Annotated in this window: 110 protein-coding genes, 1 rRNA gene and 3 pseudogenes (1 of these 114 cut by a window edge); 60 read left to right on the top strand and 54 right to left on the bottom strand. The window is 71.3% G+C overall.

Features of this window, described 5'->3' with window-relative positions; all coding sequences use genetic code 11:
* Positions 1 to 92, top strand: a 5S ribosomal RNA gene (rrf, locus tag ACZ44S_RS10275); the annotation flags it as partial.
* A 48-nt stretch (positions 93 to 140) separates the two neighbouring features.
* Here the strand turns inward: rrf and ACZ44S_RS10270 are convergent.
* The gene (locus ACZ44S_RS10270) at positions 141 to 812 is read right to left on the bottom strand and encodes a response regulator (protein WP_466926662.1); all 672 of its coding nucleotides are present in this window, start codon (positions 810 to 812) and stop codon (positions 141 to 143) included.
* Positions 809 to 2116: a sensor histidine kinase gene (locus ACZ44S_RS10265; RefSeq protein ID WP_466926660.1), complete on the bottom strand. Its 1308-nt coding sequence runs from the start codon at positions 2114 to 2116 to the stop codon at positions 809 to 811. Before ACZ44S_RS10265 ends, ACZ44S_RS10270 begins: the two co-directional genes overlap by 4 nt.
* A 94-nt stretch (positions 2117 to 2210) precedes the next feature.
* Here ACZ44S_RS10265 and ACZ44S_RS10260 point away from each other — a divergent pair, with 94 nt between their 5' ends.
* Positions 2211 to 2765 carry a GNAT family N-acetyltransferase gene (locus ACZ44S_RS10260; protein WP_466926658.1) on the top strand — a complete coding sequence of 185 codons (555 nt, stop codon included), beginning with the start codon at positions 2211 to 2213 and terminating at the stop codon, positions 2763 to 2765.
* A gap of 13 nt (positions 2766 to 2778) precedes the next feature.
* Here the strand turns inward: ACZ44S_RS10260 and ACZ44S_RS10255 are convergent, their stop codons facing one another.
* The 7 genes from ACZ44S_RS10255 to ACZ44S_RS10225 all read right to left on the bottom strand — a co-directional run bounded on the left by ACZ44S_RS10255 (position 2779) and on the right by ACZ44S_RS10225 (position 10829).
* A complete protein-coding gene (locus tag ACZ44S_RS10255) occupies positions 2779 to 4323 on the bottom strand; it encodes a type VI secretion protein (protein ID WP_466926655.1) in 1545 nt (514 codons plus the stop codon).
* 10 nt (positions 4324 to 4333) lie between these two features.
* Complete coding sequence (locus ACZ44S_RS10250; RefSeq protein WP_466926652.1) at positions 4334 to 5743, bottom strand: ATP-binding protein; 1410 nt, start codon at positions 5741 to 5743, stop codon at positions 4334 to 4336.
* 13 nt (positions 5744 to 5756) lie between these two features.
* Entirely contained in the window at positions 5757 to 7316 is a 1560-nt protein-coding gene (locus ACZ44S_RS10245; RefSeq protein WP_466926650.1) for an SCO6880 family protein, read from the bottom strand.
* The gene (locus ACZ44S_RS10240) at positions 7313 to 8644 is read right to left on the bottom strand and encodes a hypothetical protein (RefSeq protein WP_466926647.1); all 1332 of its coding nucleotides are present in this window, start codon (positions 8642 to 8644) and stop codon (positions 7313 to 7315) included. The genes ACZ44S_RS10245 and ACZ44S_RS10240 overlap by 4 nt, the downstream gene beginning before the upstream one ends.
* On the bottom strand, positions 8634 to 9437 hold the full coding sequence (locus ACZ44S_RS10235; RefSeq protein ID WP_466926645.1) for a DUF8175 domain-containg protein: 804 nt from the start codon (positions 9435 to 9437) through the stop codon (positions 8634 to 8636). Before ACZ44S_RS10235 ends, ACZ44S_RS10240 begins: the two co-directional genes overlap by 11 nt.
* 209 nt (positions 9438 to 9646) lie before the next feature.
* On the bottom strand, positions 9647 to 9955 hold the full coding sequence (locus tag ACZ44S_RS10230) for a hypothetical protein (protein WP_030829533.1): 309 nt from the start codon (positions 9953 to 9955) through the stop codon (positions 9647 to 9649).
* 271 nt (positions 9956 to 10226) lie between these two features.
* A complete protein-coding gene (locus ACZ44S_RS10225; RefSeq protein ID WP_466926642.1) occupies positions 10227 to 10829 on the bottom strand; it encodes a TetR/AcrR family transcriptional regulator in 603 nt (200 codons plus the stop codon).
* Between the two features lie 71 nt (positions 10830 to 10900).
* Here ACZ44S_RS10225 and ACZ44S_RS10220 point away from each other — a divergent pair, with 71 nt between their 5' ends.
* From ACZ44S_RS10220 to ACZ44S_RS10200, 5 genes are all read left to right on the top strand, one after another.
* Positions 10901 to 11812, top strand: coding sequence for an oxidoreductase (locus ACZ44S_RS10220; protein ID WP_466926639.1), 912 nt, complete (start codon positions 10901 to 10903; stop codon positions 11810 to 11812).
* An 84-nt stretch (positions 11813 to 11896) separates the two neighbouring features.
* On the top strand, positions 11897 to 12907 hold the full coding sequence (locus tag ACZ44S_RS10215) for an NlpC/P60 family protein (RefSeq protein WP_466926637.1): 1011 nt from the start codon (positions 11897 to 11899) through the stop codon (positions 12905 to 12907).
* 210 nt (positions 12908 to 13117) lie between these two features.
* Complete coding sequence (locus ACZ44S_RS10210; protein WP_466926634.1) at positions 13118 to 13837, top strand: phosphatase PAP2 family protein; 720 nt, start codon at positions 13118 to 13120, stop codon at positions 13835 to 13837.
* A 332-nt stretch (positions 13838 to 14169) separates the two neighbouring features.
* A complete protein-coding gene (locus ACZ44S_RS10205) occupies positions 14170 to 15012 on the top strand; it encodes an SCO4651 family lipoprotein (protein WP_466926631.1) in 843 nt (280 codons plus the stop codon).
* 114 nt (positions 15013 to 15126) lie between these two features.
* The gene (locus ACZ44S_RS10200) at positions 15127 to 15306 is read left to right on the top strand and encodes a hypothetical protein (RefSeq protein WP_190166568.1); all 180 of its coding nucleotides are present in this window, start codon (positions 15127 to 15129) and stop codon (positions 15304 to 15306) included.
* Between the two features lie 26 nt (positions 15307 to 15332).
* Here the strand turns inward: ACZ44S_RS10200 and ACZ44S_RS10195 are convergent, their stop codons facing one another.
* A complete protein-coding gene (locus ACZ44S_RS10195) occupies positions 15333 to 15683 on the bottom strand; it encodes a metal-sensitive transcriptional regulator (protein ID WP_190166567.1) in 351 nt (116 codons plus the stop codon).
* A 239-nt stretch (positions 15684 to 15922) separates the two neighbouring features.
* On the opposite strand from ACZ44S_RS10195, the gene ACZ44S_RS10190 reads away from it, so the two are divergent.
* Positions 15923 to 16543, top strand: coding sequence for a DUF47 domain-containing protein (locus tag ACZ44S_RS10190; RefSeq protein WP_190166566.1), 621 nt, complete (start codon positions 15923 to 15925; stop codon positions 16541 to 16543).
* Positions 16544 to 16550: 7 nt separating this feature from the next.
* Complete coding sequence (locus tag ACZ44S_RS10185) at positions 16551 to 17549, top strand: inorganic phosphate transporter (protein WP_190166565.1); 999 nt, start codon at positions 16551 to 16553, stop codon at positions 17547 to 17549.
* Between the two features lie 142 nt (positions 17550 to 17691).
* On the opposite strand, the gene pstB is transcribed toward ACZ44S_RS10185, so the two are convergent.
* The 11 genes and pseudogenes from pstB to ACZ44S_RS10130 all read right to left on the bottom strand — a co-directional run bounded on the left by pstB (position 17692) and on the right by ACZ44S_RS10130 (position 29057).
* A complete protein-coding gene (gene pstB, locus ACZ44S_RS10180; protein WP_190166564.1) occupies positions 17692 to 18468 on the bottom strand; it encodes a phosphate ABC transporter ATP-binding protein PstB in 777 nt (258 codons plus the stop codon).
* Between the two features lie 32 nt (positions 18469 to 18500).
* On the bottom strand, positions 18501 to 19562 hold the full coding sequence (pstA, locus tag ACZ44S_RS10175; RefSeq protein WP_466926627.1) for a phosphate ABC transporter permease PstA: 1062 nt from the start codon (positions 19560 to 19562) through the stop codon (positions 18501 to 18503).
* The gene (pstC, locus tag ACZ44S_RS10170; RefSeq protein WP_466926625.1) at positions 19559 to 20563 is read right to left on the bottom strand and encodes a phosphate ABC transporter permease subunit PstC; all 1005 of its coding nucleotides are present in this window, start codon (positions 20561 to 20563) and stop codon (positions 19559 to 19561) included. Before pstC ends, pstA begins: the two co-directional genes overlap by 4 nt.
* A gap of 132 nt (positions 20564 to 20695) precedes the next feature.
* The gene (gene pstS / locus ACZ44S_RS10165) at positions 20696 to 21823 is read right to left on the bottom strand and encodes a phosphate ABC transporter substrate-binding protein PstS (protein WP_466926623.1); all 1128 of its coding nucleotides are present in this window, start codon (positions 21821 to 21823) and stop codon (positions 20696 to 20698) included.
* Between the two features lie 234 nt (positions 21824 to 22057).
* On the bottom strand, positions 22058 to 22498 hold the full coding sequence (locus tag ACZ44S_RS10160) for an NUDIX hydrolase (protein ID WP_466926620.1): 441 nt from the start codon (positions 22496 to 22498) through the stop codon (positions 22058 to 22060).
* A gap of 11 nt (positions 22499 to 22509) precedes the next feature.
* Positions 22510 to 23550: a CHAD domain-containing protein gene (locus tag ACZ44S_RS10155; protein ID WP_466926698.1), complete on the bottom strand. Its 1041-nt coding sequence runs from the start codon at positions 23548 to 23550 to the stop codon at positions 22510 to 22512.
* 339 nt (positions 23551 to 23889) lie between these two features.
* A pseudogene (locus ACZ44S_RS10150) lies at positions 23890 to 24168 on the bottom strand (CHAD domain-containing protein); the annotation flags it as partial.
* Complete coding sequence (locus ACZ44S_RS10145; RefSeq protein ID WP_466926618.1) at positions 24149 to 26380, bottom strand: RNA degradosome polyphosphate kinase; 2232 nt, start codon at positions 26378 to 26380, stop codon at positions 24149 to 24151. The pseudogene ACZ44S_RS10150 and the gene ACZ44S_RS10145, both read right to left, overlap by 20 nt.
* Before the next feature lie 348 nt (positions 26381 to 26728).
* On the bottom strand, positions 26729 to 27748 hold the full coding sequence (locus ACZ44S_RS10140; protein WP_466926615.1) for an ABC transporter permease: 1020 nt from the start codon (positions 27746 to 27748) through the stop codon (positions 26729 to 26731).
* Entirely contained in the window at positions 27745 to 28635 is an 891-nt protein-coding gene (locus ACZ44S_RS10135) for an ABC transporter ATP-binding protein (RefSeq protein WP_466926613.1), read from the bottom strand. The genes ACZ44S_RS10140 and ACZ44S_RS10135 overlap by 4 nt, the downstream gene beginning before the upstream one ends.
* Positions 28632 to 29057, bottom strand: coding sequence for a GntR family transcriptional regulator (locus tag ACZ44S_RS10130; protein ID WP_466926612.1), 426 nt, complete (start codon positions 29055 to 29057; stop codon positions 28632 to 28634). The genes ACZ44S_RS10135 and ACZ44S_RS10130 overlap by 4 nt, the downstream gene beginning before the upstream one ends.
* 109 nt (positions 29058 to 29166) lie before the next feature.
* Here ACZ44S_RS10130 and ACZ44S_RS10125 point away from each other — a divergent pair, with 109 nt between their 5' ends.
* The 5 genes from ACZ44S_RS10125 (at position 29167) to ACZ44S_RS10105 (ending at position 33898) form a co-directional block, all read left to right on the top strand.
* The gene (locus ACZ44S_RS10125) at positions 29167 to 29718 is read left to right on the top strand and encodes an RNA polymerase sigma factor (RefSeq protein ID WP_466926609.1); all 552 of its coding nucleotides are present in this window, start codon (positions 29167 to 29169) and stop codon (positions 29716 to 29718) included.
* Positions 29715 to 30566, top strand: a complete 852-nt coding sequence (locus tag ACZ44S_RS10120; RefSeq protein ID WP_466926607.1) for a zf-HC2 domain-containing protein — start codon at positions 29715 to 29717, stop codon at positions 30564 to 30566. The genes ACZ44S_RS10125 and ACZ44S_RS10120 overlap by 4 nt, the downstream gene beginning before the upstream one ends.
* A gap of 268 nt (positions 30567 to 30834) precedes the next feature.
* The gene (locus ACZ44S_RS10115) at positions 30835 to 31695 is read left to right on the top strand and encodes an ABC transporter ATP-binding protein (protein ID WP_466926606.1); all 861 of its coding nucleotides are present in this window, start codon (positions 30835 to 30837) and stop codon (positions 31693 to 31695) included.
* Positions 31692 to 33218, top strand: coding sequence for an ABC transporter permease (locus ACZ44S_RS10110; protein WP_466926604.1), 1527 nt, complete (start codon positions 31692 to 31694; stop codon positions 33216 to 33218). Before ACZ44S_RS10115 ends, ACZ44S_RS10110 begins: the two co-directional genes overlap by 4 nt.
* The gene (locus tag ACZ44S_RS10105; RefSeq protein ID WP_466926601.1) at positions 33215 to 33898 is read left to right on the top strand and encodes an ABC transporter; all 684 of its coding nucleotides are present in this window, start codon (positions 33215 to 33217) and stop codon (positions 33896 to 33898) included. The genes ACZ44S_RS10110 and ACZ44S_RS10105 overlap by 4 nt, the downstream gene beginning before the upstream one ends.
* On the opposite strand, the gene mshD is transcribed toward ACZ44S_RS10105, so the two are convergent.
* A complete protein-coding gene (mshD, locus tag ACZ44S_RS10100) occupies positions 33858 to 34790 on the bottom strand; it encodes a mycothiol synthase (RefSeq protein WP_466926599.1) in 933 nt (310 codons plus the stop codon). The genes ACZ44S_RS10105 and mshD overlap by 41 nt on opposite strands.
* 158 nt (positions 34791 to 34948) lie before the next feature.
* Here mshD and ACZ44S_RS10095 point away from each other — a divergent pair, with 158 nt between their 5' ends.
* Positions 34949 to 36778 carry a bifunctional metallophosphatase/5'-nucleotidase gene (locus ACZ44S_RS10095; RefSeq protein ID WP_466926597.1) on the top strand — a complete coding sequence of 610 codons (1830 nt, stop codon included), beginning with the start codon at positions 34949 to 34951 and terminating at the stop codon, positions 36776 to 36778.
* A gap of 87 nt (positions 36779 to 36865) precedes the next feature.
* On the opposite strand, the gene ACZ44S_RS10090 is transcribed toward ACZ44S_RS10095, so the two are convergent.
* Together ACZ44S_RS10090 and ACZ44S_RS10085 are read right to left on the bottom strand one after the other, a co-directional pair.
* Positions 36866 to 37045, bottom strand: coding sequence for a DUF1737 domain-containing protein (locus ACZ44S_RS10090; RefSeq protein WP_466926595.1), 180 nt, complete (start codon positions 37043 to 37045; stop codon positions 36866 to 36868).
* Positions 37046 to 37128: 83 nt separating this feature from the next.
* Positions 37129 to 37752, bottom strand: a complete 624-nt coding sequence (locus ACZ44S_RS10085) for a DUF7691 family protein (RefSeq protein ID WP_466926593.1) — start codon at positions 37750 to 37752, stop codon at positions 37129 to 37131.
* Between the two features lie 148 nt (positions 37753 to 37900).
* Here ACZ44S_RS10085 and ACZ44S_RS10080 point away from each other — a divergent pair, with 148 nt between their 5' ends.
* Positions 37901 to 38179 (top strand): hypothetical protein, encoded by a 279-nt coding sequence (locus tag ACZ44S_RS10080; protein ID WP_466926591.1) that lies wholly within the window; start codon positions 37901 to 37903, stop codon positions 38177 to 38179.
* Here the strand turns inward: ACZ44S_RS10080 and ACZ44S_RS10075 are convergent.
* The 5 genes from ACZ44S_RS10075 to ACZ44S_RS10055 all read right to left on the bottom strand — a co-directional run bounded on the left by ACZ44S_RS10075 (position 38176) and on the right by ACZ44S_RS10055 (position 43538).
* The gene (locus tag ACZ44S_RS10075) at positions 38176 to 39633 is read right to left on the bottom strand and encodes a sensor histidine kinase (protein WP_466926589.1); all 1458 of its coding nucleotides are present in this window, start codon (positions 39631 to 39633) and stop codon (positions 38176 to 38178) included. The two genes, ACZ44S_RS10080 and ACZ44S_RS10075, sit on opposite strands and share 4 nt — an antisense overlap.
* Positions 39630 to 40364: a response regulator transcription factor gene (locus ACZ44S_RS10070; protein ID WP_466926587.1), complete on the bottom strand. Its 735-nt coding sequence runs from the start codon at positions 40362 to 40364 to the stop codon at positions 39630 to 39632. The genes ACZ44S_RS10075 and ACZ44S_RS10070 overlap by 4 nt, the downstream gene beginning before the upstream one ends.
* Before the next feature lie 88 nt (positions 40365 to 40452).
* Entirely contained in the window at positions 40453 to 41514 is a 1062-nt protein-coding gene (locus tag ACZ44S_RS10065) for a S1C family serine protease (protein ID WP_466926585.1), read from the bottom strand.
* Positions 41515 to 41628: 114 nt separating this feature from the next.
* The gene (locus ACZ44S_RS10060; RefSeq protein ID WP_466926583.1) at positions 41629 to 42651 is read right to left on the bottom strand and encodes a LacI family DNA-binding transcriptional regulator; all 1023 of its coding nucleotides are present in this window, start codon (positions 42649 to 42651) and stop codon (positions 41629 to 41631) included.
* A gap of 107 nt (positions 42652 to 42758) precedes the next feature.
* Positions 42759 to 43538 (bottom strand): response regulator transcription factor, encoded by a 780-nt coding sequence (locus ACZ44S_RS10055; RefSeq protein WP_190166530.1) that lies wholly within the window; start codon positions 43536 to 43538, stop codon positions 42759 to 42761.
* Positions 43539 to 43729: 191 nt separating this feature from the next.
* Between ACZ44S_RS10055 and ACZ44S_RS10050 the strand changes: the two genes are divergently transcribed.
* From ACZ44S_RS10050 to ACZ44S_RS10015, 8 genes are all read left to right on the top strand, one after another.
* Positions 43730 to 44602 (top strand): alpha/beta hydrolase, encoded by an 873-nt coding sequence (locus ACZ44S_RS10050; RefSeq protein WP_466926580.1) that lies wholly within the window; start codon positions 43730 to 43732, stop codon positions 44600 to 44602.
* Between the two features lie 37 nt (positions 44603 to 44639).
* Positions 44640 to 44909 (top strand): MoaD/ThiS family protein, encoded by a 270-nt coding sequence (locus tag ACZ44S_RS10045; RefSeq protein ID WP_466926696.1) that lies wholly within the window; start codon positions 44640 to 44642, stop codon positions 44907 to 44909.
* A gap of 3 nt (positions 44910 to 44912) precedes the next feature.
* A complete protein-coding gene (locus ACZ44S_RS10040) occupies positions 44913 to 45992 on the top strand; it encodes a hypothetical protein (protein WP_466926578.1) in 1080 nt (359 codons plus the stop codon).
* Between the two features lie 685 nt (positions 45993 to 46677).
* A complete protein-coding gene (locus tag ACZ44S_RS10035) occupies positions 46678 to 47418 on the top strand; it encodes an LmeA family phospholipid-binding protein (protein WP_466926576.1) in 741 nt (246 codons plus the stop codon).
* 196 nt (positions 47419 to 47614) lie between these two features.
* Positions 47615 to 47725, top strand: a complete 111-nt coding sequence (locus ACZ44S_RS10030; RefSeq protein WP_466926573.1) for a putative leader peptide — start codon at positions 47615 to 47617, stop codon at positions 47723 to 47725.
* 122 nt (positions 47726 to 47847) lie between these two features.
* The gene (locus ACZ44S_RS10025; RefSeq protein ID WP_466926570.1) at positions 47848 to 48693 is read left to right on the top strand and encodes a sulfurtransferase; all 846 of its coding nucleotides are present in this window, start codon (positions 47848 to 47850) and stop codon (positions 48691 to 48693) included.
* 31 nt (positions 48694 to 48724) lie between these two features.
* The gene (locus ACZ44S_RS10020; RefSeq protein WP_004986406.1) at positions 48725 to 49012 is read left to right on the top strand and encodes a DUF1416 domain-containing protein; all 288 of its coding nucleotides are present in this window, start codon (positions 48725 to 48727) and stop codon (positions 49010 to 49012) included.
* An 84-nt stretch (positions 49013 to 49096) separates the two neighbouring features.
* The gene (locus ACZ44S_RS10015) at positions 49097 to 49357 is read left to right on the top strand and encodes a DUF3099 domain-containing protein (protein WP_466926567.1); all 261 of its coding nucleotides are present in this window, start codon (positions 49097 to 49099) and stop codon (positions 49355 to 49357) included.
* 4 nt (positions 49358 to 49361) lie between these two features.
* On the opposite strand, the gene ACZ44S_RS10010 is transcribed toward ACZ44S_RS10015, so the two are convergent.
* Entirely contained in the window at positions 49362 to 49724 is a 363-nt protein-coding gene (locus tag ACZ44S_RS10010) for a DsrE family protein (RefSeq protein ID WP_190166523.1), read from the bottom strand.
* A 275-nt stretch (positions 49725 to 49999) separates the two neighbouring features.
* Here ACZ44S_RS10010 and ACZ44S_RS10005 point away from each other — a divergent pair, with 275 nt between their 5' ends.
* The 3 genes from ACZ44S_RS10005 to ygfZ are packed head-to-tail and all read left to right on the top strand — an operon-like array spanning position 50000 to position 52027.
* Positions 50000 to 50575, top strand: coding sequence for a heme-binding beta-barrel domain-containing protein (locus ACZ44S_RS10005; protein ID WP_466926563.1), 576 nt, complete (start codon positions 50000 to 50002; stop codon positions 50573 to 50575).
* A gap of 39 nt (positions 50576 to 50614) precedes the next feature.
* Entirely contained in the window at positions 50615 to 51052 is a 438-nt protein-coding gene (locus tag ACZ44S_RS10000) for a Fur family transcriptional regulator (protein ID WP_190166521.1), read from the top strand.
* A 9-nt stretch (positions 51053 to 51061) separates the two neighbouring features.
* Positions 51062 to 52027, top strand: a complete 966-nt coding sequence (gene ygfZ, locus ACZ44S_RS09995; RefSeq protein ID WP_466926560.1) for a CAF17-like 4Fe-4S cluster assembly/insertion protein YgfZ — start codon at positions 51062 to 51064, stop codon at positions 52025 to 52027.
* A 10-nt stretch (positions 52028 to 52037) separates the two neighbouring features.
* Here the strand turns inward: ygfZ and dtd are convergent, their stop codons facing one another.
* On the bottom strand, positions 52038 to 52463 hold the full coding sequence (dtd, locus tag ACZ44S_RS09990; protein ID WP_466926558.1) for a D-aminoacyl-tRNA deacylase: 426 nt from the start codon (positions 52461 to 52463) through the stop codon (positions 52038 to 52040).
* A 177-nt stretch (positions 52464 to 52640) separates the two neighbouring features.
* Here dtd and ACZ44S_RS09985 point away from each other — a divergent pair, with 177 nt between their 5' ends.
* Positions 52641 to 53273, top strand: a complete 633-nt coding sequence (locus tag ACZ44S_RS09985; RefSeq protein ID WP_466926555.1) for an RsiG family protein — start codon at positions 52641 to 52643, stop codon at positions 53271 to 53273.
* Positions 53274 to 53342: 69 nt separating this feature from the next.
* Complete coding sequence (locus tag ACZ44S_RS09980; protein WP_466926553.1) at positions 53343 to 54599, top strand: GNAT family N-acetyltransferase; 1257 nt, start codon at positions 53343 to 53345, stop codon at positions 54597 to 54599.
* A gap of 174 nt (positions 54600 to 54773) precedes the next feature.
* Here the strand turns inward: ACZ44S_RS09980 and ACZ44S_RS09975 are convergent, their stop codons facing one another.
* Positions 54774 to 54959, bottom strand: coding sequence for a hypothetical protein (locus tag ACZ44S_RS09975; RefSeq protein WP_466926551.1), 186 nt, complete (start codon positions 54957 to 54959; stop codon positions 54774 to 54776).
* 171 nt (positions 54960 to 55130) lie between these two features.
* Here ACZ44S_RS09975 and ACZ44S_RS09970 point away from each other — a divergent pair, with 171 nt between their 5' ends.
* Positions 55131 to 56045, top strand: a complete 915-nt coding sequence (locus ACZ44S_RS09970; RefSeq protein ID WP_466926549.1) for a winged helix-turn-helix domain-containing protein — start codon at positions 55131 to 55133, stop codon at positions 56043 to 56045.
* Between the two features lie 39 nt (positions 56046 to 56084).
* Here the strand turns inward: ACZ44S_RS09970 and ACZ44S_RS09965 are convergent, their stop codons facing one another.
* Complete coding sequence (locus tag ACZ44S_RS09965) at positions 56085 to 56273, bottom strand: hypothetical protein (RefSeq protein WP_466926547.1); 189 nt, start codon at positions 56271 to 56273, stop codon at positions 56085 to 56087.
* 131 nt (positions 56274 to 56404) lie between these two features.
* Between ACZ44S_RS09965 and ACZ44S_RS09960 the strand changes: the two genes are divergently transcribed.
* Both ACZ44S_RS09960 and ACZ44S_RS09955 read left to right on the top strand, forming a co-directional pair.
* Positions 56405 to 57286 carry a winged helix-turn-helix domain-containing protein gene (locus ACZ44S_RS09960; RefSeq protein WP_466926545.1) on the top strand — a complete coding sequence of 294 codons (882 nt, stop codon included), beginning with the start codon at positions 56405 to 56407 and terminating at the stop codon, positions 57284 to 57286.
* Between the two features lie 29 nt (positions 57287 to 57315).
* Positions 57316 to 58041 (top strand): HAD family hydrolase, encoded by a 726-nt coding sequence (locus ACZ44S_RS09955; RefSeq protein WP_466926542.1) that lies wholly within the window; start codon positions 57316 to 57318, stop codon positions 58039 to 58041.
* Here the strand turns inward: ACZ44S_RS09955 and ACZ44S_RS09950 are convergent.
* The gene (locus ACZ44S_RS09950) at positions 58032 to 58214 is read right to left on the bottom strand and encodes a hypothetical protein (RefSeq protein ID WP_466926539.1); all 183 of its coding nucleotides are present in this window, start codon (positions 58212 to 58214) and stop codon (positions 58032 to 58034) included. The two genes, ACZ44S_RS09955 and ACZ44S_RS09950, sit on opposite strands and share 10 nt — an antisense overlap.
* Positions 58215 to 58391: 177 nt before the next feature.
* On the opposite strand from ACZ44S_RS09950, the gene ACZ44S_RS09945 reads away from it, so the two are divergent.
* Positions 58392 to 59267 (top strand): GntR family transcriptional regulator, encoded by an 876-nt coding sequence (locus ACZ44S_RS09945; RefSeq protein ID WP_466926537.1) that lies wholly within the window; start codon positions 58392 to 58394, stop codon positions 59265 to 59267.
* 289 nt (positions 59268 to 59556) lie between these two features.
* Positions 59557 to 61713 (top strand): aminoglycoside phosphotransferase family protein, encoded by a 2157-nt coding sequence (locus tag ACZ44S_RS09940; protein WP_466926535.1) that lies wholly within the window; start codon positions 59557 to 59559, stop codon positions 61711 to 61713.
* Between the two features lie 65 nt (positions 61714 to 61778).
* On the opposite strand, the gene ACZ44S_RS09935 is transcribed toward ACZ44S_RS09940, so the two are convergent.
* Complete coding sequence (locus ACZ44S_RS09935; protein WP_466926532.1) at positions 61779 to 62678, bottom strand: NAD(P)-dependent oxidoreductase; 900 nt, start codon at positions 62676 to 62678, stop codon at positions 61779 to 61781.
* Positions 62679 to 62728: 50 nt separating this feature from the next.
* Here ACZ44S_RS09935 and ACZ44S_RS09930 point away from each other — a divergent pair, with 50 nt between their 5' ends.
* Positions 62729 to 63079, top strand: a complete 351-nt coding sequence (locus ACZ44S_RS09930) for a winged helix-turn-helix transcriptional regulator (protein WP_466926530.1) — start codon at positions 62729 to 62731, stop codon at positions 63077 to 63079.
* A gap of 150 nt (positions 63080 to 63229) precedes the next feature.
* On the opposite strand, the gene ACZ44S_RS09925 is transcribed toward ACZ44S_RS09930, so the two are convergent.
* Positions 63230 to 63934, bottom strand: coding sequence for a FadR/GntR family transcriptional regulator (locus tag ACZ44S_RS09925; protein ID WP_466926528.1), 705 nt, complete (start codon positions 63932 to 63934; stop codon positions 63230 to 63232).
* A gap of 229 nt (positions 63935 to 64163) precedes the next feature.
* Here ACZ44S_RS09925 and ACZ44S_RS09920 point away from each other — a divergent pair, with 229 nt between their 5' ends.
* The 4 genes from ACZ44S_RS09920 to ACZ44S_RS09905 are packed head-to-tail and all read left to right on the top strand — an operon-like array spanning position 64164 to position 68583.
* Positions 64164 to 65408, top strand: coding sequence for an aminotransferase class V-fold PLP-dependent enzyme (locus ACZ44S_RS09920; protein ID WP_466926526.1), 1245 nt, complete (start codon positions 64164 to 64166; stop codon positions 65406 to 65408).
* A gap of 45 nt (positions 65409 to 65453) precedes the next feature.
* Complete coding sequence (locus ACZ44S_RS09915; protein ID WP_466926524.1) at positions 65454 to 66749, top strand: ABC transporter substrate-binding protein; 1296 nt, start codon at positions 65454 to 65456, stop codon at positions 66747 to 66749.
* A gap of 2 nt (positions 66750 to 66751) precedes the next feature.
* Positions 66752 to 67750 carry a carbohydrate ABC transporter permease gene (locus ACZ44S_RS09910; RefSeq protein ID WP_466926521.1) on the top strand — a complete coding sequence of 333 codons (999 nt, stop codon included), beginning with the start codon at positions 66752 to 66754 and terminating at the stop codon, positions 67748 to 67750.
* Positions 67747 to 68583, top strand: coding sequence for a carbohydrate ABC transporter permease (locus ACZ44S_RS09905; protein ID WP_466926519.1), 837 nt, complete (start codon positions 67747 to 67749; stop codon positions 68581 to 68583). The genes ACZ44S_RS09910 and ACZ44S_RS09905 overlap by 4 nt, the downstream gene beginning before the upstream one ends.
* An 18-nt stretch (positions 68584 to 68601) precedes the next feature.
* Here ACZ44S_RS09905 and ACZ44S_RS09900 read toward each other — a convergent pair whose 3' ends face one another.
* From ACZ44S_RS09900 to ACZ44S_RS09885, 4 genes and pseudogenes are all read right to left on the bottom strand, one after another.
* Positions 68602 to 69198 (bottom strand): DinB family protein, encoded by a 597-nt coding sequence (locus ACZ44S_RS09900; RefSeq protein WP_466926518.1) that lies wholly within the window; start codon positions 69196 to 69198, stop codon positions 68602 to 68604.
* Positions 69199 to 69202: 4 nt separating this feature from the next.
* A pseudogene (locus ACZ44S_RS09895) lies at positions 69203 to 69673 on the bottom strand (pyridoxamine 5'-phosphate oxidase family protein).
* Positions 69670 to 70920: an ABC transporter substrate-binding protein gene (locus ACZ44S_RS09890; protein ID WP_466926515.1), complete on the bottom strand. Its 1251-nt coding sequence runs from the start codon at positions 70918 to 70920 to the stop codon at positions 69670 to 69672. The pseudogene ACZ44S_RS09895 and the gene ACZ44S_RS09890 overlap by 4 nt, the downstream one beginning before the upstream one ends.
* Positions 70917 to 71822 (bottom strand): LysR family transcriptional regulator, encoded by a 906-nt coding sequence (locus ACZ44S_RS09885; RefSeq protein WP_466926514.1) that lies wholly within the window; start codon positions 71820 to 71822, stop codon positions 70917 to 70919. Before ACZ44S_RS09885 ends, ACZ44S_RS09890 begins: the two co-directional genes overlap by 4 nt.
* A gap of 176 nt (positions 71823 to 71998) precedes the next feature.
* On the opposite strand from ACZ44S_RS09885, the gene ACZ44S_RS09880 reads away from it, so the two are divergent.
* Entirely contained in the window at positions 71999 to 72583 is a 585-nt protein-coding gene (locus tag ACZ44S_RS09880) for a DUF6817 domain-containing protein (protein WP_466926512.1), read from the top strand.
* Between the two features lie 22 nt (positions 72584 to 72605).
* On the opposite strand, the pseudogene ACZ44S_RS09875 reads toward ACZ44S_RS09880, so the two are convergent.
* Positions 72606 to 73030 (bottom strand): annotated as a pseudogene (locus ACZ44S_RS09875) (glutaredoxin domain-containing protein).
* Positions 73031 to 73102: 72 nt separating this feature from the next.
* A complete protein-coding gene (locus ACZ44S_RS09870; protein ID WP_466926510.1) occupies positions 73103 to 73726 on the bottom strand; it encodes a histidine phosphatase family protein in 624 nt (207 codons plus the stop codon).
* Positions 73727 to 73901: 175 nt separating this feature from the next.
* On the opposite strand from ACZ44S_RS09870, the gene ACZ44S_RS09865 reads away from it, so the two are divergent.
* From ACZ44S_RS09865 to ACZ44S_RS09855, 3 genes are all read left to right on the top strand, one after another.
* The gene (locus tag ACZ44S_RS09865) at positions 73902 to 74447 is read left to right on the top strand and encodes a helix-turn-helix domain-containing protein (protein ID WP_466926509.1); all 546 of its coding nucleotides are present in this window, start codon (positions 73902 to 73904) and stop codon (positions 74445 to 74447) included.
* Between the two features lie 78 nt (positions 74448 to 74525).
* Positions 74526 to 75128, top strand: a complete 603-nt coding sequence (locus ACZ44S_RS09860) for a hypothetical protein (RefSeq protein ID WP_466926506.1) — start codon at positions 74526 to 74528, stop codon at positions 75126 to 75128.
* 134 nt (positions 75129 to 75262) lie between these two features.
* On the top strand, positions 75263 to 75598 hold the full coding sequence (locus tag ACZ44S_RS09855; RefSeq protein ID WP_190166588.1) for a DUF2516 family protein: 336 nt from the start codon (positions 75263 to 75265) through the stop codon (positions 75596 to 75598).
* Positions 75599 to 75647: 49 nt separating this feature from the next.
* Here the strand turns inward: ACZ44S_RS09855 and ACZ44S_RS09850 are convergent, their stop codons facing one another.
* From ACZ44S_RS09850 to ACZ44S_RS09840, 3 genes are all read right to left on the bottom strand, one after another.
* Complete coding sequence (locus ACZ44S_RS09850; RefSeq protein WP_466926504.1) at positions 75648 to 77015, bottom strand: PP2C family protein-serine/threonine phosphatase; 1368 nt, start codon at positions 77013 to 77015, stop codon at positions 75648 to 75650.
* Between the two features lie 333 nt (positions 77016 to 77348).
* On the bottom strand, positions 77349 to 78443 hold the full coding sequence (locus tag ACZ44S_RS09845) for a C40 family peptidase (protein ID WP_466926501.1): 1095 nt from the start codon (positions 78441 to 78443) through the stop codon (positions 77349 to 77351).
* Positions 78444 to 78636: 193 nt separating this feature from the next.
* A complete protein-coding gene (locus ACZ44S_RS09840) occupies positions 78637 to 79455 on the bottom strand; it encodes a class I SAM-dependent methyltransferase (protein WP_466926499.1) in 819 nt (272 codons plus the stop codon).
* Positions 79456 to 79663: 208 nt separating this feature from the next.
* Between ACZ44S_RS09840 and mshA the strand changes: the two genes are divergently transcribed.
* Together mshA and ACZ44S_RS09830 are read left to right on the top strand one after the other, a co-directional pair.
* Positions 79664 to 81001: a D-inositol-3-phosphate glycosyltransferase gene (mshA, locus tag ACZ44S_RS09835; RefSeq protein ID WP_466926497.1), complete on the top strand. Its 1338-nt coding sequence runs from the start codon at positions 79664 to 79666 to the stop codon at positions 80999 to 81001.
* On the top strand, positions 80994 to 81512 hold the full coding sequence (locus tag ACZ44S_RS09830; protein ID WP_466926494.1) for a type III secretion system chaperone family protein: 519 nt from the start codon (positions 80994 to 80996) through the stop codon (positions 81510 to 81512). The genes mshA and ACZ44S_RS09830 overlap by 8 nt, the downstream gene beginning before the upstream one ends.
* On the opposite strand, the gene ACZ44S_RS09825 is transcribed toward ACZ44S_RS09830, so the two are convergent.
* Complete coding sequence (locus ACZ44S_RS09825; protein ID WP_466926491.1) at positions 81466 to 82287, bottom strand: AraC family transcriptional regulator; 822 nt, start codon at positions 82285 to 82287, stop codon at positions 81466 to 81468. The two genes, ACZ44S_RS09830 and ACZ44S_RS09825, sit on opposite strands and share 47 nt — an antisense overlap.
* Before the next feature lie 49 nt (positions 82288 to 82336).
* On the opposite strand from ACZ44S_RS09825, the gene ACZ44S_RS09820 reads away from it, so the two are divergent.
* The 3 genes from ACZ44S_RS09820 to ACZ44S_RS09810 all read left to right on the top strand — a co-directional run bounded on the left by ACZ44S_RS09820 (position 82337) and on the right by ACZ44S_RS09810 (position 83831).
* Positions 82337 to 82759 carry a DUF2000 family protein gene (locus tag ACZ44S_RS09820; protein ID WP_466926489.1) on the top strand — a complete coding sequence of 141 codons (423 nt, stop codon included), beginning with the start codon at positions 82337 to 82339 and terminating at the stop codon, positions 82757 to 82759.
* A 12-nt stretch (positions 82760 to 82771) separates the two neighbouring features.
* On the top strand, positions 82772 to 83269 hold the full coding sequence (locus ACZ44S_RS09815; protein WP_466926486.1) for an HAD domain-containing protein: 498 nt from the start codon (positions 82772 to 82774) through the stop codon (positions 83267 to 83269).
* 235 nt (positions 83270 to 83504) lie between these two features.
* Entirely contained in the window at positions 83505 to 83831 is a 327-nt protein-coding gene (locus ACZ44S_RS09810) for a carboxymuconolactone decarboxylase family protein (RefSeq protein WP_466926484.1), read from the top strand.
* 304 nt (positions 83832 to 84135) lie between these two features.
* On the opposite strand, the gene ACZ44S_RS09805 is transcribed toward ACZ44S_RS09810, so the two are convergent.
* Positions 84136 to 84270, bottom strand: coding sequence for a DUF397 domain-containing protein (locus ACZ44S_RS09805; protein WP_466926482.1), 135 nt, complete (start codon positions 84268 to 84270; stop codon positions 84136 to 84138).
* Positions 84233 to 85147 carry a helix-turn-helix domain-containing protein gene (locus ACZ44S_RS09800; RefSeq protein ID WP_466926479.1) on the bottom strand — a complete coding sequence of 305 codons (915 nt, stop codon included), beginning with the start codon at positions 85145 to 85147 and terminating at the stop codon, positions 84233 to 84235. Before ACZ44S_RS09800 ends, ACZ44S_RS09805 begins: the two co-directional genes overlap by 38 nt.
* A 170-nt stretch (positions 85148 to 85317) precedes the next feature.
* On the opposite strand from ACZ44S_RS09800, the gene ACZ44S_RS09795 reads away from it, so the two are divergent.
* The 4 genes from ACZ44S_RS09795 (at position 85318) to ACZ44S_RS09780 (ending at position 89097) form a co-directional block, all read left to right on the top strand.
* Positions 85318 to 85770 (top strand): ATP-binding protein, encoded by a 453-nt coding sequence (locus tag ACZ44S_RS09795; protein ID WP_466926476.1) that lies wholly within the window; start codon positions 85318 to 85320, stop codon positions 85768 to 85770.
* A gap of 59 nt (positions 85771 to 85829) precedes the next feature.
* Complete coding sequence (locus ACZ44S_RS09790) at positions 85830 to 87281, top strand: FG-GAP and VCBS repeat-containing protein (RefSeq protein ID WP_466926474.1); 1452 nt, start codon at positions 85830 to 85832, stop codon at positions 87279 to 87281.
* A 110-nt stretch (positions 87282 to 87391) separates the two neighbouring features.
* Positions 87392 to 87856: a hypothetical protein gene (locus tag ACZ44S_RS09785; protein WP_466926473.1), complete on the top strand. Its 465-nt coding sequence runs from the start codon at positions 87392 to 87394 to the stop codon at positions 87854 to 87856.
* Between the two features lie 26 nt (positions 87857 to 87882).
* On the top strand, positions 87883 to 89097 hold the full coding sequence (locus ACZ44S_RS09780) for a hypothetical protein (protein ID WP_466926471.1): 1215 nt from the start codon (positions 87883 to 87885) through the stop codon (positions 89095 to 89097).
* A 241-nt stretch (positions 89098 to 89338) separates the two neighbouring features.
* On the opposite strand, the gene ACZ44S_RS09775 is transcribed toward ACZ44S_RS09780, so the two are convergent.
* Positions 89339 to 89560, bottom strand: coding sequence for a hypothetical protein (locus tag ACZ44S_RS09775; protein WP_190166483.1), 222 nt, complete (start codon positions 89558 to 89560; stop codon positions 89339 to 89341).
* A gap of 190 nt (positions 89561 to 89750) precedes the next feature.
* Positions 89751 to 90467, bottom strand: coding sequence for an NAD(P)-dependent oxidoreductase (locus ACZ44S_RS09770; RefSeq protein WP_466926469.1), 717 nt, complete (start codon positions 90465 to 90467; stop codon positions 89751 to 89753).
* 94 nt (positions 90468 to 90561) lie between these two features.
* Here ACZ44S_RS09770 and ACZ44S_RS09765 point away from each other — a divergent pair, with 94 nt between their 5' ends.
* Positions 90562 to 91245 carry a TetR/AcrR family transcriptional regulator gene (locus tag ACZ44S_RS09765; protein WP_466926467.1) on the top strand — a complete coding sequence of 228 codons (684 nt, stop codon included), beginning with the start codon at positions 90562 to 90564 and terminating at the stop codon, positions 91243 to 91245.
* Positions 91246 to 91343: 98 nt separating this feature from the next.
* The gene (locus ACZ44S_RS09760) at positions 91344 to 91799 is read left to right on the top strand and encodes a VOC family protein (RefSeq protein WP_466926465.1); all 456 of its coding nucleotides are present in this window, start codon (positions 91344 to 91346) and stop codon (positions 91797 to 91799) included.
* Between the two features lie 76 nt (positions 91800 to 91875).
* Here ACZ44S_RS09760 and ACZ44S_RS09755 read toward each other — a convergent pair whose 3' ends face one another.
* Positions 91876 to 92637, bottom strand: a complete 762-nt coding sequence (locus ACZ44S_RS09755) for a phosphoglyceromutase (RefSeq protein ID WP_190166477.1) — start codon at positions 92635 to 92637, stop codon at positions 91876 to 91878.
* 157 nt (positions 92638 to 92794) lie between these two features.
* On the opposite strand from ACZ44S_RS09755, the gene ACZ44S_RS09750 reads away from it, so the two are divergent.
* Positions 92795 to 94078, top strand: coding sequence for an MDR family MFS transporter (locus tag ACZ44S_RS09750; RefSeq protein WP_466926463.1), 1284 nt, complete (start codon positions 92795 to 92797; stop codon positions 94076 to 94078).
* 68 nt (positions 94079 to 94146) lie between these two features.
* On the opposite strand, the gene ACZ44S_RS09745 is transcribed toward ACZ44S_RS09750, so the two are convergent.
* Together ACZ44S_RS09745 and phoU are read right to left on the bottom strand one after the other, a co-directional pair.
* Entirely contained in the window at positions 94147 to 94302 is a 156-nt protein-coding gene (locus tag ACZ44S_RS09745; RefSeq protein WP_190166475.1) for a hypothetical protein, read from the bottom strand.
* A 172-nt stretch (positions 94303 to 94474) separates the two neighbouring features.
* On the bottom strand, positions 94475 to 95176 hold the full coding sequence (phoU, locus tag ACZ44S_RS09740) for a phosphate signaling complex protein PhoU (RefSeq protein ID WP_466926460.1): 702 nt from the start codon (positions 95174 to 95176) through the stop codon (positions 94475 to 94477).
* Positions 95177 to 95375: 199 nt separating this feature from the next.
* On the opposite strand from phoU, the gene phoR reads away from it, so the two are divergent.
* Together phoR and phoP are read left to right on the top strand one after the other, a co-directional pair.
* A complete protein-coding gene (gene phoR, locus ACZ44S_RS09735) occupies positions 95376 to 96689 on the top strand; it encodes a two-component system sensor histidine kinase PhoR (RefSeq protein ID WP_466926458.1) in 1314 nt (437 codons plus the stop codon).
* The gene (phoP, locus tag ACZ44S_RS09730; protein ID WP_030829297.1) at positions 96686 to 97366 is read left to right on the top strand and encodes a two-component system response regulator PhoP; all 681 of its coding nucleotides are present in this window, start codon (positions 96686 to 96688) and stop codon (positions 97364 to 97366) included. Before phoR ends, phoP begins: the two co-directional genes overlap by 4 nt.
* Before the next feature lie 232 nt (positions 97367 to 97598).
* Here the strand turns inward: phoP and ACZ44S_RS09725 are convergent, their stop codons facing one another.
* A complete protein-coding gene (locus ACZ44S_RS09725; RefSeq protein ID WP_466926455.1) occupies positions 97599 to 98306 on the bottom strand; it encodes a copper chaperone PCu(A)C domain-containing protein in 708 nt (235 codons plus the stop codon).
* A gap of 595 nt (positions 98307 to 98901) precedes the next feature.
* Between ACZ44S_RS09725 and ACZ44S_RS09720 the strand changes: the two genes are divergently transcribed.
* The 3 genes from ACZ44S_RS09720 to ispF form a co-directional block, all read left to right on the top strand.
* Positions 98902 to 99384, top strand: coding sequence for a CarD family transcriptional regulator (locus tag ACZ44S_RS09720; RefSeq protein WP_003953493.1), 483 nt, complete (start codon positions 98902 to 98904; stop codon positions 99382 to 99384).
* Between the two features lie 356 nt (positions 99385 to 99740).
* A complete protein-coding gene (gene ispD, locus ACZ44S_RS09715) occupies positions 99741 to 100517 on the top strand; it encodes a 2-C-methyl-D-erythritol 4-phosphate cytidylyltransferase (RefSeq protein WP_466926453.1) in 777 nt (258 codons plus the stop codon).
* Positions 100507 to 100694 carry the beginning of a 2-C-methyl-D-erythritol 2,4-cyclodiphosphate synthase gene (gene ispF, locus ACZ44S_RS09710; protein WP_466926450.1) on the top strand. Its footprint extends 316 nt past the window's final position, so 188 of the gene's 504 nt are visible here — the first part of the coding sequence; it begins with the start codon at positions 100507 to 100509; its stop codon lies beyond the right edge, outside the window. The genes ispD and ispF overlap by 11 nt, the downstream gene beginning before the upstream one ends.

The raw sequence follows: 100694 nt of genomic DNA, 5'->3' as shown, positions 1-100694 counted from the left end.
CGCCCGGTTACATTCCGAACCCGGAAGCTAAGCCTTACAGCGCCGATGGTACTGCAGGGGGGACCCTGTGGGAGAGTAGGACGCCGCCGAACAATTGTTGGGAAAACCCCGCACCTTACCGGTGCGGGGTTTTCTGCGTTTCAGGACGGCTCCACCAGCTTTGTGTCGTAAGCCAGGATCACCGCCTGGATGCGGTCCCGCGAACCTGTCTTCGCGAGGATCCGGCCCACGTGAGTTTTCACCGTGGACTCGGCCAGGTGGAGGCGGGCGGCGATCTCGGTGTTCGTCCAGCCCTTGCCGATGACCGTGAGGATCTCGCGTTCCCGCTCCGTCAGGGCGGACAGACGTGCGTCGTCGCCGACCACGTCCCCCGTGCTGTCGCCGGCCGGCAGATGCTGGGCGTAGGCGTCGAGGAGGCGGCGGGTCAGGCTGGGGGCGACGACCGCGTCCCCGGATGCCACGGAGCGTATGCCGGAGAGGAGTTCCTCCGGCTGGGCGTCCTTGATGAGGAAGCCCGACGCACCCGCGCGGAGGCCCGCGTGGGCGTACTCGTCCAGGTCGAACGTGGTGAGGATGAGGACGCGGGTGCGGTCGCCGGCGGCGACGATGCGGCGGGTCGCCTCGATGCCGTCCAGGCCGGGCATGCGGATGTCCATCAGCACCACGTCGGGGTGGAGCTCCGCCGTCATGCGGATCGCTTCGCTGCCGTTCGACGCCTCGCCCAGGACCGCGATGTCGTCCTGGCTCTCCAGGAGCATGCGGAAGCCGAAACGCTGGAGGGGCTGGTCGTCTGCGACGAGGACGGTGGTCACTGCGGTGTTTCCTCCGGAAGATGCAGGTGGACACGCCAGCCCTGCTCGGGGTGCGGGCGTGGGCCGGCTTCAAGTGTGCCGCCGTACAGGGCCGTTCGCTCACGCATTCCGGGGATGCCGCGGCCGTCGGACGGTGTGGGGGACGGCCGGCCGTTTCCGGTGTCGGTGATGGTGACCGTGACGGCGCCCCTGTCGCCGTGAACGATGGTGATCTCCGCGCTCGTGCCGGGGCCGGCGTGCTTGAGGGTGTTGGTGAGGGCTTCCTGGACGACTCGGAAGACGGTGAGTTGTCGGCCCGGGGGGAGGGTGGGGCGCCCCTCGACCGTGCTGTGGACGGGCAGGCCCGCGGTGCGGACGCCGTCGATGAGCTGGCCCAGGTCGGTGAGGCCGGGCTGGGGGGTTCGTGCGGCGGGGAGGGCGCTGTCGTCGTCGCGGAGGACGTCGAGGAGACGGCGGAGTTCACCGAGGGCCTGGCGGCTGGTGGTGCCGATGGCGTCCAGGGCCTGGGCGGCGCGTTCCGGGGACTTGGTGGCCGCGTATTTGCCGCCGTCGGCCAGACCTGTGATGACGGACAGATGGTGACCGATGATGTCGTGCATCTCGCGGGCGATGCGGGCGCGTTCGGCGGCGGTGGCGATGCGGGCCTGCTGGTCGCGTTCGATCTCCAGGCGGCGGGCCCGGTCCTCGAGGGCCTCCGTGTAGTTCTGACGGGTGCGGACGGTGATGCCGATGAGGACGGCCACGCCGATGGATGTCACGTGCGAGCCGATCTGCTGGCTCCACTCGCCCTCGCCGAACCGGACCGCCGAGACCGCCACTGGGACGAGCATCAGGGCCGACGCCCACCACAGGTGGCGCAGGGGCAGCCGCAGGGTGATGTGGTAGAGGACGACGAGCTGGAGCAGGGCCGCCTGGAGGGTGGCGCCGGACCAGCCGTTGACCACGGCGAACGGGGCCATGGTGAGCAGGACCGCCGCCGGGTGTGTGCGGCGCAGGAGGAGCGGGGCGGACAGGCCGAGGCTCAGGACGAGGAGGAGCGCGTCGGGGGTGTCCGGGGCGTGGGTGACGGTGCGCCAGCCGCCGCCGGTGACGTCGATGAGGGCGGCGGTCACCCAGAATCCGGTGAAGGTCAGGTCCCACAGCAGCGGGTGGCGCCGGTCGAGGGCACGCACCCGCTGGTTGAGCCGTTGCATGTACTGGATGAGGGGTTCCGTCGTCCGTGCCCCCGTCGGAGACTCCCGCTCGTTCGTCACGCGGTCCATGGTGGCGGGTGCGTCCGTCGGGGAGAGCACGAGGGGTTGCATGGTTGCATGCTCGTCCGCGCGGGGGCGGCGGGCGTCGGACCGTGGGCGGTATTTCGGGTGAGGGCGGTGGTACCCCGGTACTACGGTGGCGGCCATGACTGCCATGCCCATCGATGACTATGTGATCAGGCCGGTGCGTGCCGAGGAGTGGGCCGCCTCGCGGGAGCTGCGGCTGACCGCGCTGCGGGACCCGGTCGCGCACATCGCCTACATGGACACCTACGAGGAGGCCGTGGCCCGGCCGGACTCCTATTGGCAGGAGCGCACGGCGAACGGGGCCCAGCAGTTCATCGCCGAGACGGCGGACGGGAGCTGGGTCGCCAATGCGGCCGTGCTGATCGAGGAGGCCGGTTCGACGGACTGGACCGGGTCCGTCGTCGCGCGGCGGCAGGGGCACCTGGTGGGTGTGTACGTGGATCCCCGGTACCGGGGGAGCGGGCTGGCGAAGGCGTTGTTCGAGACCGCGCTGGAGTGGGCGTGGGGGCGCGGGGCGGAGCGCGTGCGGCTCCTGGTGCACGCGGACAACGCGCGGGCGCTGGGTGCCTACCGCAAGGCGGGTTTCGTCGACACCGGGGTGACCATGTCGCTGGGGGACGAGCCGGACGATCTGGAACTGGAGCTGGCCGTGGAGCGGCCGGTGTCGGACTAGTCGGGCCGGTGGGTCAGACCGGGAGTTCGTCGTGCGGCCAGCGGGCCCTGCCCTGTTCGCGGGAGCGGAGCAGGGCCAGCGTGGGCAGGCCCCGGTCGGTGCCGGTGGCGAGGAGCTCCGGGAGCTGGGGGAGCGGGGCCACGGCGGCCACGTCGTCCAGGACCAGGGTGAGTGGTGGGTCGAGCCGACCGGAGGATGACCGTTCGGCCATGCGCCGGCCGTGCTCGACCACGTGTGAGGCGAGCGCCGTCAGCAGGGGCATCGCGCCCGGGCTGGTGCGGGGGTCCTCGATGGATTCACCCACGACATAAAGCGTGCCCCCTTCGTCGATGAAGGAATCCAAGGCGAGGGCATCATTTCGGTTGGGAGTGCAGGCCTCGCGGACGTTGACCGTGGAGAGGGCGGACAGGGCCCGGGTCGTGAGCTGCTGGGCCATGTCGCGGCGGTCGGGGTGCGCGGTGAGGGCCGCTTCGAGTTCGCCTGCGGAGCCGGGGGCGGCCTTGGGGTTGGTACGGAGGATGCGTACGGCGTCGTGCACCTGGATGCCCTGGGCCCAGCGGTGGACGTGGCGGATGGTGCGTCCGTCGACGGCCGCGGCGTGGACGTAGCTGCGGAGCAGCGTCTCGGCGGTGTCGGCGACAGCCTGGTCGAGGCGGGAGGAGGGGCGGACGGGAGCGAGGAGCGCGGCCGCGCGGGCGGTGGCCGTGTGCTTGTCCTCGCAGCCGGTGGTGGGGGACCAGTGGAGGCGCGCGGGGGTGTCGCAGAGGTGGGTGGGGTCGTAGAGGTGGGTGGGGCCGAGCTTGGCGCGGGCGTCCTTGGTGTCGTGCCAGAGGGTGGGGTTGGAGGTGAGGACCAGCGCCGGTCCTGCGGCGTCCCGTATGGCCTGGGTTGCGGTGGTGTGGCGGGTGGCCGGGGGGCCGTAGTGCAGTCCTGCGCCTTCGGTGCGGGGTGTGCGCCACGCGTCCGCCGGTGCGCCGTGGGGCAGGGCGGTGGGCGTTGCTTCCTGCGGAGCGGGTGACTGCCCGGGTGCCGGTAGCGGCTCCGAGGCCTTCTGTTCGGGTTCTCTTGGGGTCGGTACCTCGTGGAGCTGCTTGGGGGCCGGTTGCGGCTCCGGTTCGGGGTGGTGTGCCGGCTCACGGTGCCGTTCGGGTTCCGGCCGGGGGATGCCCGTCGCGCGTTCCGTGCGCCGTCTCGCCCGTACCGCTCTCCAGCGGGCCACCGTGCCCACGACGAACACCATGAGGACGGTCAGGATCATCAGCTGGCCGATGAACAGGCCCCAGAAGAGGCCGTATCCCGAGAGATCGGCCTCCGGCGCGTCCGGCCAGGCGGCGGGGAGGTCCTGCGGTTCGGCGACGAGGTGGCGCACGGCCACCGGGGTGCGGGTGAAGGTGACGCCGGACGGCCAGTGGCCGTGGGCGAAGAGGCCCGCGAGGCCCGTGGCCGTCCACACCATGGTGGTCAGGCCGATCAGAAAGGCGAGAATGCCGATCAGCAGCCCGTCGGGGATACCGCCCTGGCCGGTCCGGCCCTGCTCACGGTGATCGTCCGGTCTCACGCGTTTCCCCTTACGCCACCGTCGATTCGGAGTCGCCGACGTGCTGTTCCACGAAGGCCGCCGCCCGTTCCTCCGCCTCCCGTTCGGCGGCGCGCAGGGCGTCGTCGGTGAGGTCGACCGAGGATTCGGTCATGGCGCGGTCGGTGAAGACCAGCGGGCGTTCGGTCTCCGTGACCAGGTGTTTGACCACTTGGACGTTGCCGTTGACGTCCCAGACCGCGATGCCGGGGGTGAGGGTCGGGATGATCTCCACGGCCCACCTGGGCAGGCCAAGCACCCGGCCGGTCGCCCTCGCCTCGTCCGCCTTCTGGGCGTAGATGGTCCGGGTCGACGCCATTTTCAGGATGGCCGCCGCTTCCTTCGCCGCCGCCCCGTCCACCACGTCGGACAGGTGGTGGACGACCGCGACGAACGACAGACCGAGCCGCCGGCCGAACTTCAGCAGCCGCTGGAACAGCTGGGCGACGAACGGGCTGTTGATGATGTGCCAGGCCTCCTCGACCAGGAAGATGCGCTTCTTCCGGTCGGGGCGGATCCAGGTGTGTTCCAGCCAGACGCCGACGATCGCCATGAGGATGGGCATGGCGATGGAGTTGCGGTCGATGTGGGACAGGTCGAAGACGATGAGCGGTGCGTCGAGGTCGATGCCGACCGTCGTCGGGCCGTCGAACATGCCGCGCAGGTCACCGTCGACGAGCCGGTCGAGGACCAGGGCGACGTCCAGCCCCCACGCCCGTACGTCGTCTATGGCGACGTTCATCGCCTCCGCGGACTCGGGTTCGGGATGACGCAGGCGCTCGACGATGTCCGAGAGGACCGGCTGGCGTTCGACGATGGTCTCGTTGACGTAGGCGTGCGCGACCTTGAGGGCGAAGCCGGCGCGTTCGTCCAGGCCGTGGCCCATCGCGACCTCGATGATCGTCCGGAGCAGCGCGAGCTGGCCGGTGGTGGTGATCGACGGGTCGAGGGGGTTGAGCCGGATGCCGTGGTCGAGGGCGGCCATCGGGTCGAGGCGGATGGGAGTTATTCCCAGCTCCTGCGCGACGAGGTTCCATTCGCCGACGCCGTCCTCGCCCTGTGCGTCCAGGACGACGACCTGGCGGTCGCGGAAGCGCAGCTGGCGCAGGACGTAGGTCTTCTCCAGGGCCGACTTGCCGTTGCCCGACTCGCCGAGGACCAGCCAGTGCGGGGCGGGGAGCTGCTGGCCGTAGAGCTGGAAGGGGTCGTAGATGTAGCCCTTGCCGGAGTAGACCTCGCGGCCGATGATGACGCCGGAGTCGCCGAGGCCGGGCGCGGCGGTCGGCAGATAGACCGCCTGTGCCTGGCCCGTGGACGTGCGCACCGGCAGCCGTGTCGTCTCGACCTTCCCGAACAGGAAGGACGTGAAGGCGTCGGTGACGACGGACAGCGGATCCCGCATATCGGCTCAGCCCCTACCTTCGAATGCCGGTGGCGAACGGGAGTGTGTTCACGAACGCGCGGTGGTGCTCGCGGTCGCACCACTCCAGCTTCAGGTACGACTTTCCGGCCGACGCCCGTATGGTCCGCTTGTCGCGGGCCAGGGCCTCGGGTGTGCGGGAGGAGACGGTGATGTAGCCGACCAGGTTGACGCCCGCGGCGCCGCTGGCGAGGTCCTCGCCGCGTTGGTCGAGGCGGCTGTGCGCGGCGATGTCGCGCGGGTCGACGGTGCGGTTCATCTTGGCGGCGCGGGACGCCTCCGCCTCGTCGTTGGTCTTCTCGGTCAGCATGCGCTCGATGGCGACCTCGGTGGGTTCGAGGTCCATCGTGACGGCGACCGTGCGGATCACGTCCGGGGTGTGGACGAGGAGCGGCGCGAGGAAGTTGACGCCGACGGGGGTCATCGGCCACTCCTTGATCCAGGCCGTGGCGTGGCACCAGGGGGCGCGGGTGGCGGACTCGCGGGTCTTGGCCTGGAGGTAGGTGGGCTCCATGGCGTCCAGCTCGGCCGGCCAGGCGTTGCGCTGGGTCATCGCCTGGATGTGGTCGATCGGGTGGTCCGGGTCGTACATGGAGTGGATCAGCGAGGACAGTCTGCTCTGGCCGAGCGGCTGCCGTACGCGGATGTCGGCCTCCTGGAGCCGGGAGCAGATGTCGGTCAGCTCACGGGCCATCACGACGGCGAGCCCCGCGTCCCGGTCCACCTTGCCGCCGCCCTGGCTGCGCATCGCGCGGGCCATGGTGTTGGCCTCGGCGGCGAGCTCCCGGTTGAAGTGCATGCAGGCGACGAGGTAGGCGCGGTGCTGCTCGCTGCTGGTGGACACCATGGACTGGAGCTGGTCGTACGACTGCTGGAGCCACGGCGGGGCCTTGTCGTCCCCGCGTACGGAGACGTCCTTGGCGTGGGCGTCGGGGTCGGCGGGCAGGGTGCGGGCCAGCATCTGAAGGCGGGTCACGAAGCCGTCGCCGTTGGCGACGTGCTTGAGGAGTGTGCCGAAGCGGTCGACGAGGGCTTCCTGGTCCTCGGAGTCGCGCAGGCCGACGCCCGGCCCTTCGATCTCGATCGCGGCGGTGACGGTCTTGCGGTCCGCGTGCAGCAGTACGGCGATCTCGTCCGGGCCGAAGGGGGCGGCGAGCCAGGTGATCCTGCCGATGCCCGGTGGCGGCCCGATCTCCACCTCGCGGCCGTCCAGGCGGGTGCCGGCCTCGACGGCGCCGGACCGGTAGGTGGTGCCGCGGCGCACGGTGCGTTTGTAGCTGCGGTTGATCTCGAACCACTTGTAGAACGTGCGGCCCCGGTAGGGCACGTACACGGCGGCCAGCGCCAGCATGGGCAGGCCCGCGAGCAGCACGATCCGCACGGACAGGACGGGGACGAGAAGCCCGCACATCATGCCGAGGAACGCGCCCAGGACGATCAGCGCGATCTCTCCGGTCTCGCGATTGCGGCCGACGATCGCGTTCGGCCGGGCGCGGCCGATCAGATACGTACGGCGGGGCGTGACCGGATGGGACAGGTGGGACTCGGTCGTCAACGCCCTTCACCTCCCGTGCGGTTGCTACTGCTGTTGCGGGTGCTGCTGGCGTGGGGGGTGTTCACCGGGCTGCCCGAGCGGGGCGCGGGGGCGGCGGAGGGGACAGTTCCGCCGCCGTTCGACGGGCGCGAGCTGTGTGCGGCGACTCCGCCGGAGGCGGGGTTGGAGGGGCGCGGGCCGGAGGACTGGCCGCTACCGCCGTTGTTGTCGGTGCGGGAGCTGTGGGTCTTGATGCCCTGTGCGACGAGGGTCGCCGGGGAGCTGATGACGGCGGCGGCCTTGCCTTCGGCGCTCTGCATGATGCGGTTGTTGCGGGAGCCGGCGATCTCGTCGCCGAAGCCGGGGACGAAGCGGTAGATCATCGCGGAGGCGAAGATGGCGAGCAGGATGATCGCCAGTCCGGAGACCACGGCGGAGAAGGCGTCGGGTCCGTCGTCGGCGGACAGGGCCCCGGCGAGGCCGAGGACGATCACGATGACGGGCTTCACCAGAATCACCGCGATCATGATGCCCGCCCAGCGGCGGACGTGGCCCCACAGGTTCTTGTCGACGAGGCCCGCGTAGACGACGGTGCCGAGGAGGGCGCCGACGTAGAGCAGGGCGGCGCGGATGACGAGCTCGAGCCAGAGGACACCGGCGGCGACGATGGAGACGAGCGACACGACGATCAGCATGATCGGTCCGCCGCCGATGTCGTCGCCCTTCGCCAGCGCGCCGGAGAACGTGCCGAAGAACGTGTCCGTCTGGTCACCGGTCGCCTTAGCGAGGACCTCGGTGACGCCGTCGGTCGCGGAGACGATGGTGTAGAGGATCAGGGGCGTGAAGGCGGAGGCGAGGACGGTGAGCCAGAGGAAGCCGATCGCCTCGGAGAGTGCGGTGGTGAGGGGGACGCCTCGCACCGCGCGCTTGGCGACCGCGAGCAGCCAGAGGAGGAGGGTGAGGATCGTCGACGCGGCGAAGACGACGGCGTACTGCTGGAGGAACGTGTCGTTGGTGAAGTCGACGTTCGCGGTCTCGTTCACGGCGTCGCTGAGCTTGTCGATGGTCCAGGAAGCGGCGTCGGCGCAGCCCTGGGCGAGGGAGGCGAGGGGGTCGAGGGTGGAGCTGGGGTCGTTGAGCGTGCTGGAACCCCCACCGCCTTCACGCTCCTGGCCGCGTTCGCAGTAGTCCTTGGCGGGGCCGTGAATCAGGTCGCAGGGGTCGTTGCTGTCCGTCGGCGTCGGCGTCGGCGTGGGAACGGCGACGGCCCGCGTGGCGAACAGAACGGCTGTCGTCTGTACGGCCGCAAAGGCACCCGTCAGTGCCAGCAGGCGGCGGTTAGCGGGCATACGTGAACCCTCCGTACTCCTGGACGGCTTTGGCCATCTCGTCGGCGCTGGAGGCCCGCTCGTCGCCGGGAACCGGTGTAGGGCCGTCCTTCTGAGAGTGGGTCACGATCCTCCAGTCGTCGTTGGCCCACTCCAGCTGCATGGTGATGGTGAACCAGCTGCTGGTGACCGGATTCGTGGAGGTTTCGCCGGCGAGGCCCAAGAGGCCGCTGCACCAGACCTCGACCGTGGCGGTGTCAGTGGATGACTTGGTGACCTTGGTGCCGATCGGGCTTGTGCGGGAGACGAACGTGAGGCCCTTCGGCGTGGTGCCGTCTTCGTTCAGGCCCACGTTCTTGTTGAACTTCGGCGTGTACGCCTTGTCCAGGGTCGACTCGAAGTCCGCCACCCGGGCGGGAATGATGATCGACTGGAGGATCGCGTCGCGTCGAGTCTTGTTGAACATTTCGGCGGAACCCAAGGCCACCGCATAGTTCGCCGCCGCGCTCTCCGCCCCCTGGCGGTCGTGGGCGAAGCCCGAAGGGATGCCCGCGGCCTTCGCGCTCACCGGCTTCTCCCCCGAAGGGGCCGTCGCCGCCGACTTGGGAGAGTCGCCCGCTCTCTCCTCCGGGCCGGAATCGTCGCCTCCACGGTTCGCGAAGGCGATCGCGGCGATGAGGAGGACCACCACGCCGACCACCGTGACGAGGCTGCGCGACGACGAACGGCCGCCTCTGCGCGCGCCGCCGTACGGGTCGCCGCCTCCTTCCGGCAGGCGGGTGCGGGTCTGGCCCGTGTCGTCTCCGAGACTCATGCCGCGTACGCCCCCTCAGCGTCGTGCGGAAACACCTCGTACTCCGGGTACTCCACGTACGACGGTAGCCGTGCCGGCTCCCGTTCGGGCGCGGTGTGGTGACTGGACATCAGGGAAACGCAACCTCAGCCGGTGGGCACGACGGGCGGGTGGAATGGAGGGGGCCGGGCGTGCCCGGTCGGACCGATGGTGCGGAACCTATGCGGAACCTATACGGCCATGCCGTACACGATGGTGAACAGCGTGCCGAGCGAACCGATGATGAAGACGCCCGTCAGGCCCGCGATGATGAGGCCCTTGCCCTGTTCGGCACTGAACGTGTCCCTCAACGCGGTGGCGCCGATGCGCTGTTTGGCCGCCCCCCAGATGGCGATGCCCAGGCAGATGAGGATGGCGACCGCCATGACCACCTCGATCATGATCTTGGCCTCGTTGCCCAGGCTGCCGAAGGGGCCCCAATCCGGAGCGATCCCGCCGATAATGGTGTTGATGTCTCCCTCGTCGGCCGCGAAGAACATGTAAGTCACCGCCCCTGTATGGGTAGTTCCGCTTCCCCTGCGGTGGTGCAGAGGTCAGGCCTCATTGTCGCCGACATTGCCGCCGTCGTATGTCGACTTGGCGTCATCCGTTGGCGGGTTTCGTACGAATAGCTTGCCACCGGCGCGCGCCGGACTCCGGCAGGAGCGCGCACCGATGGGTGAAGAGTCGTATCGTCACTCTGTGTATCACGGCGTGTCACGCCGGGCAACGAGGCTCCCGCGTACCGTTTCTGACGTGCGGTCGGGTGCCTCAGCGGGGTTTCAGGCCGTGGAGGAGCAGGTGGACCAGGTCGTCCACGCCGTGCAGGACGGTCTCGCGGTCCAGTGCGCCGCCGGCCGAGAAGGTGGCGGCGCCGTGGAGGGCGGCACCCACCGTGAAGGTGAGGTGGTGCGGGTCGGCCTCGATGATCTCGCCGTGCCGCTGTGCCTCGGCGATGATCCGGCCGAGGTGGCCCACGGTGCGGTCGACCGCGGTGGCCATGAGGTCGGCGGCCTCGGGGTCGTGCTTGCGGGCGTACATCAGCTCCAGCAGCTCGGGGTTGTCGAGCGCGAAGCGGAGGTAGGCGCGGGCGAGGCCGGTGAGCCTGGGCTGGAGGGGGAGGCCGGGGTCGTCGGCGGCCTCCAGGGCGCGCGCGAGCCGGTCGTAGCCGCTCAGTGCCAGGGCGCTGAGCAGGGCCTGCTTGTCCTTGAAGTGGCGGCCCGGGGCCGCGTGGCTGACGCCCGCATCGCGGGCCAGCTCGCGCAGGGAGAGGGCTGCCACCCCCTTCTCCAGCAGGGTGCGCTCGGCGCCGGCGAGCAGGGCCGCGCGCAGGTCTCCGTGGTGATAGGGGCGGCTCGCGGACATGTGGTTCATCGTAACCCGATGTTGACGGAGTCATCTTTGTTGTCATTGACAGCATTGTTGGCGGCGTCTACATTGGGGTCATGGCTGAGAAGAGCACGCATGCGTGGAACGCGTCCCGCCTGCCCGACCTCGACGGGCGCACCGTCGTCGTGACCGGCGCCAACAGCGGCATAGGCCGCACGGCCGCCGACGCGCTCGCGCGCGCCGGCGCCCATGTCGTCCTCGCCGTCCGCGACCTCGAGCGGGGGCGTGCCGCTGCGGCCGCGCTTCCGGGCAGTACGGAGGTGCGCCGCCTGGATCTCGCCGACCTGTCGTCGGTGCGCGAGTTCGCCGCGGGGTGGAGCGGACCGGTCCACGTCCTCGTCAACAACGCGGGCGTGATGATGCTGCCGAGGCAGCGCACCGCCGACGGCTTCGAGATGCAGTTCGGCACCAATCACCTGGGGCACTTCGCCCTGACGAACCTCCTGCTGCCGCACGTCGTCGACCGCGTCGTGACGGTCTCCTCCAACGCGCACCGCTGGGGCGGCGCGACCATCGAGTTCGACGACCTCGATCTCACCGGCCGCTACACCCCGCGCCGCGCCTACGCCCAGTCCAAACTGGCGAACCTGCTGTTCACGCTGGAGCTCCAGCGGCGGCTGACGGAGGCGGGTTCACCGGTCCGCGCCCTCGCCGCCCACCCCGGCTACGCCTCGACCAACCTCACCGGACACATGACCCGCCTGACCGGTCTCGTCGCCGCCCTCGGCGACCGGCTGTTCGCCCAGGACGACCGGGCCGGTGCGCTGCCCACGCTCTACGCGGTGGGCCGGGACCTTCCCGGCGGGAGCTATGTCGGACCCGCCGGCCCGGCGGAGATGCGCGGTGCCCCGACGCTGGTCGGCCGCTCCCGGGCGGCGAGCGACCCGGACACCGCACGGCGGCTGTGGGACGTCTCCGAGGAGCTGACGGGGGTGAGGTTTCCTCTGACCGAGGGGGCGCGCCTCTGAGCCCGGCGCTTTCGGGACCCCCGGAGAGCGGGTGTCACCTCTACACTGACGGGCGGCGGTGGACTGCCGGACGGTGAGGGGTGGTTGACGGTGCGTAAGGTGTGGGTCGCCGCGACCCTTGCCGTCGGTTCCGCGCTCGCCTTCGTGATGCTGCTCGTCGTCGGGGTCTACGTCGTCGCCGGCAACCTCGTCAACGGGGTGGGCGGCGGGGCCGCCAAGGCGCTGGCCAAGGGGAGCGTGCCGGCCGCGTACCAGCAGCTCGTCTCGACGTGGGGGAACCTCTGCCCCGCCATCAATCCCGCGCTGCTCGCCGCGCAGCTCTACCAGGAGAGCGGCTTCAACCCGAAGGCGCAGAGCCACGCCGCGGCACAGGGCATCGCCCAGTTCATCCCCGGCACCTGGGCCACGCACGGGATCGACGGCGACGGGGACGGGGACCGTGACGTATGGGACCCGAAGGACGCGATCCCGTCGGCGGCGAAGTACGACTGCACCCTCGCGTCCTATGTGAAGGACGTCGGCGGGGATCTGACCGAAAACATGCTCGCGTCCTACAACGCGGGTGCGTATGCGGTGATCAAGTACGGGGGCGTTCCGCCGTACAAGGAGACGCAGAACTACGTCAAGCGCATCCGCGCTCTGGAGCAGAGCTTCGCCGCGCCGGTGGGGCGGGTGGATCCGTCGGAGCAGGCCGCCGGAGCGATCGCGTACGCGCAGAAGAAGCTCGGCACGCCGTACTTGTGGGGTGGCAACGGCACCGCTGAGCAGGGAGGACGTTTTGACTGCTCAGGGCTGACCAAGGCGGCGTACGAAAGCGTGGGAATCACGCTGCCCCGTGTGGCGAACGACCAGTACAACGCGGGCCCGCATCCGAAGCGGGACGAACTGCTCCCGGGTGATCTGGTGTTCTTCTCGGACGACCTCACCAATTCACGGGCCATCCGGCATGTGGGTATTTATGTCGGCGGTGGGTACATGATCGACGCACCCCGGCCGGGTGCCGTGATCCGATTCGACCCGATCGACACTCCTGATTACTTTGGTGCCACCCGTGTCACCGAAGATGGCGCGAAAGCGTTGCCCACGACGGTGTGAGCGGAGCGTTAACCCTCCCCCTGAGCTGCGGGGATGCATCTCTCTTCGATAACGTCTGCGTGATCATTCGGTGGAGCGTGGAACGTATCAACGGGGGCCGTGCGTTCCTGTTGTCGTAGCCGAGCGGACAAGCGGATCCGCACACCACGGGGGTGGCAGGAGCGGCGTGCACTCGTGCGCCGAGAGAGATGACGAAGGGGCCGCAGCACCATGGCTGGACTCGCCGATTCCGGGTCGAACCCCGACGTCGACCTGCTGTACGACATCAATGGCCTCGCCAAGGAAGCGCCGCCGTGGTTCGACCGGATCATGGAGTTCGTGGGCGAGTTCGGCCTGCTGTTCGCCTTGTTGGCGCTGCTGATGTGGTGCTGGTGGGGCGTCAGGAAGCGAGGTGGCGAGGACGCGGCCCCCACGGTCGCGGCCCTGGTGTGGGCCCCGCTCGCGGCCGGAGCCGCGGTCCTGGTCAATGTGCCGATCCGGGGGTTCGTGGAGCGGCCACGGCCGTTCAACGACCATGAGGGTCTGGAAGTTCTCGTCCACGGCAAGACCGACTACTCGTTCGTCAGCGATCACGCGACGCTCTGCATGGCGCTGGCGGTGGGACTGTTCCTGGCCAACCGGCGGCTCGGGATCATCGGCCTGGTGCTCGGAGTGCTGGGCGGGTTCATCCGCGTCTACATGGGCGTGCACTACCCGACGGACGTGGTGGGCGGGCTCGCGCTCGGTACGGCCGTCGCGCTGCTGCTGTCGCCGCTCGCCATGGCGCTGCTGACCCCGCTGATGCGGGCGATCGAGCGGTCGCCGCGCGCCGGGTGGCTGATCACCTCCCAAAAGCGCCAGGACGGCGAGCGGGGTCGGGTGGCGCCCGGTGCGCGCTACGGGGCCCCGGGGAACGGCTCCGACCCGGACGAGCGGGACCTGGCCGCCTGACCGGCCCGCTCTCGCAAGGCCTGCGGAGCAGGGCGCCACGTCCGGCCGGGGACCGCACGCGATGTGTCACCCGGCCGTGTGGTTCTCGGCGTCCGTGCGTGCCTGGCTTCTGGCTCTTCTGGCCGGCCCACGCCAGCCGCACGTGCAGCGCGCGACACAGAAGGGGCCCTGCTCGCTGGTGGTGGTGGAGTGCTGGCCGGGTGGCGTCTCGTCGTCCTGTTGCGGCACGCCGACCACGGTAGCGCCCGGCGTGTCCGCGTGACGGTGCCCCTTACCGGTCGTTAACCCCGACGACAGGCGGCCCGTGTCGGACGGAGCGGGGGTAGGCAGGCATGGCTCGACGGCAGCAGCACTGGCGGATGCGGGGCGTGGTGGCCGGGGTCGGCGTCGTGTGCTGTCTGGGTCTCGGGGCGGTCGGCTGTGCGCGCAGTGATGCCGTGACCCGGGGGGCGCCCGCCGGGGACCCGGTGCAGGTGCTGCGGGAAGCCGCCGAGGCTCTGGTGAAGGCAGGGAGTTCCAAGGCGCGCACCTCCCTCGAGATGGCCACCGGCGGCACCCGGGTCACCATCCGGGGCCAGGGCGTCTACGACTACCGCAAGCGGCTCGGACGGCTCAAGGTGCTGCTGCCGCAGGATCCGGCGGGGGACACCGTCCGCCGTCCCATCACCGAGCTGCTCGCTCCCGGAGCGCTGTTCATGAAGAACCGGGGGGCCGGGGTGCCCGCCGACAAGTGGGTGCGGGTGGACACGGGGACGCTGTCCGACGGGAACCTCGTCACCGGCGGGGCCACCGACCCGTTCGCCGCCGCCGAGGTGCTGCGCGGGACGCGTTCGGCGGAGTTCGTCGGGCGGACCGAGGTCGCGGGGACGAAGGTGCGCCACTACCGGGGGACCGCCGACCTGGAGAAGGCCTCGCGGGCGGCGTCGGACACCAACCGTGGGCCGCTGGGCGCGGCGGCGAAAGGGTTCGCCACCGCGCGGGTGCCGTTCGACGTCTACCTCGACGACGAGGGGCGGATCCGCAAGGTCCGCCACCGGTTCAGTTTCGTCAACGGGCGGCAGGACGAGCCCGTCGCGGTCGCCTCGACGACGCTGCTGTACGACTTCGGGGTCCCGGCCGACGTACGGCTGCCCGAGGGTGAGGACATCTACGCCGGCCGGATCGCCGCGGAATGAGGCCGGGGCCAGCCCGGAAGGGCCGGAAGTGACCGGCGTGAACTAGCCCTTCCGTGCCATGCGCGGTGCGTAGGGCGCTCCCTACTCTAGGAAGTCGGTGACGACGGAGATGAGGTGAGGCGCGTGGCTCCGCTCAGGGGCGGGACGGTTCAGGACCACGTGGCGCTCGCCGAGATCGAGCTGTGCGGTGAGCTGATCATCGCCGCCTCCGCCGCCGAGGACCGGCTCAGCCTGGAGAGCATCGACGAGGTGCTGCGCGTGGCCGAGGCGCGGGCGGAGTCCGCCGGGGACTGAGACCCGGGTGCCGCACCGCCCGCCGGTCAGGTGCGCAGCATGCGGGCGATGGCCTGCGTGGCTTCCTTGACCTTCGCGTCGATCTCGTCGCCGCCCTTGACGGCCGCGTCCGCGACACAGTGGCGCAGGTGCTCCTCCAGCAGCTGCAGGGCGAACGACTGCAGGGCCTTGGTGGAGGCGGACACCTGGGTGAGTATGTCGATGCAGTAGACGTCCTCGTCGACCATGCGCTGCAGCCCGCGGATCTGGCCCTCGATGCGGCGCAGGCGTTTGAGGTGTTCCTGCTTCTGCTTGTGGTAGCCGTGGATGCCCCGGTCGTGATCGGTCACGATGTCCGGGGAGGAGGGCGCGTTCGCGCCGGTCTCGGTGGTCGTCATCGCGTCCTCCTGTGGTGGTGATGGCCGACATATACCCCTGGTGGGTATATGGTACCGAACTTCGCTGGGTATAGGCCCCTTGGCCGATGACATGCGCCACGGCCGGAAACGGACCTCGGACCGCCCCCGTGCTCATCACTGTGCCCGATGGGCGACACTGGGGGGCGGCCCGTTACACGTGGCCGGATGATGCGCCTAGCATCAGCCTGACCGACACCGATGCAGACCGAGGACCCCACGTGCGCTTTCGTCTGACCCCCAGGGAGACGAGCTTCTACGACATGTTCGCCGCGTCCGCGGACAACATCGTCACGGGCTCCAAGCTCCTGATGGAACTGCTCGGGGCGGACACCTCCGCCCGGGCCGAGATCGCAGAGCGTATGCGGGCCGCCGAACACGCAGGTGACGACGCCACGCATGCGATCTTCCACCAGCTGAACTCCTCGTTCATCACGCCGTTCGACCGTGAGGACATCTACGCCCTGGCGTCCTCCCTCGACGACATCATGGACTTCATGGAGGAGGCCGTCGACCTGGTCGTCCTCTACAACATCGAGGAACTGCCCAAAGGCGTCGAGCAGCAGATCGAGGTCCTGGCCCGGGCCGCGGAGCTCACCGCGGAGGCCATGCCGCATCTGCGCACCATGGAGAACCTCACGGAGTACTGGATCGAGGTCAACCGTCTGGAGAACCAGGCCGACCAGATCCACCGCAAGCTGCTGGCCCACCTCTTCAACGGCAAGTACGACGCCATCGAGGTGCTGAAGCTCAAGCAGATCGTGGACGTACTGGAGGAGGCGGCCGACGCCTTCGAGCACGTGGCGAACACGGTGGAGACCATCGCGGTCAAGGAGTCCTGAGCCCTTCATGGACACCTTTGCTCTGGTCGTGACCATCGGGGTCGCGCTCTTCTTCACGTACACCAACGGCTTCCACGACTCGGCGAACGCGATCGCCACGTCCGTGTCGACGCGGGCGCTCACGCCCCGGGTGGCGCTGGCGATGGCAGCCGTGATGAACCTCGCCGGCGCGTTCATGGGCTCCGGGGTCGCCAAGACCGTCAGCGAGGGTGTGATCCAGACACCCGAGGGCTCGACGGGCATGGGGATCCTCTTCGCCGCGCTGGTCGGGGCGATCGTCTGGAACCTGATCACCTGGTACTTCGGACTGCCGTCGTCGTCGTCGCACGCGTTGTTCGGCGGCATGGTCGGGGCCGCGCTGGCCGGCGGGACGACCGTCTACTGGGACGGCGTGCTCGACAAGATCGTCATCCCGATGTTCGTGTCGCCGGTGGTCGGTCTGCTCGCCGGGTACCTGGTGATGACCGCGATCATGTGGATCTTCCGGCGGGCCAATCCGCACAAGGCCAAGCGCGGATTCCGTATCGCGCAGACGGTGTCCGCGGCGGGCATGGCGCTGGGGCACGGTCTGCAGGACGCGCAGAAGACGATGGGCATCGTGGTGATGGCGCTGGTCATCGCCGATGTCGAGGACTACGGCGATCCGATTCCGGTGTGGGTGAAGATCGCTTGTGCGGTGATGCTGTCCGCGGGGACGTATGCGGGTGGCTGGCGCATCATGCGGACGCTGGGACGGAAGATCATCGAGCTGGATCCGCCGCAGGGGTTCGCCGCGGAGACGACGGGGGCGTCGATCATGTTCGGGTCGGCGTTCCTCTTCCACGCGCCGATCTCCACGACGCATGTGATCACGTCCGCGATCATGGGTGTGGGGGCGACGAAGCGGGTCAACGCCGTGCGGTGGGGGGTTGCCAAGAACATTGTTCTCGGGTGGTTCATCACCATGCCTGCGGCGGCGGCCGTGGCCGCGTTGTCGTTCGGGCTGGTGCACTTGGCGTTCCTGTAGGCGCCCACCCTCCCAGGCCTTCAAGGCACTGGGGGAGGCACGACTGCCCGCAGTCGCGCGGGGAAGGGCCCGCCCCCGGTTTTCGGGGGCGGGCCCTTTTGCCTCGCGGTGGCACCGCCATGCAGCACCGCGAGGGGATCGGTCAGCCGAAGCGGCCGGAGATGTAGTCCTCCGTGGCCTGGACCGACGGGTTGGAGAAGATGCGCTCCGTGTCGTCGATCTCGATCAGCTTGCCGGGCTGTCCGACCGCCGCGAGGTTGAAGAACGCGGTGCGGTCGGAGACGCGGGCCGCCTGCTGCATGTTGTGCGTCACGATGACGATCGTGAAGCGCTCCTTCAGCTCGCCGATCAGGTCCTCGATGGCGAGGGTGGAGATCGGGTCGAGGGCGGAGCACGGCTCGTCCATGAGCAGGACGTTCGGCTCGACCGCGATGGCGCGGGCGATGCACAGGCGCTGCTGCTGACCGCCGGAGAGGCCCGAGCCGGGCTTGTTCAGGCGGTCCTTCACCTCGTTCCAGAGGTTGGCGCCCCTGAGGGACTTCTCGACGATGTCGTCCAGCTGGGACTTCTTGTACTTGCCGTTCAGGCGCAGGCCCGCCGCCACGTTGTCGTACACCGACATCGTGGGGAACGGGTTGGGGCGCTGGAAGACCATGCCGACCTCGCGCCGCACGGCCACCGGGTCGATGCCGGCGCCGTACAGGTTCTCGTCGTCGAGCATGACCTTGCCGTCGACCCGGCCGCCGGGGGTCACCTCGTGCATCCGGTTGAGGGTGCGCAGGAAGGTGGACTTGCCGCAGCCGGACGGGCCGATGAAGGCCGTCACGGAACGCGGTTCGACGGTCATCGAGATGTCCTCGATGGCCAGGAAGGAGCCGTAGTAGGCGTTGAGGCCGCTGACGTCGATGCGCTTGGCCATGGGTATCACTTCTTCTTTCGGGTCGGGAGGCCTCAGCGACCGGTCTTGGGAGCCTTCCAGCGGGCGATGCCGCGGGCCAGCAGGTTGAGGATCATGATGAAGCCGATGAGCGTCAGGGCCGCCGCCCAGGCGCGGTCGTACGCCGCACCCGAGCCGCCGCTGTTGGCGTACTGCAGGTAGATGTACATCGGCAGCGACGCCTGCGGGTCGGAGAACGGGTTGGTGTTGATGAAGTTCGTGACCCAGACCAGCAGCAGCACGGGGGCGGTCTCACCGGTGATGCGGGCGATCGCGAGCATCACGCCGGTGGTGATGCCGCCGAGGGACGTGGGCAGGACCACCTTCAGGATCGTGCGCCACTTCGGCACGCCCAGGGCGAGGGACGCCTCGCGCAGCTCGTTCGGGACGAGCTTGAGCATCTCCTCGGTGGAGCGGACGACCACCGGGATCATCAGGATCGACAGGGCCATGGAGCCGGCGAAGCCGGAGGGGCCCATCTTCAGGATCAGGACCCACAGACTCAGGATGAACAGACCGGCGACGATCGACGGGATGCCCGTCATGACGTCGACGAAGAAGGTGACGGCCTTGGCGAGCTTGCCGCGCCCGTACTCCACCAGATAGATCGCGGTGAGCACACCGATCGGCACCGAGATCAGGGTGGCGAGGCCGACCTGCTCCAGGGTGCCGAGGATGGCGTGGTAGATGCCGCCGCCGGGCTCGGAGTCGGCGACCACGCCCATCGAGTGGGTGAGGAAGTAGCCGTCGAGCACCTTCACGCCGCGCTTGACCGTCTCCCAGATGAGGGAGGCCAACGGGATCACGGCGAGGATGAAGGCGACCCAGACCAGGCTGGTCGCGGTGCGGTCCTTGGCCTGGCGGCTGCCCTCGATCTTCGCGGAGATGCCGTAGGAGCCGACGATGAAGAGGACCGCGGCGATCAGGGCCCACTGGATGTCGCTGTGCAGGCCGGCCGCGGCGCTGATGCCGTAGCCCAGGGCGAGGGAGCCGGCGGCGACCGCCCAGGCGAACCACTTGGGCAAGGTCGCGCCGCGCAGGGAGCTGCGCTGGGGGGACAGGGTTGCGTGGCTCATGCGTTGGCCCCCGAGTACTCCTTGCGGCGGGCGATGATCAGGCGGGCCGCGCCGTTGACCAGCAGGGTGATGACGAAGAGCACCATGCCGGAGGCGATCAGCGCGTCCTGGCCCATCACGGTGGCCTCGTTGAACTTGCTGGCGATGTTCTGGGCGAAGGTGCCGCCGCCCGGGTCGAGCAGGCTGGCGCTGATGTCGAAGGACGGTGACAGCACCATGGCGACGGCCATCGTCTCGCCGAGCGCGCGGCCGAGGCCCAGCATCGAGGCGGAGATGACGCCGGAGCGGCCGAAGGGCAGTACCGACATGCGAATGACCTCCCAGCGCGTGGCGCCGAGGGCCAGCGCCGCCTCTTCGTGCATCCGCGGGACCTGCCGGAAGACCTCACGGCTGACGTTGGTGATGATCGGGAGGATCATCAGCGCGAGCAGGATGCCGATGGTGAACAGCGAGCGCGGAGCGCCGCCGTTCCACTCGAGGATGCCGGTCCAGCCGAAGTACTCGTCGAGCCAGCTGTAGAGGCCGCCCAGGTGCGGCACCAGGACGAGGGCTCCCCACAGGCCGTAGACGATGGACGGGACGGCGGCGAGCAGGTCGATCACGTATCCGACGGCGCCGCCGAGGCGGCGGGGGGCGTAGTGCGTGATGAACAGGGCGATGCCCACCGAGATCGGGACCGCGATGACCATGGCGATGATCGATGACACGACGGTGCCGAAGGCCAGGACCGCGATGCCGAACTCCGGCGGGACGCCGCTGGGGTTCCACTCGAAGGTGGTGAAGAAGTTCGCCTCGTCCTTGCTGATGGCCAGGGACGCGCGGTACGTCAGGAAGGCCGCGATGGCGGCCATGAGCACCAGGACGAAGATGCCGGACCCGCGGGAGAGCCCGAGGAATATCCGGTCACCGGGGCGGGTGGCACCGCGCGCGGCACGCTTGTCCTGGGGTGCGGCCGGCCCGGGTGCGGGGGGAGCGGCTGGTTTCTGTGTGGTGATGTCCATCGGGTTCTCCGGTCTGCGGAGCCGCCGGGACGGGCGGCTCGGTCGGAGCCTTCCGGGGCCGGGGGCTCCTGATGGCGGTGCACCGGACGGTGCGGACCGGCGCCGTGGTCGGGGCCGGTCCGCACTCTCGGGTCAGGCGAGGCTCGAGATGGTCTCGCGGACCTTGGTGATGATCTCCTCGGGCATCGGGGCGTAGCCCGCGTCGGCCAGCAGGGCCTGGCCGTCCTCGGAAGCCATGTAGTTCAGGAAGGACTTGGTGGCGGGGAGGGTCTCCGCCTTGTTGCCCTTGTCGCAGGCGATCTCGTACGTCACCAGGACGATCGGGTAGGCGCCGTCGGCGGACGGGGTGTAGTCCAGCTCCAGCGCGAGGTCCTTGCCGGTGCCGACGACCTTGGCCGCGCCGATGGCGGCGGTGGCGTTCTCGATGGTCGCCTGGACCGGCTCGGCGGCCTCGGTCTTGATGGCGACGGTGTTCATGCCGTCCTTGGCGTAGGACAGCTCCATGTAGGAGATGGCGCCGGGGGTCTGCTTCACCTGCTGGGCGACACCGGAGGAGCCCTGCGCGGACTGGCCGCCCTTGGCCTCCCAGGACTTGCTCGGCTCGTACTTCCAGTCGTCGGGCGCGGCGGCCTGGAGGTAGGTGGTGAAGTTGTCCGTGGTGCCGGACTCGTCCGAGCGGTGGAAGGCCTGGATCTTCAGGTCGGGAAGCTTGGCGTCGGGGTTGAGCTTGGCGATCGCCTCGTCGTTCCAGTTGGTGATCTTGCTGTCGAAGATCTTGGCGAGGGTCGGCGCGTCCAGGACCAGGTTGTCGACGCCCGTGACGTTGTAGCCGACGGCGATCGGGCCACCGACCATGGGCAGGTCGATGGCCTGGCCGTCCGTGCAGACCTTCTTGGACTGCTCGATCTCCTCGGCGTCCAGCGCGGAGTCCGAGCCGGCGAACGCGGTCTGGCCCTGGAGGAACGCGGTGATGCCGGCGCCCGAACCGGTCGGGTTGTAGTTGACCTGCACGCCCTTGCACGCCGCGGCGTACTGCTTGACCCAGGCGTCGATGGCGTTCTTCTGGGCGGAAGAGCCGGAGGCCTGCAGCTGGCCCTTGGCGTCGCCGCAGTCGATGTTGCCGGCCTGCGCGGTGGCGGAGGCGTCGCCGCCGCTGTTGCCGCCGGTGTCGTCGGAGCCGCACGCCGTGAGGGCCAGGGCGCCGGAGACGGCGAGAGCACCGAGAGCGAGGGCCCGCCGGTTCTTGCGCTGAAGCTTCACTTGAGTTCCTTCCAGTGGCCGCCGTCCTGAATTCGGCGGCGTGCGAAGTGGGTGACGCGGTGTGCCCCCTCTTTCGTCGGGCGGACCGCATCGCGTAAGGCCGAAATTAGGCAGAACAGGTGAAGCGGCCGATGGGCGTACATGAACGAGGGGTGAACCCCTGTGGACGGTGCGGTGAGGTCACGGAACGCTCACGTCGAGGACACGGACGGGTACCGGACCGGAACGGAACGCTCACCGGGCCGGGCGGAGGGTGGCGAGGAGGGCGTCCACCAGGTCGGCGTCCCCGGGCGCGGTGAGGTGGGCGCGGGCGGCGTCCGGGGGGAGCCAGAGGACGCGGTCGACCTCGTCGTTCGGGGTGAAGGCGCCGGAGACGGCTTCGGCCGCCCAGTAGCGGACCCGCTTGGGGCGGCCGTTCGCCAGGTAGAGCGCGCTCGGGAGCTCGGCGGCCGGTACGGCGGTGTGGCCCGTCTCCTCGGCGACCTCGCGCAGGGCTCCGGCGAGCGGGTCCTCGCCGCGCTTGAGTTTGCCCTTGGGCCAGGACCAGTCGTCGTACTTGGGCCGGTGGACGAGGCAGAGTTCGAGCTCGCCGGTCACGGGGGAACGGCGCCACAGGACGCAGCCGGCGGCCTGGACGGTGAGGGTGCGGTTCTTGGCGGAGCCCAGGTTGCTCACCGTGTGCCTCCCTATGACATGCCGATGGCTTCCTTCTGCCAGGCGCGCTGGAACGCGTACCGCGCTGCCTCCACCTCATGCCGCTGGTCGGCGTGGAGCACGCCCAGCGCGTACGCCGTGGCCGGGGCGATGCGGGGGGTGCGGGCCGCTTGAGCGGCGGCGGCCGCCGCTTCCGAGGCGTCGCGGTGCCGGTCGAGGGCCTCGCCCGCGGCGAGGAGACGGAGGTCGGCGGGCGGGGCCGCGCCGGCGTGGAGGACCTCGCGGGCGTAGCGGTGCAGGCGCAGGAGGAGACGGACCTGGTGCCAGGGGGCGTCCTGCGGGTGTGGTGCGGGGTCCGGGGAGAGCCCGTGGATCAGTGCTTCGGCGTTGTAGGGGCTGCCCGCGGTGAGCAGGGGCAGCGCGGCGACGGCGTTCGCGAGCCGCTCGCGCGCGGCGTCGGCGAGCGGGCGCAGGTCGGCGTCGGCCGCGGCCGGGGACAGTGGCACCTCGCTGGCGAGGACGGCGACCTTGTCGGCGATCCCGTGGAACCGGGACGACCCGAGGGCCTGGAGCGCGGTGGAGTGCGCCCGGGTCCTGGCCAGCGTCAGCTGGCGGTCCAGCAGGGCACCGGCCTTGGCGGCACCGACGGTGAGGCCGGCCCGGCCGGGCGCGGGGACGGACCTCGCGGGACGGCCGCCGTCGCCGCGGGCCCCTGTGGGGGCGGGGACGGCCGCGGCGGTGACACGCAGGGCCGCATCCCCCGCCCCGTCCGCCGCGGCGACGGCCCGGCCGGCCCGGTCGCGAACGGCGACGGCCGCGCGGCCCGGAGCACGGGGGCCGGCGTGCGCGGCGGCCGGGGTGGTGCTCTGTGTGTCGGTGGCGGCGTGGGCTGCGTCGTGCGTGGGGGTGGTGCGGCGCGGTGTGCCGCCGGGGCCGGTCGGGGCGTTCGGGGGCGTGGTGGTGCGGGGGGTGGCCGGGGGACGTGCACCCGGGGGCTGGGCGATCGTGCCGTCGGCCGCCGCGTTGCCGCCGGTGGCACCGGGGCTTCCGCCTCCTCGGGCGCCCGGGGCCACGTCGGCACCGGGACTCGTGCCGGTCGGGGCGGGGACTTTGGCGGGGGTGGCCGTCGTGCCGCCCGGGGCGGCCGTGGGGTGGGGCGTGTTCGCCGGGGCTCTGCGTGTTCCCGAACCGGGGGGCAGGTCGGCAGGAGAGCCGACGGAGTGGGCCGTGCCGTTCGGGGCGCTCGCCGGACCGTTGCGCGCTCCCGTGCCGGAGGACCCCCCGGGCCGGGGGGTCGTTGCCGTGCCGGACGGGCCGGAGGCCGCCGGGGACGGGAAGGGGGGTGCTCCCGACAGGCGGTGCAGGGCCAGGAGGAGCTGGTCCAGGCGGGCGGCGTAGGCGTGTTCCTGGGCCAGGGTGCCGGAGACCCAGGCCAGTTCGGGGCGCAGGGTCTCCGCCCAGTCGGGGTCGAGGACCGGCTGGAACGTGTGGAGGCCGGCGCTGATGCGGCGGGCCGCGCGCCGCAGCGCGCGGGCCGCTTCGACGGAACCCTCCGACCCGGCCGCGCCCGCACCGGTCTCCCGGTGGAGGCGCAGCGCGCGGAGGAACTCGGTCGCCCGGTCCCGCAGATAGCCGGCCAGGGCGTCCGCCGGGACGGGCCCGGCCGTCGGGTCAAGGTGTCGCTGTGCCACGCCGGCGCCTCCGGGCGTCTATGAGCATCTCCTGGACGTTGCGCAGGGGCTGGCCGTCCGCGTCCGTGGAGTGCCGGGTCCACTCGCCGTCCGGGCCCAGGTGCCAGGACGCCGTGGTGTCGGACATGCCGGTCTCCAGCAGCCGGTTCAGCGCCGCCCGGTGGGCCGGGTCGGTCACCCGCACCAGCGCCTCTATCCGGCGGTCGAGGTTGCGGTGCATCATGTCCGCGCTGCCTATCCACACCTCGGGTTCGCCGCCGTTGCCGAAGGCGAAGACGCGGGAGTGCTCGAGGAAGCGGCCGAGGACGGAGCGCACCCGCACGTTCTCCGACAGGCCCTCCACGCCGGGCCGGATCGCGCAGATGCCGCGCACCCAGATGTCGACCGGCACGCCCGCCTGGGACGCCCGGTAGCAGGCGTCGATGACGGCCTCGTCGACCATCGAGTTGACCTTGATGCGGACGTACGCGGGCCGACCCGCGCGGTGGTGCTGGGCCTCCTTGTCGATCCGGGAGACCAGGCCGTCCCGCAGGGACTTGGGGGCGACGAGCAGGCGCCGGTAGGTCTCGCGGCGGGAGTATCCGGAGAGCCGGTTGAACAGGTCGGAGAGGTCCGCGCCGACCTGCGGGTCGGCGGTGAGCACGCCGAGGTCCTCGTAGAGGCGGGCCGTCTTCGGGTGGTAGTTGCCGGTGCCGACGTGGCTGTAGCGCCGTAGCGTCTCGCCCTCTTGCCGGACCACCAGCGACAGCTTGCAGTGGGTCTTCAGGCCGACCAGGCCGTAGACGACGTGGCAGCCGGCCTCCTCCAGCTTGCGCGCCCACTTGATGTTGGCGTGCTCGTCGAAGCGGGCCTTGATCTCGACCAGGACGAGGACCTGCTTGCCGGACTCGGCGGCGTCGATGAGCGCGTCGACTATGGGGGAGTCGCCGGACGTCCGGTACAGGGTCTGCTTGATGGCGAGGACGTCCGGGTCGGCGGCCGCCTGCTCCAGGAACGCCTGCACGGAGGTGGAGAAGGAGTCGTAGGGGTGGTGCAGCAGCACGTCACGGCTGCGCAGGGCGGCGAAGATGTCGGGGGCGGAGGCGGACTCGACCTCGGCCAGGTCACGGTGGGTGCCCGCGATGAACTTCGGGTACTTCAGCTCGGGCCGGTCCAGGCTGTGGATGCGGAAGAGGCCGGTGAGGTCGAGCGGGCCGGGCAGCGGGTACACCTCCGCCTCGCCGACCTTCAGTTCGCGCACCAGCAGGTCCAGCACCTCCCGGTCGATGGACTCCTCGACCTCCAGGCGCACCGGCGGCCCGAAGCGGCGCCGCATGAGCTCCTTCTCCAGTGCCTGGAGCAGGTTCTCCGCGTCGTCCTCCTCGACCTCCAGGTCCTCGTTGCGGGTGAGCCGGAAGGCGTGGTGCTCCAGCACCTCCATGCCCGGGAACAGCTCCTCCAGGTGCGCGGCGATGACGTCCTCGATGGGGACGTAGCGGCCGGGGGAGCTCTCCAGGAAGCGGGACAGCAGCGGCGGCACCTTCACCCGGGCGAAGTGCTTGTGGCCGGTGACGGGGTTGCGTACGACGACGGCCAGGTTCAGCGACAGGCCGGAGATGTACGGGAAGGGGTGCGCCGGGTCGACCGCGAGGGGGGTGAGAACCGGGAAGATCTGGTGCCGGAAGAGCGTGAAGAGCCGGGCCTGCTCCTTCTCCGTGAGCTCGTTCCAGCGGACCAGGTGGATGCCCTCCTCCGCCAGCGCGGGGGCGACGTCCTCGTGGTAGCAGGCGGCGTGCCGGGCCATCAGCTCGCGGGAGCGGGCCCAGATCATCTCCAGCACCTCGCGCGGCTGGAGCCCGGACGCGGAGCGGGTGGCGACGCCGGTGGCGATGCGGCGCTTGAGACCGGCCACGCGGACCATGAAGAACTCGTCCAGGTTGCTGGCGAAGATCGCGAGGAAGTTCGCGCGCTCCAGCAGCGGGGTGGCCGGATCCTCGGCGAGTTCGAGGACGCGCTCGTTGAAGGCGAGCCAGCTGCGTTCCCGGTCGAGGAAGCGGCCCTGCGGGAGCGGGGCGCCGTCCGTGTGCGACTCCTCGTAACCGTCGAGGTCGGCGTCGATGTCGGGTTCCAGGTCGGAGACCACTCCGGCCAGGGTGTGCGGGCGGTGGGCCGCGATGGAGCCCACGGAGGGCTGCGGGTGCTGTACCTGTGCCTGGGTGCTGGGCTGGCTCATGGCCCCATTGTTCCGCGCCGACAGCCGCACGGGCGCGTCGGAAAGCGCGGGTGGGAGCGGTGGTGGCCCTGAGGCGTCCCCGATCCCCCCGTTCACCCGTCGGGGCGGTGCGGACTCTGGCACGGCGGGAGTCATTGGCCGAGCGTCGCAAGCCTGTCTGAATCGATGGTTACGGAGACATGACGTGCGGGAAAGCGGGGGGCGGCCCACGGGGTGCGGCCGCCCGGTGCGGGGCCCGGAGGGACGACCACCGTACGTCCCTCCCCCCGCAGGCAGGGACGTACGGACGGACCCGTCAGGCCGTACGGCGGAGCGGCACCGCGGACGCGGCGGCCGTGCGCGGACCGCTCATCCGGCGCTCCGCCGTGCCGTGCCGGTGCGGTGGCGCAGCAGCCGGAAGGCCGCGTAGGCCAGGAGTGCGGCGACGGCGAGCAGGATGCCGGAGGCGACCAGCTGGAGCGGCCAGTAGTGGGCGTCGGGGTGGTAGTCGCGGTAGAAGCTGACGGCGTGCAGGTCGGACAGGGTCGACTTACAGCCCGGCAGCCTGCTGGTGTAGCAGGGAAGGTCCAGCCGGTCGCCGTCGGCGGTCAGCACGCCCTGTCCGACCACGATGCCCTCCCCGCTCGGGCCGTCCCGCAGGCCGTTGGTCTCGGTGACCGTGGGCCACAGACGCGGCAGGGCGGTGTGGACGGCCGCCCACAGCGCGCCGAGTGCGACGGCGGCCATGGTGAGCGCCGCCATGGCGCGGCGCAGCAGCAGCCCCGCGAGGACGCCCGCGGCCAGCCCGGCCAGGGCGAGGGCCACGGGGACGGTGCCGTTGGCGTAGAACGTGCTGAATTCGTTCCATGCCTTGGTGCTGTCGACGCGGCCCTCGGCCGCGGTCCAGGCCAGGCGGTGCAGCCAGGCGAGCAGTCCGGTCGCCGCGAGGATCAGCACGGCCGGGAGGGCGAGCCGGGAGGCCAGCCAGCGGACCGGGGACGCTCCCTGCGTCCAGGCCAGCCGGGCCGTGCCGGATTCCATCTCGCGGCCGGTGAGCGAACCGCCGGCCCAGGCGGCGACCAGGAACGGCACCGCGAGCACGGCGTAGGTCGTGTAGTTGTACACGTCCTTGTAGCGGACGACGGCGTCCTGGTCGTAGGAACAGATGGGGGTGAAGCCGCAGGCGTCGTACTGCTGCCAGGCCTCCGCCGAGGCGTTGGTGAGCGGACCGCCGAGCCACAGCAGGGCCGCGGCGGTCAGCAGCACGAGCGCCGTGCCGGTGAGCAGGGGCGTGCGGTGCAGCCGCACCAGCCAGCGCAGCTGGCGGGGCGCGTGGTCGGGGAGGGCCGTGGCGGGCACGGCGGGGGCGATGGTGGGGGTGGCGCTCACGCGGCGGCCTCCGTGGTCTCGGGCGCCGGGGCCGGGGCGGGGGCGCCGGGGTTGCGCAGATAGGACAGGACGAGCTCCTCCAGGGACGGCGCGCCGGTGCGCCAGTCGCCGGGCAGCGGCCCGGCCGGACGGACCAGTGCGCTGAGCCGGCGGCCGGTGGTGCGGGACTCCACGACGTCGTGCGGGGCCAGTTCGGTCCCGGCGGGCGCGGAGACGTGGGTGTGGGCGGCCAGCAGGTCGTCGATCTCACCGGCCAGGCGGACCCGGCCGCCGCCGATCAGCAGCAGGTGGTCGCAGGAGTCCTCGAGCTCGGCGACGACGTGGGAGGACATCACGATCGTGGTGCCGTGTGCGGCGGCCTGTCCCATCAGGGTGCCCATCAGCTCGTGCCGGGCCAGCGGGTCGAGGTCGGCCATCGGCTCGTCCAGCAGCAGCAGCTCGGGCCGCTTGCCGAGGGCGAGGGCGAGGGCCACGCGGGTGCGCTGGCCGCCGGAGAGCGCGCGGATCCGCTTGCGCGGGTCCAGGTCGCCCCCGGCCACGACCTGCTGCGCGGTGTCCGCGTCCCAGCGTCCGGGGTTCAGGTCGGCGCCCATGCGCAGCGTCTCGGCGACCGTGAGCTGCGGGTACAGCGGCTTGTCCTGGTCGACGAAGCCGACGCGGGGGCGGGCCGTCGCCGGGTCCGTGCCGAGGACGGCGACCGTGCCCTCGGTGGGGGCGAGCAGCCCGGCGGTGATCGCGAGCAGCGTCGACTTGCCCGCGCCGTTGGGGCCGACGACGGCGCAGACGCGGCCGGCGGGCAGCCGGAAGGAACAGTCGCGCAGCGCCCGGGCGGCGCGCCGGCCGAAGCGCTTGCCGACGGCGTCTGCCTCGATGGCCGGGACGGTCATGACGGGTCTCCCTGAGGGGTCTTCGGGTGTGCGGGGCCCGGCGCGGGCGCCGGGTAGTGCGTTGCGAGTACGGCGGTGAAGAGGGCGGCCACGTCCTCCCGCTCCAGCCCCGCCTCGCGGGCCCGGGACGCCCAGCCGTCCAGTTCCGCGCGGAGCGGGGAGTCGGCGGGGGCGGCGCCCAGGGAGCGCCGTACGAAGGTGCCGAGGCCGCGCCGGGCCTCGACCAGGCCCTCGCGTTCCAGCTCGCGGTAGGCCTTGAGCACGGTGTTGGGGTTGACGGCGGTGGCCTCGACGACCTCGCGTGCCGTGGGCAGCTTGTCGCCCGGCGCCAGCATGCCGAGGCGCAGGGCCTGTTTGGTCTGCTGCACGATCTGGACGTAGGTGGCCACGCCGCTGTGCCGGTCGATGCGGTAGTCGATCACTCGACAACCACCCTTTCACTAATTGAGTAGTGAAAGGGTGGTGCAGGGGGGTGCGAAAGTCAACCGCGATCGCGTGAACCGATCGGCCGGGCCCATCCGATGAGGGGACGTGAGCGAAACGAGAAGTGATGGCGAGCTGCTGCGCGCCGTCGCGACGGACGGCGACCGGCGCGCCTTCGAGGAGCTGTACCGGCGGTACGCGCCGTGGCTGACCGCGCGGATGCGCAGCCGGTGCGCCGACGCGGGCATCGTCGACGACGTCGTCCAGGAGACCTTCCTCGCGGTGTGGCGCGGCACGGCCCGGTACCGCGAGACCGCCGAGGGCGCCGACGCCGCCGGATGGCTGTGGCGCATCGCCTCCCGCCGGCTGGTCGACGCCCTGCGCGGCGCCGGGGCGCGCGGCCGGCTGCGGCAGGCCCTCGCGCGGCTGCGGCACCGGGACGAGGTGTCGGCGGAGGACCGCGTGCTCGCGGGCGTGGAACACGGCGACCTCGCCGGAGCCCTGGTCCGGCTGTCGCCGGAACTGCGCGCGGTGCTCCAGGCCACGGTCGTCGACGGGCTGACCACCCGTGAGGCCGCCGTCCTGCTCGGCATCCCGCCGGGCACGGTCAAGACACGGGCGATGCGGGCCCGCAGGCAACTCCGGGAGGCGCTGGCATGACGCACGCAACGACGGGCTGGCACGTGCCCGAGACAGACCTGCGGGCCTATGCGCGGGGCGACCTGGAGCCGCCCCTGCTCTGGTCGGCCGACACCCACCTCACCGTCTGCGCGCACTGCCGGGCCGTCCTCGCCGACGTCACCGACCCCGTCGCCCTGGACGCCGGCTGGGACCGGCTCGACACCGAACTCGACGCGCCCCGGCCGGGACTGCTGGAGTCGCTGCTGCTGCGGCTCGGCATCACCGACCACACCGCACGGCTGCTCGCCGCCACCCCGGCGCTGCGCCGCTCCTGGCTCGGCGCGGTCGCCGCCGTCCTCGTGCTCACCGTGGCCGTCGCCGTCGGTCACGCCACCGGCGGCTCCCCCACCCTCTTCCTGGCCCTCGCACCGCTGCTGCCGCTCGCCGGGGTCGCCCTGTCGTACGGGCCCGCACTGGACCCGACGTACGAGATGGCGGTCGTCGCCCCGATGCACGGCTTCCGGCTGCTGATGATCCGCACGGTGGCGGTGCTGGGCGCCGGGCTCGGCCTCAACCTGCTGGCCACCCTCGCCCTGCCCGGGTACGGGCTGCGCGCCCTGACCTGGCTGCTGCCCGCCCTCGCGCTCACCGCGACCGCCCTCGCGCTGACCGCCCGGCTCGGCCCGGTGCCGGCAGCGTCCCTCGTCGGCGGCGTCTGGGTCGCGGTCCTGCTCGCGGCGAACTCCGTCCGGGCCGGTGAGGAAACCACGCTCGTCCCCTTCACCGCGGCCGGGCAGGGCGTGTCCGCGGCGGTCGCCGTACTCGCCGCCGGACTTCTCGTCCTGATGCGGGACCGGTTCGACCTCAGCCGGGGGAGGACGGTCTGACCGTGCGCGGATCCGGGCCGGCGGCCGGGGGCACGGCCCGAGTCCGTCCCCGGCCACCGCTCAGCCGGGGTCGCGGCGTGGCGGGGCCCTCCCGGCGGAGGCGGCGTGCCGAACGCCCTCGGACCCCTTCCGGCCCCTCCGCCGGCCGGGAGCGGTACGGCGCCCGCCCCGATCCCTTCGTATGCAGCACTCGGCACACACCACTCAGCACTCAGCCGGGCGGCGCGACGCGCTCGCCCCGACACAGCCACCTCCACGGGAGTTCCGTATGACGCCCACCGTCTCCGCCTCCGGGCTGAGCCTCCACTACGGCGGTACCCGCGCCCTCGACGACGTCTCGCTGCGGCTGTCCGCCGGCGTGACCGGGCTGCTCGGACCCAACGGCGCGGGCAAGACCACGCTGCTGCGGGTGCTCGCCACCGCCGTCCCGGCCGACCGGGGCGCCTTCACCGTGCTCGGCCATGACCCGGGCACCTCGCGCGGCCGCCAGGAGGTCCGGCGGCACCTCGGCTATCTGCCGCAGACACCCGGCTTCCACCCCGACTTCACCGCCTTCGAGTTCGTCGACTACGTGGCCATCCTCAAGGAACTGACCGACCGCACCGCCCGGCACCGCGAGGTACGGCGCGTGCTCGACGAGGTCGGCCTCGCCGACGTACGCGGCAAGCGCATCAAGAAGCTCTCCGGCGGCATGCGGCAGCGGGTCGCGCTGGCCGCGGCCCTCGTCGGCGACCCCGACTTCGTCGTCCTCGACGAGCCCACCGTCGGCCTGGACCCCGAACAGCGCATGCGCTTCCGTGAGTTGATCGCGCAGGCCGGAGAGGGCCGCACGGTGCTGCTGTCCACGCACCAGACCGAGGACGTGGCGATGCTCTGCAACCGGGTGGTGGTGCTGGCCGACGGCACCGTCCGCTTCGACGGCACCCCCGCCGAGCTCACCGCGCAGGCGGCGGGCCGGGTGTGGAGCAGCGAGGGACGCGACCCCGGCGCCAAGGCCGGCTGGCGCACCGGAGCGGGCACCTTCCGCAACGTGGGCGACCCGCCCGCCGGCGCCGAACTGCTCGAACCCTCCCTGGAGGACGGCTACCTGCTCACCCTCGACGGCGCGGGCGCGGAGGTGACGGCATGACCACCACCCTGGACACCCCGGCCGCCGTGGCGGCCCGGCCCCGCGCCTCCTGGGCGGCGGTGTTCGCCCTCGCCCGCTTCGAGGCACGCAGACTGCTCCTGCGCATACCCGTCCTCGTCGCCTTCGCGGTGTACCTCGCCTGGATCGTGTGGCGCACCCGCGACTCCTTCGCCGGCTTCCCCGCGCTGCAGGACGCCGACCGCGCCACCCAGGGCGGACCGCTGCTCGTCGGCCTCGCGGTACTGCTGAGCGCCAACCACGCCGTGCTGCGCTCGGACCGGTACGGCACCGACCGGCACTTCGCCGTGCTGGTGGTCCAGCCGTGGCGCCGCACCGTGGCGCATCTGCTGTCCGTCGTTCCGGTGACGCTCCTCGCCACGGTGTGCGTGGCCGGCCAGTTCACCTGGGAGGCGCTCAAGCCGGGCGCCGTCGGGCACGGCTCACCCGGCGAACTCCTCGTCGGGCCGCTGTCCGTACTGCTGCTCGGCGCGTTCGGCGTGCTGCTGGCCCGGCTGCTGGCCGCGCCCCTCGCGGCCCCGCTGCTGATCGTGTTCCTGTTCCTGTTCTTCATGTTCACCACGGGCTTCGGCAGCGAGGGCTGGGTGCGGTGGCTGATGCCGACGGTCGGCGAGGGCAGCTCCCACACCCTGCCCTCCGACCTGCTGGGCCGCCCCGCCGCCTGGCACGCCCTGTACCTCACCGGACTCGCGCTGAGCGCGGCCCTGCTGGCGGTGCTGCTCTCCGGCGGGGCCCGGCTGCGGACCGTCCAGGCGGGCGTCGCCGGCGCGGTGGCACTGACCCTGGTGGGCGCGGTGGGACAGTCCCGGGACGTGCCGGAGGAGGTGACCGAGGCACGTACGCGGGTCTCGGTCGCCCCGGAGAAGGTGCAGCACTGCGAGGAGCGGGACGGCACGGCGTACTGCGCCTTCCCGGAGTGGACCCCGCGCACCGGTGACTGGGCGGAGGTCGTGGACGGCGTGCGCTCCGTCGCGGGCCCCGGCGCACAGGACCGGCCCCTGGTCGTGCGGCAGCGGGTCGACGCGCGCTACGGGCTGGACTCCGACCCGTTGCTTCCCCCGTCCGCCCGCCCGGGCGAGGTGACCGTCGGCACGGCCTGGGGCGGCAACCGGATCCCCGAGTTCGCGACCGCCGTGGCCGGCGTCCTGGTCACGGGCAAGGAGGAGGCGGTGAGCGGCATCTGCGACGGCCGGATGGTCACCGTCATGTGGCTGGCGCTCGCGGACCTCCCCGACCCGATGGCCGGCCTGCGCAGCGTCCGCCTCGACGACAGCGACACCGGCTCGGCGATCGTCGTCTCGCAGACCGAGCCGCTGCGGATGTCCGCCGCGCACACGGAACTGGTGCGCGAGCTGCTCCAGCGGCCCCGCGGCGAGACCGCCGCGCAGGTGAGGAGCAACTGGGCCGAGCTGACGGCCCCCGACGTGACCACGGACCGCGTCGCGCAGATGCTGGGCCTGGACGTGCCGGAGAAGGACGAGGACGAGGAGGAAGAGTGCGCGTGAGCGCCGGACCGGTGGGCGCGGTACTGGTCCGGCCGCTCGCCCGGACCCTGCCCTGGCGGATGATCACGGCGGCGGGCGCGCTGGGCCTGCTGCTCGCCGCCACCCCCAGGCTGGCGGGCGAGGGAGCGAACGCCTGGCTGGCGGTGACCTCGCTGCGGGCCTCCGCCGTGGCCTTCGCGCTCGGCGCGGCCTTCCTGCTGGACGACCCCGCCCGGCACACCACGGCCGCCGTACCCACCCGGCGCGCCGTCCGCCACGGCCTGCGCCTCGCCCTCATCACACCGGTGGCCGCCCTGTGGTGGACCGGGGCCCTCCTCCTCGTCCCCGGGGAGCTGCGCCCCCCGGCCGCCGGCATCACCGTCGAGGCGGCTGCGGTCCTCGTCCTCGCCCTGACCGGGGCGGCGTTCGCGATCCACCGCGGGGACGGCGCCCGGCCGGGTCAGGCGGTCGCCGGGTTCCTGCTCACCTCGGCGGTCCTGGGGCCGCTGCTGAGCCCGGGCAGCTGGGCGCTGTTCGTGACGCCGGACGACCCGAGATGGGCGGCCGCCCACGACCGCTGGGCGATGCTGCTGTGCGCGGTCCTGGCGGCGGGCGCGCTGTGCGCCACGGAGCCGGTACGACGGTTCCGGCTGCGGAGGCTCATGTCTCCGTCCGGTACATCAGATCCGTCTCGTGCGTGACGAAGCCCAGCCGCTCGTAGACGGAGACCGCGGCCTTGTTGTCTGCGTCGACGTAGAGCATGGCGGTCGGCAGTCCCTTGCCCGCCAGGTGCCGCAGCCCGATCGAGGTGAGGGACTTGCCGAGGCCGCCGCCCTGGGCGGCGGGGCTCACACCGAGGACGTACACCTCGCCGAGGCCTTCCTCCCGGTGCACCTTGGTCCAGTGGAAGCCGACGAGCCGGCCGCCCTCGTCCTCGGCGAGGAAGAAGCCCTCGGGGTCGAACCACGGCTCGGCCTTGCGGTCGTCGAGGTCGCGCTGCGTCAGTGAGCCCTGCTCGGGGTGGTGGGCGAAGGCGGCGGCGTTCAGCGCGAGCCAGGCCGCGTCGTCCCGGCCGGGCACGAACGTACGGACGCTCACCCCCGCCGGCAGCACCGGCTCGAGCAGATCGAGCCCGGCCAACGGCCGCCGCATCTGCCGCAGTTCCCGGAACAGCGTCAGACCGAGCACCTGCGCCAGATGCCGGGCGGCCGAGTGACCGCCGTGCGCCCACACCCGCAGCCGCTTCCCGGAGGCGGCGAGCAGCGCGGAACCGAGCGCCCGCCCATGCCCGTTGCCCCGGTGGGACGGGTGCACGACCAGCTCGGCGGCCGGCGGCTCCACCGGGTCGGTGTCCTCCAACTGGGCGTACCCGACGAGTTCGTCGCCGACGGTCAGCAGCAGGTGCGAGACCCCCTCCCGCTCCCCGCCGCGCAGTTGCAGCCGCCCCTGCTCGGACACCGCCTGCTGACCGTCGGTCCGGGCGGCCTCCGCGAGCAGGGCGAGAACCGCGTCGGTCTGCTCGGGGGTGAGGGCGGCGTAGGTCTGGAGCGAACGGGGCCGGCCGGGCCGTGCGAAGTCGTCGTCGCTGGTCATGCCTACGAGGGTAAGGGGAGGGCGCCGGAGGGTGCCGCAACGCGGGCGGCAAGGGTGCCGACGAAAGATAAACCAGGTCGTAACCCTGAAGCCCCTGTCGCGCTACGCGCGTTGACTCTAGGCTGCGCCGGTACCCACTCGGACCCACAGGGGGGCGCATGCCAGCCACATCCCCGGCGCACCACCAGCGCCGCAGACGCCGTACGAACCGTCTCCTCGCGACCGCCGCCGGTGTGCTCACCGCCGGAGCGCTGGCCGCCGCGGCCCTGCCCGGATCGGCGACCGCGGGCGAGAACCACGACCGCAAGGGCCCGTCGCACGGTCACCACCACGGCCGCTACCAGGACGTCCAACTCCTGTCGTTCAACGACCTGCACGGCAACCTGGAACCCCCGTCGGGCTCCTCCGGCCGGGTCACCGAACTCCAGCCGGACGGCACGACGAAGACCGTCGACGCGGGCGGTGTCGAGTACCTCGCCACGCACCTGCGCGAGGCCCGCAAGGGCAACCGCTACTCCATCACCGCCGCCGGCGGCGACATGGTCGGCGCCTCCCCCCTGATCTCGGGCCTCTTCCACGACGAGCCCACCATCGAGGCGCTGAACAAGCTCGACCTGGACGTCACGTCGGTCGGCAACCACGAGTTCGACGAGGGCGCGCGCGAGCTGGGCCGCCTCCAGAACGGCGGCTGCCACCCGGTCGACGGCTGCTACGCGGACAAGAAGTTCAAGGGCGCCGACTTCCCGTACCTGGCGGCCAACGTCCTGAACGAGAAGACGAAGAAGCCCCTCCTCAAGCCGTACTGGGTGTGGAAGCAGAAGGGCGTCAAGGTCGGCTTCATCGGCGTGACGCTCGAGGGCACCCCGGACATCGTCTCCGCCGAGGGCGTGAAGGGCCTGTCCTTCAAGGACGAGGTCGAGACGATCAACAAGTACGCCAGGGAGCTGCGCCGCAAGGGCGTGAAGTCCATCGTGGCCCTCATCCACGAGGGCGGCTTCCCGGCCTCGTCCGCCTACAACTACGACTGCGACTCCCCGGGCGCCGGCGACGGCATCTCCGGCCCGATCGCGGACATCGCGAAGAACGTCACGCCGGACGTGGACGCGCTGGTCACCGGCCACACCCACGCGGCGTACGCCTGCACCATCCCCGACCCGTCGGGCAAGCCGCGCACGGTCACCTCGGCCGCGTCCTTCGGCCGCCTCTACACCGACACCACGCTGACGTACGACCGCTGGACCGGTGACATCGCCCGTACGGCGGTGAAGTCCGCGAACCACGTCGTCACCCGGGACGTCCCCAAGGCGCCCGACATGACCCGCCTGATCGAGAAGTGGAACACCCTCGCCGCCCCCATCGGCAACCGCCCGATCGGCTACATCTCCGGCGACATCGTGCGCGACGGCACGGAGTCCCCGCTCGGTGACCTCATCGCCGACGCGCAGCTGGCGTACGGCAGGACGCTGGACCCGGAGACCGACCTGGCCCTGATGAACCCCGGCGGCATCCGCGCCTCCCTCACCTACGCTGCCGGTGGCGGCGAGGGCGACGGCGTGGTGACGTTCGCCGAGGGCTTCACCGTCCAGCCGTTCGCCAACACGGTCAACCTCCAGGACTTCACCGGGGCGCAGGTGATCCAGGCCCTGAAGGAGCAGGTCAGCGGCCCGAACGAGGCGGCCCCGAAGATCCTCCAGATCTCCTCCGGCCTGACCTACACCCTCGACCTGACGAAGACGGGCGCGGACCGCGTGGTCACGGACTCGATCCGGCTGAACGGCTCGCCCATCGACCCGGCCGCCACCTACCGCGTCGCGACGAACAGCTTCCTCGCGGGCGGCGGCGACGGCTTCCCGACCCTGGGCGAGGGCACGAACGACCTGGTCGGCCTCGACGACCTGGCCGCCCTCGAGCAGTACCTGACGGCCAACTCCTCGGCCACGTCCCCGCTCACCCCACCGGCGGCGGACCGCATCACGATCGTGCAGTAAGCAACCACCACCGGGGCCGGTACAGGACGACACCACGTCCCGTACCGGCCCCGGCGCATGTCCGCCTGTCCCGCGGACCGGAAGCCGCTAGTCGACCCACACCACAGCCTGCGCGACGATGACCCGCTCACCGTCGAAGGTGACGGCAGGCCCTTCGTGCAGCCTGTACCCCATCTCCAGGGCCTCGCTCACCCGCCGGCAGAACGCCGCGTCATCGGGTCCGGTCAGTACGCGGTAGACGGGCAGCCCGTCGGGTGGTGTCGACATACGCCCACCGTGTCACACGAGTTGAGCGAGCAGACGGGGAAACGGGCAGCCCCCGGCCCACCCCCCCAGCCTCATGACGGAGGTCAGTAACGGAAGCCGATGACGCCGAAGCCCGGCTGGGCCTGGGCGTGCCGCAGCCACCCGATGCACTGCATGACCGCGTCCACGACGTCGGGCTCGAGGGGCGGCGGGTCCTGGCGCCCCTCGTCGACGGCCCGTTTGGTCGCCTCGAACTGTTCGAGCGCCTCGGCTATGCGCTCCGGCCTCCACTCACCGCAGTCCACGACGTAGGTGGACGGCAGCGGGGCGGGCAGGCTGCCGAAGCCGAAGTCCTCGACGGACACGGCGGTGATCCCCAGGGCCTTCATCCCCTGGTCGACGACCGACAGCCAGTCGCCCCGGTGGGGCGTGAAGCAGTCGTTGGCCAGGAACGACCCGGTGAGCGAACAGAGCCGCTCGTAGGCGTACGCGTACTGGAAGGCATGCTCCCCGCCCGCGCTGAAGGGCCCACCGTGGACCACCGCGTGCAAGGCCTCGTACGCGGTGGGCGCACCCTCCTGGATGCTGCTCCGGAACTGTTCGTCCGCGTGCTCCAGTTGGCCCGCGAAGTTGGTACGGATCACCTCGAGCAACTGGTCGTCGCGGGAGCCGATGAGGGCACGCGTGGCGGCGACGTCGAGCAGGTAGACACTCAGCGAAGAACTCATGCGACGAATCTAGATCCCGCCACTGACATCCCGACGCCGACCGGCCGCTTCGCGCCAACTGCCCTAGCTGCGCGCGACAGCAGCGCGGGGAGACCCGCCGGTGCGGGGGCCGTCGAGTGGCCCGGATCCATTGGCGGGACAGGAGCGCGTGGGCACGCCGGAGCGGGCAGCGGGGATGGCGCTCGCGGTTCTGAATCCGACCATCGCCCCGCTGATCACGATTCTCTGGATACGCGGAATGCTGATGAATCGTCGACGAACTTTGCGTCAGATGCAGGTCATGCGCCACGGCCGGGCACGGTTCAAGGGTATAGAGGACTTCTTCCGCGAGATGACGGACGGTGCGCCCGAGCGGCTGGGGCAGGGCGCAGAGGCGTGGGAACAGGTGCGGGTGCTGGCCGGACGGTTGGGGGCGGCGGGCTTCTAGGGCACCTCCGGTGGTGGGGTCGGAGCACCCGGGAGGTGGATGGTGGCCGTGGTGCCGGTGCCGTCGGCCGGGGTCAGGGTGACCGTGCCGCCGGCCTGGTGGACCGTGCGGGCCACGATCGACAGGCCGAGGCCGGAGCCGGGGAGGGCGCGGGCGGTGGGGGAGCGCCAGAAGCGGTCGAAGACATGGGGGAGTTCGTCCGGGGGGATGCCGGGGCCGTGGTCGCGGACGGTGAGTACGCCGTCGGCGAGGCGGACCTCGACGGTGCCGCCGGGCGGGCTGAACTTCACCGCGTTGTCCAGGATGTTGACCACCGCCCGCTCGAGCGCCGCGGGCTCCGCCCGTACGTACCAGGGGTGCACGTCCGCCGTGACGGTCAGTTCCGGGCCGCGGAGCCGGGCCCGGCGCAGCGCCGACTCGACGGTGTCGTGCCACGCGACGATCCGGGTGCGGCCCGCGTGCTGGCCCGTGTCCGGGCGGGACAGCTCCTGCAGGTCGCCGATGAGGGCGGCCAGTTCCGTCATCTGCGCCTTGACCGAGGCGAGCAGCGCCTTGCGGTCCTCGGCGGGCAGCGGACGTCCCGTGTCCTCGCTGCGGGTGAGGAGCTCGATGTTGGTGCGCAGGGAGGTGAGCGGGGTGCGCAGTTCATGGCCCGCGTCCGCGATGAGCTGCTGCTGGAGGTCGCGGGAGCTGGCCAGGGACGAGGTCATGCTGTTGAAGGAGCGGGAGAGGCGGGCGATCTCGTCGTCGGCGTCGTCCTCCACGGGGATGCGGACGCCCAGGTCCTCGGTGCGGGCCACGTGCTCGACGGCCTCGGTGAGCCGGTCGACCGGGCGTAGTCCCGTACGGGCGACGGCGAGCCCCGCGGCGGCGGAGCCGAGCACGCCGATGCCCGAGACGAGGAGCAGCAGCAGGGCCAGCTCGTTGAGCGTGGACTGGGTGTTGCTGAGCGGCACGGCCACGACGAAGGCGTAGTCCTGGACCACGGCCCGGCTCAGCGGGCCGGTCTTGACGGTGACGGCCGTCGTCAGCACGCGGACCCGGGTGCCGTCGCTGTCGGTGCCGTTGCGGAAGAACCCCTCGCCCGGGTCCGGGTCGGCGGCCACGTCCTTGTCGCCGCCGGTGACGTCGACCGCGGCCGCGGAGTAGGGCAGCACGCACACCCTGCCGTCCGAGCGGACCAGTTGGGCGTACTGCTTGCTGCGCGGGGTGATCGTGCCCGTGTCGGAGGGCTCGGGGACGCAGGCGTTGGTGAGCTGCTCGAACTCCTCCTGCTGGAGGGTGAGCACCGACTCCTTCAGATCGTTGTCGACCTCGTCGTACAGCTTCCCGCGCACGATGAACCAGCAGGTCACCGACACCGCCGCCACCGCGAACGCCACGGCCGCCGCCACCAGCAGGGACAGCCGCGCCCGGATCGGCAGCGAGCGGAAGCGGCGGAGGGGAGCGGTCACTCCGCGCCGCCCTGCCGCAGCGCGTACCCCACCCCCCGCACCGTGTGCACCAGGCGCGGCTCGCCGCCGGCCTCGGTCTTGCGGCGCAGGTACATGACGTACACGTCGAGCGAGTTGGAGGACGGCTCGAAGTCGAAGCCCCAGACCGCCTTGAGGATCTGCTCACGGGTGAGCACCTGCCGCGGGTGGGCCATGAACATCTCCAGCAGGGTGAACTCCGTACGGGTCAGCTCCACCGGACGCCCGCCGCGCATGACCTCCCGCGTGGCCAGGTTCATGGTCAGGTCGGCGAAGGTGAGGACGTCGGCCGACTCGGCGGAGGCGGCCACCGCCGCCGCGTAGGAGCTGCGGCGCAGCAGCGCCCGGATCCGGGCGAACAGCTCGTCCAGCTCGAACGGCTTGACCAGGTAGTCGTCGGCCCCGGCGTCCAGCCCGGTCACCCGGTCGCCGACGGTGTCGCGGGCCGTCAGCATCAGGATGGGCGTGGTGTCGCCGGTGGCGCGGATACGGCGGGCGGCGGTGAGGCCGTCCATGCGGGGCATCTGGATGTCCAGCATCAGCAGGTCCGGCCGGTACGCCGCCGTCTTCTCCAGCGCGTCCGCGCCGTCGACGGCCACCTCGGTGTCGTACCCCTCGAAGGCCAGGCTGCGCTGGAGCGCTTCGCGCACCGCCGGCTCGTCGTCGACGATCAGGATGCGCTGGGGGGCACGGTCGCCTTCTGCGGAGGTCATGGTGTGTCGGGTTCCTCTGTCTGCGCCGGGAGCGTGGCCATGAGGCCCTGTACGGATCCTCAGCCTCGCACGTTTCGCGGGGTGCGCGTCAGTTCGTCGAGCCGGAGCGCAGGGACGGCAGGTCCGCCTTCACCGTGTCCACCGGGATGGCGAAGCCCAGGCCCACGCTGCCCGCCGCGGACGAGTCCGCGCCGCTGGGTGCGTACATCGCGGAGTTGATGCCGATGATGTTGCCGTTCATGTCGATCAGCGCGCCGCCGGAGTTGCCGGGGTTCAGGGACGCGTCGGTCTGGATCGCCTTGTACGTGGTCGTCGAGCCGCCCGTGTCGCCGTTGAACTCCCGGCCGCCGAACTCGAACGGCCAGTCGCCGCCCTGCTGTCCGGGCCGCTGACCCTGGCCCTGGTCCGTCGAGACGGTCACATCGCGGTCGAGGGCGGAGACGATGCCGCTGGTCACCGTGCCGGTCAGGCCCTCGGGGGAGCCGATCGCCACCACCTGGTCGCCGACCTGCACACCGTCGGAGTCGCCGAGCGTGGCCGCCTTCAGGCCGGACGCGTTCTCCAGCTTGATCAGCGCCAGGTCCTTGCTGCTGTCGGTGCCGACGACCTTCGCGGTGTACGTCGTGCCGTCGTCCGTCCGCACCTTGATCGAGGACGCCCCGGCGACGACGTGGTTGTTGGTGATGATCTCGCCGTCGTCGGTGATGATCACGCCGGAGCCGGTCGAGGAGCCGGCGTTCGAGGTCGCGTTGATCTCGACGATGCTGGGGCTGACCGCCTTGGCGACGCCGGACACCGTGCCCTTCTGGCTCGACGGTACGACGTTGGTGCTGGTGGAGCCCGAGGTGGCGACGGTGTCGGAGCCGGTCAGTTCCTGCACACCGTAGGCGGTGCCGCCGCCCACGGCCGCCGCGACGATCGCCACGGCCGCGAGCAGTGCGCCGGGGCCCCGGGTGCGCTTCCTACGCGTGGGCTGCGCGTGTGGCTGCGCCTGTGCTTGTGCCTGCTCCGGGGCCGGGGCCGGGGCCGGGGTCGGGTTCGAGGGCTGCGCAGGCGTCGGTGCGTATGCCGGCGGGGGCGGCCACTCGGGGTTCACCTGGTGGGAGTTGCTGCTCTCGTACTCGCCGCTGGGGCGGTGGCTCTCGGTCATGCTCATGAGCGTCGCGCGCGACGATGAGAACACCCTGAGTGCCCGCTGAGAAGCCCGACAGAAGGGCGTATGCCCGATATAAAGGTTCACGAGGTCCGGGGGTTCCCGGGGGGCCTACGCGCAGCCGCAGGACTGGCGTACCACCAGGCGGGACGGGAACACCTTCAGGCGTTCGCGGCGCGAGCCCGCCACCCGCAGGCCGTCGTCGAGGACGAGGTCGACCGCCGCGCGGGCCATCGCCGGACGGTCGGAGGCGACCGTGGTCATCGGCGGGTCGGCGAGCGCCGCCTCCTTGATGTCGTCGAATCCCACGACCGCCAGCTCACCCGGCACGTCGATGCGCAGCTCCCGCGCGGCGCGCAGGATGCCGATCGCCTGGTCGTCGGTGGAGCAGAAGACCGCCGGCGGGCGGTTCGGTCCGGAGAGGATCTCCAGGCCCACGCGATAGGCGTCGTAGCGGTTGTACGGCGCCTCGAAGAGGCGGCCCTCGGTCGGTATCCCGGCCTCCTCCATCGCGCGCCGCCAGCCCTCGACGTGGTCCGAGACCGGGTCGCCGACGGCGGGGGTCTCCGCGGTGCCTCCGACGCAGGCGACGTACGCGTTCCCGTGTTCCAGCAGGTGGCGCACGGCGAGCTGGGCGCCGCCGAGGTCGTCCGTGACGACCGCCACGTCGTCGATGGCCTCCGGGCGCTCGTGCAGCAGGACCACCCGGGCGTCCCACGCCTCGATCTCCGCGGCGGCCAGGTCGTTCAGCGCGTGGCTGACCAGGATCAGACCGGAGACGCGCATCCCGAGGAAGGCGCGCAGATAGTGGACCTCGCGCTCCGCGATGTAGTCGGTGTTGCCGACGAGCACCATCTTCCCGCGCTCGGACGCCGCCTGTTCGACCGCGTGCGCCATCTCCCCGAAGAAGGGCTGCCGTGCGTCCGGGATGATCAGGCCTATGAGGTCCGTGCGCCGTGACGCCATCGCCTGGGCGACGCGGTCGGGCCGGTACCCCAGCTCCTTGATCGCGGCGAGAACGCGCTCGCGCGTGGCCGGGGCGACCGGCCGGGGTCCGTTGTTGATGACATAGCTGACGACGGCGGTGGACGTACCCGCCAGCCGCGCCACATCATCCCTGGTTACCTTGGCCACGCGCGGAGTCTACGCGGATATATTCGGTCCGGGCAGGGCGTGAAGAGGGTTCCGAACAGCACGGAAACGGCTCGTATGTGCGAACGCAACGCTCATGCGTGCGCCCTTCACGCCCGTGAGTGGGCCTCGGCGGCTTTCCCCGCGGCCGTCTCGTCCGTATCCGATGGTTTTTGCCGGTCGGCCTTGGCCTTCGCCTCCTCGGCCGCGCGCTCCACCTTTTCGGGCGTAACGAATCGATAACCGACGTTCCGGACCGTGCCGATCAGCGACTCGTGCTCGGGGCCGAGCTTGGCGCGCAGACGCCGTACGTGCACGTCGACCGTGCGGGTGCCGCCGAAGTAGTCGTAGCCCCACACCTCCTGGAGGAGCTGGGCGCGGGTGAAGACCCGGCCGGGGTGCTGCGCCAGATATTTCAGCAGCTCGAATTCCTTGAAGGTCAGGTCGAGGACCCTGCCCTTGAGTTTCGCGGAGTAGGTCGCCTCGTCGACCGACAGGTCACCGTTGCGGATCTCCATCGGGGAGTCGTCGTTGACGATCTGCTGGCGGCCCATCGCCAGGCGCAGCCGCGCCTCCACCTCGGCCGGGCCCGCGGTGTCCAGCAGCACGTCGTCGATGCCCCAGTCCGCGGTGACGGCGGCCAGACCGCCCTCCGTCACGACCAGGACGAGCGGGCAGCCCGGACCGGTGGAGCGCAGGAGCTGGCACAGGCTGCGCACCTGCGGGAGGTCCCGGCGGCCGTCGACGAGGATCACGTCGGCGCCGGGGGTGTCGACCAGGGCCGGGCCCTCCGCGGGGGCCACGCGCACGTTGTGCAGGAGCAGGCCGAGGGCAGGGAGCACCTCCGTCGACGGCTGGAGCGCGTTGGTCAGGAGCAGCAGCGAGCTCATCGCGTCTCCTCACCTGCTCGGAGCCGGGTCGTCCTCAAGTCGTGCACGGTTCGCTCTCCCATGACGTCTGGTTCCTCCTCGGTCCCTGCGATGGGGGCGCGCCTTCCCGCGTTCGTATACAACGCTTCCGAAAGCACAAAAGGACCCGGGGGCTTCGCTGCCCGAGTCCTCTTCGCAGCAGAATAGCCGACATGAGCACCGATCGGGCAGGTCATGTGGCGCGGCCCACGATTCGTCCGTATTCCGAGACGGGCGGGGTGACGCGCGGCGCCGCTCCTTTGCGGAGGTATCTGCGAACTGCGGACGGAGTGGCGATCGATTCCGTGTACGAACCTGGAGCCGATTCCGTCGGTGATCTGGTTTTCGTGATCGCGCACGGGTTCACCGGGGATGCGGACCGGCCGCACGTGCGGCGCGTGGCGCGGGTGTTCTCGCGGTACGGCGGTGTCGTGACGTTCTCCTTCCGGGGGCACGGGGCGTCGGGCGGCCGGTCGACCGTGGGGGACCGGGAGGTGCTGGATCTCGCGGCGGTGGTGGGGTGGGCGCGGGAGCTGGGGTACGCGCGGGTGGCCACCGTCGGGTTCTCGATGGGGGGCTCGGTGGTGCTGCGGCATGCGGCGGTGAGCGGTCGGGGCGGTCGGGATGGTCGGGGCGGTCGGGGCGGTCGGGACACTGGGGTTGATGTCGTTGTCTCCGTGAGTGCTCCGGCGCGGTGGTTCTATCGCGGCACCGCGCCCATGCGGCGGCTGCACTGGCTGGTGACCCGGCCGTCCGGGCGGCTGGTGGGGCGGTACGGGCTGCGGACGCGGATCCATCACCGGCAGTGGGATCCGGTGCCGGTGTCGCCGGTCGAGGCGGTGCCGCGGATCGCGCCGACTCCGCTGCTGATCGTGCACGGCGACCAGGACGCGTACTTCCCGCTCGACCATCCGCGGATGCTGGCGGCTGCCGCCGGGGAGCACGGGGAGCTGTGGGTCGAGCCGGGCATGGGGCACGCGGAGAACGCGGCGCCGGAGCCGTTGCTGGGGCGGATCGGGGACTGGGTGGTCGCCCGGGCGGGCTAGCCTGACGGTGTTCATGTCCACCGAGAGGAACCAGCAGATGGCAAAGGTCACGGTGCGGTACTGGGCCGCCGCCAAGGCCGCGGCCGGGGTGGCCGAGGAGGCGTACGAGGCGGACACGCTGGCCGAGGCGCTGGATGCCGTGCGGGGGCGGCACTCCGAGGGCTCCGGAGGCGTGGAGCTGACGCGGGTGCTGATGCGGTGCTCGTTCCTCGTTGACGGTGATCCGGTGGGCAAGCGCGCGCATGAGACGGTACGGCTGGCCGACGGCGGCACGGTCGAGGTGCTTCCGCCGTTCGCAGGAGGGTGAGCGATGACGAACCAGCCGTACGGGTCGTACGGGGGCGGCCAGGAGCCGTACCAGGAGCCCTACCAGCAGCCGTACCAGCAGCCGCAGCCGCAGGCTTGGCCCGGGCAGCAGCAGGGGTACGACGATCCGTACGCGGATCAGCAGTACACGCAGCAGTGGCAGGGGCAGACGTGGGAGACGCAGATGCAGCCGCCGGTGGCTGCGTCCGCCGTGGTGGAGGAGACGTCGTATCTGCCTCCGCAGCAGGCACCCGCGCCGGGGGCCGCGCCGGGGGCCGCGCCGGGGGCCGCGCCGGGGGGCGGGCCCGAGTACGGGCCGGCCACGTTGGGCGGGAACTCCCGGGTCACCGACGCACAGCGGGCGCGCGCGGAGGGGCGTTCGCCGATCATCGAGCCCGGGATGCAGCCCGCGGTGCTCACGGCGGTGCTGGGGGCGCTGCTCGCGGGTGGGGCGGCGCTGGGTACGTATGCGCTGCTCGTGCCGCTGGTGGTGCTGCAGGGGCTCACGGCGGCGGGCTGGTTCCGGCTGAACGGCATGTGGCCGGCTCGGCAGGGGATCGCGCTGGGGTTCCTGGGCGCGCTGGTCGCGGACGTGGCGCTGCTGGCGTCCGACCGGTCGCCCGGGGCGATTCTGGGGACGCTGGGGGTGTGGGTGCTGCTGTCGCTGGTGTTGCAGCTGCGGTCGCACGCGGATCCCGATGAGCGGATGTACGGCCTGATGGCGACGGTCGCCGCGGCGGCGCTGGCGATCGCGGCGGGCGGGTATCTGGCGGCGGACGCGGATGCGGTGACCGTGGGAGCGGTTGCTGTGGCGGTGTCGATGGTGGCGCGGGCGCTGCCGCTGCCGACGGCGGCGTCCGTGGTGGTCGCGCTGGCGGCTGCGGCGGGGGCGGGGTTCGCGGTCGGGGGGATGGAGGCTTCGGGTGCGGGGCTGGGTGCGGGGGCGGCGGTCTGTGCGCTGATCGGTCACCGGGTCGCGAGCTACGACTATCCGTCGCGCTTCGTGCACTTCACAGCGGGCGTCGCCCTGCCGCTGGCGGCGGTGGGGCCTGCGGTGTACGTGCTGGGGCGCGTCGCCGCCTGACGCCTGCGGCGCAGCTGCGGGTGGGGTGGGGTGCGCGTAGCGCCCACGGTGGGTGGGTGGTGCGGGGCCGGGCCGGGGGTGTCCGTCCTCGGACTGGCGCGATGGGGTTTTCTGGTGGGGGTGCGGGGTGCGGACGCGCCAGCCACTGCGGGCGGACACCCCCGTCCCGTCCCCTCCCCGCCGTCGGCGACCGCCCCACGCCCACCACGACCCGCGCCTCGCGCCGTACGCGACTGCGGGCAGTCGCACCACCACTCCCACGGCCTCAGCCGCGATCCGCGCACAGTCGCACCGCCGCCCCCTGCCGCTTCCGCGGGCGTCGCACCGCTGTTCCCGCGGCCCCCTGCCGTTCCCGCGGGCAGTCGTGCCGCAGGGCGATGGGGGTCCCCCCGCTCGAGCGAAGTCGAGAGTTGGGGAGGGGGCGCGACGGCACCCCGTAAGCGCCGGGCTGCGCAGACGCCCCCCCGGTCCACACCCGCGCACCTCGCCGCGCGCCGGGGCTGCGCAACCAACCCCCGGCCCGCACCCACGCCGTGTGTGCGACCCACCCGCCGCAAGCCCGTGCCTGTCACAGGTGATCCACAAAACCCCAGCTCCCACAGCCGCCCGCGTTACCCTCGCGCCAGGACGGCCGCCCGGTCGTCGGGGAACGCCGTCGACACCAGCCAGGTGGGGGAAACACCGCATGCGCGCACTGCGAATACTGCTCATCGTCGTCGTGATACTGGGCGGAATCTTCGTGATCGTCGACCGCATCGCGGTCAACTTCGCCGAGGGCGAGGCGGCGGACCGTCTGAAGGCGAACGAGAACCTCGCGTCCACCCCCGACGTGTCCATCAAGGGCTTCCCCTTCCTCACCCAGGTCGCCGGCGGCACCCTCGACGAGGTGCAGGTCGGCATCGAGGGCTACGAGGCCGGCACCGGCGACGGCGCCGAGAAGATCCGCATCGGCGATCTGCGCGCCGACATGAAGGGCGTCGACTTCTCCAGCGACTTCAGCTCGGCCACCGCCGACAGCGCCACCGGTACCGCGACCGTCGCGTACGACGAGCTGCTGAAGACCGCCAAGTCCGAGCCCACCCAGGTGGCCCCCGGAGTCACCGCGAAGGTCATCGGGCTGTCCGACGGCGGCAACGGGAAGATCAAGGTCGCGGTGGAGGCCACCGTGCTCGGCAACAAGCTGCCCGAACCGGTCTCCGTGCTCAGCTCGGTGACGGTCGTGGACGGTGACACCGTGCGGGTGAAGGCCGACGCGCTGCCCGAGTTCGGAGGGGTCCAGCTCGCCGAGTCGCGGGTGCGCAGGATCACCGACTTCCAGCAGAAGATCGACGGACTGCCCGGTGGGATCCGCCTGGACAAGGTCGAGGCGGCCGAGAACGGCGTGGACATCGCGGTGAAGGGTTCCGACGTCCGTCTGGTCGGGTAGGGAAGGGTTTGGCGGGGGTGGTGTCCGTCAGGCGAGACGCCGGTGTCCGTAGGGCAGATGGCGGGGTGGGTGCGCGGGCGGCGCGGGCGCGCGGACAGTGACTTTCCGGGGAGGGCGTACCGCATCGCGGACGATCTCGTCTCAGCATGCGACACATCGGTGACACGCCCGCCCTGACCTCCCTACGATCGACCCCATGGAGTGCCGGACGAGCGTCGTCCCCATGCCGCGGGGACAGGCGGATCTCACGAAGCGGCGGGCAGTGGACCTGTGCCGTGTCGCCGCCATGCTCTGTCGCACCTTCTGAGCGGACGCGTCGCCGTCCGCAGCCCCTCGCCTCGCCCGTAAGGGCGCCCGTGCGCCTGCCCCCTGGGTGCGCACCCCTCTCACTCGCACGCCCCGCCGCAACTGCCCCGGAGGAGAAACAGCATGAGCCGCAGCGACGTCCTGGTCGACGCCGATTGGCTCCAGGAGCACCTGGACGACCCGACCATCGCCATCGTCGAGGTGGACGAGGACACCACCGCCTACGAGAAGAACCACATCAAGAACGCCATCCGGATCGACTGGACCCAGGACCTGCAGGACCCGGTCCGCCGTGACTTCGTCGACCAGGCGGGCTTCGAGAAGCTCCTGTCGGACAAGGGCATCGCCAACGACCAGACGGTCGTCCTCTACGGCGGCAACAACAACTGGTTCGCGTCGTACGCCTACTGGTACTTCAAGCTGTACGGCCACGAGAACGTCAAGCTCCTCGACGGCGGCCGCAAGAAGTGGGAGCTCGACGCCCGCGAGCTGGTCCCGGGCGACGAGGTGCCGGAGCGTCCGAAGACCGACTACAAGGCCAAGGCCCAGGACACCTCCATCCGTGCCTTCCGCGACGACGTCGTGGCCGCCATCGGCGCCCAGAACCTCGTCGACGTGCGTTCGCCCGACGAGTTCTCCGGCAAGCTGCTCGCCCCGGCCCACCTGCCGCAGGAGCAGTCGCAGCGTCCGGGTCACGTCCCGACGGCCGCCAACATCCCGTGGTCGAAGAACGCCAACGACGACGGCACCTTCAAGTCGGACGAGGAGCTCAAGGAGCTCTACGCCGCCGAGAACGTGGACCTGGCCAAGGACACCATCGCCTACTGCCGCATCGGTGAGCGTTCCGCGCTGACCTGGTTCGTGCTGCACGAGCTGCTCGGCGTGGAGAACGTCAAGAACTACGACGGCTCCTGGACCGAGTACGGCTCCCTCGTCGGCGTGCCGATCGAGCTCGGCGCCGGCAAGTAATCCCTCCCGACCGACCTTTCAGGAGTAAGACATGTGCGGTGCGAAGGCCGGCGGCCCGGACGCCTCGACGATCAAGCCCGGTGAGACCACCATCCAGGGCCAGGTGACCCGCGACGGCGAGCCGGTGACGGGCTACGTCCGTCTGCTGGACTCGACCGGTGAGTTCACCGCGGAGGTTCCGACCTCCGCCACCGGACAGTTCCGCTTCTACGCGGCGGAGGGTACCTGGACCGTCCGCGCCCTGGTGCCCGGCGGCACCGCCGACCGCACGGTCGTCGCCCAGCAGGGCGGTCTGGCCGAGGTCGCGATCGCGGTCTGACGCGAGAACGGCTGAAGGGCCGCATCCCACGGGTTGGACGCCCGGGAAGCGGCCCTTCGGCATGTCCGGACCTACGCTGGACGCATGTACGCGCGCAGGCGGCATGTCTACTTCGTCATGATGGGCACCTGCATCGGGCTGTTCGTCCTGGCGTGGGGTGTGGTGCGGCTCTGGTCGGTGCCGGCGGCCGTGGCGATGTGCCTGGTGGCCATGGTCATCCCGCCGCTCGCCGCGGTCGTCGCCAACCGGCGGGGACCGGACGACCGCTGGTGGGACGACCCGTCCGGCGACCCGAAGTCCGACGAGTGGTGGGACGAACTGGACGGCAGGAAGCGGCCTCGGTAGCCGCTCAGTAGACGAGGGCCTGGGTGTCGTCCGCCAGGGACTCCTGGACGAACACCTGCGCGCCGGCGATGCGTACGCCCTCGATGACGTCCTTCTCCGTGATGTCACGGCGGGCCGCACACTGGGTGCACAGGGTGACCCGGCCGGTCGCCAGGACGGAGTCCAGCAGATCGGGCAGCGGCGCGGCGTGCGGCAGCTCGAACTCCGCGGCACGGCCCGGCAGCGCGAACCACGCGGACTCCCCGGTGAGCCACAGGGAGACCTCGACCCCGCTGGCCGCGGCCACCGCGGCCACGGTGAACGCCTGCGAGCAGCGTTCGCGGGCGTCGGTCCCTGCGGTCACCTTGATCACGAGCTTTTTCGCCATGACCGAATCGTAGTCGGGGGGCTCCGACCCGGGTGCCGGGCGTCGGACGCGGCGCGGGCGGCACCTCGCACGACGGGGGCCGGGACCGGCCGCGTAAGCTTGGTGGCCGGCCCCGTGCACACCCTCGCACTTCCCGCTCAAGGAGCACCTCGTGGTTATCTTCTTCGAAGCCCTGCTGGTCCTCGTCGCCGTCGGCGTTCTCGCCTTCGCCGGGCTGACCGTGAAGAAGCTGTACCAGGGCCAGCGCTGATCACCGACGCCAGGAAGTTCCGCTCATGATCGAGATCCCGTCCGACCTGCACAAGGACCTCGTCCCGCTCGCCTTCCTGCTCGGGAACTGGGCGGGTGCCGGCGTGCACGACTTCCCCGGCGCGGAGAAGTGCAACTTCGGTCAGGAGGTCACCTTCACCCATGACGGCAGGGACTTCCTCGAGTACGGCTCCCGCACGTGGGTGCTGGACGGCGACGGCAACAAGGTGCGGCCGCTGGAGTCCGAGCACGGCTTCTGGCGGATCGACGCCGGCCGCAAGGTCGAGGTGACGATGACCCGCGACGACGGGGTCATCGAGATCTGGTACGGCGAGATGGCCGAGGGCAAGCCGCAGATCGACCTGGTGACCGACGCCGTGGCCCGCACCGCCGCCGCGCAGCCCTACACCGGCGGCAAGCGGCTGTACGGCTACGTCAAGAGCGACCTGATGTGGGTCGGCGAGAAGCAGACCCCCGAGGTCGAGCTGCGCCCCTACATGTCGGCGCACCTGAAGAAGGTCGTCACGCCGGAGGAGGTCGAGCGCTGGGCCAAGGCCCTGCCCGACGACATGCCGGACGACGGGATCGCCTTCTTCAAGTAGGTCCGGGTCCCGGCCGCGCCACCCCCTTAGACTCGTGGTGTGGTGAGCACCGACTGGAAGAGCGATCTCAGGCAGCGCGGCTACCGGCTGACGCCGCAGCGCCAACTCGTGCTCGAAGCCGTCGACACCCTTGAGCACGCGACCCCCGACGACATCCTCGTGGAAGTGCGGAAGACCGCGTCGGGGGTCAACATCTCCACCGTGTACCGCACGCTGGAGCTGCTGGAGGAGCTGGGCCTGGTCAGCCACGCCCACCTCGGGCACGGCGCCCCGACCTACCACCTCGCGGACCGGCACCACCATCTCCACCTGGTCTGCCGTGACTGCACCAATGTCATCGAGGCGGACGTCGAGGTGGCCGCCGAGTTCACGGCCAAGCTGCGGGACACCTTCGGCTTCGACACCGACATGAAGCACTTCGCGATCTTCGGCCGGTGCGAGGACTGTGCCCGGAAGGCCTCAGCCGCCGAGTCGTAGGCTTGGCGTATGAAGAGCCCCCTGCTGACCCTGCCCGGCGCCGTCCCCGCCGAGGGCGTGGACGAAGGCGTGGCCGCCCACTACGGCGACCTGTTCCGCGAGCAGCGCGCCCTCGCCGACGGCACCGGTTTCGTCGACCTGTCCCACCGCGGGGTCGTCACCGTCACCGGACCGGAACGGCTGTCCTGGCTGCACCTGCTGCTCACCCAGCACGTCAGCGAGCTGCCGCCGCACCAGGCCACCGAGGCCCTGATCCTCTCCGCCAACGGCCACATCGAGCACGCCCTCTACCTGGTCGACGACGGCGAGACGGTCTGGGCGCACGTCGAGCCCGGCACCCAGGAGGCGCTGATCGCGTACCTGGAGTCGATGAAGTTCTTCTACCGGGTCGAGGTCGCCGACCGCACCGCCGACATCGCCGTGGTGCATCTGCCCGCCGGGTCCATCGCGGAGGTGCCCGAGGGCGTCGTGGTGCGCGAGACGCCGTACGGACGGGACCTGTTCCTGCCCCGCGCGGATCTGGAGTCGTACGCGGAGAAGGCGGGGCCGCCCGTCGGGATCCTCGCGCACGAGGCGCTGCGGGTCGAGCAGCAGCGGCCGCGGCTCGGCTTCGAGACCGACCACCGCACCATCCCGCACGAGCTGGGCTGGATCGGCGGTGCGGTGCATCTGCAGAAGGGCTGCTACCGGGGGCAGGAGACGGTCGCCCGGGTGCAGAACCTGGGGAAGCCGCCGCGGCGGCTGGTCTTTCTGCACCTGGACGGCAGCGAGGTGCACCTGCCCGTGGCGGGGACCGAGATACGGCTGGCCGACGACGGGCCGGACGGACGGAAGATCGGTTTCGTCACGACGTCCGTGCGCCACCACGAGCTGGGTCCGGTCGCGCTGGCGCTGGTGAAGCGGAACGTGCCGGTGGACGCGCGGCTGCTCGCCGGGGAGACGGCGGCCGCGCAGGAGACCGTCGTCGAGCCCTGAGCCGTGCGGCTCAGATCTCCAGCAGGACGGTGAACGGGCCGTCGTTGGTGAGCGACACGCTCATCCTCGCGCCGAAGCGGCCCGTCGCCACCGTCGCGCCCAGCTCGCGCAGCCGGGCGACCACCTCGTCGACCAGTGGTTCGGCGAGGTCGCCGGGGGCCGCGGCGTTCCAGGTGGGGCGGCGGCCCTTGCGGGCGTCGCCGTACAGGGTGAACTGGCTGATCACCAGGAGCGGGGCGCCGGTGTCGCTGCACGACTTCTCGTCCTGGAGCATCCGGATCGACCAGAGCTTGCGGGCGAGCTGTGCCGCCTTCTCCTTGGTGTCCTCGTGGGTGACGCCGACGAGGACGCACAGCCCCTCGCCGTCGATCGCGCCCACCGTCTCGCCGTCCACGACGACGCTCGCGCCGTCGACCCTCTGCACCACTGCACGCATACGACCATCATGCCGGTCGGCGAACAGACGGCCGACGGCGGCCCGCGCGGGACCCCGGTCGGGCTATTTTTACTCCTTAGCGCCCATCTGGGGCGGATCGGGGACACTCGCTCACATTGCGGCAGCTTGGGGTGGCACGATGCTGGCACATGCCGGTCGAGGGGACGGTTGAGGCACATGAGCACACGGGGAATCGGACAGCCGGTGACGGCCGTCCCGCCCGCCCACGCGGCCATCGGGGAGCGGGAGTTCCACCGGCCGCCCACACAGCGCACCGACAGCCCGGTGCTGTCCGAGGAGAAGCGAACGGCCGATCTGATGCTGCTCAGCCTGCCGGAGCTGCGCGCGGTGCGCCGTGACGCGCAGCGCGACGAGGCCGACCTCAGCTATGTGCGCAGGCTGCTCCAGGGGCGTATCGACATCCTGCGCGCGGAGCTGGCGCGGCGGGTCCCGGAGGGCGTGACCTCGGTTCCCGCGCCGGGGGACGCGTCGGTGGTGGAGCGGCTGTCGGAGATCCTGCGGGACGGTCCGGCCCGGCACCGTTCCTCCGCGCGGCATGTGACGCTGGGTACGCCGCGGAGCGAGGAGTACCGGCGGCTGGCGGCGGAGATGCTGGGCGAGGTGGAACTGTCCGACCTGGGCGCCCGCACGGACGGGGAGCTGAACGCCGCGATGGGGCGGCTCGTGCGGTACGAGCAGCAGGTCTCCCGGCGGCGGCAGGGGCTGCAGCGTACGGCCGACGAGTGCAGCGCGGAGATCGGGCGCCGGTACCGGGAGGGAGAGGCGCAGGTCGACGACCTGCTCGCGTGAGCGGGCTCCCGGCCGCGGGCGGGGAAAACCTCGTCGACACCCCCCGCGCGGCCGACCTACCGTGACCCCATGACCTCCCGCGCCGGCATCGACGTACGTCCCGTCACGGAGTCCGAGTTCGCCGACTGGAACCGGGCGCTGAACATCGGGTTCCTGCGGGAGCCCACCTCGGACGACGACATCGTCGAGGCGCGTCGGGCGCAGTTCACGCCCGGCCGGTGGATGGGGGCCTTCGACGGGGGCCGCTGCGTCGCCACGTTCCGTTCCTTCGCGCAGGAGCTCACAGCGGTCGGCGGGGCGGCCGTCGCGGCGGACGCCGTCACCAACGTGACCGTCACCCCGACCCACCGCCGCCGGGGCCTGCTGAGCCGCATGATGGAGCAGGACCTGGCCGCCGCGAAGGAGCGCGGGGACGTGGTCGCGACGCTGATCGCCGCCGAGTACCCGATCTACGGACGGTACGGCTTCGGTCCGGCCACCTCGACGACCCAGTGGACGATCGACGTGCCGCGCTCCGGTCTCGACCCGCGGTGGGCCGGCCCGGAGGACGGCGGGCGGATCGACCTGGTGGACGCGGAGGACGTCCGCGAGCTCGGCCCGGAGCTGCACGAGCGGCTGCGCCGGGCGCAGCCGGGTGCCGTCAGCCGTGACGAGCTGTGGTGGCGGATCACCACCGGGGCCGTGCGCTTCCACCCGACGTTCCACGAGCCGTTCTACGCGGTGTACCGCTCGGCCGGCGGTGAGGTCGAGGGCATGGTCGCCTACACCGCGGACGACAACTGGGGCGACGCCAAGCAGCCGTTGAACACGGCGCGGGTGAAGTGGCTGACCGCGGTGACCCCGGCCGCCGAGCGTGCGCTGTGGCGCTACCTGTGTTCGGTGGACTGGGTGGTGAAGGTGAAGAGCGGCTGGCGGGCCCCCGACGATCTGCTTCCGCACCTCCTGCCGGACCCGCGCGCCGCCGCCGTCACCACACAGGCGGACTGGCTGTGGGTGCGGATCCTGGACGTCGTACGGGCCCTTCAGGCGCGGACGTACGAGGCGGCGGGGTCGCTGGTGCTGGAGGTGGCCGACGGCGGCGGGCTGAGCGGCGGGCGGTACCGGCTGGAGGCGTCGGCGGACGGGGCCGGGACGTGTGTGCCGACCACCGAGGGCGCCGAACTCGCGCTGGACGTCGCCGATCTGGCCGTGCTGTGGCTGGGGGACGAGTCGGCGGTGCGGCTGGCGGCGCTGGGCCGGGTGCGGGAAGAACGAGCGGGCGCCGCCCGTCAGGCCGACGCCCTGCTGCGTACGTCCAGGCGACCGTGGTGCCCGGACAGTTTCTGAGCGCGATGTCCGTACGCGCCCCTGTTGCTGCCTCCTTCCGCCGACGTCGGGTGAGCACTCATCCGTAGCGAGCTGTTCAGTTGTGGTTGTGGTTGTGGTGCGGGTGGTGCAGCTGACGGGGCTCCCGGCTCCCCTCCGGAAGGGAGCCCGGTCAGCGGTTCGTGCGTGGTGCCGTCAGCCGGACTGGGCGAGCAGCATCACGAGGATGACCGCGCCGATGCCGCTGATCATGGTGTTGCGTGCCTTGATGCCCACGGTGAGGGCGACGAAGGCGATGATTCCCATCGGCCCGTACTTCCACTGGACGAGCTGCTCGAATCCGATGGCCAGGGCGGCGAGGACGATGGCGACGAGCGGCATGGCGGTCCCCCTTTGTCCGTGGCCTCCACCCGTCACCCTGTGGCCAACCCCTTCGTAGGCCGACCAGGTTGCGCGAGTTGGTGACCAACTTGTTCTTAGTTATCTCCTCTTGGAAGAGGCTTATAACCACCCTTCGCTGAACTGCCCGAAGATGGCGCGAAGTTGTAGTGTTTGGTTGTGGACCCGGAACACGCCTCCGTCACTGGACGGAAGAAGTCACAGCGGCCACAGAGAACACATCGTGAGGTGGCCGACGAGCTGCGCGCCCGGATCCGGTCCGGTGCGCTGCGGGCGGGCCAGCGCATGCCCACCCAGGCCCAGCTCGCCGCGGAGTTCGGCGTGGAGCGCCCCGCGGTACGCCAGGCGCTGCGCATCCTGCAGTCCGAGCAGCTGCTCACCAACGTCTCCAAGGGCGCCCCGGCGACCGTCGCCGCCCGTCCCGGCGGAGTGCCGGCCGGTCCCGCGGCACCGCCGCTGCCCACCACGGTGGCCCTCGCACCCAGGATCGCCGCCGCCTTCGAGGCCGAGCACGTCGAGATCGACGCCGTCTGCCTGACCTCCATCTCCCTCACGCTCGCCATCGGGGAGCCGTTGCGGCAGATCCACGCGGGGCGACTGAAACCGGCCAAGGTCGACGTGCGGGTGCTGCTGCCCAGCCGGGACATCGACCTCGCCTTCCCGGTGCCGGTCGAGGGACGGACGGGCGCCGACGATCCGCTGCACGAGCGGTGGTTGTCGATGCGCAACGCCCAGGGGCAGGTGCTCCGCCACAATCTGCTCGCACTGCGCGCCACGCACGGCATCGACGTGCGGGTCTCGTTCCGCGCGCTGCCCTTCACCCCACCGGTGAAGCTGTATCTGCTCAACAACGTGGAGGCGTTGTTCGCCTACTACACGGTGGCCCGCAGTCGGGCGCAGATCGACCACGAGAGCCTGGAGACGTACGACGCGCAGGGCATACGGTCGATGCTCTTCGCCTTCGAGCAGGGTGCGGGCCTGCGGGACACCACGTTCGTGGAACAGTCGCACCTGTGGTTCAACGCGCTGTGGGAGACCATCAGTTCGGAACTGGTGCTCACGAGCTGACGTCTCCCACGGGAAGGAAGCCGGGAAACCTGCCCCGCCTCAGAGGGCGGGCTTGCCCACCAGCAGGGCGAGCAGCACCGCTCCGGCGGAGCTGACTCCCGGCCTGTTGGCCCTGATGCCCATGGTGAGCAACAGCAGACCGACGAGGCCGGCCACACCGTACCTCCACTGGACGAGCTGCTCGACGGTGATGACGACGACGGCGGAGATCAGAGCGAGGAAGTGCATGGTGTCCCCCCTTGGTGGTCCCGCCAACTCGGTAAAGTTGGCTACCAACTCTTATGAGGTTGTCCCCACTTGGTTGTCCTGCATAAACAACTCCTCAACAACTCCCGCCAGGTGGATCAAAGTTGTAGCGTTTGGTCGTGACCCAGGAGAACGTGGCAGTGAACGGCAGCAGCAGGCTCACGCCCCAGGAGATCGCCGACATCCTGCGGGAGCGCATCCGGGGCGGCGAACTCAAGGCGGGCGACCGGCTGCCCACCCAGGCCGAGCTGGCCGAGGAGTTCGGCGTGGAACGCGGCACCGTCCGCCAGGCCCTGCGCGCCCTCCAGGAGGACGGCCTGCTCAGCAACGTCAGCAAGGGCAGCCCGCCGCGGATCGCCGCACCGGCCCCCGCGCGGGAGGAGCCCCAGCCGACCATGGTGGGACTGGCGCCGCGCCTGACGGACGCCTTCGAAACGCCCCATGTGCGGATCGACGCGGTGTGTCTGACCTCCGAGAGCCTCATGGTGGCGCTCGGTGAGCCGCTCCGGCACATCCACGAGGGCCGCACCCGCCCCGACTCCGTCGACGTCCGCATCCTGCTGCCGTCCCGGAACATCAACCTCGCCTTCCCGGTCCCCGTGGAGGACGGCAACGACGGCGCCAACCCGGTCCACGACCGCTGGCTGTCGATGCGCAACGCGCAGGCCCACGTACTCCGGCACAACCTCCTGGCCCTGCGCGCCACCCACGGCATCGACGTGCACGTCTCGTTCCGTGCGCTGCCCTTCACCCCGCCGGTGAAGCTGTACCTCCTCAACGGGGACGAGGCCCTGCTCGGCTACTACATGCTCACCCGGCGCGAGGAGGAGTGGGAGAGCCACACCCTGGAGATGTACGACGCCCTCGGCTCGACGTCCCTGCTGTTCTCCTTCGTCAAACAGGCCGGTCAGCGGGATCAGGCGTTCGTGGACGAATCCCAGAAGTGGTTCGACGCCCTCTGGGAAACCATCACCACGGACCTGACACTCTCCTAGTGACTTCTGAGACGACACAGACTGATGCGGTGACGGCCGAGACCGAGACGGAACTGAACGAACTGGGGGACCTGATCAAAGGTGTCCGTGTCGTGCTGTGGGACTTCGACGGCCCCATCTGCCGGCTGTTCGCCGGACACTCGGCGGAGCGGGTGGCGAACGACCTCGCGTCCTGGCTCGAGGGGCGGGGTCTGCACGGGCTGCTCACGGAGTCCGAACGCGAGTCCCTGGACCCGCACGTCGTCCTGCGTGCCGTCGACCGCCGGCACCCCGGCAGCGACCTGGTCGCGGAGCTCGAGGAACGCCTCACCCAGGAGGAACTGCGGGCCACCGCGTCGGCGATGCCCACCCCGTACGCCGATCCGCTGATCCGCACCTGGACCGCGGTGGGGACCCGGCTGGCCATCGCCACCAACAACTCGCCGCGCGTGGTACGCGAGTACCTCGCCTCCCGACGGCTCGTCCCCTGCTTCGCCCCCCACATATACGGCCGCACCCAGGAGCTGAACCACCTCAAGCCCGACCCCCACTGCATCCACCGCGCCCTGAACGCGATGGGCGCCGCTCCCACCACCTCCCTGATGATCGGCGACACCCCGTCCGACCTCCACGCCGCTCGGGCCGCGGGCGTACCGTTCCTCGGCTACGCCCGCAACGACCGCAAGAGCAAGCTTCTGCGGGACGCCGGTGCCACCACGGTCGTGGCCTCCCTTGAACCCCTCCTCCGGCTGGTGCGGAACCTGCATCACGCCTGAGTCGTCAGCAGCGTGAGCGCCAGCGCCGCACACAGGACGCGGCCGTTGCGGGGTTCCCGTGCCCAGGCGCCGATGAAGAACAGGAATACCAGAGCGACGGTGCTCGGCTGCGCCGTGACGAGCAGGTCCAGCGTCAGCTCTCCGAGTGCCATGAGCACCTTGGACAGAGGCATGATCCGACCATCTCCCTTCCACTTTCCTGGAAGCTCTCAACTACCCGTCCAATTGGACTGATTGAGCTGACTGTGGTCTGCCCGGCACGGCTGATCCCTTAACCGACAGGCCACTGCCGACCGCTGATTGGCCGGATTGCTGGTTTGCCAATGGACTGGAAGCGGTACGTTCCGGTTGTGGACCGACAGCGGACCGGCAAGGGCGGCGGTGGCAGGGAGCTCCAGCGTGTGGTCGACGAGCTGCGCGGAAGGATAGGGAGCGCCTATCCGGCGGGGTCCTTCCTGCCGGCGCAGCGTGCCCTGGCCAAGGAGCTGGGAGTCTCCCGCGACACCGTCCAGCGGGCGGTGCGGGAGCTGGACAGCGAAGGCTGGACCGAGACGCGGCAGGGCAGCGGCTCCCGGGTGGTGAAGACGCAGCTCATCCAGTCCTCGGCCGCGAAGGCGACGCGGTTGGGCGGGCCGGTGACCCTGGCACCGTTCATCAGCGAGGCCTTCGAGCAGCCGGAAGTCACCCTGGATGTCTACACACTGACGTCCGAGTCGCTCGACGCGCACATCCGGCTCCAGGCGGAGCGCATTCGCGGCGGTTTCATCTCGCCCCAGCGCATCACCCTGCGCATGCTGCTGCCGGACGCGACGCTGCCGCTGCCCTACCCCCGGGTCAAGGACGACCGCGACGATCCCCGCCTCCGGGAACGGCTGGGCACCATCACCGAGTTGCACACCACGTCGCTGGTGGGATCCCTCAGGGACCTGCAGACCGAGGGACTGGTGCCCTCCGTGGACGTCCAGATCCGGACCGCACCTCTCACCCCCACCTTCAAGCTCTACGTGCTCAACGCCGACGAAGTCCTGCACGGCATGTACGGGATCATCGAGCGGCGGCTGGAGCTGGAGCGCGGCGAGGTGGTCACGGCCCTCGACGTCCTGGGTCTCGGCGCCACGCTCACCCACCACGTGAAGGTCGAGGAGCAACCGACGGCCCCGGGATCAGTGTTCGTCAGCAGCATGCAGCAGTGGTTCAACTCGGTCTGGAACCTGCTGTCGGAGTGACGGAGGGGCTTCCGGAAGGGAGATGAGGCTCCCGAACGAGCGCCATGTTGTAGCATTCGCGCACCGATTGAGCAAGCGCTCGCCTCCGTTCGTACCAAGGGGCACACCAGCCAACTCGAACGGGCTTCCGCAGCCTCACGCAGACGGGTGACGCCGTGCCCGATGTGTCCCGGCATGCGGTACTCCGCGTGCGGGAGAGGAGGCCGCATGCCACCGTCAGTTGTGACTCCCCTCGTACCTCCCGGAGCGGCCAGTGGGCGCACCACCTCTTCCCCGATTTGCCCCCGGGGTGCCTACCACCGCGTCCGACGCCCGGCTCCGTGGCTTCGTGGAGCGCGCCACGCGGTGCGGACTGGCGAGCAGCGGTCATCACAACCAGAACTACGTACTGCCGCTGAGCGAGCCGGAGGCACGGCTGCTGGGCCGGGAGCCGGGGACTTCCGTGACGGTACGGATCCGCAGGTCGGAGGCGCTGCCGGTCGTCATCAGGACCTGGGACAACGAGGACGAGATCCTGGGCGCGGTCAAGGGAATCCTGCCGCATGTGCCGCAGTGCCTGGCCAAGGGAGCCGACTTCGCGATCCACAGCTATGTGGAAGGCGTGCCGCTCTCCAGCGTCTGCGGGAACGACAAACCGGTGGACACGCTGCTCATCAAGGCGCTGGCCGGACTGCTCGCCCAGATGGCCCAGGTGCGGCGGAGCACGCTGCCGCCGCTGCCGACCGGCTGGCCCCGCAACGGCACCGACAGCCAGGGCTTCCTGCGCCAGCTGGCGCAGCTGGCGGACCAGCAGATCCGTCAGCCCAATTGGGCTGCCTTTGGCGGACTGTTCGCGGCGCTGGGCATCCCGGAGGACGCGCTGATCAAACTGGCCGGGCGGACGCCCGTCATGGCGCGTCGGCCCTACAGCCTGCTCCACGCCGACCTGCACCGCGACAACCTGATCGTCTCCTACGGTGGAACTCTCCCGCTCATCTGCGTCGACTGGGAGCTGGCGACCTACGGTGATCCGCTCCATGATCTGGCGACCCATCTCGTGCGCATGCGCTATCCGGCTCACCAGTGGCCCGAGGTGATCGAGGCGTGGGAGGAGGCGATGCGCCGCATCCGCCCTGCCGCCGTCAACGGGCTGGCGAAGGACCTGAGCCACTACCTGGCCTTCGAACGGGCGCAGTCCGTCTTCCCCGATGTGATGCGGGCCGCGCGGTCGCTGGAGGAATCGTTCTCCCAGAAGAACCTGGACGAGGCGACGGCGGAGGTGAGCCGGGCGTTGGAAGCGGCCGCCGTACCGCTGCGGCTCAGGAGCGTGCCCGGTGAACAGGAGATCGAACGGGCTCTCTTCCGCTGGGTGGCCTCCCGCCGTGATCTCGGCGGTGCCGAGCGCCGTCCGGCCGTGTCGGCGTTCGGCTGGCAGCCGGACCCCCGGCTGGCCCTGTCGGCGGACTTCCCCGAGGTGGCGGTGCGGGACGCCCTGGCCTCGGAGGGAGCCGCGCCGGCGGGGCGGGTGTTCAAGGGCACGACCCATCTCAACACCGTGGTGCGGGTGCCGACCACCGGGCTTTCCGTGGTGGTGAGACGGAAACTGTCCGAGGTCTGCAGGAGGGAGCCCCACTACCTCAGCGAGCACGCCGTGCTGCGGGCCATCGAGGAGGCGCCCGTCGCCGTGGCCGCGCCGAGGGCCCTGGCACTGGGCGAGACCTACCCGAACGACAGCTTCGCGATCCACACGTACGTCGGGCCACGCCACATCGACCGCCCCCCGAACCATCCCGTGAACGGGCTGCTGCCGCACGAGGCGGACGGTCTCGTGGATCAGCTCTGTGCGCTCACCAGGGTGGACTACAAGCAGCTCGATCCGCTGGCCGGTGAGCGGGGCTTCTACCGGTGGCTCAAGAGCGAGCTCGTCCGTCTCGTCAGGGAACTGCCCCGGAAGACGCAGCAGCTCGCCCGGCAGCTGGGTCTGCCTGACGCCGGGCGTCTGGAGCACATCCTGTCCCGGCAGGAAGTGGGCCACCGGGAACCGTCCCTGCTGCACGGAGACCTCAACCCCTGGAACCTGGTGCGCCGGGACGGATCGGACGCGCTGACCATCATCGACTGGGAGATGGCCCTGGTCGGCGATCCCCTCTACGACCTGGTCCGGCACATGCACCTCACCCCGACCCGGCCGGAGATCCGGGACCGGATGTTCCGCCGCTGGGAGCGCCGGCTGCCGTCCGAATACACCCGTGACTGGCGCGAGGACTGGCAGGTGTACCGCAGGCTGGAGATCGTCCGTTCCGCCTACATCGACCTCGACCGCATCGTGACGGGCGTGAGCCTGGACGCGCCCAACGTCCGCCGCGCGGTGGACTCCTACGCGGTGACCCTGGCCGTCGCCACCGGCGCACTCGGCCTCCCGGTCCGCTCCACGGCGAACCCTTATCTGGCCCGCGCCCTGGTCTAGGGGGTGTCTGACACATGCCCGCGGTGTCGCGGCGTCCGGCACGCACGCTCGCCGCATCCCGGCCCTCAGCGGCGGCCGATCACCTCCGCCACCCGGGTGTATCCGTCCGTGCCGTGGCCCAGGGCGACGACCCGCCGGGCCTGGCCCTCGATCACGCGCATGACGCTCGCGTCGATGCCGTGGGCCTCCGAGGCGTGGACGACGTGGCCCATGGTCGACACCGCCGAGGTGATCGGGTTCAGCTCGCCCGAGTAGGTGCCGGCGTCGCTGTCGGCCGCGAACTCGGTGAACAGCGGCGGCAGGATCGCGGCGATGCCCTGGGCGAACGGAGCGAGGTCCGCGCCGGTGACGCCCTCCGCCCGGGCCACGGCGAGGGCGTGCACATAGCCCGCCATCGCCGTCCAGAAGATGTCGAGCAGCGCGATGTCGTAGGCGGCGGCCCGGCCGGGGTCCTCACCGAGGTGGGTGTGGCTGCCGCCGAGCGCCGCCAGTACCGGCCGGTGTTCCTCGTACGACTCCGACGGGCCACTGTGCAGGAACACGGCGTCGTCCGTGCCGATGGTCGGCGTCGGGGTCATGATCGCCCCGTCCAGATAGCGGATGCCGTGTCGGCCGGCCCACTCGGCGGTGTCGCGGGCGCGTGCGGGGGTGTCGGCGCTCAGGTTCACGACCGTGCGGCCCTTGAGGGCGGCGGTGACGGCGTCCTGGCGCAGTACGGCGTCGGAGGCGTCGTAGTTCACCACGCAGACGACGGTCAGCGGGGAGGCGGCGACCGCCTCCTCGGGCGAGGGCGCCGGGACCGCGCCCCGCGCGATCAGCTCGCCGTCCCGGCCCGGGGTGCGGTTCCAGACGGTCGTGTGCAGACCGGCGTCCAGGAAGGCGGCGGCCAGCGCGCGGCCCATCGGGCCGAGACCGAGGACGGTCACGGCGGCCGCGGCGGCGGGACGGTCGGTGTACTCGGACATGCGACAACTCCATTAAGGTATAGGGCAATTGCTGAGGAAAGGGGCGGAGCATGGTGCACCGGCGCCACGATCCGAACGTCTGCGGGGTGACGGCCGCGATCGCCGTGATCGAAGGCAAGTGGAAGACCACGCTGCTGTGGCTGCTGGAGTCCGGTCCGCACCGCCCGGCCGAACTGCGCCGACGGGTGCCCGGCCTCAGTGAGAAGGTACTGACCGACGCGTTGCGCGAGATGGAGGCGGACGGCGTGGTGCACCGGGAGGCGTACGACGTGCTGCCGCCGAAGACGGTCTACTCGCTGACCGCGTTCGGCCGGGAACTCGCCGAGGCGCTGGCACCCCTGTCGGACTGGGGCCATCGCCGCCTGGAGAAGCTGGCCGAGGTCCTTCCCCCGGCCTCATGACGACGCCCGGCCTCATGACGACGCCCGTCCGCGTGACGACGCCTGACCGCACCACCTCCGTCCGCTGAGCGCCTCCGGTCGGTCCACCACAAGGTTCGCCCGCGCCGCGCGGCCTGCCAAGTACGCACAAAAAAGTGGGTGGGCCCCGGCTCAGACCGCGGAGTCGGTCTCCTCCTCCACCGGCGGCATCAGTGCCCGCAGCCAGCGTTCCGTCTGGGCGACATGGGCCTCGGCCGCGCCCGCCGCCGCGCCGGGGTCGCGGTCGGCGATCGCGGTGGCGAGGATCCGGTGGTCCGCGTCGCTCTTGCGGCGCAGGTCGGGGCCCTCGGGGAGGGTGAAGACCTGGTACTTGCGGGAGCGCGCGCGGAAGACCGCGAGCAGGGAGGCCAGGGTGGGGTTGCCGCTCGCGCGGGCGATCTCGGCATGGAAGCGGTGGTCGAGTTCCGAGGCCTCGGTGGGGTCCTCGGTGGCCTCCATGGCCTCGATGAGGGAGAAGAGCCTCTCGACGGTCTCGGGCGTCGCCCGGGCGGCCGCCTTGGCCGCGACATGGGCCTCCAGGACGCGCCGGATCTCGTAGACCTCCAGCAGGCCGGGCAGCGGCAGGAGCTGCAGGGTCAGCGAGAGGCTGCCGATCAGGTCCTCCGGCCTGAGCTGGGAGACATAGGTGCCGGAGCCGTGGCGGGGCTCGATGACGCCCAGGGCCGCGAGCATGCGCACCGCCTCGCGCAACGAGCCGCGGGAGACACCCAGTTCCTCGCAGAGATCGGCCTCGGGGGGAATGCGCTCGCCGGCGCCGAGCCGTCCCGTCGCGATCATGTGCCGTAGGCCGTGGAACGCCTTGTCGACTGCGGACATCCGATCCCTCCCCTGACGGGCCGACGTCGGCGCGCGCCTGCCCCGAGTGCACTGTAGCGAGACGAGAGATCAGATGTCTTCGATGTGTCGGCCGTAAGTCATCCGATATCTCTTGGCGCAGAGGGCTTGTCATGGCCGAAAAGTGCATGCCACCATCCCGAGTCATCATACGTCTCGGCCTGAGGGTCTGATGTCCCCGGGTCTGATGTCCCTCGCGGATGGGAGTCATGTGAGCGACACCGAGGTCACCACCGCCCCCCGCCCCCTGCTGCTGGCCGACGGCCGGCCGGCGGCGCGGGCGTGGTCGCTGGATCCCGCTCTGCGCCATCTCAACCACGGCTCCTTCGGCGCGGTGCCGCTGGCCGCCCAGGAGCGGCAGAACGAGCTGCGCACGGAGATGGAGGGCGCGCCGGTGGTGTGGTTCCCCGAGTTGCCGCGGCGGCTCGCGGCCACCCGGGTCGGCCTCGCGGGCTTCCTCGGCGCGGACCCCGGCGACCTCGCCCTGGTGCCGAACGCGAGCGCCGGCATGAGCGTCGTGTACGCCAATCTGGAGCGGCGGCGCGGCGGGGAGATCGTCGTCACCGACCACGGCTACGGCGCCGTGACGATGGGCGCCGAGCGGCTGGCGCGCCGCTGGGGCGGCCGGGTGCGCACCGCCCGGGTGCCGCTGGACGCGGACGAGGAGCGGGCGTACGAGGCGGTGATGGCCGAGGTGGGGGAGGGCACCGACCTCCTCGTCATCGACCAGATCACCTCGGCGACCGCCCGCCGGCTGCCGGTGGAGCGGATCGGCGCGGAGGCGCGCCGGCGCGGTGTCCCGCTGCTCGTGGACGGCGCCCACGCGCCAGGGCTGATCGACGCCCCGCTCTCCGGGCTGACCTGCGACTTCTGGGCGGGGAACCTGCACAAGTGGGCCTGCGCGCCGCGCGGCACGGCGGCCCTGGTGGCCCGCGGTCCGCTGCGCGACGGGCTGTACCCGCTGATCGACTCCTGGGGCGCCGCCGACCCCTACCCCGACCGCTTCGACCAGCAGGGCACCGTCGACGCCACCCACTACCTCGCCGCGCCGACGGCCCTCGACTTCGTCGGAACGACCTGGGGCTGGCCCGCCGCCCGCCGCTACATGGACGAGCTGGCCGGATACGCCGAGCGGGTCGTGGGCGCCGCGTTCGCCGCGCTGACCGGCACGGACGCCCGCGTCGACGTGGGCATGCCCGTGCCCGGCATGCGGCTGGTGCGGCTGCCCGAGGGCCTCGCCGACAGCCGGGTCACCGCCGACGCCCTGCGCGACCGGGCCGCCGCGGAACTGGGCGTCGAGGCGGCGTTCACCGCCTTCGGCGGCGTCGGCTACTGGCGGCTCTCCGCCCATGTCTACAACACCGCCGAGGACTACGAGTACTTCGCCGAGCGGTGCGTTCCCGTGCTCGGTGAGTGGGCCCGCGCGGCGCGCGCCCAGCAGCACCGCACCCCCTGAGGCCACGCCGCCGTATCCCCTCCACCCAAGGAAGAGGTCGCCACGATGAGAAGAAGGACGGCAGCTCTCGCGCTCGGCACCGCCGCCGCGATGGTCCTGACCGGCTGTTCCACCATGAGCCCCGGTGAGAGCGGGACGGTCACCCTCAACATGGTCGAGAGCCTGACCAACCCCGCCCGCACCGATCTGCTGAAGGAGCTGATAGCCGACTTCGAGAAGCAGAACCCGAAGACGAAGGTCAACCTGGTCTCCCCGCCCACCGAGCAGGCCGACCAGAAGATCCAGCAGATGCTCCAGTCCGGCAGCGGCGTGGACGTCCTGGAGGTGCGGGACATCACCGTCGGGCCGTGGTCGAACAACGGCTGGCTGTACGACATGAAGAAGGACCTCGCCGACTGGAAGGGCTGGGAGGCCCTGACGGACAACGCCGTCGAGGCGTCCGAGGACGGCAAGGGCAGGACGTACTTCGTCCCCTACGGCTTCTACGGGCTGAGCCTCTTCCACCGCACCGACCTGATCGAGGAGGCCGGCTTCGACAAGCCGCCGGCCACCTGGGAGGAGCTCCTGGAGCAGGCCTCCAGGATCCACAAGCCGTCGGAGCGGCGGTACGGCTACGCCTTCCGGGGCGGCGCCAACGCGCACAGCAACGCCACCGCCGCGATCGAGGCGTACGTCGCCGACGACATCGACCCGGCCAACGGCTACCTGCTGAAGGACGGCAGCACGATCTTCTCCGCGCCCGAGGCGCTCGACGCGATGGAGACCTATCTGAAGCTGTTCGAGGAGGCGTCGCCCGAGTCGTCCGTGGCATGGGGCTACCCGGAGATGGTCGAGGGCTTCTCCAACGGCTCGACCGCGTTCCTGCTCCAGGACCCCGAGGTCATCGCGACGGTCTCGGAGTCCAAGTCGATCCAGCAGGACCAGTGGAGCACCGCCCCGCTGGTGGCGGGACCCAGCGGAAAGACCGTGCAGCCGCTGGCCACCGCCGGCTGGGGCGTGGCCGAGGGCAGCAAGCACAAGGCGGAGGCGGTCAAGCTCGTCGAGTTCCTGTCGCAGGGCGAGGCGTCGACGGCGTTCACCAAGAAGAACAGCCTGGTCCCGATCCTGAAGTCGGCGGCGGAGGACGAGTTCTACAAGACGGGCCCCTGGGCCAGCTACGTCACCATGACGGAGAACCCGGACAAGTACCTCGTCGTCACCCAGCCGCGCGGTGTCGCCTGGTGGGCCGAGTGGCAGCAGCGCGCCGACACCGACGTGCAGAAGATGATCCTCGGCAAGCTGACGCCGAAGGAGCTGCTCGCGGGCTGGGACGCGTACTGGACCGAGAAGTGGAAGAAGTAGCGATGTCCACCACGTCCACGCGCGACGTACGCAAGGCGCCCCCCGCGCGGAAGGGGGGCGCCCCGCCCGTGAGGACCGGGCGCCGGCGGGAGTTCACCACCCGGCGCGGTCTGGTCATCGCGGCCTTCATGGCGCCGGCCGCGGTCTTCGTGGCGATCTTCACGTACTACCCGATGATCGCCGGCAGCCAGATGGCGTTCCGCAACTGGAACCTGACCGACCTCACCGACACCTCCTGGGTGGGCCTGAAGAACTTCCGTGACGTCTTCACCGACCCGGCCTGGGGCACGGTGCTGGACAACACCCTGCTGTGGGTGGTCGGTTCGATCGTGCCGCAACTGGTGATCGGGTTCGCCATCGCGCTCTGGCTGCGCCGGAGGTTCCGCTTCCGGGGGCTCTACCAGGCGCTGATCTTCTTCCCCTGGGCGATCTCCGGATTCCTCATCGGCATCCTGTTCCGCTGGCTGTTCAACAGCGAGTTCGGCGTCGTCAACGACCTGCTGCAGAAGGCGGGGCTCATCGACGAGCCGATCGCCTGGCTGGCCGATCCGGACACGGCGATGATCGCCGTGCTGATCGCCAACGTCTGGTACGGCGTCACCTTCTTCGCGATCATGATCCTGGCCGCGCTCCAGTCCATCCCCGACGAGCTGTACGAGGCGGCGGCGCTGGACGGCGCGAGCCGGACACGGACCCTCTTCCAGATCACCATCCCCTACATCCGTACGACGCTGGCGCTGACGGTGCTGCTCCGCGTCATCTGGATCTTCAACTTCCCCGACCTGATCTTCGGCATGACCGGCGGCGGTCCGAACAACGAGACGCACATCGTGACCACCTGGATGATCAAGATCACGCAGCAGGGCGACTACGGCAAGGCGTCCGCCCTCGGCCTCCTGGTCGTCGCCATCCTGCTGGTCTTCACGGTGTTCTTCCTGCTCGCGACGCGGGAGCGGACGGGCATGACACGGGGCTCCCGAAAGCGAGGTGCACGGGCGTGATCGGCAAGGAAACGACGGCCGGCCGGGCCACCAAGTTCACGTTCCTGGGCCTGTGGCTGGTCTTCTCCCTCTTCCCCCTCTACTGGATCACCGTCACCTCGCTCAAGGCGCCCGGTGACATCTTCGCCTTCCCCATCGCCTACTGGCCCGAGCACTTCTCGCTGGAGAACTACCAGGGCCTGTTCGGCACGGCCGACTTCGGGACGTACCTGGTCAACAGCCTGGTGGTGGCGACCGTCGCGGGAGTGGTCGCCACGGCGATCTCGACGCTGTCGGCGTACGTCCTGGCGCGGTTCGAGTTCCGCACGAAGTCCGCGCTGCTGATGGCGGCGCTGGTCACGCAGATGATCCCGTCCTTCATCGCGCTGGGCCCGCTGTACCTGCTGATGACCGACCTCCGTCTGGTCGACAACCGGCTCGGGCTGATCCTCGTCTACATCGCCGTGTGCATCCCCTTCTGCACGGTGATGCTGCGCGGCTTCTTCGCCAACATCCCGGACGCCCTGGAGGAGGCCGCCATGATCGACGGCCTGTCCCGGCTCGGGGCGCTGATCCGGGTCCTGCTGCCGGTGATGCGCCCCGGGATCGTGGCCGCGTTCATCTTCAACTTCGTCAACTGCTGGAACGAGCTGTTCCTGTCGGTGACGCTGATGAACAGCGACGGGAACAAGACCGTGCCGACGGCCCTGAACGGCTTCATCTCCAGCTTCAACATCGACTGGGGCTCGATGTCCGCCGCGGCCGTCCTCACCATCCTCCCCACCATGATCCTCTTCGCCTTCGCCAGCCGCCACATCGTGCAGGGGCTCACGTCGGGGGCGGTCAAGGGGTGATCCGGGGGCCGACGGCGGTCACTCCCGCCGTCCGGCCTCCCGGGCCACCCGCTCCAGCCGGCCACGGTACGCCTCCCACCAGGCCGGATCGGTGGACGGCAGACTGTTCGCGTCCCGGCCCTCGCCCGCCCCGCCGTCCAGCAGCTCCCGGAGGATGTCGGCGTGCCCCGCGTGGCGTTGGGTGTCGGCGACGACGCGGACCACGGCGTGGTGCAGGGTCAGTTCGCTGCGGTCCTCCGGCCACCAGGGCACCCTGCCGGTCGTGTCCAGGGGCAGGGCGTCGAGCGTGGCGTCCGCGTGCGCCCACGCCCGGCGGTAGAGGTCCACGACGAACGCGCGTGACTCGTCCGCGGTGGCCCACATGTCCCCGTTGGTCTCCGCGGCGTCCGCGAGCCAGGGCAGCGGCTCGCCGGACGGGCGGCCGAAGGTGTCGCCGAGGTAGCCGAGTTCTATGCCGGCCACGTGTTTCACCAGGCCCAGGAGGTTGGTGCCGGTCGGGGTCATCGGGCGGCGGATGTCGTACTCGGAGAGGCCCTCGAGCTTCCACAGCAGGGCGTCGCGGGCCTCCTGGAGGTAGCGGTGGAGGTCGGACTTGGCGGTGCCGGACACGGTCATGGGGTCAGTCTCCCGCGCCGGCCGGGTCCAGCCACCGGCCTTCGCGCATCAGGGTGCGTCCGCGCAGCTCGTTCGCCTCCCGCCAGGCCTGGACGCGGCGCGGCCGGATGCGGACGTACGGGTACGGCTCGTCGGTCCTGCGCGGGTCGCATCCCGTCTTCGCCGCGAACGCGTCGCCCGTGTCGGCGCCGAGCTCGGTGATGTCCACCGGTTCGGCGGTGCCGTCGACGAGGACGATTCACGGGTCGGTCCGACGCCGACGCGTACCCGGGTCGGCCGACAGGTGGCGGCTGGTGAGCGAGGCACGCGGCGTCGAGACGAGGAGGGCGGTCCCGTCCCGGAGGAACGACAGCGGGACCAGGTGGACGCCGCCCGGGGTGCCCGCCGTGGCGACCCGGAGGTCGACGTCGTTCTCCAGCCGGGCGTGTGTGTCCCGCAGTCTCTGCTCGAATCCACGCGGCGGAGCGTCCGTCATGATTCCTCCGGTTCCTCGGCGTCAGGCATGTGCTGTCCCGTGCAACTGCCCCCACGCCAGGCCCTGTCCGCGGGCCGGCGCTTCTCCGGAACCGACCGGCTGTGCAGCACCCGGAAGCGGCCGGGGTCCGCCGGATCCCGGTCGGCGACCTGGACGGGCGCCCCGTCCCACTGCCACACCCCGATGCCGGGCAGGCGGGAGAAGCCGATCCGCCCGCGCGTGCCCTCGACCGCGACCCGGGGCCAGGACGCGGCGGTGCGTGCCCGGTCCGTGCCGTGCGGACGCAGCGCTTCGGCGAGGACGGCCACCGTGTCGTAGCCCTCGAAGGCGACGAAGGAGGGTGCCTCGGCCAGCCGTTCGCGCAGGGCCGCCCCGACCCGTTCGCCGAGCGGGGTCATGCGCCCGGGCAGATAGCGCAGGAACGGGACCGCGGCGCCGTCGCGGCCCAGGGCGGTCGCCCAGTCGGTGAACTCCGGCTGCCCGGCGGGAGCGCCGATCGTGATCCCGGCGAGGCGCCGGTCGCGGCGGACGGCCCGGACGAGCGACACGGCCGGCTCCGGGTGGCCGGCCAGCAGGAGGAGCACCTTCGCACGATGGGCGACGAGTGCGTCGCACACGGCCGCGGGGTCGAGCGTGCGCAGGTCGAGATCGGTGACCGTGGCGCCGCGCGGGGTGAGGTGATCGCGCAGGATGCCCGCCCCGGACGCCCAGTAGACACTCGGTTCGGCCGCCACGGCGATGCGCCGGTGCCCGGCGGCGAGCAGGTGGTCGGCGTAGAACCGCCAGCCGTGGGACTGCGGCGGCGCGAGGCGGGCGACCCATTCCGTCGGCTGCTCGGTGAGCCGGTCGAGCACCGCCGACGAGCAGAGGAACGGCAGGCCGAGGGCGTCGGCCCGGGCGGCGGCCGCACGCGCGACGACGCTGTGGTACTCGCCCGCCAGCGCGGCCACGCCCATGCGGTCCAGTTCGTCCACGGCGGACGCGGCCCGCCGCGGATCGGCCGCGGTGTCCCGGACTACCAGCTCCAGGGGCCGTCCGCCGATTCCGCCGGCGTCATTGACGTCGCGGACGGCCAGTTCGAGCCCGGCGAGCAGATGCCGGCCCGCCTCGGCCCAGCCGGGCCGGGTCAGCGGAGCGAGCGCGCCGATCAGCACGGATGACCTTGCTTTCCCCACCCTGGTGTCCTTTTCTCTCAGGCCGATGCGATCCCCCTGCCCGGAGGGCATCGACGTGACCGGTGTGTTCATGCGCCGGCGGCCTTCTCCGTGCAGCTGCTCGCGACGGTCTCGGCGAAGACCCGGGCGAGCGGGGGAAGGGCGTCCCAGCGGCGCACGGCCCAGCCGACGGGGAGCGGGGGCAGGCCGGGGACGGGAACGAGACGGAGGGGCCCGTGGTCACCGGGTACGCGCCAGCCGGGCAGGGCGGGTACGACGGCGTGGCCGAGGCCGAGTTCCGCCAGCAGGAGGGCCGTGTCCCAGTCGGCGACGCTGGTGTCGGACCTGGTCCGGACGCCCAGTTCGGCGAAGGCGGCGTCGAGGCGGAGGCCCGAGGTGGAGTTGTGCGGGAGCCGGATGAGGCGGATGCCCTCGAGATCGGCCACATCGACACGGGTCCGGCCGGCGAGCGGATCGTCGGCGCGGACGGCCAGGACCCAGGGCAGGTCGATCACGGGGCGCTGCTCGACCCCGCGCACCGGGCCGCCGATGGTGACCCAGGCGAGATCCAGATGGTCGGCGGTGAGGGCGTCGAAGCAGCTGCGGCTGGAGGTCTCCGTCTGGAACTCCAGGTTCACCTGCGGATAGCGCCGCCGGAAAGCGACGACGGCCTCGGACATGAAGTGCCGCACGGTCGTTCCGCCCGTGGTGACGCTTACCGAGCCGCTGTCGCCGTGCACGAGGTCTCCCAGACGCCGCAGGGCCACGTCCAGACCGGCGATGCCGTCGGCGGCGGCGTCCCACAGGACACGCCCCGCCTCGGTGGGCACGACACCGCGCGGCCGGCGTTCCAGGAGACTCACGCCGGTCTCCCGCTCCAGCCGCTTCACATGCTGGCTCACCGCCGACTGGGTGCGCTCCAGCTCCCGGGCGACGGCGCTCAGGCTCCCCGCCCGGCATACGGCGACGAAGACGCGCAGATCCTCCAGAGTCACAAACCCAAGTTATAGCTTGGGTGTTGGGAGAAATTCATAGGATTGACCGGGGTCGCCGAGTCCCGCGATGATCGGCGCAGGGCCCAGGCGGCAACCCGTCCGGCGCTTTCGTGGGGTCCGGACCCCGAGCGAGGGCACGGACGGGTGCCGACCGAGCGATGGAAGGACCCCGTCCCATGCCCGCTTCCCCTGCCGATGCCGATGCCGATGCCGTTGCCGACCGTGCCGTCGCGCTCCTGTGCGAGCTCGGTGCCGCGGACCTCTCTCACCCGGGCGGCACCCTCCTCGCGCACGTCCAACGCGTCCGGAACCAGCTCGCCGGATGGGGCGCCCGCCCCGCCCTCCAGCACGCGGGCCTGTGCCACGCGTTCTACGGCACCGACGGCTTCCCCGCCGCCCCGCTGTCCTTGGACCGCCGCGGCGAACTCGCGGCGGTGATCGGCACGGAGGCCGAGGCGATCGTGTACCTCTACGCCTCGTGCGACCGGGAGGCCACCTACCCGGCGCTCGCGGACGCCGACGCCCCCTTCCACGACCGGTTCACCGGCCGTTCCCACGTTCCCGGGCCGCAGGAGCGCCGGGACTTCGCCGAGCTGTCCGCCGCCAACGAACTCGACCTCGCCCGCATCGACCCCTCCTTCCGCGAGCGCTGGGGAGCCGACCTCCTCGCCCTGTTCACCCGCATCCGCCCCCTGCTGAGCCAACCGGCCTGGTCGGCCTGCCGGACCGTTCTCGCTCCGGAGTCGCTTCCGCGTCCCTGAGGACACCGGCCGCTCCGCGCGATCAGAGCTGTCCGCGTACCCATCCGGGATCGGGATTCGTGTGTGGCCGCCCCGCCACGACGACGGTCGGCACGGTCTCGTCACCGTCGTTGGCCGCCCTCACCTCTGCCGCTCCTGCCGGGTCGCGCCAGATGTTGACCCAGTGCAACTGGCGCGCACTGCGGCCCAGCCGGGCGCGCAGCCGGATGCAGTACCTGCACCCCGGCCGCCAGAAGACGACCGGCCGGCCGTCGGCCGCACTGCGGCGTCGTGCCTCCTGCGCACCGATGGACCTCGGGAAGATCAGGGGTGAGTTCACACCGGCCGGCGCCAGAAACGCCGGCAGGAGTGCTGCGGCCACGCCGGGGTTTCCCTTGAGGATCTGCCGGTTGCGACGGCCGCGCCGCTGAGCACCAGCACAATTGGCAGAACCCAAGCGCGCATCATGGTGACGAAGGCTACCGACGAGTGGAAGATCCGGATACCGCACACCGACGCCCTCCAGGCGGGCCTTCTTGGTCAGATGTGGAGTTCGGGCGGGAAGCCGGTCCACCGCAGTTCTGCGGGCAGGTGCCGCATGTCGTTGCAGAGCAGCACGGAGGACGGTCTGCCGGGTGCGTATCGGATGACCGTCAGTGCCGCGTTGCCGTGGTTGAGGCCCATCCAGCGCCACTCGGGAGCGTCGAGGGCGGCGCGGATCAGCCAACCGATGAGGAAGTTGTGGGTGACGACCAGTTCATGGCGGGGGCGATCGCCCTCGACGGTGCCCGTGAACTCTGCGAGGGCCTCCCGGGCCAGTGCTGGACCGCGGTTGCGCTCCTCCTTCGGAACCTGAGCGAGGAAGCTGAGCATGGCGTCGGCCGAATCCGGCGGCAGCTCCTCTCTCGCAGGCAGGTAGGGGATGTAGTCGCCGGCCGGCTCCGACTGGTGCAGTGGGACGGCGTCCAGTCGTGTGCTGATCAGCCGGGCCGTCTGCCGCGCCCGGGGCAGCGGCCCGTGGTGGATCACCGAAAGCGGGGCGCTCCGAAGCCGTTCACCGAGGAGAAGGGCTTGGCGCCGGCCGCTCTCCGTCAGGGTCGTCTCGTCTGCTGACGCTTCACCGTGCCGGGCGAGATAGAGGTACCGAGCAGCTGTGTCCGTCATGCCCCGGGTCTCCTGGCCATCCGTGATCTTGTAGGTCAGGGAGGGACGCTGAGCTCTTGCTGCATGGTTCCGTCGCGGCTGCGGGTACCGAGACTCTCGCGGCCGCGGGTGTGCCGTGGCGCACTATTGCAAGCAGGTGCTTGCAATAGTTAGCGCGGTGCGGCAGGGTGGAGGCATGGCATCGCTCAACGTCGGCAATCTCGGTGAGTACCTGCGCGAGCAGCGGCGCAGCGCGCAGTTGTCGCTGCGGCAGCTCGCCGATGCCGCCGGGGTGTCGAATCCGTATCTCAGCCAGATCGAGCGCGGGCTGCGCAAGCCCAGCGCGGAGGTGCTGCAGCAGGTCGCCAAGGCCCTGCGGATCTCCGCCGAGACACTCTACGTCCGGGCCGGCATCCTCGACGCGGAGCGGGGCCGGGACGAGGTGGAGACACGGGCCGCGCTCCTCGCGGACCCCACGCTGACCGAGCGTCAGAAGCAGGTGCTGCTGCAGATCTACGAGTCGTTCCGCAAGGAGAACGGGTTTGGCGGCGCCGAGGACGGTGAGGCGACGGAGGATCCCGGGGTGTCCGAGGTCGTCGACGCGAGTGACCGCGCGGTGGACGCTCCGGACGGCGATGCCGTGATACGCCGGAGCCGTACGACCGGCAGCGGTACGCCCGCCGAGCGCCGCCCCCGCGCGGGCGGCGGCAGTGACAAGGGTCCGCGGCGGACGGCCGGCTGAGCCGGACCAGGGCACCGGCCGCCCGCCGCGGACCACATGAGAACCCTCAGCCGAAACGAATCCGGGAGGACCATCACCATGGCCATCACCGACGACCTGCGCAAGACCTTCAGCGACCCGACCCCGCTCTACTTCGCCGCCGGCACCGCCGACCTGGCGCTGCAGCAGGCCAGGAAGGTGCCGGCCCTGGTGGAGCAGCTGCGCGCCGAGGCCCCGGCCCGCATCGAGGCCGTCCGCAACACCGACCCCAAGGCCGTGCAGGAGAAGGCGACCGTCCGGGTCCGGGAGACGCAGGAGACCCTCCAGACCAAGGTCGGCGAGCTCATCGGCTCGCTCGACACCGACCTGAAGAAGCTCGGCGAGAACGCCCAGGACCTCGCGCTGCGCGGCGTCGGCATCGCCGCCGAGTACGCGGTCAAGGCGCGGGAGACGTACGAGAAGGTCGCCGAGCGCGGCGAGCAGACCGTGAGGACCTGGCGCGGCGAGGCCGCCGAGGGCATCGAGGACATCGCCGTGGCCGTCGAGCCCGCTCCCGAGCCGAAGTCCGCGCCCGAGCCGGTCGAGCCCAAGGCCGACAAGCCGGCCGGGACCGCGCCCGCCGCGGTGAAGAAGCCCGCCCCGGCCAAGAAGGCCCCGGTGCGCAAGACCACCGCGAAGAAGACGACACCGCCCGCGAAGTAGTGCGACGGGGACGGGCCGGGCACTCTCGTGGTGCCCGGCCCGTTCTCCGGGTAGCCGACCGGTGGATGCGGGTACGGTGACGGCGTGAAGACGGCGTAATGGACGAGCCGAGTCTGGTGGTGGACGTAGTGCTGATGCAGGGCTTCGCGGGGTTCATGTGGCTGCTGAGCATGGCCCTGATCGTTTTCAGTGGCTTCGCGCTGATCGACGCCGCCACGCGCCGTGAGGACGCCTACCGCGCGGCGGACAAGAAGACCAAGCCGTTCTGGCTGATCATCCTGGCCCTCGCCTTCGTGGTGAACCTGATCTTCAACATCCTGTCGTTCCTGCCGATCATCGGGCTGATCGCGACCATCGTGTACATGGTGGACGTCCGCCCGGCCCTCCGCGGTCTGCCCGGCGGCGGCCGCGCCCGCAGGGGCGGCTCCAGCAGCGACGGCCCCTACGGCCCGTACAACGGCGGCCGCTGACCGGGGGCAGGCCCGCCTCCGCGCTCCGGAGAGGGGCGCGGAGGACCGCTCACGCCGTCCGGTCCAGCAGCAGCACCGCCACGTCGTCGGTCAGCTCGCCGCCGTTGAGGTCGCGCACCTCGTTGACGGCGGTCCGCAGCAGTTCCTCGCCGTGCAGCCCCTCGGAGAGCTGGCGGCGGATCATGTCCACCATGCCGTCCTGGCCGAGCCGCTCGCCGGTGTCGCCGACCCGGCCCTCGATCAGACCGTCGGTGTAGAGCATCAGGCTCCACTCGGCACCCAGCTCCACCTGCATCCGCGGCCAGCGGGCGCCCGGCAGCAGCCCGAGCGCCGGGCCGTTGTTGTCGTACGGCAGCAGGCGCGCCGGCACGCCCGGGCGGGCGAGCAGCGGTGACGGGTGGCCGGCCAGGCACAGGCCCGCCCGGCGGCCGTCCGGCGCGATGTCCACCGTGCACAGGGTCGCGAAGATCTCGTCGTCCGCGCGCTCGTGCTCCAGCACCTCCTGCAGGGTGCCGAGGAGCTGGTCCCCGCACAGCCCTGCCAGGGTCAGCGCGCGCCAGGCGATGCGCAGCTCCACGCCGAGGGCGGCCTCGTCCGGTCCGTGCCCGCAGACGTCGCCGATCATGGCGTGCACGGTGCCGTCGGGGGTGCGGACGACGTCGTAGAAGTCGCCGCCGAGCAGGGCGCGCGAGCGGCCGGGGCGGTAGCGGGCGGCGAAGCGCAGCGGGGAACCGTCCAGCAGCGGGGTCGGCAGCAGGCCGCGTTCCAGCCGGCGGTTCTCCTGGGCGCGTACCCGGCCCTCCGCGAGCCGCCGCTCGGCGGAGTCGGACCGCTTGCGCTCCACCGCGTAGCGGATCGCCCGGCTCAGCAGCCGGCCGTCCAGCTCGTCGCGGACGAGGTAGTCCTGGGCGCCCACCCGCACCGCCTCGGCGCCGCGCTCGGTGTCGTCGGCGCCGGTGAGGGCGAGGACGGCGTGCCGGGGGGCGAGCTCGAGGACGTGCTTGAGCACGGCGAGCTCGTCGCCGTCGCCGGTGCGGCCCGGCGCGGGCAGGGCGAGGTCCAGCAGGATGCAGTGGACGTCGTCGGTCAGCAGCCGCTCGGCCTCGGTGAGATTGCGGGCGGTGCGGACGCGGATCGGCTTGCCGGACTGGTCGAGCAGGTCCGGCACGATCGGCGAGCCGCCCGGATCGTCCTCGATCAGGAGCAGGGTGAGGTTGGTGTGGGCGGCCGTCTCGGCCCTGTCCGGCGGGGTGCCGGACCGGTCCGTGGTGCTGCTCTCGGACGGGGCCGCGGTGTGCGGGGCCGCCGTCCTGGCCTCCGGGGAGTCCAGGGCGGAGCCTTTGCTCTGTGCAGCGGCCGGCGCCTGACCACCTTCCGCGGCCGGGATCGCTCTCTGCCGCGGTACGGGTGCGGGCATTGTTGCGGGTTCCTTCCCTCCCCCCGAGGGCATGGTGGGGGCGACGGATCTCGGCCCTCTCCCCGGCTCCACCTCGGTGTGCGAGCAGGGGATGCCCCTTCGAACGGGGACCATAGCGGTTGACCGCGCCGCAGCGGAATGGTGAAAGCCACGCCGCTGCTCCATCGGCCGGTGTCATATGCCGCGTTTGCTACCGCAGTTGGACAGGCCGGGTGTGCTGCGGGAATGACGAACGTCACGTCCCCAAGGGGTTGATCGCAAGATCCACGTGCCATGGGTCACGTGGCCTGTGTCACCGGGCCGTTGAGCGCACCCGAGCGGGCGCGCCGCCGGTCAGTCCGCGGCCGCGTCGGGGCGTACGACCCCGAGGATCGGCATCGATCCGGCTCCCGCGAGGGTCACCGACCGCCCGGGGCGCGGGGCGTGCACCATGATGCCGTCGCCCACGTACATGCCGACGTGGGTGGCGTCCTCGAAGTAGATGATGAGGTCACCGGGCCGCATGTCCTCGATGTCCACGCGCTCCAGTTGCCTCCACTGCTCCTGCGAGGTGCGCGGCATGCTCCGCCCGGCCGATATCCAGGCCTGCGAGGTGAGCCCGGAGCAGTCGTACGTCTTCGGCCCCTCCGCGCCCCACTGGTACGGCTTCCCGATCTGCGCGGTGGCGTACGCGACGGCCTTCCTGCCCTGCCGCGTCGCCGTGCCGTCGATCTCGTCGAGGACGCCGGAGCTCAGCCAGCCGGCCTGTGCCTGGTCGGCGGCCCGCTTCTCCAGCCGGGCCAGGCGCTCCTTCTCCTCCTCCTCGAGCTCGGACTCGACCTTCTCGGCGGCCTTGATCTGCTTCTCGATCTTCTTCCGCGCCGTGGCCTTGGCCTTGCGGCCCGCCTCCAGCTCCTCGAACTGGGTGTCCGCGTCCTGCGCGTACTGCTCCAAGTCCTGCTGGGTGCGGGACATTTCCCCGAGCAGCCCCTTGGTCGCGTGCTCGCCCTGCCGCACCCGGCCCGCGCCGTCGAGGAACTCGCGCGGGGTGTCGCTCAGCATGAGCCGGGCCTCGGGCGGCAGCCCGCCGCCGCGGTACTGGGCGGCGGCCGCGGCGCCCGCGCGCCCCTTGAGCTCGGCCAGTCTCTCGCGGCCCTTGACGATCTTCTCCGCCAGCCGCACGATCTCGGCGGACTGCTTCTTCGCCTTCTCCTCGGCGGCGTTGTACTCCTCGGTGGCGACGGCCGCCGCGCGGTAGAGCTTGTCGAGCTTCTTGCGTACGGCTTCGAGTTCCTTGTCCGGGCCGTCGACCACGGTGACGCTCGCGGTCGTGCCCGGGGGCGGCGGGGGTGTGGGGGCCGCGAACGCCGTACCGGGCACCGCCAGTACGGTGACCGCGCAGACCACGGCCACGGCTGCCGCAAGCACTCCGCGCTTGCCCGTCCCCATGACGCCACCCCCCTGTGATTGACCGTCAGTAACAATCGGTCGCCGGGGGGATGCTGCCATGCCGAGCCGCGAAACGACAGAGGGAGTTCTTCCCGCCCCTCCCGCCCGTGCAATCCCCGGCGCGACGATCGCCCCGCTCCTGTGACGAACGACTCACGGAGATCGTTCCCCGTGCGCGCGTCGCGGCGTCCCGTCAGTCCCGCGGCGCCAACGCCGCCCACCGCACCGTGACTTCCCCCTGCCGCCACCGCGCCGGCCCGTCCGTCACCGGCCAGTCGGCCCTCAGGTCCCGTACCGTCCGGATCCAGCGCTGCCGGGCGCCGTAGGAGGCGTAGGGCGCGGCGGCGGCCCAGGCGCGGTCGAAGTCGCGCAGGAAGGCGTGCACCGGCTCACCGGGGACGTTGCGGTGGATGAGCGCCTTGGGGAGGCGTTCGGCCAGGTCGGACGGGCACTCCAGGGAGCCGAGCCGGGTCGCGAAGGTGACGGTGCGCGGCCCCTCCGGGCCGAGCGCGACCCACACGTGCCGGCGCCCGATCTCGTCACAGGTGCCCTCGACCAGCAGCCCGCCGCGCGACCCCGTCTCCGGGTCGGCCGGCGCGAGCCGCGCGCACAGCCGCCGCCACACGGCGGCGACCTCCGCCTCGTCGTACTGGCGCAGCACGTTCGCCGCGCGGATGAGCAGTGGCCGTCCCGGGACCGGGACCTCGAAGCCGCCGTGCCGGAAGACCAGTCCCTCGCGCTCGTACGGCCGCGCCGCCGCGACCCGGGCCGGATCGATCTCGACGCCCTCCACGCGCGCGCGTGGGACCGCGCCGCGCAGCCGGTGCAGCAGCTCGACCGCCGTCCAGGGGGCCGCGCCGTAGCCGAGGTCGACGGCGACGGGGTCCTCCGCGCGGCGCAGCTCCGCTCCGTGCGTGGCCGCGATCCAGCGGTCCATGCGGCGCAGCCGGTTGGGGTTGGTGGTGCCGCGCGTCACGGTGCCCAGCGGGCGTCGGGGGGCGCGGACTGTCATACGTCCGAGTATGCGGGTACCCGGAGGGCGTCCCGACGTGGGGGACGCGTCACGGGCTCGAACGGTTGAGCGACAGTCGGTAATGATTCGGCAAAGACCGGGACCCGGGGGCCCCGCCGGAAATGGGAACGCAGCCCTCCGGCGTTGTGCTCCCCGAGGGCCCGCACCACCCTCCGACAGCCATGCCCACCGCGAGGAGGAACGCCACGTGAGCCAGTACATCGCGAGGCTCGGGCGGCGCTCCCCCGCCGCACCGCCGCGGCTGCGCCTGCACCGCAGGCCCCGCCGCGTGGCGATGCTCTCCGTGCACACCTCCCCGCTGCACCAGCCGGGCACCGGCGACGCCGGCGGCATGAACGTCTACATCGTGGAACTCGCGCAGCGCCTCGCCGCGATCAACATCGAGGTCGAGATCTTCACCCGCGCGACCGCCGCCGCCCTCCCGCCCAGCGTCGAACTGGCCCCCGGCGTCCTCGTCCGGCACGTCGACGCCGGCCCCTACGAGGGCCTCGCCAAGGAGGAGCTGCCCGCCCAGCTGTGCGCCTTCACCCACGGCGTGATGCAGGCCTGGGCCGGCCACCGCCCCGGCCACTACGACCTGGTCCACTCCCACTACTGGCTCTCCGGCCACGTCGGCTGGCTCGCCGCCCAGCGCTGGGGCGTCCCCCTGGTGCACGCCATGCACACCATGGCCAAGGTCAAGAACGCCAACCTCGCCGACGGCGACACCCCCGAGCCCGCCGCCCGCGTCATCGGCGAGACCCAGATCGTCTCCGCCGCCGACCGGCTCATCGCCAACACCGCCGAAGAGGCCGGCGAACTCATGGAGCACTACGCCGCCGACCCCGGCAAGGTCGCCGTCGTCCACCCCGGTGTGAACCTGGCCCGCTTCCGTCCCGCCGACGGCCGCGCCGCCGCACGGGCCCGCCTCGGCCTGCCCCAGGACGCCCTGATCCCCCTCTTCGCCGGCCGCATCCAGCCCCTCAAGGCCCCCGACGTCCTGCTCCGCGCGGTGGCCGTCCTGCTCGGCGAACGCCCCGAGCTGCGCTCCCGCATCTGCGTCCCCGTCGTCGGCGGCCCCAGCGGCAGCGGCCTCGCCAAGCCGGAGGGCCTGCAGAAGCTCGCCGCGCGGCTCGGCATCGCCGACGTCGTCCGCTTCCACCCGCCCGTCGGGCAGGAACAGCTCGCGGACTGGTTCCGCGCGGCGTCCGTCCTCGTCATGCCCTCCTACAGCGAGTCCTTCGGCCTGGTCGCCATAGAGGCGCAGGCCGCCGGCACCCCGGTGCTCGCCGCCGCGGTCGGCGGCCTCCCCGTCGCCGTACGGGACGGGCACACCGGTTTCCTCGTCCAGGGTCACGATCCCGCCGCGTACGCGCGCGTGCTGCGCGACTTCGCCGACCACCCTCCCCTCGCCGCACGTATGGGCGCGGCCGCCGCCCGGCACGCCCAGTCCTTCGGCTGGGACGCCGCGGCCGCCGCCACGGCCGACGTCTACACGGCCGCGACACAGGCCCACCGCCGTCACGTACGCTCGCACCATGGCTGACAAAGCGGCGGAGGCGGCGCAGGTCGTCGAAGGTGTGCTGAAGGACGCGGAACTGGAGTGGGAGAGCCCGGCCCCCGGTTCGTACGTGGTCAAGCTCCCCGGCACCCGCAAGCTCTCCACGACCGTCTCCCTGATCGCCGGCCGGCACACGCTCTCCCTGAACGCCTTCGTCATCCGCCACCCCGACGAGAACGAGGGCGGGGTCCACCGCTGGCTCCTCGAGCGCAACCTCAAGCTCTACGGCGTGAGTTACGCCGTCGACCCGCTCGGCGACATCTACGTCACCGGCCGTCTCCCGCTCGCCGCCGTCACCGCGGAGGAGGTCGACCGCCTCCTCGGCCAGGTCCTCGAGGCCGCCGACGGCAGCTTCAACACGCTCCTGGAACTCGGTTTCGCCACCGCGATCCGCAAGGAGTACGCCTGGCGGGTGTCACGCGGCGAATCCACCCGCAACCTGGACGCGTTCACCCACCTGCTGGAGCGCCCGTCGCCCGGTAGCGTCCCGGAGTGACGCCCACCAGCTTCCGGAAGTGCCGGGTCAGATGGGCCTGGTCGTAGAACCCGGTGGCGACCGCCACCCCGCTCGGTGACCGCCCCTCCAGCAGCAGCCGCCGCGCCCGCCCCACCCGCCGGGACATCAGGTACTGGTGCGGCGCGATGCCGTACGCCCCGCTGAACGCCCGTACCAGGTGCGCGGGATGCGCGGACAGCAGCCCGCCCGCCTCCTGCAGGGTGAGCCCCTCGACCACCCGCTCGTCGAGCAGCTCCCGCAGCCGCCGCGCGAGCACGGGATCCCGCCGGACCTCCCCGGCACCCTCGCGCGAGCGCAGATGCTCCCGCAGCCGCTCCCCGACGAGCGTCAGCCGGCTCTCGGCCTCCAGCTGGTCACCGGGCCGCACGAGGGCGGAGTGCACCTGTCCGACGCGCCGCCGCAGCAGCGGGTCCCGCAGATCGGGCCGGTCGACGGCGGCTCCGATGAGATCGTCCCCGAGGCGGCCGGTGTCCAGGTACAGCACCCGCTTGCGGAAGCCGTCGGCCGTGGCGGGGGCGCCGTTGTGGGGGACGTGCGGCGGCAGCAGCGTCACCGTGTCGTGCGGGGTGCCGTGCTCGTGCCGGTCGAGGTCGTACCGTACGGCGCCGTCGTCGACGATGAGCAGCGTCCAGGCGTCGTGGACGTGCATCGGGTAGGCGTACTCGGTGAAACGGGCGTGGAAGACCTCGACGACGCCCGGGACGCGGGGCCGCCAGGCGGAGACCGTCGCCCCGGAGGCTGCCTGGGAGGGCATGCAAACAACGTACAAGACGCCGCCGCGGCCGGACCGGCAGTCTCACTCCATGACCACCAGCACCCGCTTCGACACGAAGATCGCCGTCCTGCTGCGCGAGGACCTGGAGCCCTGGCAGCGCCTCAACGTCACCGCGTTCCTGGTCAGCGGCCTGAGCACCCAGTTCCCCGAGCTGATCGGGGAACCGTACGAGGACGCGGACGGCGTGCCGTACCTGCCGATGTTCCGCCAGCCGGTCCTGGTCTTCCAGGGCACGAAGGAGACCCTGAGGACGGCCCACGCGCGAACGCTCACCCGGGCCCTGCCCCGCGCGGTGTTCACCGGCGACCTGTTCGCCACGGGCCACGACGAGGCCAACCGCGCGGCGGTCCGCGCCGTCGGCACGAGCGACCTGGACCTGGTCGGCCTGGCCGTCCACGGCCCGAGGAACGCGGTCGACAAGGTCCTGAAGGGCGCCAGGATGCACCCGTGAGACGCTGACGCCATGACCGCGCCCGGCCGCCCCGTCCTCTTCCTGGACGTGGACGGCCCGCTGATCCCCTTCGGCTCGGGCACACCCGCGCGGGGCCCGCTCCCGGACGCCGGAAACCCCCTGCTGCACCGCCTCGATCCGACCGTGGGCGCCCGTCTGCTCGCCCTCCCCTGCGACCTGGTGTGGGCGACGACCTGGCAGCACGAGGCCAACGCCACGATCGCCCCACGCCTCGGCCTGCCCCGCCTGCCGGTCGTGCCCTGGCCGGAGCACGAGGACGCCCCCGCGCCCCGCGGCGTCCACTGGAAGACCCGCCACCTGTCCGAGTGGGCCGGCCTCCGCCCGTTCGTCTGGCTGGACGACGAGATCGGCGCCCCGGACCGCACCTGGGTGGAGGCAGCCCACCCGGCCCCGGCCCTGCTGCACCGGGTGGACCCGGCGAAAGGGCTGACGGAGGCGGACTTCGAGGCAGTGCGGGAGTGGCTCGGCACGGTCGACGGCCGACCGTAGCGAACGGCGACGCCCGGCCGGCGGGTGATGTCGCGCTCCGCGCCAGGCGTCCGCGCGCACCGTGCCCCCGCGCGCACCGTGCCCCCGCCCGGGCGGGACCCTCGGCGGGCGATCAGTGCGAAACGGACGTAACGTCGAGGCGGACGCACGGTCGAGCGGCGCTGCACCCGCAGGGACGGCCTCCGCATCCCGTGCCCGTCGGTTCCCCTTCACCACTCACAGGAGAAGACGGCCCATGGCCACAGCATCTGAGACCCCGGTACTGGACACCCTTGTCGCGATGACGACCGACTCGGTCGAGCGGTGCGGGCTGGACCAGGAAACGTTCATGCTCACCCGCATCGCGTCCCTCGCCGCGTCGGACGCCCCGCCGATTTCCTACATCGCGCACATCGACCCCGCCATCCAGTCCGGCGTGACCGCCGAGAAGGTGCAGGACGTGCTGGTCGCCATCGCACCCGTCGTGGGAACGGCCCGCGTCATGACGGCGGCGGCGAACATCGCCAAGGCCCTCGGCATCACGATCGCTGTCGCCGACGCCGAGACGGAGCGCCGGGCGTAGGGACGCGTGGGCACGTGGCAGTCCGGCGGTCGTCGCGGATCCCGCGGTGGCCGCCGGTCAGCGTGAGCAGACCCCGCGGTCGGTCTTGGCGCGGTCCACACTCCCCGACGCGACGGGAAGTGCGTGCGCGTCCCCCTCGCGAACCTCCACCCGCAGCAGGTCCGCCGTGCCCGCCCGGGCCTGCGCCGGCGTGCGCGACGAACCGTTCGACCAGGTTCTTTGGGGAGGTCGGCGGCCCACCGGCTCCTCGGCGGCGAGGTACCGGCGGGCCGGGACGACGGGACGTGACCGGTGCCTGGCGGACTCAGTTCCGGTGGCGGCCGGCCGCCTTCAACTCGCCTATGAACGCGGTCCAGGATCCGTTCCCGAAACAGACCGCGGGACCGTGCGGGGCCTTGCTGTCACGGACGGGGACGACGCCGGGGAATCCGTCCGCCACCTCCACGCAGTTGCCGCCCTCCTGATTGCTGTAGCTGCTCCTGCGCCAAGCGACGCCGCTCAGATCGGGATGGGACCTTCGCTCCACGGTAAGTGCCCTCCATCACGGATCGGATCATGTCGAGTGACATGAGCGGGGGCAGGGCTGCCGCCCGTAGCTGATCGTAGGTGAGAGCGAAGTCCCTGACGTCGTCCGGTTCTTCGATGAGTTGGCCGAAGTGCGCACCCTCCGTGTAGGCGACGTCGGAGCCGTCCGGCAGCGTGAGAATGGTGAGTGAGCCACCCATCGCATCGTGCTCGCCCTGTGCGAAGGGCAGCACTTGCAGCGTGATGCGACGGTCGGCCGCGGCTTCGAGCAGCCACCCCAACTGCTCCCGCATCACCAAGAGGCCACCGACCGGGCGACGCAGTACTGCTTCGTCCAGCACGACCCGCAGGACAGGCCGGTCGGGCGAGGTGAGCCGTTCCTGTCGTGCGAGTCGGGCCGACAGCCTTTCCTCCAACTGCTCGTCCCCGCTGAGCGTGAGGCCGACGCTGAGAACGGCCTTCGCGTAACCCGGGGTCTGCAGCAGACCGGGGACCACATGTGCCGCGTACTCCCCAATGGAAACGGCCTGCTCGGCGTACGCCATGAACTTCCGCGACCAGTCCGGAAACGTCTCCCGGTACACGTACGGCCACAGCTCGACGAGCAGATGGTCCGCACCGAGCACCGCATCCAGCGCCCGCGCCAGTTCCAGCGTCGGTTTCGCTCCCGAGGCCCGTTCGATCTGGGTGATCCGCGTTCCCACCACGTGGACCCGCGCGCCGAGTTCGGCCTGGGTCAGCCCCGCCGCCGTACGGAGTCTGCGCACCCGGGCGCCGAACAGGGCGGCCATGGACGTACTGGGATCAATTCCGTTGGCCAAAGGGTCACTTCCGTCCTTTACGAACCGAAAGGTAAGGCTGTGTCACCTTCCGAGCGTAGGACGATCCGACGACGCTTGACCACGGAACGTGATGACTCGCGTGCGAAGCGAAACGGCTACAGGCAAGGGCGGGACCCACCGTGCTCACAGGAACGACGACCACCACCACGCGAGAGGCGCAGTTCGCCTCGACACCGCGCGGCGCCCAAGCGGCCCGGCGCCTCTCCGCGCGGTGGATGGAGGAGTGGGGCCACCCGCCGGCGTCGGACGCGTCCTGCGCGGTCGCCCTGGTCGTCGGCGAACTCGCCGCCAACGCCGTACAACACGGCCGCGTGCCGGGGCGGGACTTCCACCTCCGGCTCGTGCTGGACACACGCTCGGGCCTGATCCGTATCGAGGTCGCCGACGCTGCCGCCCACAAGCGGCCACCCGTCGCTCCGCCCTCGACGAGCCCCGAGGGGGAGTCGGGCCGTGGACTGTTCCTGGTGGACGTCCTGGCGGAGCGCTGGGGCTGGGCGCCTCGGCACCCGGTCGGCAAGACGGTCTGGGCGGAAGTAACTACTTGTCGGCGTACAACCATTCAGGGTCTGTGAGCGTCCAAGATCCCGTTCAAGTGTCCGTCCACAGGACGCTCCCGGGACCTCGGAGAATCATGCCCTCCTCACGCACCGTCCTCGCCGCCACGGCCGCACTCGCGACGGCACTCTGCTCGCCGCTCCTCCTCGCCCCCACGGCCACCGCCGCACCCGCCAAGCTCGCCGACGACTTCAACGGCGACGGCTACCGCGACCTGGTCATGCTGGGCGGGACGCACGGCAAGGACGGCCGGGTCACGGTCGTCTACGGCACGTCGACCGGCCCGGGTACGCGCGTCCAGGTCATCCACCAGGACTCGCCGGGCATCCCGGGCGCGGTGGAGGAGGGCGACCAGTGGGGCTTCGCCGCGACCAGCGCCGACCTCGACCGTGACGGCTACGCCGACCTCGTCGTCGCCTCGCCGGGTGAGGCCGTCGGTGACATCCAGATACGCGGCGGACTGACCGTCGTATGGGGCGGGTCCAAGGGCCTGGGCTCCGGCACCGTCTTCCACTCGCCCATCGCGCCGGAGTACGCGGGCTCGGGCGACTCCTTCGGTGAGGACGTCGTGGCCGGTGACTTCGACGGCGACGGCGACCAGGACCTCGCGGCGGTCAGCCACAGCCGGGCCGGCGCGATCCTGTTCGAGGGCCCGTTCACCCGCAGCGGCGGCAAGGCCGGCTGGAAGCCCCTCGGCGAGGACTACGACTACCTGAGCGCCTCCCAGCTCGCCACGGGCCGGGTCACCGCGGACGCCGCCACGGACCTGTACATCCTCGGCTCGGACCTCGGGGACGACGACGAAGCCATGGGCGCCTTCTTCCACCGCGGAGGCGCGGGCTTCGCCCGCCTGGCCGGTGAGCTGCGCGTACCGGACGACCTCGGTCACCAGGTCGGCGGCGGCACGATCACCACCGTCGGCGACTTCGACAAGGACGGCTACGGCGACCTCGCCATCGGCCGCGGCTACGAGAACCCGGACAAGGGCCGGGGATACGTCACGGTCCACTACGGCGGCCCCTCCGGCCCGGACACCGCGCGCAAGCCGGTGACGTTCACGCAGAACACCGCGGGCGTGCCCGGCGGTTCGGAGGACGACGACCACTTCGGCGCCTCCGTCTCGGCGGGCGACGTCAACGGCGACGGCTACGCCGACCTCGCCATCGGTGCCCCCGGCGAGGACCTCGTGGGCAAGCGCGACGCGGGCATGGTCACCGTGCTGCTGGGCCGCGCGGGAGGCCTGTCCGGCACCGGGGCCAAGGCGTACGACCAGAACACCTCCGGTGTCGCGGGCGGCATCGAGAACGACGACTACTTCGGCTGGAGCGTCAAGCTCACCGACTACACCCGCGACGGCCGCGCCGACCTCCTCGTCGACACCAACGACTGGCTGGACAGCAGCCGCCACGGCATGGTCCACCTGCTGAAGGGCTCGTCATCCGGCACCACCGGCACGGGCTCGAAGACCTACACGGTGAACACCCTCAAGATGTCCTACAAGACGCTGAGCGGCCCCTTCACGCACTGATGCCTCGCCCTTGAACGCCCCCTGGCCACCGCCCGACCGCCTTCCCTCCGCCTATCCTGAGCCGCGAGCGGCGAAGGTCGAGGCTGCGATCGAGGGACGGGGCGGCGGCCATGGCGTTTCGGGGGGCGAATCCCGAGGACCTGGAGCAGTTGGCGAAGCTCCTGGACGGGCGCGGTGGCGTGGAGGACCGTCTCGACGAGGCCTTCACCCGGGCCGCCCGTCTGGGAGTGACCGGGCAGCTGGCACCGTTGAAGCCGATGCGCTCCTGGACCCGCGACGAGGCCAAGGACCTGCGCAAACGCGCGCTGCTTCTCCGCCTGGAGAACGGCGACCCGACGGCCGGGCTGCTGTGGGCGGGCTTCACGGCGAAGGATCTGGAGAACTACCGGGGCGAGGGCATCAAGCCGGAAACGTTCCTGCTGGCCAACTCGGTGGCGGCGAGCGACGACCCCAAGGCCCGGGAGCTGGCCCGGCAGCCGGGGGAGAAGCTCGGCGACTGGATCGTACGGCTGGAAGCGCACGCACTCGCGAAGATCCCGGGCCTGGAACGCACGAGGAGACCCTCACCGAGCTGATCAAGTTCGGCAGCGACGCGTTCAACGTGGCGGCCGCGGCCCAGGTCTCGGTGGCCAGCGGCTTCTCCGGCACCAAGGTGCTGCTGGGCAACGCGGTGAAGACCGGCAAACTCGGACCGATGAAGGACGCCCTCGCCGCACGCTGGACGGCGGCCGGAAGCAACCGCATCCTGAGCTGGGCGGGCAGAGGGCTCAGCAGATACGACCCGCCCATCCGCTCCCTGTCCGCCCCCGGCAGCTGGCTCCCCGGCCAGCTCGGCAACATGGCGTCACGGAGCCCGGCGTACCAGCGGGTGGCCAACGTTCCCTTCAGCTCCGGTTTCCTGGGCGACCGTTGGGGCGGCGGATGGGACATGCTGCGCCGACGCGGCTTCATGAACGCGAAGCTGCTGGGCTTCACCCCCAACCAGGCCATCAACTTCTTCGCCGGCTCGGACGACATGGCCCGGATGTACGGCGGTCTGACGCACTCCGGGCAGCAGGTCGTCCGCGCGGGACAGGCCAACCTCCTGACGGTCGGCAAGGCCGGTGGATTCAGCGCGGCGGCGAAGACCGCGGTGCTGTGGCGCGGGGCCGGCATCGTCGGCTCGGCGGGCGCGACGGCGTTCTCGATAGCCAGTATCGCCACGGTGGACCACGCCAAGGAGTGGGAGAAGAGCAAGGCCGGCTACCTCGCCAACTACGCGGAGGTCGGCTTCAACGCCTCCCTGACCGCGGCGATGGTCGCCCCGGACAGGGGGCCCGCCATCTCCTCGGACGTACCGGCACCCCTGAGCGCATCCCGAACCGCGCCGGGATCATCGTCGATCACCCCGAACGCGGCATCCAGAGCCTTCATGGTCGATACGACACGGGGCACCGCCGGCTGCTCATCGGCACCACGGCGCAGACGCACCATGCGGGCGAGCTCGAAGACGAGCGTGCGCGGCTCGACCGGTATGTACTCCGACTCCTCCTCGCCCGGCCAGCCCTCGTGGACGATCACACTGTCCGCCCCGACGACGACCCCGTGGTGCACGCACGGGCCCGGCCTCGCCGGTGATCTCGACACTGATCGTCAGCACGGGAGCCCGGGGAGCCTCCACCAGCTCCCTCAGAAGCGGCGAAAGCTGCCCCTCCTCGCCGACCAGCCCGAGTTCCTGCAACTCCCCGAGCGCGGGGAAGAGCTCCGCGGCCGGTATCACACCTTCGGCAAGACGGGCGATCACCCGGACATGCCGGTCGGCCAGCCGCAGCCGTGACCTCGAACTGTCGTAACCGGGCATGAACACGTCCTCCACGGGTGGGCCGGCACGAGGCTAACCCAGCCGGAGGTCACGTGGACGGCCCTTGTCCTTCCTCGGCCGCGTAGGCCTCGTCCTCCCCGAAGTCGGGGGCCTGGAAAGGGTCGGTCGTCGGAGGGGGTGAGGCCGCGCCGGAACTGCGCGGCTGCCCCTCCGGAGCGGAGAACAGCGAGGTCAGGTCGATGAGAGGTGCCTCTTCCTAGAGCTTGGTCATCTTGGCGTAAGGGCTCAGGATGCGCATTTGGGACGAGCCGAAGTCGACGAGCGCGGCGATTCCGTCCTCGACGGAGATCACCCGGCCGAGGCCGTACACGTCATGGGTGACCTGGTCCCCCGCAGCGAAGTGCTTGGGGGCCGGTGCGACAGCAGCCTTGAAGGGGCTGGTGGGCAAGTGACGCTTCGGAGCAGCAGATTTTGTCATTGCCCTCAGTATGCGCCCCCGACCCCACCCTCCGCTGTGGCCGCGGTCTCCTTATTTCCTCCCACGCGCTCGTACCCCTCGGTGCCGCGGCGTCCGGCGAGCCACCGAACCCCGACCGTGCCGCGCACGAGGAACCCGGGGCACGCGGGGCGAGGACAGCGCCGGCAGGTACGTCCGTGGCTGCACGTCCCTAGACGTGCTTGTGGGTGCCACCGCCATGGGCGACCGCGCTGGGAGTCAGGCAACCGACGATCGCCGGGGCCTGCTGGACGAGCGTGTCGTCGGTGAGCGCCTCCACCATGAACAGTGCGAAGTCCACCCGGCGCGTCAGGTTGCTGGCCAGGACCGGATCGCCCACATGCCGGCTCCACACGGGCAGGCCCTGGCTCGGGCCTTCCTCCAGGCTGCTGCCGCGCACCACGGTCCACCGGGTGTCGCTGGCGAACACCCGGCGGCACGCCTCCACTTGGTCGTCGATCTCTACGGCGCGGACGAGCTTGCCGAGCACGGCGGCCATCCGGACGCCCAGGGTGAACATCCGCGAGTACCTGTCCTCGCCGTCGCGCGTGATGTGCCAGCCGCAGGAGAAGATCAGACGCGCGCCGGGCGGTGCGTGGTCGAGTACTGCCTGCGCCGTGCCCGACGCGTACTGCTGCACACCCCAGGGGACCAGTACCGTCAGCACACCGTCGCACCCGGCGACCGCCCGCCGGATCACCTCCGGGTCGTTCGTGGGTCCGGGGACCACGGTCATCCGGCCTTCGAACGCGGCCAGCTTCTGCACGCTGCGTTCCCGGCACACGCCGACCACCTCGTAGCCGCGTTCCAGCGCCTGCCGGACCATGTACTGCCCGAGCTTCCCGGAAGCGCCGATGATGCAGACCTTCTTCGCGCCATCCGTACCCATGCCGTGTCCCCTCCGCCGACCTCACAACCTTATGCTGTAAGGCACAAGCTAGCCTTATGCTGTAAGGCGGTCAAGGGAACGGTAGGAGGGACGGATGGCCGAGGGCAGCAGGAGCCGGCGCGGGGCGTCCGCGCGCACCCCGCTCAGTCGCGAGCGCGTGATTCGCACGGCGGTGGCGGTGGCCGACGAGAAGGGGGCAGGCGCACTCACCATGCGGGCCATCGCTGAACCCCTGGGAGTCGAGGCGATGTCGCTCTATCACCACGTCGCGGGGAGGGAGGACATCCTCGACGGCATGGTGGACGCGGTGTTCGGCGAGATCGACCTGCCGCCGCGCGACACGGACTGGAAAAGTGCCATGCACCACCGCGCGGCCTCCGCCCGTGACGTCCTCCGGCGCCACCCGTGGGCCATCGGCCTCATGGACTCCCGCTCTCGGCCCGGCCCCGCGACCCTGCGCCACCACGACGCCGTCATCGGAGCGTTGCGAGCCGGAGGGTTCTCCGTTCCCATGGCCGCGCACGCCGTCTCACTGATCGACAGCTACCTCTACGGCTTCGTCCTGCAGGAGTTGAGCCTGCCGTTCACCGGCGCGGCGGAGCTGCACGAGGTAGCGGGCGCCATCCTGCGGGACATGCCCGCCGACGCCTATCCCCACCTCACCGAACTGGCCACCGAGTACACCCTCAAGCCCGGCTACGACTACGCGGACGAGTTCGCCTTCGGTATCACCCTCATCCTCGATGCCCTCCACCCGGACGAGCCCGCGAGCGCCTAGGTGTGGTGCCGACCATGCACAGCGGACTCCTCGCGTGACCTCTCAGGGCTTGTCTCGAGAGTGGGTCGACTGTCAGACCTGCCTGGGATGCTCCGTGCATGGAGATGACCGTGCAGCTGACGATCGACTGCTCCGATCCGCAGAGGATGGTGACGTTCTGGGCCGAGGCCCTGAGCTACGTGCCGGAGCCCCCACCGGCCGGGCACGCCACGTGGCGTGCCTACTGGGCGGCGATGGGGGTGCCCGAGGCGGAGTTGCCGCCCGGTGCCGGGGACATACCGGAGTCGATCATCGACCCTGCGGGACGTGGGCCGAGGGTGTGGTTCCAGCAGGTTCCGGAACCGAAGGTCGCCAAGAACCGGTGGCACTTCGACCTGAAGGTCGGTGGGGGCCGTGACGTCCCACTGGACGTCCGCACACAGCGGGTCAAGGCCACGGTGGAACGGCTGGTCAAAGCCGGTGCCACCGTGGTGCGGATCAAGGACGAGCCGGACATGGGGCTCTACGCCGCGGCCCTGCAGGACCCCGAGGGCAACGAATTCGACGTCGTCTGAGCCCCGTTGCGCCAACACCGCCAACAAGCCCCCCGCTCACGAAGAAGTCGCAGGCAGGGGGCTTGTCCGCGGGCGGCTACTTCTTCTTGCCCTGGTTCTTGACCGCTTCGATGGCAGCCGCGGCCGCTTCCGGGTCGAGGTACTTGCCGCCGGGGGTGACCGGCTTGAAGTCGGCGTCGAGCTCGTAGTACAGGGGGATGCCCGTGGGGATGTTCAGGCCCGCGATGTCGGCGTCCGAGATGCCGTCGAGGTGCTTGACCAGGGCGCGCAGGCTGTTGCCGTGGGCGGCGACGAGGACCGTGCGGCCGGTGAGGAGGTCGGGGACGATCGAGTCGAACCAGTACGGGAGCATGCGGACGACGACGTCCTTGAGGCACTCCGTCTGCGGGCGCAGCTCCGGCGGGAGGGTCGCGTAGCGCGGGTCCGCGAACTGGGAGTACTCGGCGTCGTTGGCGAGCGCCGGCGGCGGGGTGTCGTAGGAGCGGCGCCAGAGCATGAACTGCTCCTCGCCGAACTCCGCGAGGGTCTGCGCCTTGTCCTTGCCCTGGAGGGCACCGTAGTGACGCTCGTTCAGGCGCCAGCTGCGGTTCACCGGGATCCACAGGCGGTCGGCGGCCTCCAGCGCGAGCTGCGCGGTGCGGATCGCGCGCTTCTGCAGGGAGGTGTGGAGCACGTCGGGCAGCAGGCCGGCGTCCTTGAGCAGCTCGCCGCCGCGCGTCGCCTCCTTCTCGCCCTTCGGGGTGAGGTTGACGTCCACCCAGCCGGTGAACAGGTTCTTCTCGTTCCACTCGCTCTCGCCGTGGCGGAGGAGGATCAGCTTGTACGGTGCGTCGGCCATGCGTCCGAGCGTAATCGACGCTCCGAGGGCGCTGCGCGCCCTGCCCGCCTGGCGGACGGTTGACGGGATCTGTTAATTGAGTGGTCCCCCGGAGCCATGACTCCGTAAGTTGTGCTCGGCGCTTCAGCCGCTTACATCTTTCGTCACGGGGGTCCGCATGTCCGTTGTCGCAGTGAGACGTGCCGTGCGCGAGTCCGTCTCCGGGCTGCCCCGTGAGTTCTGGTGGCTGTGGACCAGCACCCTCGTCAACCGGCTCGGCGCCTTCGTCGCCACCTTCATGGCGCTCTACCTGACCCTCGACCGGGGATACTCCGCCTCCTACGCCGGTCTGGTCGCCGCGCTCCACGGGCTCGGCGGGGTGATCTCCTCGCTGGGGGCGGGCGTGATGACCGACCGGCTGGGGCGGCGGCCCACCCTGCTCGTCGCCCAGCTGGCGACCGCGCTGTCCGTCGCGCTGCTCGGCTTCATGCGGGACCCGCTCGCCATCGCGGCCGTCGCCTTCCTCGTCGGCATGGCCTCCAACGCCTCCCGGCCCGCCGTGCAGGCGATGATGGCGGACATCGTGCGGCCGGAGGACCGTATCCGGGCCTTCTCGCTCAACTACTGGGCCATCAACCTCGGCTTCGCGATCTCCTCCGCGGGCGCGGGGTTCATCGCCGAGGTCAGCTATCTCGCCGGGTTCCTGATCGAGGCCGGTATGACGCTCGTGTGCGCCGTTCTCGTCTTCGTGAAGCTGCCCGAGTCGCGGCCGGGTGAGAAGGACTCCGCGGAGGCCGGTGCCGCCGCCGCGGGGGAGTCCGTCTCGCTGGTGACCGTGCTGCGCGACGGGCGCTTCATGAGCGTCGTCGGGCTGTCCTTCCTCATCGCCCTGGTCTTCCAGCAGGGGTACCTGGGGCTGCCGGTCGCCATGGGGGAGGCGGGCTTCACGCCCGCGGACTTCGGCATGGCGATCGCCGTCAACGGTGTGCTGATCGTCGTGCTCCAGCTTCCCGTCACGCGGTTCATCGAGCACCGGGACCCGCGGCACCTGCTCGTCGCCTCGTCCCTGCTGGCGGGGTACGGGTTCGGGCTGACCGCGTTCGCCGGGTCGGTCGCCGTCTTCGCCCTCACCGTGTGCGTGTGGACGCTGGCCGAGATCGTCAACGCGCCGACGCAGACGGGACTGGTCGTCATGCTCTCCCCGGTGCACGGGCGCGGGCGCTACCAGGGGATGTACACCATGTCCTGGGCGGTCGCCGCCCTCGTCGCCCCGCTGATGTCCGGCTTCGTCATCGACCGCTGGGGCGCCGAGTGGCTCTGGGGGATGTGCGCCGTCGTCGGTACGGTCGCCGGGCTCGGCTACGGGCTGCTGATGCGCCGGCTGCCGGACGGGGCGGTCACGGAGACGGCCGTCGAGAAGGGCGAGGCGGCGCCTGAGAGCGTTGCTGCGCGGACGTCCTGAGCGGACGGCCGAGGGCCCCGGCGACCGTCATCGGCGCCGCGGCCCTCGGCCGTTTCGTACGTCCGGAATCAGCCGCACTGGCACGGGTTGCCCGACTGGCACCCGCAGCCGCAGCCCGAGCCGCAGCCGCAGGCGGCGATCAGGGTCAGGTTCCTGATCTCGGCGGGCTGCTCGGTCTCGCGGTCCTGCGTCGGGTCGGGCGTCGTGCTGGGGGATTCGGCCATGGGTCCCTCCTCGGGGCTGGGGCCTGCGCACACCTCTCACCATGGGATGCCCGGGTCCCCGGGCGCGGCAACCGCGCATCGACGGCGCACTGAGGGTCGTAGGGGCTCGTACGCACCCGGACGGCCCCGCGCACGCCCGCCGCCCCCCGCGCACGCCCGCCCCGGCCAGGGGTCAGGCGCCCTCGGTTCCCGGCACCGTCTGGATCTCCGTCTGGAGTTCCGCCTGGATCTCGTCCGCGTGCTCGCCGGTGACCAGGTAGACCACCCGCTTGGCGACCGAGACCGCGTGGTCGGCGAAGCGCTCGTAGTAGCGGCCCAGCAGGGTGACGTCGACGGCCGTCTCGATGCCGTGCTTCCAGCGGTCGTCCATCAGGTGCTGGAAGAGGGTGCGGTGGAGGAGGTCCATCGCGTCGTCGTCCTGCTCCAGCTGGAGGGCCAGGTCCACGTCCTTGGTGATGATCACCTCGGCCGCCTTCGCCATCAGGCGCTGCGCGAGCTGGCCCATCTCGAGGATCGTCGCGTGCAGGTCGTGCGGGACCCCGCGCTCGGGGTAGCGCAGCCGCGCGAGCTTCGCCACGTGCTGGGCGAGGTCGCCGGAGCGTTCCAGGTCCGCCGACATCCGCAGCGAGGTGACGACGATGCGCAGGTCGGTCGCCACCGGCTGCTGGCGCGCCAGCAGGGCGATGGCCCGGGCCTCCAGGTCGTGCTGGAGCTCGTCGACCTTCTGGTCGGCCTCGATCACGCTCTCCGCCAGCTTCAGATCGGCGTCCAGGATGGCGGTCGTGGCGCGCCCGATCGCCGATCCGACCAGCCTGGCCATCTCCACCAGACCGTCGCCGATCGAATCCAGTTCCTCGTGGTACGCGTCCCGCATCAGGGTTCCTCTCGTACGTCTGTCCGGGCTTCGAGGGCCCGGGCTCCTGCCCACGCTCCCACGTTCCGTCCGCTACGCGTCCGGTTCCGTCACCCCAAATGAACCATCCCTGGCTCCGAGGTGAACTCTGGGCGACGAGTGTTCGAGCTCGCCCGCCGACGGCTGTGGGCACCGGCCGCCCCATGCCTAACCTGGACGCATGGACGTGAACGCGGCGGTCGCCGCAGTGGCTGCGATCGCCGGAGTGCTCACCGGCGTCATCGCCACGCTGGCGTTCCGCTTCAGCGAGCGCGAACAACGGCGCCCCACGCGCACCTCCCTGCACACCGACCCGGTGCTTCCCCCGGGTGTGGACACCGTGCTGTCCGTGCTGCGCTCCTCCGCCGTCGTCCTGGACGAGGCCGACGGTGTCGTCAAGGCCAGCTCCGCCGCGTACGCCCTCGGACTGGTCCGCGGCGGCAAGCTCGCCGTGGAACCCATGCTGAAGATGGCCCGCGACACCCGGCGCGATGGCGAGATACGTCAGGTCGAGCTGGACCTGCCCCGCCGGGGGACCGGGCGCGGCGAGGCCCTCGCGGTGTCCGCGCGGGTGGCGCCGCTCGGCTCCCGGCTCGTTCTGCTGCTCGTGGAGGACCTCACCGAGGCCCGCCGCATCGAAGCCGTACGACGCGACTTCGTCGCCAACGTCAGCCACGAGCTCAAGACCCCCGTCGGCGCGCTCTCGCTGCTCTCCGAAGCCGTGATGGACGCCTCCGACGACCCCGAGGCCGTGGAGCGCTTCGCCGGGCGCATGCAGATCGAGGCCACCCGGCTGACGAACCTGGTGCAGGAGCTCATCGACCTCTCCCGGGTGCAGAACGACGACCCGCTGGAGGACGCCGAACCCGTCCGGGTCGACGAACTGGTCGCCGAGGCCATCGACCGCTGCCGACACCAGGCGGGCACCAAGGAGATCACCATGGCGGCGGGGGGCGCGGCAGACCTGCGGGTGTGGGGCAACCGCGGCCAGCTCGCCGCCGCGCTCGGCAACCTCGTCGAGAACGCGGTCAACTACTCACCCGCCCGCACCCGCGTGGGCATCGCGGCCCGTTCGGTCGTCCAGCCCGGCGGGGACCTGATCGAGATAGCCGTGACCGACCAGGGCATCGGCATCTCCGACAAGGACAAGGAGCGCATCTTCGAGCGCTTCTACCGCGTCGACCCCGCTCGCTCCCGTGCCACCGGCGGTACGGGACTGGGCCTCGCGATCGTGAAGCACGTGGCCGCCTCGCACGGCGGGGAAGTCACTGTGTGGAGCGCCGAGGGCCAGGGCTCCACCTTCACCCTGCGGCTGCCGGAGGCCCGAGCGGCCCGCGACCGCGCCCACCAGGCGTCCCGCCGGGACGACGAGATCGACGAAACCGACGACACCGACGGCCTCGACGGTGAGGCCCGACGGTCGTCCCACTCATCCCCCCACTCTTCCGATTCATCCGCGTACGAAACGCTTCCCTCCCCGGAGGTCCTTCCGTGACCCGAGTGCTCGTCGTCGAGGACGAGGAGTCCTTCTCCGACGCCCTGTCGTACATGCTCCGCAAGGAGGGCTTCGAGGTCGCCGTGGCGACCACCGGGCCCGACGGACTCGACGAGTTCGAGCGCAACGGCGCCGACCTCGTGCTGCTCGACCTGATGCTGCCCGGGCTGCCGGGCACCGAGGTGTGCCGCCAGCTGCGCGGCCGCTCGAACGTTCCCGTCATCATGGTGACGGCCAAGGACAGTGAGATCGACAAGGTCGTCGGCCTGGAAATAGGCGCCGACGACTACGTGACGAAGCCTTTCTCCTCGCGGGAGCTGGTCGCCCGGATCCGTGCGGTGCTGCGGCGCCGCGGGGAGCCGGAGGAGGTCGCTCCGGCGGCGCTGGAGGCGGGGCCGGTGCGGATGGACGTGGACCGGCACGTGGTCACCGTGGGCGGCACGAAGGTGGATCTGCCGCTGAAGGAGTTCGACCTGCTGGAGATGCTGTTGCGGAACGCGGGGCGGGTGCTGACGCGGATGCAGCTGATCGACCGGGTGTGGGGGGCGGACTATGTCGGTGACACCAAGACGCTCGATGTGCATGTGAAGCGGTTGCGGGCGAAGATCGAGCCGGATCCGGGGGCGCCGCGGTATCTGGTGACGGTGCGGGGGCTCGGGTACAAGTTCGAGCCGTAGGCCGGGCCTGGTGCTCGGTGCGGGGGGTTGGGCCGGGCGGGGGGTGTTGCGCTGCCCGGCGTTGGCGGGGTGCCTCCCCCACTCTCGGCTTCGCTCGAGCGGGGGGACCCCCATCGCCCACCCGTGCCGCCCCAGCGGCACGATTGCCCGCAGCTGCGCGGGCATGATTGCCGCGGCTAAGGCGTAAGGGCGGGCCCCCGAGGGGTCCCGCCCTTACGCGTTGTGCGGCTGCTCAGTGGGTGGCCGGCTGGCTGGCCGAGGCTGCGTCGGAGGGGGTGCCGGAGGGGACCTCGGTGTCCGGGGCGCCGGAGGTCTCCGTGTCGCCCGGGGTGCCCTCGGCCTCGTCCGTGCTGCCCGCGGCCGGCTCCTCGGAGGACTCCGCCGACGGCTCCGTCGACGTCTCCGCGGAGGCGCCCGGCGCCGCCGGGATCTCGCTCGGGCCCCAGCTCTCGAAGAAGTTCTCGGCCGGGAAGACGAACGCGCGCAGGCTCACGTCACCGGTCTCGCTGAAGGTGAAGGTGACCTTCTGGGCGTTGCCGTCCTGGACGGCCTCACGGCTGCTGGGCAGGACGGCGGAGGCGTTGCCCTCGCCGCCCAGGATCAGCCTGCCGCCGGCCGGGACGGTGAGGCTGCCGCCCTCGGCGGGGGACAGCTCGGCGGTCTTGCCGGTGCCGGGGATGGTGACCGACTCCAGCGTCTGGTCGGTGTCGCCCTCGTTGAACAGCGTGGCCGAGACGACGGCCGGGCCGGTCGACTCGAGGTCGGGCTGGGTGACGACGATGGCGTTCTGGATCTTGATGTCGCCCACGGTCGTCGCGGCGTTGTCCGGCTGGATCTGCAGGGTCTGGGCGTTGTGGCCGGCCGCGCACGCGGAGAGCGAGGCGATCGAGAACGCGATGGCGGCGGCGGCGAGGGCGCCGCGTCGAAGGCTGCTGCTCACGGCGGCGGCAACTCCTTGACTCTAGCGTTTGGCGACCCGGGTAAAGCCGCCCTAAGTGTCTGTCAGCGGCCTCAGGTTACCGAGCCGTTCCCCCGCGTCCGCACCCGACCCTCCCCACACGGCGCAAGGATCGCCTCGGTAGCCCTCATGGAGGCACGGGTGACCCATGAGTAAACGTCGTCACTTCCGCCTTGCAGTTCCGGGCCATTCCGGTGATCGCGCATTTTCCGTGAAGGAATGATCGGGCGGCCGCGGAATTGATCACCGGCGCGGATCCTCACACCGTGTGATCAATTCCGGATTCGGCCGGAACCCGGCTCCGCTCACCGAACGGAGTAGCGGAAGTCGAGTGCTTGGAACCGGACATACGGGAAGAATCGCCTGCTCGGGCGAGCCTGTCGGCGCGTGTGACGTGCGCGATTCGCTTGCGTCGAAGAGCCGCTCCGACCTGCGAATACCTGCTTCCGCTAGGCGCCCGAAGCACGTTCCTGTTGCTGTTGTCAAGCCCCGAGAATGGCCCTGACCTGCGAAAACGCCATTCAGAAGACGCCGTATCCGTGTTACCCTGGATAGCCACGGAAGGGGTACCTGTCACATGACGTTCAAGGTTGGCGACACCGTGGTCTATCCCCATCACGGGGCCGCGCTGATCGAGGCTATCGAAACTCGCCAGATCAAAGGCGTGGACAAGACCTACTTGGTGCTGAAGGTCGCCCAGGGTGACCTGACGGTACGTGTGCCAGCGGACAATGCGGAGTTCGTCGGCGTACGTGATGTGGTCGGTCAGGACGGGCTGGACCGGGTCTTCGAGGTGCTGCGCGCACCGTATGCGGAGGAGCCCACGAACTGGTCCCGTCGTTACAAGGCAAATCTCGAGAAGCTCGCCTCGGGCGATGTCATCAAGGTCGCGGAAGTCGTGCGTGACCTGTGGCGTCGTGAGCGCGAGCGCGGTCTCTCCGCCGGTGAGAAGCGCATGCTCGCCAAGGCGCGTCAGATTCTGGTCAGCGAGCTGGCCCTCGCTGAGAACACCAACGAGGACAAGGCCGAGGCCCTGCTCGACGAGGTTCTCGCCTCCTGAGGCCGGACTCCTGAGCCACGGCCCGCTCGCTCGGCGGAGCGCAGCGGCCGGAACTCGGCAGCCATAACCTCAGCACATCGAAATGCCGCGGTGCCCGATGACGTCATGGATGTCGCCGGGCGCTGCGGCATGTCCGTACCCGGACACCGAACGTACGCTGCACGTGCGCCGTGGTGCGGAGTGTGGCATCGCTCACGTCTCCACCCCCGGCGTGCCGGGCCCGGGCGGTCGACTCGACCATGGTCACGGAAAGGGCTGGTCAAGGCGTCACGCCCGGCACTCCCCCCGCTCCGGGAGCAGGGGGTACGCCCAGGCCATACCCACGTAGGCCGAGCACACAAACCTGACAGGAACCGATGACTGACGATCCGCTCCCTCCGCCGTCGCCGAGCCCCGTCGCCGGCCGTACGGCCACCCGCACAGCGGCCGTGATCCCGGCCGCCGGCCGGGGTGTGCGCCTCGGTCCGGGCGCCCCGAAGGCGCTCCGCGCGCTGGGCGGCACGCCCATGCTCATCCACGCGATCCGCGCGATGGCCGACTCCCGTGCCGTCTCCCTGGTCGTCGTCGTGGCTCCGCCCGACGGCGCGGCCGAGGTCAAGACGCTGCTCGACGCGCACGCGCTGCCCGACCGCACCGACTTCCTCGTCGTCCCCGGCGGTGAGAGCCGCCAGGAGTCCGTGAAGCTCGGCCTGGACGCGCTGCCCGACGGGTACGACATCGTCCTGGTGCACGACGCCGCCCGCCCGCTCGTCCCGGTGGACACCGTCGACGCCGTCATCGAGGCCGTACGCGACGGGGCGCCCGCCGTCGTCCCCGCGCTGCCGCTCGCCGACACCGTCAAGCAGGTCGAGCCCGCCGCCGGACCCGGTGAGCCGGAACGCGTCGTCGCCACCCCCGACCGGTCCCTGCTGCGGGCGGTGCAGACCCCGCAGGGCTTCGACCGGGCCACCCTCGTGCGCGCGCACGGGACGGTGAAGGACAACGTCACCGACGACGCGAGCATGGTCGAACAGCTCGGCCTCACCGTCGTCGCCGTCCCCGGGCACGAGGAGGCCTTCAAGGTCACCCGCCCCCTCGACCTGGTCCTCGCCGAGGCGGTCCTGGCCCGCAGGAGGCTGAACGATGGCTTCTGAGCCGAGCCCCGCGTTCCCCCTGCCCCGGGTCGGCATCGGCACCGACATCCACGCCTTCGAGGAGGGACGCGAACTCTGGTGCGCCGGCCTCAAGTGGGAGGACGAGGGCCCCGGGCTCGCCGGACACTCCGACGCGGACGTCGTCGCGCACGCCGCCTGCAACGCCCTGTTCTCCGC

The sequence above is a fragment of the Streptomyces malachitofuscus genome (genome assembly GCF_055571035.1).
The sequence above is the reverse complement of the archived record's forward strand: the minus strand, read 5'-3'. Positions and strand labels throughout refer to the sequence as shown.

Excerpts from the sequence above, each read along its gene's own strand:
- ACZ44S_RS10265 (WP_466926660.1), bottom strand. The coding sequence starts at position 2,116 with ATGCAACCCCTCGTGCTCTCCCCGACGGACGCACCCGCCACCATGGAC.
- ACZ44S_RS10260 (WP_466926658.1), top strand. The coding sequence starts at position 2,211 with ATGACTGCCATGCCCATCGATGACTATGTGATCAGGCCGGTGCGTGCC.
- ACZ44S_RS10250 (WP_466926652.1), bottom strand. The coding sequence starts at position 5,743 with ATGCGGGATCCGCTGTCCGTCGTCACCGACGCCTTCACGTCCTTCCTG.
- ACZ44S_RS10240 (WP_466926647.1), bottom strand. The coding sequence starts at position 8,644 with ATGCCCGCTAACCGCCGCCTGCTGGCACTGACGGGTGCCTTTGCGGCC.
- ACZ44S_RS10235 (WP_466926645.1), bottom strand. The coding sequence starts at position 9,437 with ATGAGTCTCGGAGACGACACGGGCCAGACCCGCACCCGCCTGCCGGAA.
- ACZ44S_RS10230 (WP_030829533.1), bottom strand. The coding sequence starts at position 9,955 with ATGTTCTTCGCGGCCGACGAGGGAGACATCAACACCATTATCGGCGGG.
- ACZ44S_RS10225 (WP_466926642.1), bottom strand. The coding sequence starts at position 10,829 with ATGAACCACATGTCCGCGAGCCGCCCCTATCACCACGGAGACCTGCGC.
- ACZ44S_RS10220 (WP_466926639.1), top strand. The coding sequence starts at position 10,901 with ATGGCTGAGAAGAGCACGCATGCGTGGAACGCGTCCCGCCTGCCCGAC.
- ACZ44S_RS10210 (WP_466926634.1), top strand. The coding sequence starts at position 13,118 with ATGGCTGGACTCGCCGATTCCGGGTCGAACCCCGACGTCGACCTGCTG.
- ACZ44S_RS10205 (WP_466926631.1), top strand. The coding sequence starts at position 14,170 with ATGGCTCGACGGCAGCAGCACTGGCGGATGCGGGGCGTGGTGGCCGGG.
- ACZ44S_RS10195 (WP_190166567.1), bottom strand. The coding sequence starts at position 15,683 with ATGACGACCACCGAGACCGGCGCGAACGCGCCCTCCTCCCCGGACATC.
- ACZ44S_RS10185 (WP_190166565.1), top strand. The coding sequence starts at position 16,551 with ATGGACACCTTTGCTCTGGTCGTGACCATCGGGGTCGCGCTCTTCTTC.
- pstB (WP_190166564.1), bottom strand. The coding sequence starts at position 18,468 with ATGGCCAAGCGCATCGACGTCAGCGGCCTCAACGCCTACTACGGCTCC.
- pstA (WP_466926627.1), bottom strand. The coding sequence starts at position 19,562 with ATGAGCCACGCAACCCTGTCCCCCCAGCGCAGCTCCCTGCGCGGCGCG.
- pstC (WP_466926625.1), bottom strand. The coding sequence starts at position 20,563 with ATGGACATCACCACACAGAAACCAGCCGCTCCCCCCGCACCCGGGCCG.
- ACZ44S_RS10145 (WP_466926618.1), bottom strand. The coding sequence starts at position 26,380 with ATGAGCCAGCCCAGCACCCAGGCACAGGTACAGCACCCGCAGCCCTCC.
- ACZ44S_RS10135 (WP_466926613.1), bottom strand. The coding sequence starts at position 28,635 with ATGACCGTCCCGGCCATCGAGGCAGACGCCGTCGGCAAGCGCTTCGGC.
- ACZ44S_RS10120 (WP_466926607.1), top strand. The coding sequence starts at position 29,715 with ATGACGCACGCAACGACGGGCTGGCACGTGCCCGAGACAGACCTGCGG.
- ACZ44S_RS10115 (WP_466926606.1), top strand. The coding sequence starts at position 30,835 with ATGACGCCCACCGTCTCCGCCTCCGGGCTGAGCCTCCACTACGGCGGT.
- ACZ44S_RS10110 (WP_466926604.1), top strand. The coding sequence starts at position 31,692 with ATGACCACCACCCTGGACACCCCGGCCGCCGTGGCGGCCCGGCCCCGC.
- mshD (WP_466926599.1), bottom strand. The coding sequence starts at position 34,790 with ATGACCAGCGACGACGACTTCGCACGGCCCGGCCGGCCCCGTTCGCTC.
- ACZ44S_RS10095 (WP_466926597.1), top strand. The coding sequence starts at position 34,949 with ATGCCAGCCACATCCCCGGCGCACCACCAGCGCCGCAGACGCCGTACG.
- ACZ44S_RS10090 (WP_466926595.1), bottom strand. The coding sequence starts at position 37,045 with ATGTCGACACCACCCGACGGGCTGCCCGTCTACCGCGTACTGACCGGA.
- ACZ44S_RS10085 (WP_466926593.1), bottom strand. The coding sequence starts at position 37,752 with ATGAGTTCTTCGCTGAGTGTCTACCTGCTCGACGTCGCCGCCACGCGT.
- ACZ44S_RS10070 (WP_466926587.1), bottom strand. The coding sequence starts at position 40,364 with ATGACCTCCGCAGAAGGCGACCGTGCCCCCCAGCGCATCCTGATCGTC.
- ACZ44S_RS10065 (WP_466926585.1), bottom strand. The coding sequence starts at position 41,514 with ATGACCGAGAGCCACCGCCCCAGCGGCGAGTACGAGAGCAGCAACTCC.
- ACZ44S_RS10055 (WP_190166530.1), bottom strand. The coding sequence starts at position 43,538 with ATGAGCTCGCTGCTGCTCCTGACCAACGCGCTCCAGCCGTCGACGGAG.
- ACZ44S_RS10050 (WP_466926580.1), top strand. The coding sequence starts at position 43,730 with ATGAGCACCGATCGGGCAGGTCATGTGGCGCGGCCCACGATTCGTCCG.
- ACZ44S_RS10045 (WP_466926696.1), top strand. The coding sequence starts at position 44,640 with ATGGCAAAGGTCACGGTGCGGTACTGGGCCGCCGCCAAGGCCGCGGCC.
- ACZ44S_RS10040 (WP_466926578.1), top strand. The coding sequence starts at position 44,913 with ATGACGAACCAGCCGTACGGGTCGTACGGGGGCGGCCAGGAGCCGTAC.
- ACZ44S_RS10035 (WP_466926576.1), top strand. The coding sequence starts at position 46,678 with ATGCGCGCACTGCGAATACTGCTCATCGTCGTCGTGATACTGGGCGGA.
- ACZ44S_RS10030 (WP_466926573.1), top strand. The coding sequence starts at position 47,615 with ATGGAGTGCCGGACGAGCGTCGTCCCCATGCCGCGGGGACAGGCGGAT.
- ACZ44S_RS10025 (WP_466926570.1), top strand. The coding sequence starts at position 47,848 with ATGAGCCGCAGCGACGTCCTGGTCGACGCCGATTGGCTCCAGGAGCAC.
- ACZ44S_RS10020 (WP_004986406.1), top strand. The coding sequence starts at position 48,725 with ATGTGCGGTGCGAAGGCCGGCGGCCCGGACGCCTCGACGATCAAGCCC.
- ACZ44S_RS10015 (WP_466926567.1), top strand. The coding sequence starts at position 49,097 with ATGTACGCGCGCAGGCGGCATGTCTACTTCGTCATGATGGGCACCTGC.
- ACZ44S_RS10010 (WP_190166523.1), bottom strand. The coding sequence starts at position 49,724 with ATGGCGAAAAAGCTCGTGATCAAGGTGACCGCAGGGACCGACGCCCGC.
- ACZ44S_RS10005 (WP_466926563.1), top strand. The coding sequence starts at position 50,000 with ATGATCGAGATCCCGTCCGACCTGCACAAGGACCTCGTCCCGCTCGCC.
- ygfZ (WP_466926560.1), top strand. The coding sequence starts at position 51,062 with ATGAAGAGCCCCCTGCTGACCCTGCCCGGCGCCGTCCCCGCCGAGGGC.
- dtd (WP_466926558.1), bottom strand. The coding sequence starts at position 52,463 with ATGCGTGCAGTGGTGCAGAGGGTCGACGGCGCGAGCGTCGTCGTGGAC.
- ACZ44S_RS09985 (WP_466926555.1), top strand. The coding sequence starts at position 52,641 with ATGAGCACACGGGGAATCGGACAGCCGGTGACGGCCGTCCCGCCCGCC.
- ACZ44S_RS09980 (WP_466926553.1), top strand. The coding sequence starts at position 53,343 with ATGACCTCCCGCGCCGGCATCGACGTACGTCCCGTCACGGAGTCCGAG.
- ACZ44S_RS09975 (WP_466926551.1), bottom strand. The coding sequence starts at position 54,959 with ATGCCGCTCGTCGCCATCGTCCTCGCCGCCCTGGCCATCGGATTCGAG.
- ACZ44S_RS09965 (WP_466926547.1), bottom strand. The coding sequence starts at position 56,273 with ATGCACTTCCTCGCTCTGATCTCCGCCGTCGTCGTCATCACCGTCGAG.
- ACZ44S_RS09950 (WP_466926539.1), bottom strand. The coding sequence starts at position 58,214 with ATGCCTCTGTCCAAGGTGCTCATGGCACTCGGAGAGCTGACGCTGGAC.
- ACZ44S_RS09935 (WP_466926532.1), bottom strand. The coding sequence starts at position 62,678 with ATGTCCGAGTACACCGACCGTCCCGCCGCCGCGGCCGCCGTGACCGTC.
- ACZ44S_RS09930 (WP_466926530.1), top strand. The coding sequence starts at position 62,729 with ATGGTGCACCGGCGCCACGATCCGAACGTCTGCGGGGTGACGGCCGCG.
- ACZ44S_RS09925 (WP_466926528.1), bottom strand. The coding sequence starts at position 63,934 with ATGTCCGCAGTCGACAAGGCGTTCCACGGCCTACGGCACATGATCGCG.
- ACZ44S_RS09915 (WP_466926524.1), top strand. The coding sequence starts at position 65,454 with ATGAGAAGAAGGACGGCAGCTCTCGCGCTCGGCACCGCCGCCGCGATG.
- ACZ44S_RS09910 (WP_466926521.1), top strand. The coding sequence starts at position 66,752 with ATGTCCACCACGTCCACGCGCGACGTACGCAAGGCGCCCCCCGCGCGG.
- ACZ44S_RS09900 (WP_466926518.1), bottom strand. The coding sequence starts at position 69,198 with ATGACCGTGTCCGGCACCGCCAAGTCCGACCTCCACCGCTACCTCCAG.
- ACZ44S_RS09890 (WP_466926515.1), bottom strand. The coding sequence starts at position 70,920 with ATGAACACACCGGTCACGTCGATGCCCTCCGGGCAGGGGGATCGCATC.
- ACZ44S_RS09880 (WP_466926512.1), top strand. The coding sequence starts at position 71,999 with ATGCCCGCTTCCCCTGCCGATGCCGATGCCGATGCCGTTGCCGACCGT.
- ACZ44S_RS09870 (WP_466926510.1), bottom strand. The coding sequence starts at position 73,726 with ATGACGGACACAGCTGCTCGGTACCTCTATCTCGCCCGGCACGGTGAA.
- ACZ44S_RS09865 (WP_466926509.1), top strand. The coding sequence starts at position 73,902 with ATGGCATCGCTCAACGTCGGCAATCTCGGTGAGTACCTGCGCGAGCAG.
- ACZ44S_RS09860 (WP_466926506.1), top strand. The coding sequence starts at position 74,526 with ATGGCCATCACCGACGACCTGCGCAAGACCTTCAGCGACCCGACCCCG.
- ACZ44S_RS09855 (WP_190166588.1), top strand. The coding sequence starts at position 75,263 with ATGCAGGGCTTCGCGGGGTTCATGTGGCTGCTGAGCATGGCCCTGATC.
- ACZ44S_RS09850 (WP_466926504.1), bottom strand. The coding sequence starts at position 77,015 with ATGCCCGCACCCGTACCGCGGCAGAGAGCGATCCCGGCCGCGGAAGGT.
- ACZ44S_RS09845 (WP_466926501.1), bottom strand. The coding sequence starts at position 78,443 with ATGGGGACGGGCAAGCGCGGAGTGCTTGCGGCAGCCGTGGCCGTGGTC.
- ACZ44S_RS09840 (WP_466926499.1), bottom strand. The coding sequence starts at position 79,455 with ATGACAGTCCGCGCCCCCCGACGCCCGCTGGGCACCGTGACGCGCGGC.
- ACZ44S_RS09830 (WP_466926494.1), top strand. The coding sequence starts at position 80,994 with ATGGCTGACAAAGCGGCGGAGGCGGCGCAGGTCGTCGAAGGTGTGCTG.
- ACZ44S_RS09825 (WP_466926491.1), bottom strand. The coding sequence starts at position 82,287 with ATGCCCTCCCAGGCAGCCTCCGGGGCGACGGTCTCCGCCTGGCGGCCC.
- ACZ44S_RS09820 (WP_466926489.1), top strand. The coding sequence starts at position 82,337 with ATGACCACCAGCACCCGCTTCGACACGAAGATCGCCGTCCTGCTGCGC.
- ACZ44S_RS09815 (WP_466926486.1), top strand. The coding sequence starts at position 82,772 with ATGACCGCGCCCGGCCGCCCCGTCCTCTTCCTGGACGTGGACGGCCCG.
- ACZ44S_RS09810 (WP_466926484.1), top strand. The coding sequence starts at position 83,505 with ATGGCCACAGCATCTGAGACCCCGGTACTGGACACCCTTGTCGCGATG.
- ACZ44S_RS09800 (WP_466926479.1), bottom strand. The coding sequence starts at position 85,147 with ATGGCCGCCCTGTTCGGCGCCCGGGTGCGCAGACTCCGTACGGCGGCG.
- ACZ44S_RS09790 (WP_466926474.1), top strand. The coding sequence starts at position 85,830 with ATGCCCTCCTCACGCACCGTCCTCGCCGCCACGGCCGCACTCGCGACG.
- ACZ44S_RS09785 (WP_466926473.1), top strand. The coding sequence starts at position 87,392 with ATGGCGTTTCGGGGGGCGAATCCCGAGGACCTGGAGCAGTTGGCGAAG.
- ACZ44S_RS09775 (WP_190166483.1), bottom strand. The coding sequence starts at position 89,560 with ATGACAAAATCTGCTGCTCCGAAGCGTCACTTGCCCACCAGCCCCTTC.
- ACZ44S_RS09770 (WP_466926469.1), bottom strand. The coding sequence starts at position 90,467 with ATGGGTACGGATGGCGCGAAGAAGGTCTGCATCATCGGCGCTTCCGGG.
- ACZ44S_RS09765 (WP_466926467.1), top strand. The coding sequence starts at position 90,562 with ATGGCCGAGGGCAGCAGGAGCCGGCGCGGGGCGTCCGCGCGCACCCCG.
- ACZ44S_RS09760 (WP_466926465.1), top strand. The coding sequence starts at position 91,344 with ATGGAGATGACCGTGCAGCTGACGATCGACTGCTCCGATCCGCAGAGG.
- ACZ44S_RS09755 (WP_190166477.1), bottom strand. The coding sequence starts at position 92,637 with ATGGCCGACGCACCGTACAAGCTGATCCTCCTCCGCCACGGCGAGAGC.
- ACZ44S_RS09750 (WP_466926463.1), top strand. The coding sequence starts at position 92,795 with ATGTCCGTTGTCGCAGTGAGACGTGCCGTGCGCGAGTCCGTCTCCGGG.
- ACZ44S_RS09745 (WP_190166475.1), bottom strand. The coding sequence starts at position 94,302 with ATGGCCGAATCCCCCAGCACGACGCCCGACCCGACGCAGGACCGCGAG.
- phoU (WP_466926460.1), bottom strand. The coding sequence starts at position 95,176 with ATGCGGGACGCGTACCACGAGGAACTGGATTCGATCGGCGACGGTCTG.
- phoR (WP_466926458.1), top strand. The coding sequence starts at position 95,376 with ATGGACGTGAACGCGGCGGTCGCCGCAGTGGCTGCGATCGCCGGAGTG.
- ACZ44S_RS09720 (WP_003953493.1), top strand. The coding sequence starts at position 98,902 with ATGACGTTCAAGGTTGGCGACACCGTGGTCTATCCCCATCACGGGGCC.
- ispD (WP_466926453.1), top strand. The coding sequence starts at position 99,741 with ATGACTGACGATCCGCTCCCTCCGCCGTCGCCGAGCCCCGTCGCCGGC.